This window comes from Enterobacter sp. ku-bf2 (genome assembly GCF_001742765.1).
GTDB classification, from domain to species: Bacteria; Pseudomonadota; Gammaproteobacteria; order Enterobacterales; family Enterobacteriaceae; genus Enterobacter; species Enterobacter quasiroggenkampii.
Genome location: NZ_MDVW01000001.1, coordinates 1,707,083 through 1,822,425, shown reverse-complemented (window position 1 = coordinate 1,822,425; position 115,343 = coordinate 1,707,083). Strand labels below are relative to the sequence as shown.

Sequence of the window (115,343 nt, the reverse complement as noted above, 5' to 3'; positions counted from 1 at the left end):
GCATGATCTCGCGGGTGATGCGTATCGCGTCGCGGAACTCCTGCCAGTCCTGCTCGTGGGACATGTAGTTGAACAGGATCGCCGGATGCTGGTGCGGATCGCGCGACTGGATGCGCACGTGTCCACGGCTCGGCGAGCGCATGGAGCCGACGTGGCACTGGAAGCCGTGCTCTTTTACCGCGTTCGAGCCGTTGTAGTTAATCGCCACCGGCAGGAAGTGGTACTGAATGTTTGGCCACTCAAACTCTTCACGGCTGCGGATAAACCCGCCCGCTTCGAAGTGGTTGCTCGCGCCCACGCCGGTGCCGCCAAACAGCCACTCGGCGCCAATCTTCGGCTGGTTCCACCACTGCAGGGCAGGGTAGAGGGAGACCGGCTCTTTGCATTCGTACTGGAGGTACATCTCCAGGTGATCCTGCAGGTTTTCGCCCACGCCGGGCAGATCGTGTACCAGCGGGATATCGAACTGTTTCAGCAGGTCAGCGTTGCCCACGCCAGAGCGCTGGAGGATCTGCGGGGAGGCAATCGCCCCGGCACTCAACAGCACTTCTTTTTTTGCCGTCGCTTTGGATGGGATGGTGCTTTCACCCTCCAGCCACTCGACGCCCACCGCGCGCTTGCCCTCAAAGAGGATGCGATCGGTCATGGCGTGGGTGCGGATGGTCAGGTTTGGGCGCGGTTTCGCCTGATCCAGATAGCCGCGCGCGGTGCTGGCGCGTCGGCCCTGCGGCGTGACCGTGCGGTCCATCGGGCCGAAGCCCTCCTGCTGATAGCCGTTGAGATCGTCGGTGCGCGGATAGCCCGCCTGCACGCCCGCTTCCACCATTGCCTCGAACAGCGGGTTCACGCCCGGTTTCGAGGTGGTGACGCTCACCGGACCGTCGCCGCCATGATAGTCGTTCGGCCCCACGTCGCGGGTCTCTGCCTTGCGGTAGTAGGGCAGGCAGTTGAGGTAGCTCCAGTGCTCCAGACCCGGCTCTTTCGCCCAGTGGTCAAGGTCCATTGCGTTACCGCGGATGTAGCACATGCCGTTGATCAGCGACGAGCCGCCCAGCCCTTTGCCGCGCCCGCACTCCATGCGGCGGTTGTTCATGTACGGCTCTGGTTCGGTTTCGTACGCCCAGTTGTAGCGCTTGCCCTGCAGCGGGAACGCCAGCGCGGCGGGCATCTGGGTGCGGAAGTCAAAGCGGTAATCCGGTCCGCCCGCTTCAAGCAGCAGGACGGTGGTGTTCGGATCTTCAGTCAGTCGTGTAGCCAGCACGTTGCCGGCAGAGCCGGCCCCGATAATGATGTAGTCAAATTGCAAATAAACCTCCCGGTTAAAATATGGACTGGAATTTACCCATCTCAACCTGGATGGACTTCACCTGGGTATAGCTCTGCAGCGTCATCACGCCATTCTCGCGGCCAATGCCGGAGTGCTTGTAGCCGCCGACCGGCATCTCTGCAGCGGATTCACCCCAGGTGTTGATCCAGCAGATGCCCGCCTCGAGCTGATGAATGGCGCCGTGGGCGCGGTTCAGGTCGGCCGTGACGATGCCTGCCGCCAGCCCGTAGTCGGTGTCGTTGGCGCGGCGAATCGCTTCCTCAATGGACTCATAGGTGAGGATGGACATCACCGGGCCGAAGATCTCTTCGCGCACGATGGTCATCTCGTCAGTGCAGTCGGTGAACACGGTCGGGGCCACCCACGCGCCGTTATCGAAGCCTTCGCCCTTCAGCACGTCGCCGCCGCACAGCACGCGCGCGCCTTCCTCTTTGCCTTTGGCGATGTAGCGCATCACGCTGTCGCGGTGCGGGAAGCTGACCATCGGACCAAAGTTGGTAGCTTCATCGAACAGATCGCCCGCGCGGATGCGGCCCACGCGCTCAACGATTTTCTGCTCAAACGCGGCTTTGAACTTAGCCGGAACAAACACACGGGTGCCGTTGGTGCACACCTGGCCGGAGCTGAAAAAGTTGGCCATCATGGCGATGTCCGCCGCGAGATCCAGATCCGCATCGTCAAAAATAATCAGCGGCGATTTGCCGCCCAGCTCCATCGTCACCTCTTTCAGGGAGGAGGCCGCAGCGTTCGCCATCACCTTTTTGCCGCTGGCGACGCCGCCGGTAAAGGAGACTTTGGCGATGCCCGGATGCTCGGTCAGGTACTGGCCGGTCTCCGCGCCCACGCCCGGCAGGACGTTAAACACGCCGTCCGGCAGGCCCGCTTCGGTGTAGATCTCGGCAAGCTTCAGGGCGGTAAGCGGTGTCACTTCGCTCGGCTTGAAGATCATTGCGTTGCCCGCCGCCAGCGCCGGGGCGGATTTCCACAGGGCGATCTGGATCGGGTAGTTCCATGCGCCGATGCCCGCTACCACGCCCAGCGGCTCGCGGCGGGTATAGACGAATGAGGTCTCGCGCAAGGGGATCTGGCTGCCTTCCAGCGCCGGGATCAGACCCGCGTAGTACTCCAGCACGTCCGCACCGGTGACGATATCCACGGTTGAGGTTTCGGAATACGCTTTACCGGTGTCGAGGGTTTCCAGCTTTGCCAGATCGTCGTTGCGCTCGCGCAGGATGTCGACGGCGCGACGCAGGATGCGAGAGCGCTCCATGGCGGTCATCGCTGCCCAGACTTTTTGCCCGCGCGTTGCGCTTTCTACGGCGCGATCGACGTCTTCGCGCCCGGCGGCCTGAACGGTCGCCAGGACTTCACCGTTGGCCGGGTTGATGGTCTCGAAGGTGCGACCGCTGGTGGCCGATGTATAACCACCATTGATATAAAGCTGCTGTTCTGCCATTCGGGACATAAATTCTCCTCGGTTATTCGGTCGGTAAATGCTGGCTGATAAAGTGGCTGGTCAGTGACTGCGCCAGGGTCTTATCCAGCGGCTTGCCGCTCAGCGCGGCGCGCAGCCACAGCCCGTCGATCAGCGCCGCCAGCCCATAGCCCGCCTCCTGGGCCTGCTCGCGCGGAAGCTCGCGGCGGAACTCGTACACCAGGTTCGACAGCAGGCGGCGGCTGCTCACCTGCTGCAGGCGGTAGAGCATCGGCTGGTGCATGCTGCTTGCCCAGAAGGCCAGCCAGGCCTTCATCGCCGCGCTGCTCACCTGGGTTTCATCAAAGTTACCGCCGACAATCGCCTGCAGACGCTGCTCCGCGCTGCCGTTCGGCAGGGCGTGCAGGCGGCTTAATACCGCATCGCGCAGCTGGCCGGTGATGTCGCGCATGGTCGCTTCCAGCAGGCCGTTTTTGTCTTTGAAATAGTGACTGATGATCCCCGTGGAAACGCCTGCCCGACGGGCGATCTGCGCGATCGTCGCGTCGTGCATTCCCACTTCATTTATTGCTTCCAGCGTGGCGTCGATAAGCTGCCTGCGCCGGATCGGCTGCATCCCCACTTTGGGCATTTTTGCCACTCCATTCATCAGCGTTGGTTAACCATTAAAGCGGTTTTTGATTGGACGTTCAATATAAAATGTGTCTTAATTGTTGCGGATTTGGATTTTAATAGTTACAAAAACAGTGAGGATACTGGATGACAGACCTTTCACAGGACAGAGAAAAAGACAAAATCAACCCGGTCGTTTTTTATACGTCCGCCGGGCTGATTTTGTTGTTTTCCCTGACAACGATCTTCTTTCGCGATTTTTCTGCCGAGTGGATTGGGCGCACCCTGAACTGGGTGTCAAAGACCTTCGGCTGGTACTACCTGCTGGCGGCGACGCTTTATATCGTCTTTGTGGTCTGCATTGCCTGCTCGCGCTTCGGCTCCGTTAAGCTCGGTCCCGAGCAGTCCAAGCCCGAGTTCAGCCTGCTGAGCTGGGCCGCGATGCTGTTTGCCGCGGGCATCGGCATCGACCTGATGTTCTTCTCCGTGGCGGAACCGGTCACGCAGTATATGCAGCCCCCGGAAGGGGCAGGGCAGACGATGGAGGCCGCACGCCAGGCGATGGTCTGGACGCTGTTCCACTACGGCCTGACCGGCTGGTCAATGTACGCCCTGATGGGGATGGCGCTGGGATACTTTAGCTATCGTTATAATTTGCCCCTCACCATCCGCTCCGCGCTGTACCCGATTTTCGGAAAAAAGATCAACGGCCCGATTGGCCACAGCGTCGACATTGCGGCGGTGATCGGCACCATCTTCGGCATCGCGACAACTCTCGGGATTGGCGTGGTGCAGCTCAACTACGGGCTGAGCGTGCTGTTTGATATTCCGGATTCGATGGCGGCGAAAGCGGCGCTGATTGCGCTCTCCGTCATTATCGCCACCATTTCGGTGACGTCGGGCGTCGATAAGGGCATCCGCGTGCTCTCCGAGCTGAACGTGGCGCTGGCGCTGGGCCTGATCCTGTTCGTGCTGTTTATGGGCGACACCTCGTTCCTGCTCAATGCCTTAGTGCTGAACGTGGGCGACTACGTCAACCGCTTTATGGGTATGACGCTGAACAGCTTCGCCTTTGATCGCCCGGTGGAGTGGATGAACAACTGGACGCTGTTCTTCTGGGCGTGGTGGGTGGCGTGGTCACCGTTTGTCGGCCTGTTCCTGGCGCGTATTTCACGTGGCCGCACCATCCGTCAGTTTGTTATGGGCACGCTGATTATCCCGTTCACCTTTACCCTGCTGTGGCTGTCGGTGTTCGGCAACAGCGCGCTCCATGAGATCATCCACGGCAACGCAACCTTTGCGCAGGAGGCGATGGCGCACCCGGAGCGCGGCTTCTACAGCCTGCTGGCGCAGTACCCGGCGTTCACCTTTAGCGCCTCCGTGGCGACCATTACCGGCCTGCTGTTTTACGTCACCTCAGCGGATTCCGGCGCGCTGGTACTGGGCAACTTCACCTCGAAGCTCAAAGACATCAACAGCGATGCGCCGAACTGGCTGCGCATCTTCTGGTCCGTCGCCATCGGCCTGCTGACGCTCGGTATGCTGATGACCAATGGCATATCGGCGTTGCAGAACACCACGGTGATCATGGGGCTGCCGTTCAGCTTCGTTATCTTCTTCGTGATGGCCGGGCTGTATAAATCGCTCAAGGTGGAAGATTACCGCCGCGTCAGCGCCAGCCGCGACACCGCACCGCGTCCGATGGGGGCCCAGGACAGGCTGAGCTGGAAGAAACGCCTGTCGCGCCTGATGAACTACCCGGGCACGCGCTACACCAAACAGATGATGGAGACGGTCTGCTTCCCGGCAATGGAAGAGGTGGCGCAGGAGCTGAAGCTGCGCGGCGCCTACGTGGAGCTGAAAAACCTGCCGCCGGAGGAGGGCGAGACCCTGGGGCACCTGGACCTGCTGGTGCACATGGGCGACGAGCAGAATTTTGTCTACCAGATCTGGCCACAGCAGTACTCGGTCCCCGGCTTTACCTACCGGGCGCGCAGCGGGAAGTCGACCTACTACCGGCTGGAGACCTTCCTGCTGGAAGGAAGTCAGGGGAATGATTTGATGGACTACAGCAAGGAGCAGGTGATTACGGATATTCTGGACCAGTATGAACGGCACCTGAACTTTATCCACCTGCACAGGGAAGCGCCGGGGAATAGCGTGATGTTCCCGGATGTTTGAACCATTTCGTGTATGAATGACAGGGCACCCGTAACGGGTGCCGCTTTCACCTGTCCTGAACGTGAAGACCGGTTTTCCAGATAAAGAAACTTACCGTGTCGACTAATTTTGAATCGGCCTCGGCATAGGTTGCCGCACTGTGTCCTCCCTGACGGTAAGCCAGAACCAGCACGCTGCGCGGCGAGCCGATCTCCTCTAAACGGGCGGCGAATTTTGCTGTTTGCCACGGGGAAACGCGCTGGTCATGCAGGCCCACGGTTAACAGCACGGGAGGATAACGTTTTTCAGGTAACAGATGCCGGTAAGCATCTATTTTCAATAAGTTTAGCCTGCCTGACGGCGTCAGCGGCGATCCCAGTTCGTCATAGTTCATCACGCCTATCGGAATGTTATCCAGTCGGCTGGTATTCAGCATCCCGGCGTCTATGGCCACTGCGGAAAACAGTTCCGGGCGACGGGTCATCGCCATACCCACGATAATTCCCCCCGCGCTTTCACCCCCGATTGCCAGTTTTGACGGTGAGGTGTAGCGACTGTCGATAAGATATTCCGCGCAACGGATAAAATCGGTAATGGAATTTTCTTTCTTATCCGCTCTTCCTGCTTCGTGCCATTCAGGGCCCATTTCACCGCCTCCGCGTACATGCGCGATAGCGAGAATACCGCCTTGTTCCAGCCAGAGCAGACGGGTCAGATCGAATGAAGGAAACGTACTCACGCCGTACGCGCCATAAGCCGTCAACCAGGTAGGGACCGAACCATCGCGCGCAATGCCTTTACGGTATATGAGAGTCAGTGGGACGCGAACATTCTCTGCTGTAGTGACCCATTTTTCTTCCGTCACATAGTCTGTCAGGGGCTGGCTTAATGGCGGTATTAACTCTGTTTTCTGGAGAATGTTATCCGCAGGTTGATAATGATAAATGACGGGGGGATTAAGCCAGCCCTGACGGGTGAAGAGAATGTCCTGACTATCGCTGCTGGCAAATATCGCACTCACGTCTTCATCTGCAGGGACCGGAATTGCCTGGTGGTGACTGATATCAGCAAACGGAATACGCATGAATTTACTGCTTCCGGCGTTATGATAAGCCACATAAAGTGAATCCCTACTCAGGCTTAATTGTGTTAACTCTCCGTTCGACCAGCTCATCACGTGTTCTTTGGTGGAGGCAGGAGCCGCCAGATTGATGCGTGAAATATCATAGCCTGAGGAGGCGTTATAGCTCGCCAGATAAATCCACTTCCCGGAATAAACAAAGGCAGAAACATTTTTATCGGTATCAACAATTTTGTTCCAGGTGAGTGTGCTGTTGTCATCCGCGTCTTTTTTAGCGGCAAAAAGGTAGCCTCCATAACCACTGATGGATTTTGAAACGTTAACAATCAGATATTCAGAATCAGGAGAGGTGTACATATTAACGTTTTCGCAGGCTTTTTGTGCGAGTTCAGGTAGCGTGCGCCAGTCAAACGTCATAACGTCTCTGTCGTGCCCTATACGATGGAGGTAGACCTTGCCGCAGGTTTGTCGTCCTGAATCCTGAGTGATGGTGTTGAGACTATAATAAAAGGACTGATTATCCGCGGCCCAGACAACGCTGGGATAGCGAACGTCGGGTATATGCGTATCTAATACGACATTATCCACAACCCGGATAACGGTAATTCTCGTGCTTTCAGTCCCGTTTCTTGAGAGCCCAAAAGCCACATAGCGACCATCATGTGAAGGGCTAAAAAAATTAATCCCATAGCCAACAGGCGGATCAATGAGCACCCGTTCCGGTTTTCCCTTCTGTCTTACAAACAGCCGCAGGTATGGGTGTTCGACCGTTGAGCGTAGATAAAAACGATTTTGTCCCGCATCATAAATATCAGAAATAGTGGGGGCCGTATTCTCCAGCTCGCTTAACCTTTTCGCCAGCGCGTTTCTCCATGGAAGGGCGTGGAGTGTCTTAACCGTCTGGTTTGAGCGTTGATTTAACCAGCGAGCAGTCTGTTGGGGGTGAGTTTCCATCCAATGATAAGGATCCATGCCATCCTCATAGGGATTTTCGTTAGCATGAGCGAAAAAGAGACAGCCGAAAAATGCGAGGATAGTAATAATTATCTGCTTGCTGATAGGTTTTATTCTCGGTATCAGGCAATGTTTCATTTCTGGCTGGGCTCATGTTGTTCTGTTAGTGGCGTTAGTTGAGTACGTTATGTTTCCTTAGTCACATCGAGATAATGTAAAACAGCGAAGGCATAATGTTCCTGAAATTATAAAATTGAAATAATTTATTTTGTATTTATTGATTTTTTATTCTCGTGTTTTTGATCTGGCTCGAGGTTTTATGACTGAATTCTGTTATGAAAAACTCGCCCGAATACTTTTAAATGCTTCAGGTAGATTTTGGTGGCTATTATAAATGGTAGGAAGTGAGAGTTTCGTTATTTTTAGTCTTTAATTGCTGGAGCAATAAACAGGGCAGCATTATTCCTGAACGACAATCAAGGTATATACCTCTCCATTAACACGTTGCCAGGCGAGGCTAAAGCATTTTCCCTGCTGATAACGGCCCGCCGGATGGCTGAGCGTCAACGCGATAGTTTGCTGATTCAACGCCGTGACCTGTGCACAGTCGAATCCCATGTAGCGCCTTGCCGTAGGGAACAGTGCTTTAAACAAACTTTCTTTGGCGCTGAATGCAAGCGTCAATACCAGCGCAAAGGGGTAGCCCGAGCGCGTCAGGCACATCGCTTCCTGTGCATCAATGATGCCGTCCTGGATTTCTCGGGCTTCACGGTCAGGAAGAATGGCTTCGCAATCAATACCCACAAGCGCATCTGGATGACGGACGGCAACTGCCATCGCCTGCGTGCCGCAGTGGGTGATGCTCCCCGAAACGCCGTCAGCCCAGAGAGGTTCACCGCTGGGGCCGATGCCGGGCACAGTGTGGTCAGGTAAGGCATGCGCGGCGGCGATGCGGCCTGCCAGATGCTCGGCTTTGCGTTTGCGCCCGGCGTTTGAAAGCTCGGCGTGGTGGGGGAGCCAGAGGAGATCGGCGTCGGTGAAGGTGGTTGGGTCGAAGGTGACGTGGTGAACGGTGTGGCCGGCGAGAATGAACGTGGTGTGGGTTGTGTGCATGGTTTTTCCTTCAGAATTGTGCGGCCTGATGCCCTCACCCCGGCCCTCTCCCACGGGGAGAGGGAGCAAACACTAAAAACGGCAACGGGGTTGCCGTTTTGCTTTCACCTCGTCCTCACCCCAGCCCTCTCCCACAGGGAGAGGGAGGCGTTGTTGCCTTTATCAGAAACGCGTATTCACGCTCATATACCACGTGCGGCCTGGCTCATTATAGGTATAAGCCCCCGCGCCGTACATATACGCACCGGTGGTGGCGTTGCCCGTGGTCTGGGCATTACCCGCGCGCCACTGGCGCTTGTCGAAGACGTTATCCACGCCGCCGGTCAGGCTGACGTTTTTGGTCATGTCCCAGGTTGCGCTCAGGCCCACGATGCTGTACGGACTGACTTCGTCTTTCTCAGACCCGGTGACAGGCTGACCTTTGTAGTTGTACTTCTTCGGCTGCTGCTTGCCGTACCAGGTAAAGGTCGACTGGAGCGACACGTCCTGATGCACCTGCCAGCTCAGAGTGGAGTTCAGCGTGTACTCCGGAATGATCGACAGACGGTCGCCGGTCTCCTTGTTCTTGCTCTGCAGCATGTAGGTGATGTTGTTGGTCCAGTTAATCGTGTCGCTGACCGGCACGTTCAGGGAGCCTTCCAGACCTTCCACCACCGCCTTCGGCACGTTTTCCCACTGGTAGATATCCGTCTGCACTTTACCGGAAGAGGTGTGACCAATCGGCGCGTAGCCCGCTTCAATCTTGTCGCGGTAGTCGTTGCGGAACCAGGTGACGCCCGCCAGCCAGCCGTCGTGTTTCCACTCCAGGCCAATCTCTTTGTTGATACTGGTTTCGGCCTTCAGGTCGTCGTTACCCATCATGTAGCAGCCCACGCCGTCGGAGCTGGCGTAGCAGCCCTGGCCTTTGCTGTAGAGCAGGTAGTTCGGGTTGGTCTGGTACAGGCTCGGCGCCTTATAGGCGCGGGCGATCCCCATCTTCAGCGTGAAGTCATCCCCCAGACCCTGCGACAGGTTAAGTGACGGGCTCCAGTTGTTGCCGACGATGGTGTGATGGTCGAAGCGCAGGGCAGGGGTCAGCATGGTGCTATCGGTCAGCTCCATGTTGTTTTCGGCGAACAGAGAGAAAATCTCTGCCGACGTGTACGGGCTGCGGTCGTTGCTCATGCCCGGAATGGTGCCGCCCTGCTGAGTTTGGGTGAAGGAGGTCGAGTCCTTCATGCGCTGCTGGTTCCACTCGGTGCCAAGCGTCAGGTTCTGGTTAACGAGGAAATCAATCGGCAGGTTGATTTCACTGTGCAGCATCACGTCGGCCAGATCGGTGTCGGTGAATTTATTACTGTTGAACAGGCCTTCCAGACCGCCCGCCAGCCCTTCGCCCAGACGGGAGTTGCGGGTGTGCTCGTACTGCGCCCAGTTGCTGGTGGTAATGCCGTTATCCCAGCCGCCGTTCCAGGTCACCGCGAAGTTCTGGCGATAGATACGGTTGGTCTCTTTGCCGTAGTTCTTTTTCACCAGACCGCTGGAGCTGTTGTCATTGTTGGTGTTCTGGGTATCACCGGCGTAGAGGTTATTCTGGCGGCTGTAGCCCGCCTCAAATTCCAGAGACTGCATCGGCGCAAAGTCCCAGCGCACCACGCCGTTGATGTCTTTATTTTCCACCCCTTCACGGCCCGCGGGCAGCGTGTCGGCGTAGGCACCGGTTCGGTCAGACTGATGACCCTGGTTGATGTCCCACGCGTCGGCCTGGGTTTTGTCCAGATTGCCGAACATGCGGAAGCTGAAGTCGCCGCCCAGCGGGCCGCTCAGGCTGAAGTTGGTGCGTTTGGTGGAACCTTCATCCTTGTGCTCAGGCGCATTCAGGTAGGTATTCCAGGAGCCGTGCCACTGGTCGTCGAATTTTTTGGTGATGATGTTCACCACGCCACCTGCCGCGCCGTTGCCATAGCGCGCGGCGGCCGGACCGCGGATCACTTCGATGCGCTCGATCATCTCCGGCGGCACCCAGCCGGTATCGCCGCGCGTATCACGCTCGCCGCGCCAGCCCAGACGGATGGAGTTTCGGCTGGTCACCGGCTTGCCGTCGATCAGGATCAGTGTGTTTTCTGGCCCCATGCCGCGGATATCAATCTGACGGTTATTCCCGCGCTGGCCGCTGGTGGAGTTACCGGTCAGGTTAACGCCCGGCATGGTGCGGATGATTTCAGCCACGTCCCGCGCGGGCGGGTTTTTACGTATCTCATCGGCGGTGATGGTCGATACCCCCGGCGCCTGCAGATTCTGCTCGGCGGCGGTGATCACCATCGTGTCTTCGTGCTGCGCAGAGGCGGTGTTGTCGTCTGCCAGAGCGGGCAGCGCGACGCCGTAAATCCCTAAATTGACCAGCAAGGCCAGAGAGTGAATCTTCTTATTCATTGTACGTCCTGCTTTTGTGGTTGTTTTATGAGCGCTTCCCACAGCGCGGGCACTACGCTATTGCAAATGAAAATAGTTATCAATAATATTATCAATAAAATTTGCTCTGAAACAAAAAAGACTGTTAAACATGAGGTTATAAGGGTGACGGCGTTAACAACGGGAAGTGAAGCGTGGTGGCAGTCGAAAAACGGGCCTGAATGGAAGCCGGAAAAGGGAAACTATCGCGTCACGTTCTGGTGGCGTGACCCGGCAGGAACGCAAAGAACGTCACCGATCAAACGCGTCTGGCTCTACGTCACCGGCGTGACCGATCACCACCAAAATGCCCGCCCGCAGTCTCTCGAACGCATTCCCGATACCGACGTCTGGCAGTGGCAGGGCGAGTTCAGCCCCGAGTGGCGCGGAAGCTACTGTTTTATCCCTTCCGTGAATGAAAACGATTTTGCCAGCGTCGTGTTTGAAGGCGAGCAGCCGGAGCGCATGGCGCTGCGCGAAGGGTGGCGCAAGCTGCTGCCGCACGCGGTTTCCGACCCGCTGAATCCGCAAAGCTGGCGCGGCGGGCGCGGCCATGCCGTCTCCGCGCTGGAGATGCCGGGCGCGCCGGTTCAGCCGGGGTGGAATCATCCCGATACGCCGTATCAGCCGCCAGTCTGCATTGAGTGGGAAAGCGCGCGCCTGAAAAATCGCCGTCGCGTCTGGATTTTCACTACCGGGGGCGACGACCCGGAACGTCCGCTGGCGGTGCTGCTCGACGGGCAGTTCTGGGCCGAAAGTATGCCGGTCTGGCCTGCGCTGGCGTCTCTCACCGCCGAGCGCAAATTACCGCCTGCGGTCTACGTCTTAATTGATGTTATCGATATGGAGCATCGCAACCGCGAGCTGCCGTGCAATCCCGATTTCTGGCTGGCGGTGCAGGAAGAACTTCTCCCCCTTGTCCAACAATGCGCGCCGTTTAGCGACCGCGCCGACCGTACGGTGGTGGCTGGCCAGAGCTTTGGCGGTCTCGCGTCGCTTTATGCTGGCCTCCACTGGCCGCAGCGTTTTGGCTGCGTGCTTAGCCAGTCCGGCTCTTACTGGTGGCCACACCGCGGCGGCCAGCAGGACGGGCTGTTAATCGAACAACTTAAAGCCGGTGAAATATCTCCTCGCGGGCTACGCATCATTCTTGAAGCCGGGCGCAACGAGCCGCTCATCTTCCGCGCGAATCAGGCGATTTACGCCGAACTGCACATACACCAACCGGTTATCTGGCGTCAGGTTGACGGCGGACACGATGCGCTTTGCTGGCGCGGTGGGCTGACGCAGGGGCTGATGACCCTCTGGCAGCCGCTTATTCACTAACGGAGTCTGTATGGAATTCAGCAATCCTTTCGATAATCCGCAGGGACAGTTCGCCATTTTGCAAAACGACCAGGGGCAGTACAGTCTGTGGCCGCAGCAGTGTGAACTGCCGGCAGGGTGGCGCGTGGTGTGCGAAGCACAGTCGCAGGAGGCGTGCCAGCAGTGGCTTGCCGGGCACTGGCAAACGCTTGAGCCGTCTTACTTTGTGAGGGAGAACGCATGAACCGTCTTCCTCTCGTCGCCGCCCAGCCGGGGATCTGGATGGCGGAACAGCTGTCCATGCTGCCAAACGCCTGGAGCGTGGCGCACTACACCGAGCTGAAAGGCGATATCGATGCGCCACTGCTGGTTAAAGCCATTGCGGAAGGCATGCTGCAGGCCGATACCCTGCGCATGCGTTTTGCAGAAGAAAACGGTGAGGTGTGGCAGTGGGTGGATGAGACCTTCATTCTGCCGGAACCGTCCGTTGTCCGCGTTGATTCTCACGCCGCCGCCGTGGCGCTGATGGATTCCGATCTTAACCAGAACCTGCGCGTCGACAGCGGTCGGCCGCTGGCGTTTCACCAGCTGATTCAGGTCGGTGACAACCACTGGTACTGGTATCAGCGCTATCATCATCTGGTAGTGGATGGCTTCAGCTTCCCGGCCATTACCCGCCAGATCGCCGCAATTTATGCCGCGTGGAAAAAGGGCGACCCCACGCCGGAATCCCCGTTTACCCCATTTGCAGAGGTGGTGGACGAGTACCAGCGCTATCGCGACAGCGAGGCGTACCCGCGCGACGGCGCGTTCTGGGCCGAGCAGCGCAAACAGCTGCCTTCTCCGGTCTCGCTCTCCTCCGCGCCGCTGCCGGGTCGCGCCGCGACAACGGATATCCTGCGCCTGAAAATCGCCGCCGATGGTCGTGCTTTTAGCCAGCTTGCGCAGGCGGCAGAAAAGGTACAGCGCACCGACCTGGCCCTTGCGCTGGTGGCGCTGTGGCTGGGGCGCCTCACCGGACGGCTGGACTACGCCGCCGGGTTTATCTTTATGCGAAGGATGGGGTCCGCAGCCCTGACCGCGACCGGGCCGGTGCTTAACGTCCTGCCGCTGGCGGTCAATATCGATCCGCAGGAGAGCCTGCCCTCGCTGGCGCTGCGCCTGGCGAACCAGCTGAAAAAAATGCGCCGCCACCAGCGCTACGACGCCGAGCAGATCGTGCGCGACAGTGGGAAAGCGGCGGGCGATGAAGCGCTGTTCGGCCCGGTGCTGAACGTGAAAGTGTTCGACTACCAGCTGGATATCGACGGCGTGGAGGCCATCACCCACACGCTGGCGACCGGCCCGGTGAACGATCTGGAGCTGGCGCTGTTCCCGGACGAGCAGGGCGGGTCGAGCATTGAGATCCTCGCCAATAAACAGCGCTACGACGAGGCGATGCTGACGCGTCACGTCGCGCGCCTGAACGCGATGCTGAGGCAATTTGCGGCCAACCCGGACCTGCGCTGCGGCGAGGTGGAAACCGTTTCAGAGCAGGAATACGCTAAGCTCGCGCGCATCAACGATACCGGACTGGCGCTGCCGTCCAGCACGCTCGCGGATCTGGTGGCGGAACAGGCGAGCAAAACGCCGGACGCCCCGGCGCTGGCGGATGCGCACGTTGAACTCAGTTATCGCCAGATGCGCGAGCAGGTCGTCGCGCTGGCAAACCTGCTGCGCGCGCGCGGCGTGAAGCCGGGCGACAGCGTGGCGGTGGCCCTGCCGCGCTCGGTATTCCTGACGTTAGCCTTGCACGGCATTGTGGAGGCGGGCGCCGCGTGGCTACCGCTCGACACCGGCTACCCGGACGATCGCCTGCGGATGATGCTCGAGGACGCGAAGCCGTCCCTGCTCATTACCACTGACGAACAGCTTCCGCGCTTTAGCGATCTCTCCGTCGAGACGTTTAGTTACAACACACTATTACCGACCGCGGGTGCTGAGCCGCTGCGGCTGGCGAAGCCGGAGCAGACGGCGTACATCATCTTTACCTCCGGCTCGACCGGGCGTCCAAAAGGGGTCATGGTCGGCCATACCGCCATCGTTAACCGCCTGAAGTGGATGCAGGATCATTATCCACTGACGGCGTTTGACGTAGTGGCGCAGAAAACGCCGTGCAGCTTTGACGTGTCGGTGTGGGAGTTCTGGTGGCCGTTTATCGCCGGGGCGAAGCTGGTGATGGCCGAGCCGGACGCGCACCGCGATCCGCAGGCGATGCAAAGTTTCTTCGCCCACTATGGCGTGACCACTACCCACTTCGTGCCGTCGATGCTGGCGGCGTTTGTTGCCTCGCTGACGCCGGAAAACGTCGCCTGCTGCAAAACGCTGAAGCAGGTGTTCTGCAGCGGCGAAGCGCTGCCGACGGCGCTGTGCCGCGAGTGGGAACAGCTGACCCGCGTGCCGCTGCACAATCTTTATGGCCCGACGGAAGCGGCGGTGGACGTCAGCTGGTATCCGGCGTTTGGGCCTGAGCTGGCGGCGGTGGAAGGCAACAGCGTGCCGATCGGCTTCCCGGTGTGGAACACGGGGCTGCGCATTCTGGATGCGATGATGCGCCCGGTGCCGTTCGGCGTGGCGGGCGATCTCTACCTCACCGGCATTCAGCTGGCGCAGGGGTATCTGGGACGCCCCGATCTCACCGCCAGCCGCTTTATCGCCGACCCGGTTGCACCGGGCGAGCGGATGTACCGCACCGGAGACGTTGCCCGCTGGCTGGATAACGGCGCGGTGGAATATCTGGGCCGCAGCGACGACCAGCTTAAAATTCGCGGCCAGCGCATCGAGCTGGGTGAAATCGACCGGGCGATGCTGTCGCTGCCGGACGTGGCCCAGGCCGTGGCGCACGCCTGCGTCTTCAACCAGGCGGCGGCAACGGGCGGCGATGCCCGCCAGCTGGTGGGGTACGTGGTTTCTGAATCCGGCTTACCGCTGGACCGCGACGCGCTGCTGGAATCGCTCAAAGCCCAGCTGCCGCCGCATATGGTGCCGGTGGTGCTGCTGCAAATCAGCGCGCTGCCGCTGAGCGCCAACGGCAAGCTTGATCGCAAGGCGCTGCCGCTGCCGGAACTGACCGGTAAAACGTCCGGACGGGCCCCGGAAAGCGAAACCGAAATCGCCGTCGCGCAGGCGTTTGCCGCGCTGCTGGGCTGCGAGATCAACGACATTGAGGCGGATTTCTTTGCCCTCGGCGGCCACTCGCTGCTGGCTATGCGTCTGGCGGCGCAGCTCAGCCGTGCGTTCAACCGCAAGGTCACGCCGGGGCAGATTATGGTCGCCTCGACGGTCAGCAAGCTTAGCGCCCTGCTGGACTCGCAGATGAGTGACGAGCAGGCGCAGCGTCTGGGGTATGAAACGCTTCTGCCGCTGCGTGAGGGCGACGGCCCGACGCTGTTCTGCTTCCATCCGGCGTCCGGCTTCGCCTGGCAGTTTAGCGTGCTGGCGCGCTACCTCAGCCCGCGCTGGTCAATCGTCGGCATTCAGTCGCCGCGCCCGGACGGGCCGATGCAGCAGTGTGCGGATCTGGATGGGGTGATTGAGCGCCACCTGTTTACGTTACGTAAGCAGCAGCCGCAGGGGCCGTATTACCTGTTCGGTTATTCCCTCGGCGGCACGCTGGCGCAGGGGATTGCGGCCCGCCTGCGCGAGCAGGGTGAAGCGGTTTCATTCCTCGGCCTGCTGGATACCTGGCCGCCGGAAACCCAGAACTGGGCGGAAAAAGAGGCTAACGGCCTCGACCCGGCGGTGCTGGCAGAGATCGAGCGGGAACGTCAGGCGTTTATCGCCGCCCAGCAGGGGCAGGGCTCCAGCGAGCTGTTTAACGCGATTGAAGGCAACTACACCGACGCGGTGCGGCTGCTCACCACGGCACACAGCGCGCGCTTTGACGGCAAAGCGACGCTGTTTGTCGCCGAGCGCACGCGAACCATGGATCCGCAGGCGGCCTGGGCGCCGTGGGTGTCGGAGCTTGAGGTGTACAGCCAGGATTGCGCCCACGTGGATATCATTTCACCGCAGGCGTTTGAGAAGATAGGGCCGGTGTTGAAGAATATTTTGGGGTAACGTCATAAGCGCCGGGTGGCGGCTACGCCTTACCCGTCCTACGGGAGCCGAGTGTAGGCCGGGTAAGGCGTAGCCGCCACCCGGCAATTACCGTCGACCTAACGGCACCACCAGCGGCGTTCCCGCTACCGGATCGTCGATTATCATGCATCGCAGGCCGTAGATCCGCGCGATCAGCTCCGGCGTAACAATCTCCCTCGGCGCGCCCTGCGCCACAATCTCCCCGTCTCGCAAGGCAATCAGGTGCGTGGCATAGCGGCACGCCTGGTTTAAATCGTGCAGTACCGCCGCCAGGGTGTACCCCTGCGTGCGGTTCAGCTCGCTCAGCAGCTCCAGCAGGTCAATCTGGTGGCTGATATCCAGCCACGTTGTCGGCTCGTCCAGCAGCATGATGGAAGTTTCCTGCGCCAGCACCATCGCGATCCACGCGCGCTGACGCTGTCCGCCGGAAAGGGTATCCACGCTTTGCTGAGCGAGATCGGTAATGCCCGTCGCCTGCATCGCGCGGTTCACCGCCTCGTCGTCCTCTTTACGCCAGCGGGTAAACAGCGGCTGGTGCGGATAGCGCCCGCGCGAGACCAGCTCCTGAACCGTGATGTCCCCCGGCGTGGTGGCGTTTTGCGCCAGCAGCCCGATGCGCCTGGCCACCTCTTTGCTGGCGAAGCGCTGGATCTGCTCGCCGTCGAGAAGCACGCTCCCCGCAACCGGCGTCATCAGGCGGCTCAGGGTGCGCAGCAGGGTCGATTTCCCGCAGCCGTTCGGGCCGATAATCGCCGTGAAGTGGCCGTCCGGAATGGCGACGGATAAATCACGGGCAACGATTTTTTTGCCGTAGCCGAGAGTGAGATTTTCGCCGCGCAAGCGGGTGGTTGAATCTGTCATTTCTTGCGAGACTCCTGAACGAGCAAGACGATAAGGTAAATGCCGCCGAGGCTGACGGTCACCACGCCCACCGGAAGCTGGTAAGGCATAAACAGCCGCTGGGCGCAGAGATCGGCGGCCAGCAGCAGCAGCGCGCCGCACAGCGCCGCCTGAGTTAATCCCCAACGCGCCGTTCCGCTAAGACGTCGCGCGATATGCGGCGCCACGAGGGCGATAAACGAGATCGGCCCGGCGATGGCGGTGGAGGCGGCGGTCAGCAGTACGGCGACCAGCATCAGCATCAGGCGCGAGCGCTCAACGCCCACGCCCAGCGCGCAGGCGCTGTCGTCGCCCATTTCCAGCAGCCGCATGCGTCGTACCAGCAGCAGCGCGCCGATAAACATCAGCACAATCAGCGGTGCCGCGGGCCAGGTTTTGCCCCACGTCAGGCCGTTGAGGGAGCCCGCGTACCACAGCCCGGCGGAAAGCGCCGTTTCCAGCGAGGCCTGCAGCAGCAGCCAGGTATTGAAGGCCATCAGCATCGCACGGATGCCGATACCGATAATGATCAGCCGGAAGGTGTCGATGCCGTTGCGCCAGGCCAACAGCCAGATAACCAGCGACGTCAGAATGCCGCCCGCCATCGCCGTAAAGGTGATGGCCGTCAGGTGCTGGCCGAACAGTACCATCGCCACCAGCACGCCGCTCCAGGCCCCGGTATTGAGGCCCATCACGTCCGGGCTGCCGAGTGGGTTGCGCATCAGCGACTGGAAAATCGCACCGCTGACGCCGAGCGCCGCGCCCACCAGAATGGCCATCGCCACGCGCGGCAGTCGCCATTCGGTGACAACCAGGGTGATATTGCGCGGCGCGCTGCCGGTGAGGGCGTTAAACACCTGGGTGAAATCGAGCGTCACCGCGCCGCTGCGCAGGCTCAACGTTGCCAGCAGCAGAATGGCGATAACCAGCAGGGAGACGCAGGCGACTAAACGCCGGGACGGGGCCATCATGCGCTACCTCCGCGTCTACGTCGTACCAGGAAGATCAGTACCGGCGCACCGATAAAGGCGCTGACCACCGAGACGCGCAGCTCGCCGGGAACCAGCAGGCGGCCCAGCACGTCGGCAAACAGCAGCAGGGCAGGGGTCGCCAGCAGCGTGACCGGCAGGGACCAGCGGTGATCCGCCCCCACCAGCCAGCGCGCCATATGGGGCATCATCAGGCCGATAAAGGCAATCGGGCCGACCACGGCGGTCGCGCTGCCGCACAGTACGGTGATGGCCAGCAGGCCCGTCAGTTGCGTGCGCGCCACGCGGTTGCCGAGGGCGGTGGCGGTGTCGCTGCCGAGGCTCAGGCTGTTCAGCGCCCGGCTTAAAAACAGCGCCACGGCAGCGGCAATCATCACCGGGATCGCCACCACTTTCAGGGTTTCAAGAGTGCGGATATCCAGCGAACCGGCCTGCCAGAAGCGTAGCTGGTCGTAAACGTCCGGGTTGAGCAGGGCGATGCCGTTGGACAAGCCTTCCAGCACCGCGGCAAGCGCCACGCCCGCCAGCGTCAGGCGTACCGGGCTCAGCTGTCCGCCACCCTGGCTGCCGGTAAACGCCACCACCAGCGAGGCGGCCAGCGCGCCGCAGAAGGCCATTACCAGTTGCTCAGACGGAGAGGTGAAGCCGAACAGCGCCGCGCCGAGTACGATGGCAAAGCTGGCACCGGAGTTCACGCCGAGAATGCCGGGGTCCGCCAGCGGGTTACGGGTAAGGGTTTGCATCAACGCACCGGCAAGGCCGAGCGCGCCGCCGGCCAGCAGTCCGGCAAGGGTGCGGGGCAGGCGGGCGTCGAGCACGATGACGCAGTCGGCGCTCTGACAAGTGCCGGAGAGCGCATCAACGATAACGGAGGCGGGCAGCGGCTTGGCGCCGACCAGCAGGCTGAGTGCAATCGCCAGGCTCAATAGCAACAATAAAACGGGCACGGCAATGGCGCGCACCGAAGAAGAGGAAAACGACATAGCAACATCCATGATTTGATAATGATAGTGATTATCGTTATCTATCTTATTTGGCTATGTTAGCATGTGCGCCCATGGAATGGGTAGAATTACACTCAAGGCTTTGTCATGAATCAAAAATCCTGGCTGCTCAACCTCAGCCTGCTCAAAACGCACCCGGCGTATCGCGCCGTGTTTATTGCCCGCTTTATCTCCATTTTATCCCTCGGCCTGCTCGGCGTGGCCGTGCCGGTACAAATCCAGACGATGACGCACTCCAGCTGGCTGGTGGGGTTATCGGTGACGTTAACCGGCGGGGCGATGTTTATCGGTCTGATGGTCGGCGGCGTGCTGGCGGACCGCTACGAGCGTAAAAAGCTGATCCTGCTGGCACGCGGCACCTGCGGCGTGGGCTTTATCGGGCTGTGTCTGAACGCCATGCTGCCGGAGCCGTCGCTGATGGCCATATATGCCCTCGGGCTGTGGGACGGTTTCTTTGCCTCCTTAGGCGTGACAGCGCTGCTGGCGGCGACGCCCGCGCTGGTCGGGCGAGAAAATCTGATGCAGGCGGGGGCGATCACCATGCTCACCGTGCGCCTCGGCTCGGTGATTTCACCGATGGTCGGCGGCCTGCTGCTGGCGACCGGCAACGTGGCGTGGAACTACGGCCTGGCGGCGGCGGGGACGTTTATCACCACGCTGACGCTGCTGCGCCTGCCGCTGCTGCCACCTCCGCCGCAGCCGCGCGAGCATCCGCTGACATCACTGATGGCCGCTATTCGTTTTCTGTTCAGTAACCCGCTGATTGGCGGCATTGCGCTGCTTGGTGGCCTGCTGACCATGGCGAGCGCCGTGCGCGTGCTGTATCCGGCGTTAGCGGGAGAGTGGCGGATGAGCGCCTCGGAGATTGGCCTGCTGTACGCCGCGATTCCGCTCGGCGCGGCCTGCGGGGCGCTGACCAGCGGCAACCTGGCGCAGAGCGCGCGACCGGGGTTGATTATGCTGCTTGCCACGCTGGCCTCGTTTATCGCCATTGGCTTCTTTAGCCTGATGCCGGTCTGGGCGCTCGGGGTGATGTGTCTGGTGATCTTTGGCTGGCTGAGCGCCATCAGCTCGCTCTTGCAGTACACCCTGATCCAGACCCAGACGCCGGAAGGGATGCTCGGGCGCATCAACGGCCTGTGGACCGCGCAGAACGTCACGGGCGATGCCATCGGTGCGGCGATCCTCGGCGGGCTGGGGGCGATAATGAGCCCGGTGGCGTCGGCGAGCAGCAGCGGGTTTGTGTTAGCGATGGTTGGCGTGATTTTGTTAGTGGCGCTGGTGGAATTGCGGCGGTTCAGGCAGGAGAGTGCCCCTGTGTGATTTGCCGGGTGGCGGCTGCGCCTTACCCGGCCTACATTTTGCACCCGTAGGCCCGGTAAGCGAAGCGCCACCGGGCGCATGCATTACCCGAAAATTGCCTCTAAACGCTGCAACACCAACATCGCGCTGTAATAATCCAGGCGGAACGTCTCGGTTCCTAACGCCCACACGCGCTTGTTTTTCACCGACGGCAGGTGCGCCAGCAGCGGGTTAGCGTAAATCGCCGCCACGTCTTTCTGGTCGCCGGCAAACACAAACAGCCCTTCGCCGTTCAGTCCCGTCGCCAGGTTTTCGCCGCCCAGCTGGATAATGTCGTGGCGCTTGCCCTGGCTTGTTGAGGTCTGCAACCCGGCAGACAGGTCCGCCAGCGTAAAGCCCAGCTGGTGCAGCAGCTTGCCCTGCGCCGATTCGGCGGTCCACAGGTTGGCGGAATGCGCGGCGGCGGTGTAGACGATGGCGTTCACCGGCTGGGGCGGCAGCGTCATTTGCTGTTTCACCTGCGCGAGCTGTGTATCAAACGCGGCTATGCGCCCGGCGGCCTGCTTTTCGTGTCCGGCGATCGCGCCCAGCTGAGTCAGCAGCGCCTGCCAGCTCTTGTCGTCGTAGTTGATGATAAGCGTCGGCGCAATGGTGGAAAGCTGATCGTACAGCGCTAGCGCGGAATCCCCGCCGGTGGCGCTGATCAAAATCAGGTCCGGCATTTGCGCGGCCACCGCTTCTGCGCTCGGCTCGCCAATGTACAGCCGCGCTACCTTGCGCTGCTTCGCGATATCGCCCCACTGGCGCAGGAAGCCCTGTCCATCCGCCACGCGGTTGTTTGGCGTGGTCGCGCCGCTGGCGACGACCGGTGCGTCAATGGCCAGTAGGGAGCCGGTTAAGGTCACGCTGGTGGAGACAATGCGCGTCGGTTTGTGCTCAAGGGTATGTACCCCGCGGCTGTCAGTCACCTGACGCGGCCAGTCGGCGGCAGCGGCTGAGGTAAGTCCTAAAACAAAAAGCACGAATAAAAGCAGGGGATTACGGAAAACGGCAGGGAATTTCACAGCGCGGGATCCTGTTTTCGTTGAAGATAATGCTTCTCATTTTCATAGTTACCGCACCGGGATGCAAGCTTTTGTCGCACAAGTTATTTGCCCGACGGTTGACAGCGAAGCGATGTGGGATTAGGTTAGCCGACGAAAATATAAATGATAATCATTATTGCTTCTTTTATCATTTTGAGGAGGATGATATGGATACGTCCCTGGCTGAGGAAGTTCAGCACGCCGCAACCACGCTGGAATCAGACCGTTTTTTCTTTATGTCGCCTTACCGCAGCTTTACCACGTCCGGCTGCTTTGCCCGCTTCAGTGAACCCGCCGTCGGCGGTGACGATCCGGCGGGTCGCTTCCAGCAAAAATTAGCCCAGGCCTTCCGCACGGCAAAAGCCAGCGGTATTGCTCACCCGGTGATGGTGGGGGCGATCCCGTTCGACACCCGCAAGCCTTCGTCGCTGTTTATTCCGCAACGCTGGGAGACCTTTTCCCGTCCCGCACGTCAGCAGTCCGCACGCTATTTTTCCGGCGCGCAGGCGCTGAAGGTGGCACAACGCACCGAGATCCCGCCGCAGCCCGTCTTCGAAGAGATGGTCGCTCGCGCCGCGTCGCTGACCGCCACGCCGCAGGTGAACAAGGTGGTGCTGTCACGCCTGATTGATATCGCAACCGACAAACGCATGGACAGCGGTGCCCTGATGGAGCGCCTGATCGCCCAGAACCCGGCGAGCTTCAACTTCCACGTGCCGCTGGAAGACGGCGGCGTGCTGCTGGGCGCCAGCCCGGAGCTGCTGCTGCGCAAAGAGGGGGCGCACTTTAGCTCGCTGCCGTTGGCAGGCTCCGCGCGCCGTCAGCCGGACGATGTGCTGGATCGCGAAGCGGGCAATAAGCTGCTGGCCTCCGAAAAGGACCGTCACGAGCACGACCTGGTCACCCAGGCGATGAGGGCCATTCTGGCACCGCGCAGCCACCATCTCAGCATGCCTGATTCTCCTCAGTTGATTACCACGCCGACGCTGTGGCATCTGGCGACGCCGGTGGAAGGCGAGGCGCGTGAAAACGAGAACGCCCTGACCCTGGCCTGCCTGCTGCACCCGACCCCGGCGCTGAGCGGCTTCCCGCATCAGGCGGCGAAAGAGCTGATTGCCGAGCTGGAGCCGTTCGACCGCGAGCTGTTTGGCGGCATCGTTGGCTGGTGCGACAGCGAAGGCAACGGCGAGTGGGTGGTGACCATCCGCTGCGCACGTCTTCGTGAAAATACCGTTCGCCTGTTTGCCGGTGCGGGCATTGTGCCTGCCTCCTCCCCGGTGGGCGAGTGGCGCGAGACGGGCGTGAAGCTCTCTACCATGCTCAACGTGTTTGGTTTGCACTAAGGAAGACTCATGACCATTCCCTTTACCCGCTGGCCTGAGGCATTTGCCCGCCGCTACCGTGAAAAAGGCTACTGGCAGGATCTGCCGTTGACCCACATCCTGACGGATCGGGCGGACAGCGATGCGGTGGCGATTATCGATGGCGATCGCCACATTACCTACCGCGCGCTGAATCAGGCCGTAAACAACCTGGCCTCAGCCCTTCAGGCGCGTGGGCTGCAGCGTGGCGAGACGGCGCTGGTGCAGCTTGGCAACGTGGCCGAGTTCTACATGACCTTCTTCGCGTTGCTGCAAATTGGCGTCGCGCCGGTCAACGCGCTCTTTAGCCACCAGCGCAGCGAGCTGAACGCCTACGCGGCGCAGATCAACCCCGCCGTGCTGATCGCCGATCGCGACCATGCGCTGTTTGCGGGCGATGATTTTCTTCATGCCTTTGTGGATGAGCATCGCTCGGTGCGCGTCGTGCTCCTGCGCGGCGATAAGGGTGAATATGCCCTGGACGCGGCGATTACGCGTCCGGCGGACAATTTTATCCCTAACCCGACGCCCGCCGACGAAGTGGCGTTCTTCCAGCTCTCCGGCGGCAGCACCGGCACGCCGAAGCTGATCCCGCGGACACACAACGACTACGACTACAGCATTCGCCGCAGCAACGAGATCTGCGGTATCACTGCGCATACCCGGTATCTGAACGCGCTGCCCGCGGCGCACAACTACGCCATGAGCTCGCCGGGGTCGTTAGGCGTCTTTACCGCGGGCGGCTGCGTGGTGCTGGCGAACGATCCGAGCGCCACGCTCTGCTTCCCGCTGATCGAACAGCATCAGATTAACGTCACCTCGCTGGTCCCGCCGGCGGTCAGCCTCTGGCTGCAGGCGATTGCCGACGGCGCGGGCAACACCCAGCTTGCGTCGCTGAAGCTGCTCCAGGTGGGCGGCGCACGGCTCTCTTCCACGCTCGCGGCGCGCATTCCGCTGGAGATTGGCTGCCAGCTGCAGCAGGTGTTCGGCATGGCAGAAGGGCTGGTGAACTACACCGCGCTCGACGACGCGCCGGAACGCATCATCAACACCCAGGGCCGACCGATGTGTCCGGACGACGAAGTGTGGGTGGCGGACGAGCACGGCAACCCGCTGCCGTGCGGGGAAGTCGGGCGCCTGATGACGCGCGGCCCGTACACCTTCCGCGGCTATTTCAACAGCCCGGAACACAACGCCAGCGCCTTCGACGCCGACGGCTTTTACTGTTCCGGGGATCTGATCGCCATTGACGAGCAGGGCTACATCACCGTGCAGGGGCGTGAGAAAGATCAGATCAACCGCGGCGGCGAGAAGATTGCTGCCGAAGAGATCGAGAACCTGCTGCTGCGCCATGAGTCGGTGATCCACGCCGCGCTGGTGAGCATGGAGGATAGCCTGCTGGGTGAGAAGAGCTGCGCGTATCTGGTGGTGAAACAGCCCCTGCGCGCGGTCGAGGTGCGTCGCTTCCTGCGCGAGCAGGGCGTCGCCGAATTCAAGCTGCCGGACCGCGTGGAGAGCGTGGATGCGCTCCCGCTGACGCCGGTCGGCAAAGTCGATAAGAAACAGTTGCGCCTGTGGCTTGCTGAACGCGCCCGGGGCTGAGGAAAAGAATATGGCCATTCCAAAATTAACCGCTTACGCGCTGCCGACCGCCGCAGACTTGCCGACCAGCAAGGTGAACTGGGCGTTTGAGCCCGAGCGCGCGGCGCTGCTGATCCACGATATGCAGGAGTATTTCCTGAACTTCTGGGGCGAAAACAGCGAGATGATGCAGCAGGTGGTGGCGAACATCGCCAAACTGCGCGCCTGGTGCAAAGAACACAATATCCCGGTGTACTACACCGCGCAGCCAAAAGAGCAGAGCGACGACGATCGCGCCCTGTTGAACGACATGTGGGGCCCGGGCCTGACCCGTTCGCCGGAGCAGCAGCGCATCGTCGCCGAGCTGGCGCCGGACGAAGCGGACACGGTGCTGGTGAAGTGGCGCTACAGCGCGTTCCACCGCTCGCCGCTGGAGCAGATGTTGAAAGAGACGGGCCGCAACCAGTTGCTGATTACCGGCGTGTACGCCCACATCGGCTGCATGACCACCGCTACCGATGCCTTTATGCGCGACATTAAGCCGTTCTTCATTGCCGACGCGCTGGCGGATTTCACCCGTGATGAGCACCTGATGTCGCTGAACTATGTGGCCGGACGCTCGGGCCGCGTGGTAATGACGGACGAACTGCTGCCGTCCGTTCCGGCCTCGAAGACCGCGCTGCGCGAGCTTATTCTGCCGCTGCTGGATGATTCCGACGAGCCGATGGATGACGAAAACCTGATCGACTACGGCCTGGATTCAGTGCGCATGATGGCGCTGGCCGCCCGCTGGCGCAAAGTACACGGCGATATCGACTTCGTGATGCTGGCGAAAAATCCGACCCTCGCCGCCTGGTGGGCGCTGCTTTCCCGCGAGGTGAAGTGATGGGATGGGATTTCACCGGTAAAACCGTCTGGGTGACGGGCGCGGGGAAGGGGATTGGCTACGCGACCGCACTGGCATTTGCCGAAGCCGGCGCGCAGGTGACCGGGTTCGATTTGGCCTTCCCGCAGGATCACTATCCGTTTACCACCGAAACGCTGGACGTGGCGGATGCCGCGCAGGTGCATGAGGTGTGCGGGCGCGTGCTGGCTTCGCTCGAACGGCTGGACGTGCTGGTTAACGCGGCGGGCATTCTGCGCATGGGGGCGACGGACCAGCTCTCGCAGAAGGACTGGCAGGACACCTTTGCGGTCAACGTTGGCGGTGCATTCAATCTGTTCCAGCAGACCATGGGGCAGTTCCGCCGTCAGCAGGGCGGGGCGATTGTTACCGTGGCGTCCGACGCGGCGCACGCGCCGCGCATCGGCATGAGCGCCTATGGCGCATCGAAAGCGGCGCTGAAAAGCCTGGCCCTGACCGTCGGGCTGGAGCTGGCAGGCAGCGGCGTGCGCTGCAATCTGGTGTCGCCGGGCTCAACGGACACCGATATGCAGCGCACCCTGTGGAAAGGCGACGATGCGGAGCAGCAGCGCATTCGCGGCTTCGGCGAGCAGTTTAAACTCGGTATTCCGCTGGGCAAAATTGCCCGTCCTCAGGAGATAGCTGCGACCGTGATATTCCTTGCCTCCGATGCCGCCAGCCATATCACCCTGCAGGATATCGTGGTGGACGGCGGCTCCACGCTGGGGGCGTAAATGATCTGGAAACGTCATTTATCGCTTGAGGAACTGAACGCCACCAGCGTGAATACCCTGGTGGCGAACCTGGGCATCGTCTATACCCGCCTCGGGGACGACACGCTGGAAGCGGAGATGCCGGTGGATGCGCGTACCCATCAGCCGTTTGGCCTGCTCCACGGCGGGGCCTCGGCGGCGCTGGCGGAAACGCTCGGCTCAATGGCCGGATTTCTGATGACCCGCGACGGGCAGAGCGTGGTGGGAACGGAGCTGAACGCCACGCATCATCGGGCGGTATCCCACGGCACGGTTCGCGGCGTGTGTCAGCCGCTGCATCTTGGGCGTTCGAGCCAGAGCTGGGAGATAGGGGTTTTCGACGAGCAGGGGCGGCGGTGCTGTACCTGCCGGTTGAGTACGATGGTGCTGGGCTAGCCCAGGCAGATCAAAGTGATCGGCTTAACACTGTGGTGTAAATCTCTGGTTTGACCACGCATTATTGCGTTTCAAAGTTGTTAAATTTTTCCGGTTGTTCTAGAAACAAAATGTAACATCTCACTGTTTCACAACAACGGACAACAACTATGAACAACTCAGGGAAATACCTTACATGGGCAGGGCTCTCCGTTGTGGGAGCCTTTGCCCTGGGCTACATCGCCCTCAACCGGGGGGAGCAGATCAACGCGCTCTGGATCGTCGTTGCCTCGGTCTGCGTTTACCTGATCGCCTATCGTTTTTATGGTCGCTATATCGCTAAAAATGTTCTGGCGGTCGATAGCACCCGCATGACGCCTGCCGTCCGCCATAACGACGGTCTGGACTACGTGCCGACCGACAAGAAAGTGCTGTTCGGTCACCATTTTGCGGCGATCGCCGGGGCAGGCCCGCTGGTGGGCCCGGTGCTGGCGGCGCAAATGGGCTACCTGCCGGGGATGATCTGGATCCTCGCCGGGGTGGTGCTGGCGGGGGCGGTGCAGGACTTTATGGTGCTGTTCGTCTCCACCCGCCGCGACGGGCGTTCGCTGGGTGAGCTGGTGAAAGAGGAGATGGGGGCCACGGCCGGGGTGATTGCGCTGGTGGCGACCTTTATGATCATGGTGATCATCCTCGCGGTGCTGGCGATGATCGTAGTGAAAGCGTTGACCCACAGCCCGTGGGGAACGTATACCGTAGCCTTTACCATTCCGCTGGCGCTGTTCATGGGGATCTACATCCGCTACCTGCGTCCGGGCCGCATTGGTGAAGTGTCGGTGATTGGTCTGGTGTTGCTCGTGTTCGCCATTATCTCCGGCGGCTGGGTGGCGGAAAGCCCGACCTGGGCACCGTTCTTCGACTTTACCGGTGTACAGCTGACCTGGATGCTGGTGGGCTACGGCTTTGTGGCGGCGGTGCTGCCGGTGTGGCTGCTGCTGGCCCCGCGCGACTACCTTTCAACGTTCCTGAAAATCGGCACCATCGTCGGGCTGGCAATCGGCATTCTGATTATGCGCCCGACCCTGACCATGCCGGCATTAACCAAATTTATCGACGGCACCGGCCCGGTCTGGACCGGCAACCTGTTCCCGTTCCTGTTTATTACCATTGCCTGCGGTGCGGTGTCGGGCTTCCACGCGCTGATCGCCTCCGGGACGACGCCGAAGATGCTGGCGAATGAAAATCAGGCCTGCCTGATTGGCTACGGCGGCATGCTGATGGAGTCCTTCGTGGCCATCATGGCGCTGGTCTCCGCCTGCATTATCGATCCGGGCGTCTACTTCGCGATGAACAGCCCGATGGCGGTCCTGGCTCCGGCCGGTACCGTTGACGTGGTGGCATCTGCCGCGCAGGTGGTGAGCGGCTGGGGCTTCGCGATTACCCCTGATACGTTGACGAGCATCGCCAGCGAAGTGGGCGAGCAGTCCATTATCTCCCGCGCGGGCGGGGCGCCGACGCTGGCGGTGGGCATGGCGTATATTCTCCACGGCGCGCTGGGCGGGCTGATGGACGTGTCGTTCTGGTATCACTTCGCCATTCTGTTTGAAGCGCTGTTTATCCTGACGGCGGTGGATGCGGGAACCCGTGCGGCGCGCTTTATGCTGCAGGATCTGCTGGGCGTCATCTCCCCGAACCTGAAGCGGACCGACTCGCTCCCGGCTAACCTGCTGGCGACGGCGTTGTGCGTGCTGGCGTGGGGCTATTTCCTGCATCAGGGCGTGGTCGATCCGCTGGGCGGGATTAACACCCTGTGGCCGCTGTTCGGTATCGCCAACCAGATGCTGGCGGGCATGGCGCTGATGCTCTGCGCGGTGGTGCTGTTCAAGATGAAGCGCCAGCGCTATGCGTGGGTGGCGCTGGTGCCTACCGCGTGGCTGCTGATCTGTACCCTGACGGCGGGCTGGCAGAAGGCCTTCAGTCCGGATAATAAGGTGGGCTTCCTGGCAATTGCCAACAAGTTCCAGGCGATGATCGACAGCGGCAAGATCCCGGCACAGTACACCGAATCACAGCTGTCGCAGCTGGTGTTTAACAACCGTCTGGACGCCGGGCTGACCATCTTCTTTATGGTGGTGGTCGTGGTGCTGGCGTTGTATTCTCTCAAGACCGCGCTGGCGGCATTGAAAGTCGACACGCCAACGGCGAAAGAGACGCCGTATGAGCCAATGCCTGAAAACCTGGAAGAGATTGTGACCCAGGCGAAAGGGGCGCACTAACCTTTGTGCCGGGTAGCGGCTTCGCCTTACCCGGCCTACATTCCCTGTGAGATCAGAATCATGTTCGACACCCTTTCCAAAGCCGGTAAGTACCTGGGCCAGGCCGCCAAAATGATGATTGGCGTGCCGGACTACGACAACTACGTCGAGCATATGCGCGTCAATCATCCGGACCAGACGCCAATGACCTACGAAGAGTTTTTCCGTGACCGCCAGGACGCCCGCTACGGCGGCAAGGGCGGAGCGAAGTGCTGTTAACCCTCTTTCGGAAGATAGAGGCTGATCTGCTCCTGCTTACAGCCGTAGATCGCTGCCAGCTTTTCACGGGTGCGCTTTTGCGGACGGGAGTCCAGCGCTTCCAGCTGTGACACGGCGGACTGGCTGATGCCGAGTTTCTCCGCCACCTCCTGCTGGGATAGCCCGCGCAGGATACGCCACGCGGCCTGCAGGCTGACGTTCTGCCAGGTCATGATGCTGCACACTTCTCCGGGCAATTCCACGTCATCCAGACTATCGTGTTCGACCTCAATATCCTCCAGATCGTCATCGGTTTCGTCGTCAATTTCTGACATCTGTAAGAGCATACGAAAATATTCGTGATAGGGAATAACGGCGTACTGCGTTTTCCCGTTATCGTCCTTGATTAGCTGTACAGCCATAGGTGGCACTCTCCTCATGCAGGTAAGTCGTTGAAGTTCTGCGCTTGACGGCTAAAACATAACAATGGTTATCGGGATCGTCCCGAAGCGTATAGATGATGCGGTAATCGCCAACGCGTAGCCGGAAATGATTTTCGGTCGCCGATATTTTTTTGATATCGGGCCGGGGAGCTGAACGGTCATCCAGCTCATTAAGCTTTACCTCAATGCGGTGCTGATACCGCTCGTCAATCTTTGAAAACGCCTTCTTTGCACCATTGGACCAGACAATCTTCATCCGTACCTCCACTGTACGCCCACACAAAATATAAGGAAATAATAAGACTATTAGATAAATTCCGAATTTCTTATGGGGTACTGTAGAGCGGAGAAAAAATACAGGTAAGAGGCAAAACGCAAACCGTCGAGGCGCCTCGAGAAGGCCTCTGCCGGGCGACAGAGGCTTGCAGGAAATATGCGATCAGGCGTTCAACCCGCCGTCGACATCCAGCCCTGTGCCGGAGATCTGCCCGGCGGCCGGGCTGGCGAGGAAGGTGACCGCCGCCGCGATGTCTTCCGGCTGGCCGTAGTGACCGACTGCGATCATCTGGCGCTGGGCTTCCGCTTGTTCGCCGTCTTCCGGGTTCATATCGCTGTTGGTGGGGCCGGGGTGGACAAGGTTAACGGTAATACCGCGCGGGCCCAGATCGCGCGCCAGGCCGCGGGTGAGGGAGTTAAGGGCAGACTTGGTCATCGAGTAAACGGCAATACCCGGCATCGCCACGCGGTTGGCCAGACAGCTGCCGATGTTGATAATGCGCCCGCCGTCGGACATGTGCACCAGCGCTTCCTGAATGGCGATCACCACGCCGCGAATGTTGACGTTGATGAGCGCGTCGATGTCCGCCAGGGTCATGGACTCAAGCGGGCCGCCGCGCGCGATACCCGCGTTGTTGACCAGAATGTCCAGCCCGCCAAGGGAACGTGCTGCATGGGTGACGGCATCCTGAATCGCCTGCGCGCTGGCGCTGTCGGCCTGCACAGCTTCGCTGTGTCGTCCCAGCGCCTTAATCTCCTCAGCGACCGCCTGGGCTTTATCGGCAGATTTTTCATACGTAATAATCACATCCGCACCGGCGCGCGCCAGCGACAGTGCAATAGCCCGACCCAACCCGCGGCTGGCACCGGTAACCAGCGCCTTTTTACCTGTTAAATCGATCTGCATGATGACCTCGTTACGAGAGTGGTAAGAATCATCATTAGGTATAGACGGTCAGGGAGATTAACGGCTGAAGTATTCCACCTTCTCAAACGCCGCGCGCAGAACCTCAGGCGTTAACGTCACCGGCAGATAATGAATTGACTCCACCGGACGCAGAGTGTGGGCAATCACCTTATCCAGCTCGTCGCGGTTGTGAATATCGACCTCCAGCGCGCGAAGCGTGGTCGGGAGGTTAAAGCGTCGGTACGCCGAGACCAGCTGCGCCAGCACGTCGTCCTGGCCGAGCAGGGCGCTCTGCACCAGAATGCCGTAGGCCACCTTGGTGCCGTGGAGGTATTTTTCCGTCTGCGGCAGCACGGTTAAACCGTTGTGCACCGCATGCGCCGCCGCCACGCGGGTATAGCGCTCGCCCAGACCGCCGACCATCCCGCCGCCGGCGATTATTGCATCCACCACGTCCCGAAAGATCTGCGTCTGTTCGCCGCGCTGCTGGTCGGCCAGCGCTTCCTCACTGTGCTCCAGCAGCACGTCGCGGATCGCCAGCGCGCCGTTGATGCCCAGCCGCACGGTCAGCGGCAGGTTTTCAGGCTGCGGAGCAAGCACTACCGCTTCGTACCACTTCGCCAGCGTATCGCCGATACCCGCCAGCAGGTATTCCGCGGGTGCGTTGAGAATGATCTGTGGCTCTACCAGCACCAGGAAGTTGGCGTCATCGAAGATCTCAAAATGCAGCGCCTGCCCGGCATCGTTGTACCAGACGGAGAGCGGGGTCCATGCCGCGCAGGTCGCGGCAATGGTGGGGATACCCACGAACGGCACGCCCAGACGACGCGCCACGGCCTTGACGGTATCCAGCACCGCGCCGCCGCCGACGCCAATCACCACGCTGGCGTCACTGCCGGATTCGTTCACCAGATGGATGACGTCGCGCTCGCTGCAGTGGCCTTTAAACAGCAGGTGTTTCGCCCCCGGCGCGTGAAAGCTCTCCGGCAGGAACGGGCGCGCGCCGTCGATAGCGCGCTCGCCGTAAATCCACACCGCGCGGGAAAGCTGCTCCTGGGTAAAGAAGTCATTCAGATGCGCAAGGCTTCCGGGATGGGAGAAGTAGTTCGCCGGGCCAGGCACGACGCGGATATCGGTGTTGCTCATGGTGTTGTCCTTTTTTAGCAAGCGCTAACCCGATGTTATGTCTGGACATCCGGATGGCTAATAATATTTCGCTTTAACTTATGCCTTTTCCGTCGTTGTCAGTCAACCGGAGCTGTGAAAAATTCGATAAATCAGAAGAGTTATGAAGGATTTACGCGGATGGTTTCCAGTCGCCTTGAGATGCGCGGTATCAGCCTGGCCTTTTCCGGCTTTCAGGCGCTGTCGCGCGTGAACTTCACCTTAACCGGCGGATCGGTACATGCGCTGACCGGCGCCAACGGCGCGGGGAAATCGACGCTGATGGCGGTGCTGTGCGGGACGCACGACCACTATGAAGGCGAAATCTCCATTAATAACCAGCCGGTAAGCATCCGCGAGCCGCTCGATGCCAAACGGCTGGGGATCCACCTCGTGCAGCAGGAAGTGGACGTGGCGCTGATCCCGGGGTTAAGCATCGCCGAGAACATCATGCTCGACCAGCTGGCGCAGCCGGGGCATCGCTTCCGCTGGCGCGCCGTCCGCCAGCAGGCGAGACAGGCGCTGGCGCAGCTTGACGTTACGCTGGACGTCCGCCGTTCCATCGACAGCTGCACGCTTGCCGAAAAGCAGCAGATTTTGCTGGCGCGCGCCCTGTCACACCACTGCCGTTTTCTCATTCTTGATGAGCCCACCGCGCCGCTGGACGCGCACGAGAGCGAGCGCCTGTTTGCGGTGGTGAGACGGTTAAAGCAGCAGGGCATCGGCGTGGTGTTTATCTCCCACCGCATTCACGAGCTGAAGGCCATCTGCGACACCCTGACGGTGCTGCGCGACGGCAAGCTGATCGAGTCCGGCCCGATGGCCAATCTCAGCGGCGAAGCGATCGTCGAGAAGATGCTCGGCCACGTGCTGAGCGATATCTACCCGCCCGCGCGGCCGCCGCACGGCGACGAAACGTTGCTGCGGGTAGAAGGGCTGCACGACGACGCGCTGCTGAAAGATATCTCCTTGCACCTGCGTAAGGGCGAAATTCTCGGTATTGCCGGGCTGGCGGGCGCGGGCAAAACCGAACTCTGTAAGGCGCTGTTTGGCGCCAGCAAAAGCCGCGTGTCGCGCGGTGAGTTGAATCAACAGCCCTGGCAGCCGCGCGATCCGGCGGACTCGGTGCTGCGCGGCCTGGCGCTGGTGCCGGAAGAGCGGCGTAAAGAGGGCATTTTTATCGACGAGCCGGTGAGCATGAACCTTGCCGTGTGCGCCGATAACAGCTTCTCGCGCTGGAGCCTGTTCGGCCATCGTCAGGCGTGGCGCTGGGCGGAGGAGGTGATCGCCCGCGTCGGCGTGCGCGCCCGCGGTCCCGGACAGGTTTTGCGACGTTTGTCCGGCGGCAACCAGCAGAAGGTCGCCATCGGCAAGTGGCTGCGCAATGACGCGAGTGTGCTGATCTTCGACGAGCCGACCAAAGGCGTGGACGTGAAGGCCAAAACCGATCTGTTCCAGTTGATCGACGGCCTGGCGCGTGAGGGCAAAGGGGTGATTTACGCCTCCGGCGAGTTTGCCGAGCTGGTCGGGCTGTGCGACCGCATCTGCGTGCTGTGGGACGGGCGCATCGTGGCGGAAATCGCCGGGGCCGAGGCCCGTGAAGAGACACTACTTTATTATTCAACCGGAGGAACGGCGTCGTGAGCAAGGCCCTTTCAGTAAACGCGACGGCGTCTGGCCGTCAGCAGATTTTCGATTTTCTCTACAAGTGGGGCATGCTGTTAACCGTCGTCGCGCTGGTGGCCGTCTTTGGCCTGGCGTCGGACAGCTTCCTCGATCCAAACAACATCATCAATATTCTGCGTTCGATTGCCATCGTGACGGTGATAGCCATCGGCGTGTCGATATCGCTGACCATCGGCGGGTTCGATCTCTCCGTAGGATCGACCGCGTCGCTGGCGAACGCGCTGGTGATTTCCCTTTTCGTCTGGCACGGCTTCGGCACCACCGAGTCGATTCTGATCACCCTCGCGCTCTGCACGCTGGTGGGTCTGTTTAACGCCTTTCTGATCGTCATCCTGCGCATTCCGGACATGCTCGCGACGCTGGCCAGCCTGTTTGTGATCCAGGGCGTGGCGATGACCTACAGCTACGGCGGGTCGATTACCGAGAACATGGTGCTGCCGAGCGGTGACATGGCGGAAGGCACCATTCCGGCGACGTTCAGCCTGCTGGGGCAGGTGCCGACGATCGTGATCATCATGCTGGTGGTGACAGTTCTGGCGCAGCTGGGGCTGTCGCTCACCACTCACGGTCGTCGGATGTACGCCATTGGCGGTAACCCGGAAGCGGCGCGCCTCTCAGGGATTCGCACCACCCGCTACAAGGTGGCGGCCTACGTGATTGCCTCCCTGCTGGCGGGCCTGGGCGGGATTTTGCTAGCCTCGCGCATTGGCTCGTCGCAGGTAAACGCGGGCGGCGGTTACCTGATGGATGCGGTGGCGGCGGCGTGGATTGGTTTCTCGCTGGCCGGGTCCGGCAAGCCGAATGCGCTGGGGACCCTGGTGGGGGCGGTTATTCTCGGCGTGCTGTCGAACGGGCTGGTGATGCTCTCCGTGCCGTATTACGCCATGGACATTATAAAAGGGCTGGTGCTCGCGGTAGCGCTGGCGATTACGTACATACAAAAACGCTGACAACACAACGGGATAAAAAATGAAAAAGATTGCACTCTCTTTGGTGGCATTAGGGTTATTCACCGCTCTGCCTGGCTTCGCGGCCACGCCCGCACCGCTTCCTGCGGCCATTGCCAACCATGACGGCCCGATCCGCATCGCGGTGATCCGTAACCTCGGCTCAGACGACAACACCACGCAGTTTATTGCCGGGGCCATTCAGGAAGGGAAGAAGCTTGGCTTTAAGGTCAGCACCTTTTTAAGCAACGGGGACGACGCCAAATTCCAGGACTTCGTGAACCAGGCCATCAGCCAGAAGTACGACGGGATTATCCTTTCTCAGGGCCGCGATCCGTACTCCACCGCGCTGGTGAAAAAGGCGGTGGATGCCGGGATTAAGGTCGCGGTATTTGATACGGCGGTTAACGGCGAGATCCCGGGCGTGACCGTCACCCAGCAGGACGATGCCTCCCTGACGAACCTCTCCTTCGGCCAACTGGCGAAAGATTTCAACGGCAAGGCCAATATCGTCAAGCTGTGGGTAGCGGGCTTCCCACCGATGGAGCGTCGTCAGGCGGCGTATAAAGAGCTGCAAAAACAGTACCCGGACATCAAAGAGCTGGAGTCTATCGGCGCGGTCTCCTCTGACGTGCAGGGCGACACCGCCAACAAGGTGGGTGCGATCCTGGCGAAGTACCCGAAAGGTAAAATCGACGCCATCTGGGGAACCTGGGACGCCTTCAGCCAGGGCGCGTACAAAGCGCTGAAAGAGAACGGGCGTACCGAGATCAAACTCTACAGCATAGACATCTCCAACCAGGATCTGCAGCTGATGCGCGAGCCGGGCAGCCCGTGGAAGGTGAGCGTGGCGGTGGATCCGAAGCTGATTGGCGCGACCAACGTGCGTCTCGTGGCGAACAAGATTGCCGGGGAAGCCACGCCTGCGACCTACGATTTTAAGGCGGCCGCTATTCCACAGGCGCTGCTGACCGCCCAGCCGGGCGCGGTGAACGTGGCGTCGCTGGGGAAAATCATTCCGGGCTGGGGCCAGACGGAAGATTTTATCGCCCCGTGGTTTGCGACGCTGGAAGCCAGGTCAAAATAATGCCCGGTGGCGCTTCGCTTACCGGGCCTACGGTGTTGTAGGTCGGATAAGGCGAAGCCGCCATCCGGCGAAAGGACTCAACTATGTCTGCATTACCTCAACCCGAATACAGCCGCAACATGCGGCTGATTGGCCATAGCGATCAGGGCGGTCGCCCGGACGGCGTGCAACTGATGGTGCACCGCGGTTTCGCTTATATCGGCCATATGGTGTCGCAGGGCTTTTCGATTGTCGACGTGCGCGATCCGAAAAACCCGAAAGCGGCGGGCTACGTGCCCGCGCCGCCCGGCACCTGGAACGTACATCTGCAGGCGCATGATGACCTGCTGCTGGTCATCAACGCCCGGGATCTGTTTGCCGATGCCCGCTTTGCCGACGAGAAGGTCTACTACACCCGCCAGGTGGGCGAGACTGTCCGCGACGTGCAGGACAAAGGCTGGAGCGCCGGGCTGCGCGTGTTTGATATCTCCACTCCGGACAGACCGCGCGAAATCGGCTTTCTGTCGCTAAGCGGGATTGGCATTCACCGCATCTGGTACGTCGGTGGCCGCTGGGCGTACGTGTCAGCGCTGATCGACGGTTTTACCGACTACATCTTTCTGACGATCGATCTGGCCGACCCGCGTAAGCCTGAGGTGGCAGGGCGCTGGTGGCTGCCGGGGATGAACCAGGCCGAAGGCGAACAGCCGAACTGGCCGGAAGGGAAACGCTACGCGCTCCACCATGCGATTATTGCCGGCGATACCGCGTACGGCAGCTGGCGCGACGGCGGCCTGACGCTGCTGGACGTGAAGGATCGTACCCGTCCTAAGCTCATTAGCCACCGTAACTGGAGTCCGCCGTTTGGCGGCGGCACGCACACCGCGCTGCCGCTGCCGGACCGCGATCTGCTGGTGGTGCTGGATGAAGCGGTGCTCGACAACCAGGAGGACGGGGAGAAGCTCATCTGGCTGTTTGATATCCGCGAGCCGTCGAACCCGGTAAGCATCTCTACCTTCCCACAGCCGGACGAAACTGACTACGTGGCGAAAGGGGCGCATTTCGGCCCGCACAACCTGCACGAAAACCGGCCGGGGAGCTTTGTCAGCTCCACGCTGATTTTTGCCACGTATCAGAATGCGGGCGTGCGCGCGTATGACATTTCCAATCCGTATCGTCCGGTTGAAACGGGGGCGCTGGTGCCTGCGGCACCAGAGAAAATGATGGATACCCGTCCGAATCGCCCGCAGGTGATCCAGTCGTGTGACGTGTTCGTGGATGCGCAGGGAATTATCTACAGCACGGACTATAACGGTGGGCTGTCGGTGATTGAGTATTTGGGGTGAGTTTTTGCCGGGTGGCGGCTTCGCCTTACCCGGCCTACATTTTGCACCCGTTTGCCCGGTAAGCGCAGCGCCACCGGGCAAACGTTCTCAGCTGTACTGCCGTACCCGCGCCACCAGATCTTCCGCGCTGTCGATACGGTCAGCAATAACAATCAGCGCCTTGCCGAGCGTTATCGCGTGGCGAAGGCATTCGTGGCGCATCGCCTCGTCCTGAATGGTGTCGATATCCGCGACGTGGGAAAGCCCGACGCTGCGGCGAATCAGCTCGGTGCCGCAGAAACCGATGGCATCATGCCAGACCTTTTTCAGGAAGGCGGAGGCATAGCCCGGCGCGCTGAGCGCGGCGTCGCGTGTTTTCTCGTGTGCCAGCGCCTGGAAGCGCTCCGCGAAGGTGTTCCACAGCTCCTGAATATCGGTCAGGCGCTGCTCGCGGGCGGCGGCGGCATCGCGAATGCCCAGGTGCCCCGGCAGGCCGCAGAAGTTCAGCAGCAGGTTGCCGATGGCGGTGCCGACGTCAAAGCCCATCGGCCCGAAATAACCGAACTCGGCGTCGATGGCCTTCAGGCTGCCGTCGGCCACAAAAATCGAGCCGCTGTGAATGTCTCCGTGCAGCAGGGCTTCAGCCTGAGAAAAGAAACGGTGCTTCAGGGAGGCCACGGCAATTTTCAGCTGGGCGTCGTCGCGCAGCGCGGCGACGTCATTTTCCAGCTCGGCCGGGTAGCTGTTGCGTTCGTGGATCTGGTACGGATCGTTGAAGAACAGATCTTCGGTGATCTCGCACATCTCCGGGTTGATGAATTTCGCCACCTGCGCTTTTTTCTCGTGCGGGTGCAGGTAGAAATCGCTGGTGTGGAACAGCGCGTGCGCGAGGTATTCACCCAGCTGACGCGCCGCCTGCGGGTAATAATTATTTTTGATCAACTCGCCGCGCCAGATGCGATGGCTGGAGAGATCTTCCATCACCATCACCGCCAGTACCGGGTCAAAGTGGTGGATTTTTACGGTGTGCTGCGGGCTGTGCCGGTAGTGCTCGACCAGGGTTTGTGCCTCCAGACGGGCGCGGTCCAGCGTCAGCGGCCAGGACTCGCCGACGCAGCGCACGTAGGGCAGCGCCTGCTTAACGATGATGCGGCTCACGCCCGCGCTGTCGAAGATTTTGAACACCAGATTGAGGTTGCCGTCGCCTACCTCCTGCGCCTCCACCAGCGATGAAGGATCGTCAAGGCCGCCAAACTGCCTGGCATATTCCACGGCGTCTTGAGCGGTAAAGGTACGGTATTGCGACATGGCCTGCTCCTCACGGGTTTGCAAATAAAGACATGTAGACGTCTATACATCTGGATTTCATCCTGACACAATGTGCTACAACAACGCAACAGGGAATTAACGACATGCAGACATTACAGACGACCAGCCTGCGGGTAGCGGATAATCAGCTCTTTATTCTCGACCAGCAGGCCCTTCCGCAGGAGAAACGCTGGCTGGATGCCTCAACGGTAGAGGCGCTGGTGGGACATATTCACGCCCTGCGGGTGCGCGGCGCGCCGCTGATCGGTCTCTCTGCAAGTCTGCTGCTGGCGCTGCTGGCGGAAAACGGCAAAAGCCGTGACGAGCTGGCGGTTGCGCTGGAAACCCTGCGCGCATCCCGCCCGACGGCGGTGAACCTGATGAATAATCTTGACCGCATGAAGCTGGCGCTGTGGCAGGAAGAGTATGTTCCGGCGCTGGTGGCGGAGGCGCTGCGCCTGATCGACGAAGACAAACGGCTCTGTGACGCCATTGCAAAAGCGGGCAGCGCGCTGGTGAAGCCTGGCAGCCGCCTGCTGACCCACTGCAACACCGGCGGGCTGGCAACGGCGGGCGTCGGCACCGCGCTGGGCGTGATTGCTCGCGCGCATCAGGAAGGCAAGGTCAGCAACGTCTGGGTCGATGAAACCCGTCCGCTGCTGCAGGGGGGAAGGTTAACCGCCTGGGAACTTGGCGAGCTGGGCGTGCCGTATCAGCTGATTACCGATTCTATGGCCGCCAGCCTGATGGCGAAAGGGCAGGTGGACGCCGTGTGGGTGGGTGCAGACCGCATTGCTGCCAACGGCGACGTGGCGAATAAGATTGGCACCTATTCCCTGGCGGTGCTGGCAAAATTTCACGGCATTCCGTTCTACGTGGCCGCGCCGCAAACGACCCTCGACCCGGACTGCCCGAACGGCGACGCGATCCCGATTGAGCAGCGCGCCGCCAGCGAGGTGACGGGCGTCGCCGGAAGCTTTGGCGCGGTGCAGTGGGCGCCGGAAAACGCGCAGGTCTACAACCCGGCGTTTGACGTAACGCCCGCCTCGCTGATTAGCGGCTGGGTGCTGGATACGGGTGTGGTCACGCCGGAATCGGTGGTAAACGGCAAATTCGCCTGAGTCCGGCTATCCTTTAAGGGGTTCCCTTAAGAGGACAATATCGTGACGCTCGATCCTGAAACAGACTTAAAACTGGAGCGCGTGGTGGATGCCCCGCGCGACCTGCTGTGGCTCTGCTGGACTACGCCCGAGCATATCAAAAATTTCTTCATTCCTGCTCCCCATAAGGTGACCGAATGCGACCTCGACCTCCGCGTGGGCGGACGGTTCAACACCGTGTTTGAGGTGGACGGTCAGCGGATGGATAACCGGGGTGTGTTCCTTGAAATCGACCCGGGAAAAAAGCTGGTCTTTACCGACGGCTATACCGAAGGCTGGAAACCAACCGAGAAGCCGTTTATGACGGCGATCCTGCTGCTGGAAGAGGTGGGCGAGGGCAAAACGCGCTATACGGCGATTGCGCGCCACCCCACGAAGGAAATCCGCGAGCAGCACGAGCAGATGGGCTTCCACGAAGGGTGGGGGATAGTGCTGGATCAACTGGTGGAGTATGTGAAGGGGCTAAACGCGTAGTGCGCGCTGGTGCCCTCACCCCGGCCCTCTCCCACAGGGAGAGGGAGAAAAAATCAAGCCAGGCGCGGATACGCATCCGCAATGGCGTTACCGGTAAACTGGGCCACCCAGCCTTCCGGATTATCGAAAATACGAATCGCCGTAAAGTTCGGCTCTGAGCCCATATCAAACCAGTGCGGCGTGCCTGCGGGCACGGAGATCAGGTCGTTTTTCTCGCACAGCACCTGATACACTTCATCGCCAATGTGCAGGCAGAACAAGCCCGCGCCTTCCACGAAAAAGCGTACTTCGTCCTCGCCGTGGGTGTGTTCGTTCAGGAACTTCGCGCGCAGCGCGTCTTTTTGCGGATTGTCGGCGCGCAGGCTGATCACGTCCCAGCTCTGGTAACCCTTCTCAGCGACCAGTTTGTCGATCGCATGTTGATACGCCCCGATCACGGCTTCAGGGGCGGGATCGTGTCCTAAATCGCGATCCGCCGCCCAGCGTTCAAACCGCACGCCTTTCGCGTTGAGCTGTTGGGCAATCTCGGCGGCGTCAGTGCTGTGCCACTGGTGTTGACTGGCGTCTTTGTCGGAATAAATGGTCAATGCGCTCATGAAGGGATCTGCTCCGGGTTAATCTCGTCAAACTGGTGGACCTGATGGTGGTGGCTTGCGCCGTCATCATCACCGCGAATCAGCTGCAGGGTACGAAAACCTGCCTGTTCAGCCGCGTCCAGCTCCTGATGAATATCGGAGAGGAAGAGGATCTGCGACGGGGCTATGCCCGTTTGCGCCGCAATGTTCTGATAAGACTGCACCTCGCGCTTGGCGCCGATATGGGTGTCGAAATAGCCGCTGAACAGATGAGTAATATCACCTTCGTCGCTGTAGCCAAATAACAGTTTCTGCGCAGCGACGGAGCCAGAGGAATAAACATAGAGATCAATCCCTTGCGCTTTCCATTTTTCCAGCGCGGGCAGCACGTCCGGGTAGAGATGGCCGGTAAAGTCGCCGTTGACGTAGCCGTCGTGCCAGATGATCCCCTGCAGCGCTTTAAGCGCAGTGGATTTGCGGTCTTCATCCATAAAGGCAAACAGGGCGTCGATAAGTTCGCTGACGCTGGCGTGTGGGTTAGCGATTTCATCACGCAGGTTGTCCAGAATGGATTTCACCGGCTCGGCGTACTGCTGAGCGGTCACAAAGGCCGCCAGCCGCTCACGCGCGTAGGGGAACAAAACATCATGGACAAAACGAATATCGCTGGTGGTCCCTTCAATATCCGTCACAATCGCGCGAATCATACTCTCTCCAGTTGTCGTAAACGCATTTCACATTCAAACAGGAACTCCAGTCCTTCCAGATGACGGCGGGCTTCGGCCACATCGCGTCCCCAGCAGGTTAAGCCATGGCCACGCAGAAGAAAACCATAATTAAGCGGACGTTCCTGCGCGTAATGGGCGATTCGCGAGGCGAGGGCGTCAATATCCTGGTCGTTATCGAAGACCGGGATAGCCACCGTGTCCAGATGCGTGGTCTGTCCGGTGAGGGATTTTTGCATCTCAAAGCCGCTGATGCTGAGCTCGGCCTCTTTGACCAGACGGGACAGCACCGTGGCGTTGACGGTATGAACGTGCAGGACGGCGTTGGCTTCCGGGAACAGGCGATAAATCAGCGTGTGCAGCCCGGTCTCCGCCGACGGTCTGCGGCCAGACGGTGCGCGGTTGGTGGCGATCTCCACCTGGAGAAAATCCGCCGTCGTCAGGCTGCCTTTGTCTTTGCCGGATTCGCTGAGCCAGCAGAGATGTTCGTCCTGACGCACCGACATGTTACCGCCGGTGGCGGGCGCCCAGCCTTTGGCACCGATCCAGCGGCAGGCGTCGACCAGATGCGTGAGTTGCAGGTTGTCTGTCATTTTCCTTTTACCCTCTCGGACAGGAATATTCATATTGTTTAGACGTCTAAGCGTCTTGATTGCCAAAGACTAACATCGTGTTATAGTGGCAGCAACATAAGTATTACAAGCAGGCACAACACAATGAGCATTAACGCCTTGATTCCGCAAAGTAAACTTCCCAATCTCGGTACCACCATCTTTACGCAGATGAGCGCTCTGGCGCAGCAGCACAACGCAATTAACCTTTCTCAGGGGTTCCCGGATTTCGACGGCCCGGCTTATCTGCAGGCGCGTTTAGCTTATCACGTTGCGCAGGGGGCAAATCAGTATGCGCCAATGACGGGCGTACAGGCGCTGCGGGAAGCCATTGCCGACAAAACGGCTGAGCTGTATGGGCATAAGCCCGATGCGAACAGCGACATCACGGTGACGGCAGGGGCGACCGAAGCGCTGTATGCGGCCATCACCGCGCTGGTGCGCGCGGGCGATGAAGTGATCTGCTTTGACCCGAGCTACGACAGCTATGCGCCTGCGGTTGAACTTTCCGGCGGCGTGGTGAAACGCGTGGCGTTACAGCCACCGCATTTCCGCCCTGACTGGCAGGCATTTGCTGCGCTGCTGAGTGATAAAACCCGTCTGGTGATCCTGAATACCCCGCATAACCCATCCGCGACGGTGTGGCAGAAAACGGACTTCGCCGCGCTGTGGCAGGCCATTGCTGAACGTGAAATTTACGTGCTGAGCGATGAAGTTTACGAGCACATCTGCTTTGCAGAAGAGGGACACGCCAGCGTGCTGGCCCATCCGCAGCTTCGCGAGCGCGCTATCGCCGTCTCATCGTTCGGTAAGACCTACCATATGACCGGCTGGAAAGTGGGCTACTGCGTCGCACCGGCCGCCATTAGCGCTGAGCTGCGCAAGGTGCATCAGTACCTGACCTTTGCCGTGAACACGCCGGCTCAGCTGGCGCTGGCGGATATGCTGCGCGCGGAGCCCGAGCATTATCGCGCGCTGCCGCGTTTCTACCGTGAACGTCGGGATCTGTTCGTGACGGCGCTGAGTAAAAGCCGCCTGGAAATTTTGCCGTCTGAAGGAACCTATTTCCTGCTCGCGGACTACAGCGCGATTTCCGATCTGGATGACGTCAGCTTTTGCCAGTGGTTGACAAAAGAGGTGGGAGTGGCCGCCATTCCGCTGTCGGTATTCTGCGCCGATCCCTTCCCACACAAGCTGATCCGTCTTTGCTTTGCCAAGCAGGAATCGACGCTGCTGGCGGCGGCAGAGCGTTTGAATACGCTCTGATTATTTCACCGTCCAGGCTTCGGAATAGCGACGGTCTGCAAACAGCGCCAGCAGACCGTTGATTTGCTTGAGGCGCAGCACCTCGTCGCTGTCCATTCCGAGCTCTTTGCCAATTCGCTCATCATTCCAGCCGAGCTGTGCCAGTTCGCGCACGATCTCTGACATGGCGTTAATCTGGTGCCGACCCCGCGCCCGGTTGTGACGGATCGTGGCGGCCATACGGTCATGCTTTTCCTGTCGGTCCTGGCGCAGGCAGGTGACGGGGAGATATCCCTTGAGCTGGCGCTTTAACGCCGCCCGATTTTTGCCGATTTCATGGCGATGGAAACCATCCACAATTTCGTAATGTTGCGGTTCACTTTCCGTTACGACAAGAGGTTGGGTGAATCCATCGAGTTCCAGCGACCTGGTGAGCAGCCGTTTTTCTGGAGGGGCAACGTTATTGGGGTTGTAGTCGTTAGCGATAATCGCGTCCTGTTTGATCCAGAGCACGCAGTCTATCGGTTGCTCACGAAAAGGACTGTGTCGATAGATCGCTTCACGAAAGGCATTGATGGCGTTAATCCGATCCTCTTCGGAAAGTGACTGCAGGTACGTTTCGATCTCAGTAATTATTCTTTGTCGCATAAAATGCCCCACTCCTTGCGTTTCGCCTTCACTCTGTCGCTGTAGCGCTGATAATGTTTGGGTTTATTTGGGCTAAACGACAGCGCCCTGCACCAGTAGTCATTATTAAGTAAAACCTTACAAATACGGCGCCATGAGGGGATGTCTTTGGCGCCGATATCGCCCTCCTGCGTCTCGGGAATATCCGGCATGCCTCTCTTCTGATACCAGTGCAGATAGATCGCGATTTTATTGCGGTAATGCTCAGCCGTGTTTTGCGGCATGCTGTCCAGCAGGAGCATGGCGTAGTCGCGCCAGCCGAGGTGCCCGGGTTTGAGGATTTTGCGGTGGCCGTAAAAATGGTTGTCCTGCCCGGCGTAGATACCGCCGCTGCGCACGCCGCTGACGCGCTCGCACATCGCGGCCCAACGCTCGGGCTCGAGAACGTGATAGAGCCAGAGCCCCTGGCGCTGTTCCGGGCCGAAGGGTTCGCAGATGCGCATATAGCGCGGCGGGACGCCCGCCTGAAACATGAGGTTGTAGAGCGGGTTATAGCTGCACCCGGATTTTGCAAACCATGTCCAGATGTCTGCGGTTTTCCAGTCGTAGAGAGGATAGACGTACCACGCGTGCCCGCCGGGGGCGGTGGTTGTCCAGGGCTTATCGTCCGCGAAGCGCTGCTTGCGGTTGTTGGCGATGGTCAAAAACCGGTTGTAGGATTCATCGGCGCGGATGCCCACCAGCATGGCTGCCGGCCGGTGCAGGGCAAACCAGTCGGAAAACGAGCGGACAAACGCTTCAAAGGTCATTCCCGCCTGGTAAAAATCAAAATAATCGGCAGCGGTGATGGCGTCTTCCGGCGGCTGGCGCACCCAGCGCACGTCCGGCGCCCAGCACTGCCATTCCGGCTGATACTGTGAGAGCGAATTCTGCGTGGTCAGCGGAAGCGCCACCCAGTAAAAGTGTTCGATGACGTCCCGGTAGCATTCGCGTAGCGCATTAACGTGTTCAATGGTGCAGGAGAACTGAGCCTCCCAGTCAATAAACAGCACGCTGATTTTTCGCTTTTGCGCCCGGGCCATTTGCGCGGTGAGATGCAGCATGACGGTGGAGTCTTTGCCGCCGGAAAAGGAGACGCAGATGCGGGAAAAAGTGGCGAACGTCCAGTCGATGCGCGCCTGTGCGGCCTCCAGCACGTTAAGCTGCAGGGGATGTTTATACAATGACATGTGCAATCTCTTCCTGAGGATGACTGTCGGGGGCTTTTATTTACGCTAATTAAACATGAATAGTAAAGATATTAAAGCGAAACCGGAATAATGCGATTTATCCATGCCTGGATTGTTGCCCAAATGTAATTAAAAAGTACTCGGGCAATATCGGAAATTATTCCACTTCGATTTTTTCAATGAATTGCGAAAACACGCTGCTGTTTAACGCTGAACGATTATATAGCATAAAAATATCTAATTTCGGAACCGTGAAAGGCAAGGCGACGCGCTTCAGGTTGAGAATGTCTTTATATCGCTCAAACATTGCGGTTGGAACAAAACCGACTAAATCACTCATGCCAATAATATTCATAATCGAAATCAGCGAGTCGCTGCGGAAGCAGAAATTCCGTTCCGGAAGGAGTACGTTCGACTGCTGCTGGAAGTCCTTTATGCCGTTCTCCTGGCTGCGCATCAGCGTGAATTTTTCCTGGCAGAGCTCCTCAAGCGTTGCGCTATCGCCAAGGCGGGGGTGCTCTTTGCAGCAGACCAGCTGTGCCGAAAACTGGATAAAGCGGGTACAGACGATAGAGCGGCTGTTAACCGGCGCAAAACTAAACACCAGATCGGCCTTGCGGTAGGCGAGCAGATCCTCGGCCGACTCAGGCGATAAGACCACATCATTATGTTCTATCTCGTAATTTCCGTCCGCAAGCAGAGACCTTAGCAGGTCGCCCAATCGCCCCTGGACCAGAATCTGCGGGCAGTAGATGACAAAGCTCTTTTTGATCTGCGCGTTATTCAGGATATTGATGGTCTGCTCAATATGATTAAGGTTTTCTTCCAGATGATGATGCAGGTTGATCCCCACGGTCGTCGGGGTGATGCCTTTACCCGAACGAATAAAAAGCGGGTCATTCAGCTGCGTACGCAGGCGTTGCAGAGACTGGCTCACCGCAGAGGGCGTGATATAGAGTGTTTCCGCTGCCTTGCTAATGCTGAGGTGCTGATAAATGCACTCAAAAATGACTAACAGATTGAGATCGAATTTTTTAAGGTCATAAAGATTTGCCATGGATCATCCTGAGTGTGTTGTTGTCATCTCATAACTGATAACTATAGTTCGAAGTTAATCATTTACAATCCTTGTGATTAACCTGCTTATTATATTTTGAATTCAAGCTTAATATATCACGAGGCTGGATTATTGAAATAGAACTTCAGCCGTTATTAAGATATTTTTATCTTTAAAACGTGCAGCGTTGTTCTCAAATAAGCACTACCGGTTATACATTTGCTGTGACGCATTATTGCCACTTTAGCGCCGGCTACCAGTCTGACCACTTATTGCAATCCATTCTCATTATTAATTCTCTCGTTATGTCGGGCAGACGCGGGCGTTATTCGGTAAAACCTATCGCAGCCATAGGGCGGAATGCCGGCGTGACGGATTGCCCAAACTGAAAACCGGTGCTGTAATCAAACCGCTGTTACGGCCTGATATAAGGTATGTAGAGCGCAACGCAACGCCAGCCCCGGCTGGCACTGAAAGTTCCTGTGGAAAGTTCAGGTATCAGGGCCGCCCACCAGGGCGGCCTTTTTACGTTCAGGCTTTCCGTTAATTCAGTTCACAACGTTGTCTTGTTGGTGTTGTAAGGTTTGGCTGATTGATTTGATAAAGCATACGCATTAGCCCCGATGGATAAAGTTGGTTACCTTACATCTCAACGAAAACACGGAGGAAGTACAGATGTCTTTGATTAACACTAAAATTAAACCTTTCAAAAACCAGGCGTTCAAAAACGGTGAGTTCATCGAAGTAACCGAGAAAGATACCGAAGGTCGCTGGAGCGTCTTCTTCTTCTATCCGGCTGACTTCACCTTCGTTTGCCCGACCGAACTGGGCGACGTGGCTGACCATTACGACGAACTGCAGAAGCTGGGCGTAGACGTTTACTCTGTGTCTACCGATACCCACTTCACCCACAAAGCGTGGCACAGCAGCTCTGAAACCATCGCCAAAATCAAATACGCGATGATCGGTGACCCGACTGGCGCCCTGACCCGTAACTTCGACAACATGCGTGAAGATGAAGGCCTGGCAGACCGCGCGACCTTCGTCGTTGACCCGCAGGGCATTATCCAGGCTATCGAAGTTACCGCTGAAGGTATCGGCCGTGATGCGTCTGACCTGCTGCGTAAAGTGAAAGCAGCGCAGTATGTCGCTTCTCACCCAGGCGAAGTGTGCCCGGCTAAATGGAAAGAAGGCGAAGCAACGCTGGCGCCATCTCTGGACCTGGTCGGCAAGATCTAAGTCTGTAAAGCCTGGCGGCGCTACGCTTGCACAGGCCTACAGTATCGTAGGCCGGGTAAACGAAGTGCCACCCGGCAATCAATGGGCGCACCCGCGCCCATTTTATTCCAGCACCATGATGCAAGTTGCATTCAGGCCGCCCGCATAAGGCAGCTTGCATGATGACGTCTTAAGAGAGGGAAGAACAATGCTCGACACAAATATGAAAACCCAGCTCAAGGCCTACCTTGAGAAACTGACTAAACCCGTTGAGCTGATTGCCACGCTGGACGACAGCGCGAAATCGGCAGAGATCAAAGAACTGCTGGCTGAGATCGCCGAACTGTCGCCAAAAGTGACCTTCAAAGAAGATAACTCGCTTAACGTCCGAAAGCCTTCTTTCCTGATTACTAACCCAGGCTCTGAGCTGGGGCCGCGTTTTGCCGGCTCGCCGCTGGGGCATGAATTTACCTCGCTGGTGCTGGCGCTGCTGTGGACCGGCGGTCATCCGTCGAAAGAGGCGCAGGCGCTGCTGGAGCAGATCCGCGATATCGACGGTGATTTTGAGTTTGAAACCTATTACTCGCTCTCCTGCCACAACTGTCCGGACGTGGTGCAGGCGCTGAACCTGATGTCGGTCCTCAACCCGCGCATCAAGCACACGGCAATTGACGGCGGTACCTTCCAGAATGAAATCACCGATCGCAACGTGATGGGCGTTCCGGCGGTGTATCTGAACGGTCAGGAATTCGGTCAGGGTCGTATGACGCTGACGGAAATCGTCGCCAAAGTGGATACCGGTGCCGAAAAACGTGCCGCAGAAGCGCTGAACAAACGTGATGCCTATGACGTGCTGATTGTCGGTTCCGGTCCGGCGGGCGCGGCGGCGGCAGTGTACTCCGCGCGTAAAGGGATCCGCACGGGCCTGATGGGCGAGCGCTTCGGTGGCCAGGTACTGGATACCGTGGACATTGAAAACTATATCTCCGTGCCGAAAACCGAAGGCCAGAAGCTGGCCGGCGCGCTGAAGGCGCACGTCAGCGATTACGACGTAGACGTGATCGACAGCCAGAGCGCCAGCAAGCTGGTACCTGCTGCGGTTGAGGGGGGGTTACACCAGATTGAAACCGCCTCCGGCGCGGTGCTGAAAGCACGCAGCATCATCATTGCCACCGGGGCGAAATGGCGCAACATGAACGTCCCGGGTGAAGATCAGTATCGCACCAAAGGCGTGACCTACTGCCCGCACTGCGACGGCCCGCTGTTCAAAGGCAAGCGCGTGGCGGTGATCGGCGGCGGAAACTCCGGCGTGGAAGCGGCTATTGACCTGGCGGGGATTGTTGAACACGTAACCTTGCTGGAGTTCGCGCCAGAAATGAAAGCCGACCAGGTGCTGCAGGACAAAGTTCGCAGCCTGAAAAACGTCGACATCATACTGAACGCGCAGACCACGGAAGTGAAGGGCGACGGCAGCAAGGTGACCGGTCTGGAATACCGCGACCGCGTGAGTGGCGACGTGCACAGCGTGCAGCTTTCAGGGATCTTCGTGCAGATTGGTCTGCTGCCAAACACCACCTGGCTGGAAGGCGCGATTGAGCGCAACCGCATGGGCGAAATCATTATTGATGCGAAGTGTGAAACCAGCGTGAAGGGCGTGTTTGCGGCGGGCGACTGCACCACCGTGCCGTACAAACAGATCATTATCGCCACAGGTGAAGGGGCGAAGGCATCTCTGAGCGCGTTTGACTACCTGATCCGCACCAAAACCGCATAAGAAAAGAAAGTAAGGCTACACCTGCAATAGCGAGAGGCCACCGAAAGGTGGCCTCTTTTTTTATCTGACGACCATCACCGGTATATGCGTGTGGCGGATCACGCTGGAGGCGTTAGATCCCAGCAGATGCGTGGTAATGGAAGGGTTGCGCGAACCGATGACCACCACGTCTGCTTTCAGCTCGTTCGCCAGTTCATTTACCGCATCACGTACGCTGCCGAATCTGACGTGCGTTTTGATCCGTGAAGGGTCGATGCTGAAGTGGCTGACCATGGTTTGCAGGCGCGTTTCCGCCTCGTGCTGCAGATGCTCTTCGAAGCGGCGCACATCGGCAGCAAAGCGGTGCAGGCTCAGGCTGGCGGAGCCCGGGAGCACGTGCAACAGATGGATGACCCCGTCCTGCTGCGCCAGGAACTCCGCGTGGCGTACGGCCTTGTCGCTCAACTCCATCTCAAAAACATCAACCGGCATAATGATTCTCTGATACATACCCGTTTCTCCTTGTTTATAAACGCTGTACTCATTCAACCACAAAATAGTCATGGTTTCTGTAAGCGCCCCGTCAGTTTTCTTATCTTGCCAGGATAAATCTCAAAAGAACCGTATTCACGGGCAGACCTTCAGGGGTAGCTACCCTTATACACTTACCTGGAACCTTTCGGAGGTCGCATGAAAGCACTTACGTATCACGGTCCACATCATGTTCGCGTCGAGAATGTCCCCGACCCCATCATCGAACAGCCCGATGATATCATTCTGCGCGTGACGGCCACGGCTATCTGCGGCTCCGATTTGCATCTCTACCGCGGAAAGATCCCGAAGGTGCAGCACGGCGATATTTTTGGCCATGAGTTTATGGGGGAAATCGTCGAGTGCGGTGCAGAGGTAAAGAATTTGCAAAAAGGCGATCGCGTGGTGATCCCCTTTGTCATCGCCTGCGGAGACTGTTTCTTCTGTCGTCTGCAGCAATACGCGGCCTGTGAGAATACCAACGCCGGGCAGGGTGCTGCACTGAACAAAAAGCAAATCCCCGCGCCGGCCGCGCTGTTTGGCTATAGCCACCTCTACGGCGGTGTGCCGGGGGGACAGGCGGAATACGTTCGCGTGCCAAAGGGGAACGTCGGGCCGTTTAAAGTCCCGCAGCTTCTTTCTGATGATAAAGCACTGTTCCTGTCCGACATTTTACCCACGGCCTGGCAGGCGGCAAAAAATGCACAGATTGAAAAAGGCTCAAGCGTAGCCGTTTTCGGTGCCGGGCCGGTGGGGCTACTGACCATTGCCTGCGCGCGGCTGCTGGGGGCTGAGCAGATCTTTGTCATCGATCACCATCCTTACCGGTTGCGATTTGCCGAGGCACGATACGGCGCAATTCCCATCAACTTCGATGATGACAACGACGCCGCGGAAAAAATCATCGAGCAGACCGCGGGCCAGCGCGGCGTTGACGCTGTGATTGATGCGGTCGGGTTTGAAGCGAAAGGCAGCACCACGGAAACGATCCTCAGCAATCTTAAAATTGAAGGCAGCAGCGGCAAAGCGTTGCGTCAGTGCATTGCTGCCGTGCGGCGCGGTGGGGTGGTCAGCGTACCCGGCGTATACGCAGGGTTTATCCATGGCTTCCTGTTTGGCGATGCCTTTGATAAGGGGCTGACGTTTAAGATGGGCCAGACGCACGTCCATGCCTGGCTGGGTGAACTGTTACCGCTGATCGAAAAAGGGCTGCTTACGCCGGAAGAGATCGTGACCCACTATCTCCCCCTTGCGGATGCGGAGCGCGCCTATAAGATTTTCGAAAAACGGGAGGAGGAGTGCCGGAAGGTGATTCTGGTCCCGGGGGCAGACACGCCCGAAGCCGCAGAGCAGACCGTTAAGGGCCTGGTGAACGCCTTCCCGGGTGGGGTGGCCTGAGAATGTTCGCTTACCAGTGGCGTTCAAGATAGAGCACGGCCGTGACGATAATCGCCACAAAAATCAGAAAGATAAGTGTGATAACGCCTATCTCACTCATGACCGTCCCCGCGGCACCAAAACAGATTAAGCGTGGATTAAGGCCATTTTGCGCGGTATAGGAAAATCGGGTGAATTTGCGGAAAGAGGATGCGGCTGCATCCTCTGTGCAAAGCGGGTAGGCGCTTATTCAGAAGAGATTAACGCAGGTAATCGCCCGCGGCTTCTGGCTGGTAGAGCAGCTCCAGCACTTCCAGATGGGTCGAGGCACCGCCCGGCAATTCCCAGTGGATCGTATCCCCCGTACGCAGCCCCAGCAGTGCGGCACCCACAGGGGCCAAAACAGATAGCTGTGCGCTGCTGTCGGTCATCTGAGCGGGGTAAACCAGCGTACGGGTCAACTCTTCACCGGTGGTCAGGTTGCGGAATTTCACCTGGCTGTTCATGGTGACCACGTTATGCGGCATCGTCTCAGGCGTGCACATCTGTGCCCGGTCGAGCTCCTCATTCAGGGCGTCGGCCACGGGGAGCGAGGCGAACTCCGCTTTTTCCAGCAGCCTGTCGATACGTTCTGCGTCGAGCTCATTGATGATAATGGTAGGTCTGGACATTTTTTACTCCATGTCGTTAATGCTGCGTCTTACGCAGAAACTGATCCAAAAGAAAACCCTCGCCGTCTGGCAGCGAGGGTTTAACTCTCCCGATGATACTGGCTGAGCGCGCAAGTTTGAAGTGATGAAAGTCACATTCATGGGCCATATGAATTTTGCTGAAATTTATTCAGTCTTCATTCCTGGCGGAATACGTTACGCTGAGTGTCCTGAATCCGGGCGTTGCCCGCCAACGAGAGAGAATTATGTACTTCTATCAACCGTCTCAGGGACACGGCCTGCCGCATGACCCGCTGAACGCCATTATTGGTCCGCGTCCGATAGGCTGGATCTCCTCATGCGATAAGGCCGGTCAGCTGAACCTCGCACCTTACAGCTTCTTTAACTGCTTTAACTATCGCCCGCCGATCATCGGCTTTTCCAGCAACGGCTGGAAGGACAGCGTGCGTAATATTACTGAGACAAAAGAGTTTGTCTGGAATCTGGCAACGCGCGATCTTGCCCAGGCGATGAATCAAACCTCCGCGATGCTTCCCCACGACCGGGATGAATTTAGCTTTGCCGGGCTCACGCCAGCGGCCAGCCAGCTGGTGAACGCCCCTCGCGTTGCAGAAAGCCCGGTGAATTTTGAGTGTCGCCTGTCGCAGTGCATTCAGTTGACGGGGGCTGACGGTACGCCGGTAGACACGTGGCTGGTGCTGGGGGAAGTGGTCGGTATCCATATTGACGAAACGCTGCTGGAAGAGGGGATATACCAGACGGCGAAAGCGCAGCCCATCCTGCGTGCGGGTGGGCCGACGGCGTACTATGGCATCAGCGATGAAAACCGGTTTGATATGGTGCGCCCAACGGTGGATCAGTAGCCGGCTTTATCAATTACAAATTGTTTACCGCAGTTACCCGGATGTGGCTGCGGGGCAAATGAGGTCGCAGAAAGCGGGTTGTTAATGGTGTCTGCCTTCAGCGAAATCTGCATCTCGGTCAGATAAGCCGGGTTGCCGCTGCAGGTCAGCTTGAATGCTTTGACGTTCTCGTTGCCCCAGCTCCTGGCCACGGCACTGTCAAAATCGCTGCGAGTGACGGTTTTCCCGTAGTGACCGGCAAGGAATTTACCGACCGCACTGTTTTTAATTTCCTGATTCATCCGCACCATCGTACCGAAATAGGCATCGGGATCGAAACCAAAGCAGACGCCATGTTTAGCGTATTCGTAACGCTCCAGGCAGGAGTTACCGCCCGCGCCCGGCATCACGTCGTTGAGCTTTGCGGCAGCGGAAAGCGACAGCCCGGTTTCGGCAGCTTCGCATTTGCGGCTGGCCTTCACTTCCGGCATGTTCGGAATGGGGCGCGTGGCGCAACCAAAACGCATCCAGCGACGCTCATCTACCCCGCGTGCGGCAATGGATTTCGGCAGGCCGGGCCATAACCCGTGAACGGTCAGAAAATCGGCTTTATTTTCGCGCTCTTTTTGCAGGCGACATTCGTCAGGTTCATTGCGGTTGCGCTCGACCATGCTCTGGCAAAACCCGGTTTGCCAGGACAGAGCCAGCACATAGCGATCGAAATCGCCATACTGGGTTGCCTTGAGCGGTTCTGCCTGTGTGGAGAAGACACAGAGTGCAAGCGCGATTGCGCCGGACGGGATAACAATATCCTTCCTGAACATATGATTTCCTGATCGAATGAGCGTGATTAATTTCTGGGGGTTATTAAAGCACAAAAAGCGCCCGCAGGCGCTTTCTGGATATCCCTAATTTAGGTTAGGCTGCGCCGGGAACCAGCACCTCCGTGGCGATAATTACGATAATTAGCCCAACCAGAACGGGTACGGAGGTGCGTTTTACCACTTCGAATGGGGAGATTTTTGCCATCCCGGCAACGGCAACCACCACGCCTGATACCGGGGAGATGGTACGGCCCAGGTTTGACGCCTGCAGCATGGGAATGGAGAGATAGGCCGGGTTAATACCGGAGGAGTGAGCCAGTTTCGGGATCATCTCAACGAAAGCGTAGAAAGGCGCATTACCGGAACCGGTGGTCATCGCCGCCAGCATGGTGAGTACCACCAGGACCAGCATCAGGATAATACTGGCCGATCCGAACGAGGTGGCGATAGAGATCAGGCTCTGGATAAAGCCGATGGTGCTCAGACCCTGAGCAAAAACGCCCGCTGCCACCAGCAGCATCACCACGCCAGCGAAGGCATCCGCCATGCCGCGATAGGCCACTTCCAGACCCGAGAACACCTTTTGCGTGTTAAAGCCACGCACAAATTCCAGCACGGCAGCCAGCAGCATGCAGATCACCAGAATGGTGATAATGTGCAGCTGCGGGCCCCATTTGCCGTCAAAAATCAGCACCCCAATAATCGGCGTGAAGGGCAGAATGGCATAAAACGCGGGAGCGGTGGTGGTGATTTCACTCACGTCCATCATTTCATGGCTGATGTTTTCTTTCTTATCGAGATAGCGCTGCCAGAAGAAATGCGCGATACCCATGCCGACAATGGCAACAATGGAGATCGGCAGCGTGGTTTTAAAGGCGAAGTCGATGAGCGACATCTCCGCAGCCTTTGCCGCCAGCACGACGTCGCCGGAGGTCGGGGAGAGAATAATCGCAGCCGGAGACGCGCAAATGGCTGCTGCCGCGCCGCGGCTGATACCAACGTTCACCATGACCGGGAACAGCGTGGCCATCAGCAGTACGCCAAGTCCGGTAGCCGACGAAACGGCCAGTGACATCAGGCAGGCGAGGAAATAGGCGGCGACCATCAGCAGATACGGCGAGTTGATGTATTGCAGGGGTTTGGAGGCAAGCTTAACGACCATGTCGTTGGCGCCGATGTGGGTCATGTAGGCCGCAAAACCGCACAGCATCATGATCATCATGCCCAGGTCACCGCCGCGGCTCATGAGCAATATTTTAATATATTCCACAATATCGGTGGCGGTGTAACCGGTGCTGGTTGCGCTGGCAGGCAACACCTGATGCCCCATCAGTGCGCTGATAATCAGCAGCGTTAAACCGCCAACAAATAATACGCCCGTGGCCGAGTAGCCTTTAATGATGTAGCGTGCGACACCGACAATGACGACGACTCCAATAAGGAGCTCGAATAACGTAAGCATGATTTCCCCTGTATCTCTGCTGCTATGGAGCACAAAAAATCAATAAAAAAAAGAAGGATGAAAATGTGCCGAATAAATGGCCTGTTCTTGCTGATTAAAATCAATAAACAGACGACTAGAGAGCAGAACAACCGTGTTTTTGCCATGGCTCATACATTTATGCCATGCGGGTCTTGACCGTCAGAAATAGCGCAATATGTCCTTACAATGATAACAGATTGTTAATATTTTGTATAATGCGGCATGTTACTGATAAAGAAGGTGAAACAGGCTAAAGGCCCACCCTGTATGTGCTTATTCGACCTTACTGTCCGGTTTTATTAAGAATATTCCCGGAAAAAGGCCGAATAATTAGGAATAACGCTGATGCCGTTAAGCTTTGATTCAACTATTTTATGGTAAACTTTGCCTCGAATACTAAGAATGGTAATTGCATTGTGATCGTACGTAATACATTTTTCTCAATTTTATTGTTTATTTTTGGGCAGTTAACGTTTTCTTCTGTTGCACAGGCAGAGGACAACGCGACGGATAAAGGATGGTTCTCAACCTTTACGGATAATGTCTCCCAGACCTGGACGTCGCCGGAACATTATGATCTCTATGTTCCGGCAATAACGTGGCATGCGCGTTTTGCATATGACAAAGAGAAGACCGATAAATACAACGAGCGTCCGTGGGGCGCCGGTTTTGGTCAGTCGCGCTGGGACGAAAAGGGAAACTGGCATGGCATCTATCTGATGGCCTTTAAAGACTCCTTTAATAAATGGGAGCCGATTGGAGGCTACGGCTGGGAGAAAACCTGGCGCCCGCTAGCCGACGAGAACTTCCATGTTGGGTTGGGCTACACCGCGGGGGTCACCGCGCGTGACAACTGGAACTACATTCCGATCCCGGTGCTGCTGCCTTTGGCTTCTATCGGCTACGGTCCCGCAACGTTCCAGATGACCTACATTCCGGGCACGTATAACAACGGTAACGTTTACTTCGCCTGGATGCGTTTTCAGTTTTAACTGAAAAAACGTCACAGTCTGGTGAAAAAACGTGCAGGCGTTGATTCATAAACGATAAAAATCGGCCAGTGAAAATTAACGCGACTTTAGTCACTTTTTATCAAAGATCCGCTGGACAAAAGGTCTCACAATTGATGTACTGGTAACCGACACAGCATTTGTGTCGTTTTTTAATGTAAAGGTAATTTTGATGTCTAAGATTAAAGGTAACGTTAAGTGGTTTAATGAGTCCAAAGGATTCGGTTTCATTACTCCTGAAGATGGCAGCAAAGACGTGTTCGTACACTTCTCTGCAATCCAGTCTAATGGTTTCAAAACTCTGGCTGAAGGTCAGCGTGTAGAGTTCGAAATCACTAACGGTGCCAAAGGCCCTTCTGCTGCTAACGTAATCGCTCTGTAATTCAGACGCGTCAGCAAGAATTTCAAAACCCGCTCACTGAGCGGGTTTTTTTCGTTTTGAATCAGCCAAGCAGATACATTTTCAGGAAGCTTGCAACGATCAGCACGCTCAACAACACCATGCCTGCGCTCATCAGACTCTGTTTCATTCTGTCACCCTCGTTCAGTACTGCACTCAGAGTGACAGAGAAAAATTAAGCCAACATTAACGGTCCGTCTGTTAATGCGTGCTTGCGGAGGAAAAGAGCCAAAATGCGATCCCCGTCATCGCAAACGAGCCGAGCATGTTAATTGCGATATTCGCCAGCGCCCAGCCGATACGGCCTTCCTGAAAGAGAAACACCACTTCCGCAGAGAACGTCGAAAAGGTGGTTAATCCGCCGCAGAAGCCGGTCGTAATCAGGACTTTCCACATTGGGTCAATGTGTGTCATTCGGTTAAACCAGGCCAGCCCCATGCCAATGATAAAGGCACCAATCAGGTTTGCAGCCAGTGTCCCCATGGGAATCGCCTGATGCAGCGGGTTAAACCGCATACTCAGAAACCATCGCGCAACGCTACCCGTTCCCCCACCAATAAAAACGGCTAAAAGTAGTTGTAACACGCTAAATACCTGCTATTTGATGTGTAAGAGAAGCGAGTTTAACGCCGTTTATGATGAGGGGACAAATATGTATGTTGCGGTAGGGCAATTTGCGGTCACGCCAGACTGGCAGGCGAACGCGATAACATGCGTCAACCTGATGAAGCAGGCCCGGCAGAAAGGCGCGTCGCTGCTGGTGCTCCCCGAGGCGCTGCTGGCCAGGGATGATAATGATCCGGATTTAGCGGTGAAGTCCGCGCAGCCGCTGGACGGTGAATTTTTACAGCAACTGCTCGCCCAGAGCGGGGGCAATACGATGACGACGATCTTAACGATCCATGTTCCCTCCACGCCGGGCCGTGCAGTGAATACGCTGGTGGCGATTCGCGGCGGAGCCATTGTTGCACGGTACGCCAAGCTCCATCTCTATGATGCGTTCAGCATTCAGGAGTCGCGGCGCGTTGACCCCGGAGACAGTATCCCACCGCTTCTGGAGATTGACGGCGTTAAGGTTGGGTTGATGACCTGCTATGATCTGCGTTTTCCGGAACTGGCGCTCCATCTGGCGCTGCAAGGGGCGGACGTACTGGTACTCCCTGCCGCGTGGGTCAAAGGACCGTTAAAGGAGCACCACTGGGCAACGCTGCTGGCGGCACGCGCGCTGGATACCACCTGCTATGTTGTTGCTGCAGGAGAGTGCGGCACGAAAAACATCGGGCAAAGCAGGGTGGTCGATCCGCTGGGTGTGACGATTGCCGCCGCTGCGGAAGCGCCGGATTTGCTGGTGGCGGAGATAAACATAGACAGAATTGCGCTTGCACGTCAGCAATTACCTGTTCTTCGCAACCGTCGGTTTGCGCCACCGCAATTATTGTGATGTTTTTTTCAACAATGCTTGATTCACCTTGTTACAGATTGCTATTGTGTGCACGCGCTAAATGACCGTTAATACAATCAGGTTTTGGCGCTGAATGCAGCCTGTTTTAAGTAAAGAAGGTATCTATGGGTGAGATTAGTATTACCAAACTGCTGGTGGTTGCCGCACTGGTCGTCCTGCTGTTTGGTACCAAGAAGTTACGCACGCTGGGTGGTGACCTGGGGGCTGCCATCAAAGGCTTTAAGAAAGCGATGAACGACGATGATGCAGCCGCGAAGAAAAGCGCTGAGGATGACGTCCCGGCAGATAAGCTTTCTCACAAAGAGTGACAGCAACGCCTGAGGGCATGCGAAAAAAAAACCGGCTCATGAGGCCGGTTTTTTTGTATTACTGTAAATGAATATTACAGCTTTATTTAACTTCTTCGCCTTTAGCCTGCATATCGGCATGGTATGAGGAGCGAACGAATGGGCCGCAGGCTGCGTGGGTGAAGCCCATCGCCATCGCTTCGGCTTTCATTTCATCAAACTCGTCCGGGCTCACGTAGCGCTGTACAGGCAGGTGGTGACGGCTTGGCTGCAGATACTGGCCCAGGGTCAGCATGGTCACACCGTGGCGGCGAAGATCGCGCATCACCTCGATGATTTCATCGTTAGTTTCACCCAGACCCACCATCAGGCCTGACTTGGTCGGAATATGCGGATGCGCTTCTTTGAAACGCTCCAGCAGTTTCAGAGACCAGTTATAGTCAGCGCCCGGGCGCACCTGACGATAGAGACGCGGCACGTTCTCCAGGTTGTGGTTAAACACATCCGGTGGCGTCGCGGTCAGGATATCCAGCGCACGGTCCATACGGCCGCGGAAGTCAGGCACCAGCGTCTCGATTTTGATGTTTGGGCTTTTCTCGCGAATGGCCGTAATACAGTCAGCGAAGTGCTGCGCTCCGCCGTCGCGCAGATCGTCACGGTCAACGGACGTGATAACCACATAGCGCAGCGCCATGTCGGCGATAGTCTGCGCCAGCTTCTGAGGTTCGTTAGCATCAGGTGCGACCGGACGGCCATGAGCAACATCGCAGAACGGGCAGCGGCGGGTACAGATAGCACCCAGAATCATAAACGTCGCGGTACCGTGATTGAAACATTCAGCAAGGTTCGGACAAGAGGCTTCTTCACAAACGGAGTGAAGGCCATTCTTGCGCATCGCCGCTTTGATCCCCTGGATACGCGAAGAGTCGGCCGGAAGTTTGATTTTCATCCATTCCGGTTTTCTTAACAGCGCCTCGCGCTCTGTAGCCACGTTTTTAACCGGGATAAGGGCCATTTTATCGGCATCGCGGTATTTAACACCGCGTTCCATCACAATGGGTTTACTCATAGCGTGCGTGTTCCAGTTGCGAATATCGAAGGAAAGCGTTTCAATTCAAGGGAATGTTGTATTTATCAACTATTTTTGAACGAACGACAGGCAGTATATCATTGAAACGGTCGTTAAAGCAGCCTGCCAGATCGCCAATTTGTAAAATAGTTGTTGTTTTGTGCCTTTTGCCCTGCCTGTCACAGGGGCTTATGCTGGCTCAACCTGTCAGAAGGCCTGACGGATAATGCGGATGACGTTTTCCAGGACCGGATCGCGCAAACTCAGCTTGTTGTAATGCAGTGAAATCTCAACTGATTCCGCATTAAGCTGACTGAGGGGAATGCTGTCCAGCGGCCAGCACTTCCGGAGCAAGTTATACAGGCGTGATGGCATCACGCACAGCATATCGCTGCTGCCGATCAGAGAGGCGGTGGTGAACATATTGTAACTGCTGAAGCTGATCTGACGTTCCGGGAAAATTTCATCAATACGCTGACGAAGGGCATGGTTAGATTGCCCTTCGGTCATAAAAGACGAGTGGTCGTAGTTGCGCAGGTTTTCGAGGGTCAGCGGTTCGCTGAGAACCGGATGCTGCTGCCGGCAAACCAGTACCAGGTTGTCCGTATAAAGCACATTTTGCCCCAGCGCTCTGGCGCTGAAGCTGCCGCTTTCAATAATCAGGTCCGTCTGGAACTGGGCAAGCTGAACGTCAGGTTCATGGAGAGGCACATTGCGAAGCAGGAGCTGCGGAGCATGCTCTTTCACGGCCTGGAAGATCGCAGGCATGACCAGCACACCCACCGAAGGGGAACAGCCGATGGTGATGGTTCTCTGCTTATCGTAGCTCCCGGTTAAATCCAGTGCGCCCAGAATCGACTCCAACCCCTGGCTGATGTACTCATGGAGATGCGTGGCGTAGGCCGTCGGCGTTACCCCCTGACCCTTACGGATAAATAACGGGTCAGGAAATATAGCGCGTAGCTTTTGGATGGACTGGCTAATTGCTGATGGCGTGAGATTAAGAATTTTCGCAGCGTTAACGATACCCTTATGGACATATACTGCCTCAAAAATAGTCAGTAAATTGAGATCAATATTACGTAAAGTCCGAAAAATTTGCGGCTTGTCTTCGCCACCAGGTTCATTCAGTCGTTTGGCTGGTAAATTATTATACTCCACGCTTTCACTCCGTATACATTCACAATATGAATGATAGTTGAATTTATTTATTATGCTTGTAGAGATTCGTAAAGTGTTGGTTTTGTTTCACTTGTTTATCAAAAGCAAACACTTGTGTGATAATTGCTCACGTTACTTATGCCGTGTTTGCCGTGCTTGCTGGAGGCTAAATAATATGTAGCGGTAATATTCGGGCGCTTCGAAAATATAGAATCTGTGGATTATTGTAAAGTGCAAAAACGGTAAATAAACGGTGGCCCGCCAAATTAGCGAGCCCTGTTGTAGGATATATTAAGCAGGGATATATTCGTGCGGGGGATTGTTAAGTAGTGCTAACACGTTCTTCAAAAGCACGGGACGAATAGTGTCTGGCGTAGCGGTTTCAACCCACTGGCGCACTTGCGTCATTTCCATACCGGCGTAGCCGCAGGGGTTTATGCGCTGGAAAGGGGCAAGATCCATATTAATATTCAATGCCAGGCCGTGGAATGAGCAGCCTTTACGAATACGCAGCCCCAGAGAGCAGATCTTCATTTCCCCAACGTAAACCCCAGGTGCATCGGCACGCGGATGCGCATCAATACCATATTCCGCCAGCGTGTTGACGACGGTTTGTTCCAGTAGGGTAACCAGCTCACGGACGCCCAGCTTTCTGCGCTTCAGATTGAGCAGGACGTACATCACCTGCTGCCCGGGCCCATGGTACGTGACCTGACCGCCGCGATCGCTCTGGATAACCGGAATATCGCCCGTCATTAATAAATGTTCTGCTTTTCCCGCCTGACCCTGCGTAAAGACCGGCAGGTGTTCGACCAGCCAGATCTCATCGGGGGTTGTATCATCGCGTGAATCGGTGAAGTCATGCATAGCCTGGGAGACAGGCTCGTAAGGTTGCAGCCCGAGGTGACGGACCAGAATTTTATCCTGATACAAAACTGCGTCTCCGAAGACGAGGGACAAAAGGTATGCGGGAGTATATCACAGCGGGGAGAGGGGTTACCCGGCAAACCGGGTAACCGCAAAGGGACTACAGCACCATACGAACGATTTCGATATTGCCGAGCTCTTCGTACAGCGTCTCAACCTGCTCAATGTGTGTCGCAGTGATGGTAATAGAAACCGAGTGGTAGTTGCCCTTGCTGCTTGGTTTTACTGACGGAGAGTAGTCACCCGGCGCATGGCGCTGTACCACTTCAACCACCTGATCAACCAGCTCAGGTTTCGCCAGACCCATTACTTTGTAGGTAAATGGGGTAGGGAATTCAAGCAGTTCGTTAAGTTTGGTTTTCATGTCAGCTCCGGCGTAACGTCAAAAAATAATAACTCCCACGTCAGGTGGGAGTTATCAGGATACTTAGTATATGGGGATCAAAATCACACTTTCAAGTGTTCAATTTTTAACCAAACCAGTGGTGGAACATCAATTTAATGTAATCAATGATTTTGCCGAAGAAATTGCCTTCAGGAATTTCTTGCAGGACCACCAGCGGACGCTGATCGATCGTTTTACCATCCAGCTGGAAGTTGATGGTACCCACAACCTGGTTTTTCTGCAGCGGGGCGTGCAGTTCGGTGCTGTTCAGTACGTAGCTGGCTTTCAGATCCTTCATACGACCGCGCGGAATGGTCAGGTACAGGTCTTTATCAACGCCGAGAGAAGCACGGTCGTTGTCGCCGAACCAGACGGGTTCAGACGCAAACTCTTTGCCTGCTTTCAGTGGATTCACGGTTTCGAAGAAACGGAAGCCCCAGGTCAGCAGCTTCTTGCTTTCTGTTTCACGGCCTTTAAAGGTGCGACCCCCCATCACGGCAGAGATCAGACGCATCTGGCCTTCAGTGGCGGAGGCGACCAGGTTGTAGCCCGCTTTGTCGGTGTGACCGGTTTTGATACCGTCAACGTTCAGGCTGTTATCCCACAGCAGGCCGTTACGGTTGGTCTGACGGATACCGTTGAAGGTGAACTCTTTCTCTTTATAGATAGAGTACTCATTAGGGACATCGCGGATCAGCGCCTGACCAATCAGCGCCATATCACGTGCAGAGCTGTACTGACCGTCTGCGTCCAGGCCGTGTACGGTCTGGAAATGGCTGTTTTTCAGACCCAGCGCGTTCACGTAGCTGTTCATCAGGCCCACGAAGGCATCCTGGCTACCGGCGGCGAAATCGGCCATCGCCACGCAGGCATCGTTACCTGACTGCAGGTTGATACCGCGAATCAGCTGGGAAACAGGAACCTGCATACCCGGTTTCAGGAACATCAGAGAGGAACCTTTAAAGACCGGGTTCCCGGTCGCCCACGCATCGTTACCGATGGTGACCAGATCCGTTTCTTTGAATTTACCTGCCTTCATCGCCTGGCCGATAACGTAGCTGGTCATCATTTTGGTCAGGCTGGCCGGGTCACGGCGGGCATCGGCATTCTGTTCTGCCAGCACTTTGCCAGAGTTGTAATCGATCAGGATGTAGGATTCCGCGTCGATTTGCGGAACGCCAGGGATCATGGTCTTGATATTCAGGTCATCGGCGTGAGCTGCAGAGAGCGCAGCCGCGCAAAGGGCCGTGGTCAGCGCCATGCGCTGCACAAAACGAGCAGAAAAAGTGGTCTTCATGGTCAGAACTACGACATCCGTGATGGAATTAAAAAAAGTGCCTTACTATAGCAAATGCTATTCAGGCAGGCATCCGACTTTAAGCATGAGTTTGTGAATGTGTTTTACACAAACTGACAATTCGGATACCGCCGGTTAATTATTTCGCAACAGCGATAAATGACTGAAGCTGAGCTTCATTCTGCAGACGCTGCTGCAGGGAGGCTGCCTGCGATTTGCTGGCAAACGGCCCCATCTGAATGCGCCAGACCGCACCGTTCTGCTCAACGCGTCCTGGTACGCCAAACTGCTGGCTCAGACGCTGTTGATACTGTTTGGCCCGGGCCTGATCGCTCACTGCGCCGACCTGAACCACATAGCTGCCGCTGGCCGCTGTTGGAGCCGTCACCGCTGCACTTTGCGTGGCCGCGGGCGCCGTTACGGGAGCCGACTGGGTCGCTGGCGCAGCAACGGGAGCGGGGGCTGGGGTAGGCTCACTGCCTTCCAGCACGCCCGAGGCTAAGGTCGTCGGTGCACCAAGAAAGCCGCTACTCTTTACCGGTGCGCCCGTTGAATCGTCGCTTTGCAGCGTGTCATTGCTGATTGGGCGTATTTCTCCCCCCGGCTGAGCAGGCTCGGCCGGAGAAGAGACGCTGCCCATTCCGCCGTCAAGATTTGGGCGGTCGGGCAGGGCATAGGTCTGTTTCGCCACCGTCGTACACGCGGTACCTGGCCCGGACAGCGAACCATCCTGTGCCACGATAATTGGGTCAATACGGACTTTGGTGTTGTTCGAGGTATTCAGACGATCGGCTGACGCGCGAGACAGGGAGATCACCCGGTCATTTCCGTACGGGCCGCGGTCGTTGATACGCACGACAATCATACGGCCGTTTGCCAGGTTGGTGATACGGGCGTAGCTCGGGATCGGCAGCGTTGGGTGTGCTGCCGTCAGCTGCATCGGGTCGAACGTCTCCCCGGAGGCCGTCAGGTTACTGCCTGGCTCGGCATCGTAAATGGCGGCAAAGCCCGCCTGACTGAAACGGGAAGGATCCTGAACAATTTTATAGCTTTTGCCGTCGCGCTCGTAATCCTGATTGGCACTGGCATTCAGCGGTTCATAAACGGGATCGGCACCGCTGATTTCAACGATTGGGCCATTACACACCGCAGGCTGCGGCGGCGCGACGGTTGCCTGTTGCTGACCATCATCACTTGTGCAGGCCGCAAGTAAACTTGCCGCAATGCAGATCCCCAGCCACTGCTTACGCATTCCGATCCCCTTATTTTTATACGCTTTTTGACAACATTTTTCTGTGGGTATGGATCGACATCACGATACCAAACCCGGCCATCAACACGATCAGTGCCGAGCCCCCGTAACTCACCAGCGGCAGCGGTACGCCTACCACCGGCAGAATACCACTCACCATACCAATATTTACGAAGACATAAACGAATAAAATCAGCATCAACCCGCCAGCCATGACGCGACCAAAGGTCGTTTGCGCGCGTGCTGCAATCCACAATCCCCGCATGATCAGCAGAACGTATAGCGCCAGGAGTATTAAGATGCCCACCAGCCCCAGCTCTTCCGCGAGTACGGCAAAGATAAAGTCGGTGTGGCGTTCCGGTAAAAATTCCAGCTGCGACTGCGTACCGTGCAGCCAGCCTTTCCCGCGCAGGCCGCCGGAGCCAATCGCAATCTTGGACTGAATAATATGATAGCCCGCGCCCAGCGGATCGGTTTCCGGATCGAGCAGCATCATGACGCGCTGGCGCTGGTAATCATGCATCAGGAAGAACCAGAGAATAGGGATGAACGCCGCAATCAGCACCACCGCGATGCCAATCAGGCGCCAGCTCAGGCCCGACAGGAAGAGGACAAACAGGCCGGAGAGCGCGATAAGAATTGAGGTGCCGAGGTCAGGCTGTGCCGCAACCAGCAGCGTTGGCAGGAAAATCAGCACCAGCGCGATGGCGGTATTCTTCAGAGACGGCGGACAGACGTCGCGGTTGATAAAGCGTGCCACCATCAGTGGCACGGCGATTTTGGCAATCTCGGAGGGCTGGAAGCGGACAATACCCAAATCCAGCCAGCGCTGCGCCCCTTTTGAAATGGCGCCAAACGCATCGACCGCAACCAGCAAAATAATACAGAAGATGTAGAGGTAGGGCGCCCAGCCTTCGTAGACACGTGGCGGGATCTGCGCCATCACCACCATAATGATCAGGCCCATGGCGATCTGGCCGATTTTGCGCTCCATCATCCCGATGTCCTGGCCGCTGGCGCTCCAGATAACCAGCGCACTGTAAACCAGCAGAGCCAGCAAGATCAGCAGCATGGCTGGGTCGATGTGGATTTTGTCCCACAGCGATTTTTTATTTGGATTATCCGTCATGATTATTGGTCCTCCGCCGCAGCGGCGGCCGGGTTTTCAGCCGGCAGTTCGGTGTTGTTATCACCCAGCATGATGTGGTCAAGGATCTGGCGCATGATGGTCCCTACTGCAGGCCCGGCACCGCCGTTCTCCAGAATCATTGCCACCGCGACCTGCGGGTTGTCATAAGGGGCAAACGCCGTCATCAGCTTATGGTCACGCAGACGTTCGGCAATGCGGTGCGCGTTATAGGTTTCGTTGGCTTTCAGGCCAAATACCTGCGCAGTACCGGACTTCGCCGCCACTTTGTACGGCGTCCCGGCGAAATACTTGTGTGCGGTACCGTTCGGGCGGTTTGCCACGCCGTACATACCGTCTTTCGCGATTTCCCAGAAGCCGGAATGAATGTCACCCACCGGGGCTTCGTGCGGCTGGTTCCACGGCACTTTTTTGCCGTCTTCAACCGTACTCTGCAGCAGATGCGGCACTTTCACCACGCCGTCATTGATGAGGATCATCATGGCTTTGTTCATCTGAAGCGGCGTTGCCGTCCAGTAGCCCTGACCGATACCCACCGGAATGGTGTCGCCCTGATACCACGGCTTTTTAAAGCGCTTCAGCTTCCATTCGCGCGTCGGCATGTTGCCGGAGCGTTCTTCCGCAAGGTCAACGCCGGTGTAGTGTCCGTAGCCGAATTTGCTCATCCACTCTGACAGGCGGTCGATCCCCATGTCATACGCCACCTGATAGAAGAAGGTATCCGCAGACTCCTCCAGCGATTTGGTGACGTTCAGATGACCGTGGCCCCATTTTTTCCAGTCGCGATAGCGCTTATCTGAACCCGGCAGCTGCCACCAGCCCGGGTCAAACAGGCTGGTATTGCGGTTGATGACGCCAGCACTCAGTGCAGAGACCGCCACGTACGGTTTAACCGTTGATGCCGGTGGGTAAACCCCTTGTGTCGCGCGGTTCACCAGCGGCGTGTTGGGGTCATTCAGCAGACCGGAGTAGTCTTTACTGGAAATGCCGTCAACAAACAGGTTCGGGTCATAGCTTGGCATAGACACCATCGCCAGGATGCCGCCGGTTCGAGGATCGGTGACCACAACGGCTGCACGGCTGCCCGCCAGCAGGGTTTCAATATACTGCTGCAGCTTAAGGTCAAGGGTCAGATAGACGTCATGCCCCGCCTGCGGCGGTACCTCTTTAAGCTGGCGGATCACGCGGCCACGGTTATTAACCTCAACCTCTTCATAGCCGGTTTGCCCGTGCAGGACATCTTCGTAGTAGCGTTCAATGCCCAGCTTCCCGATATCATGCGTTGCGGCGTAGTTCGCCAGCTTGCCGTCTTTATCGAGGCGGTCGACGTCTTTGTCGTTAATCTTGGAGACGTAGCCAATCACATGCGTCAGCGCGGAGCCGTAGGGGTAGTAGCGACGCTTGTAACCTTTTACTTCCACGCCGGGGAAACGGTACTGGTTCACCGCAAAGCGGGCCACCTGGACTTCCGTCAGGTTGGTTTTAACCGGAATGGAGGTGAATCGGTGTGAGCGGGCGCGTTCTTTTTTAAAGGCGGCGATATCGTCGTCGTTAAGGTCAACAACGCTTTTCAGCGCTTCCAGCGTATCCTGAACATTATCGACTTTTTCCGGCATCATCTCGATTTGATAGATGGTGCGGTTTAACGCCAGCGGGGTGCCGTTACGATCGTAAATAATGCCGCGGCTGGGTGCGATAGGTACCAGCTTGATACGGTTTTCGTTGGAACGCGTCTGGTAATCGGTAAAGCGGACAATTTGCAGATTATAAAGGTTGGCGATCAGCACGCCGGTAAGCAGCAAAATCCCGGTGAAGGCGACCAGCGCCCGGCGCACAAACAGCGCGGACTCAGCCGTATAGTCGCGAAAAGAATTCTGTAGTTTCATCCGCTGCTTAATCTACCCTGGTCAGTCATTACTCGCGGTGATAGGGGTGGTTGGTAGTAATGCTCCACGCGCGATACAGGCTTTCTGCCACCAGTACCCGAACGAGCGGGTGGGGAAGCGTCAGCGCGGAGAGGGACCAACTTTGTTCTGCTGCCGCTTTGCAGGCAGGGGATAACCCTTCAGGCCCGCCAATCAACAGACTGACGTCACGACCATCTTGCTTCCAGCGCTCCAGTTCGTGCGCCAGCTGCGGCGTATCCCAGGGTTTTCCTGGAATATCGAGGGTGACGATGCGGTTCTTGCCTGCGGCAGCCAGCATCATTTCGCCCTCTTTATCGAGAATACGTTTGATATCGGCGTTCTTGCCGCGCTTACCGGCGGGAATTTCCACCAGTTCGAACGGCATGTCTTTTGGAAAACGGCGCAGATATTCAGTAAAACCGGTTTGTACCCAGTCCGGCATTTTGGTGCCGACGGCGACCAGCTGCAACTTCACGCATTAACCCCAGAGTTTTTCCAGTTCATACAGGCGACGGCTCTCGTCCTGCATGACGTGGACAATCACATCGCCGAGATCGACAACCACCCAGTCAGCCGTCGCTTCACCTTCAACACCCAGCGGTAACAGCCCTGCTGCACGCGATTCCTGAACCACGTGATCGGCAATCGAAACAACATGACGCGTGGACGTACCGGTGCAGATAATCATGCAGTCGGTAATACTGGATTTACCCTTCACGTCAATCGCGATGATGTCCTGACCTTTCAGGTCATCAATTTTGTCAATAACAAAATCCTGGAGTGCTTTACCCTGCAAGTTTTCCCCCTGGGGTGAATGAGATTGTAAAACTTTGAATTCGTAGCCAGGCAGTATACCTGAACTCATGCCTGTGTCGGGACAAATGTCTCCGGCCGGGCTTTTGAAGGCGGGTATCATCCCACCCTCCGCCTGAGATTGCATCGCCATTTTTGTAAAACAATTTCTGTAAAGCAATGACTGGCGGGAAAGTCTGGCAGCGGAGAATAACAGTATGGCTTACCCTGTCAAGGCAGGATAAACAATAAGCCGCTTTTTATGCCTTCCCGCTATTCATCTGCGCTTTTCTGATACAAACCGTGCGTATGGATATAGTCCAGCACCGGTGCGGGGAGCAGATCGTCACATGCTAAACCCTGCTGTAAACGCTCACGAATGAGGGTCGCAGAGATATCGAACCACGGCGTTTCCGCCAGATAAATCTTCCCGGCAGGCTGATTGTGGAGATCTTCAACATTGGCGGTGAGATGATCTTCCAGCCACTGCTGGTACTGCGCTTCGCGCATGGTCAGCGGATAGCCAGGACGGCGGCAGACGAGCAGATGGCTGTTCTCCAGAATGGTTTCATATTTATGCCATGTGGGGAAGTTCAGCAGGGAATCCTGACCGATGATAAAAGCCAGCGGCTGGTCTGGCCCCTGTTCTGCGCGCCACTCCTGAAGCGTCTGCGAGGTCCAGGAGGGTGTGTCGCGACGCAGTTCACGCTCGTCAAGCCGGAAGAGCGGCTTATCTGCGATGGCCAGGGCAAGCATCTCTTTTCGCTGCTCGCTGGTCGCCTCGGGCTGCGGACGGTGGGGCGGGACATTATTGGGCATGATGGTAACGCGCTGAAGGCCGATCAGATTCGCCAGAATTTCAACCGGCTTCAGATGCCCGTAGTGTACCGGGTCGAAGGTGCCGCCATACAGGGCCTGTAAAGAATGCATACTATCCATCAATAAAAACGTCTGCCAGCGCCTTGTGGCAGAGCAGCAGAGAAAGGCTTTCCAGCTCCGCCCAGACCGACTGGCCGTAATCTTGCTTGAGCGTAAGCTCGGCGCGCATCAGAAGCTGTACCGCCTGGCGAAGCTGTTCATGACTCAGGCGGTTGATGGCCTCGGTGGTCAAAGCCCGGCGATTTTGCCACACCCGGTGTTTATCAAACAGCGAACGCAAAGGCGTATGGGCAGACTGACGCTTGAGCGTAATCAGCAGCAGTAATTCGCGCTGCAGGGTTCGCAGCAGAATAACCGGTTCGCTGCCTTCGAGGCGCAGCTGCTGCAGAATATGCAGGGCGCGTTTACTTTTTGCCGACAGCAGCGCGTCCACCCAGTGGAACGGCGTGAAGTGCGCCGCGTCGTTAACGGCCTGCTCGACGCGCGGCAAGGTCAGCTTACCGTCCGGCCAGAGCAGGGAGAGTCTGTCAAGCGCCTGCGCCAGGGCCAGCAGGTTACCTTCATAGCAGTAGCAGAGCAGCTGATTTGCCGCGTCATCCAGCTGAAGGTTGTGCTGTTTCGCTCTCGCGGCGACCCATTTAGGCAGATGTGCCTGCTCAGGCGTCTGACAGGTGACCAGCACCGCGTGGGTCGCGAGTTGGGTAAACCAGGCCGCGTTTTCCTGCGCTTTGGTCAGCTTGTTGCCACGCACAATAAGGAGCAGATCGCTGTGTAAGAGGCTGACCAGCGTTGCGAGCTGCTCGTTTATCGCCGCGTTAGGGCCGTTCTCCGGCAGCAGGATCTGAATTGTCTGGCGCGATGCGAACAGGCTCATCGCCTGACAGAGCGAGAAGAGGGCGTTCCAGTCGGTGTTGTTATCCAGCTGGACGGTGTGATGTTCATCAAAGCCCTGCGCGGCGGCGGCATGCCGCACGGCATCCAGGCTTTCCTGAAGCAATAACGGATCGTTTCCAAGAAGCAGATACGCCGCGCGCAGCCCTTCATTGAGCTGCGCGCGGAGTTGTTCAGGATACAGCCTGATCATCATTTACCCAGAGAGTTAGCAGCAGGAAGCGTGCCATCAACCGGTTTATCAACAATGTCAGATCCTTGTTTGGTTGACGCTGCAATACTAGGCAGTTTACGGATCAGCTGTTCCGCCGCCTTGTCGTACATTTCGTTGATGATAATCTGCTGTTCGGCATCTTTTGCCAGCGCCGTCTGCGGGTTATCGAAGAACGAACGGTACACTTTCGTGCTGATCGGATAGATGTCTTTACCCGGGATCAGAACTGCCGCGTTGACCGTCAACACCATTTGATACTCTGCGGTACGGCCATCCTGGAAGATAGACGCGGTATCTCTCGACAGACCACTTCCTGTCACACGCAGGGACGGTACATCCTGACGCAGGGTCTGTTTCTCAACAAGCTCAACGCCGTTCAGACGCAGCTGATTGCGAATTGCCCGGCTGAGTGGACCATTCGGATCCCCGGAATCAAAGATCATGGTTTTCATCTGAGCAGGCACCGCCGTGGTATTGCGCAGGTGCCAGCCACAGCCAGCGGTGACAAGCACCGCCAGTGATAAGAGTATTGTTGCCAGTTGTCGCACGTTTCCTCCCGCGCTTAGCCAACGACCAGATTCAGCAGTTTACCCGGTACGTAGATCACTTTACGTACGGTAACGCCCTCAAGATATTTAGCGACCAGTGGTTCCTGGCCCGCGCGCTCGCGAACCTGTTCTTCGGTTGCATCGACCGCCACGGTAATTTTACCGCGGACTTTGCCGTTCACCTGGACTACGACCAGCGTGGTGTTTTCCACCATCGCGGCTTCGTCAGCCTGCGGCCACGGCGCGTTGTCGATATCGCCTTCGCCTTTCAGCTCCTGCCACAGGGTAAAGCTAACGTGCGGCGTGAACGGGTTCAGCATGCGAACGACGGCCAGCAGTGCTTCACGCATTAAGGCACGATCCTGCTCGCCGTCCTGCGGGGCTTTCGCCAGCTTGTTCATCAGTTCCATAATAGCCGCAATTGCGGTATTGAAGGTCTGACGACGACCAATATCATCGGTCACTTTCGCAATCGTTTTATGAACATCGCGACGCAGCGCCTGCTGATCTTCAGTCAGGGCGGCGGCGTTCAGCGCCGGGGCATCGCCCAGTGAGGTGTGCTCGTAAACCAGCTTCCAGACGCGTTTCAGGAAGCGGTTTGCGCCTTCTACGCCAGACTCCTGCCACTCCAGCGTCATGTCTGCCGGAGATGCAAACATCATGAACAGACGCACGGTATCCGCACCGTAACGCTCAACCATCACCTGCGGGTCGATACCGTTGTTTTTCGACTTAGACATCTTGCTCATGCCGGTGTAGACCAGCTCATGACCTTCGGCGTCTTTGGCCTTCACAATACGGCCCTTCTCGTCGCGTTCAACGATCGCGTCAACCGGAGACACCCAGTTACGCTCGCCGTTTGCACCGACGTAATAGAAGGCATCCGCCAGCACCATGCCCTGGCACAGCAGCTGTTTTGCAGGTTCGTCAGAGTTCACCATGCCCGCATCGCGCATCAGCTTGTGGAAGAAGCGGAAGTAGAGCAGGTGCATGATGGCGTGTTCGATACCACCGATGTAGATATCTACCGGCAGCCAGTAGTTCGCCGCGTTGGAATCCAGCATGCCATCCTGATACTGCGGGCAGGTGTAGCGAGCATAGTACCAGGATGACTCCATAAAGGTGTCAAAGGTGTCGGTTTCGCGCAGCGCAGGCTGGCCGTTGACGGTGGTTTTAGCCCACTCAGGATCGGCTTTGATCGGGCTGGTGATGCCGTCCATGACGACGTCTTCCGGCAGGATCACCGGCAGCTGATCTTCTGGCGTTGGCATCACGGTGCCATCTTCCAGCGTCACCATTGGAATTGGCGCACCCCAGTAACGCTGACGGGAAACACCCCAGTCGCGCAGACGGAAGTTAACTTTACGCTCGCCCACGCCAAGGGAGGCCAGCTTGTCGGCGATGGCGTTGAAGCCCTCTTCGAAGCTCAGACCGCTGAACTCGCCGGAGTTGAACAAGGTCCCTTTTTCGGTCAGCGCGTGTTCGGACAGGTCTGGTTCAGAACCGTCAGCCGCCAGGATAACTGGCTTGATGGTCAGGCCATATTTGGTGGCAAATTCGTAGTCGCGCTGGTCGTGACCCGGAACGGCCATCACGGCGCCCGTGCCGTATTCCATCAGTACAAAGTTGGCGGCCCAGACAGGGATCGCTTCGCCCGTCAGCGGGTGAATGGCTTTAAAGCCGGTATCAACGCCTTTTTTCTCCATCGTTGCCATATCGGCTTCGGCCACTTTGGTGTTGCGGCATTCGTCGATGAAGGTAGCCAGTTCCGGATTGTTTTCTGCCGCTTTCTGCGCCAGCGGGTGACCTGCGGCCACGGCCAGGTAGGTCGCGCCCATGAAGGTGTCCGGACGGGTGGTGTAGACGGTCAGAGTCTGGTCGTAGTTCTCAACGTTGAAGGTGATTTCCACGCCTTCGGAACGGCCGATCCAGTTGCGCTGCATGGTCTTAACGGTATCTGGCCAGTGGTCCAGATTATCCAGATCGTTCAGCAGCTCATCAGCATAAGCGGTGATTTTGATAAACCACTGCGGGATCTCTTTACGCTCTACTTTGGTGTCACAGCGCCAGCAGCAGCCATCGATAACCTGTTCGTTCGCGAGAACGGTCTGGTCATTCGGGCACCAGTTAACGGCAGAGGTCTTCTTGTACACCAGGCCTTTTTTGTACAGCTCGGTGAAGAACTTCTGTTCCCAGCGGTAGTATTCCGGCGTACAGGTTGCCAGCTCGCGGCTCCAGTCATAGCCGAAGCCCAGCATTTTGAGCTGGTTTTTCATGTACGCGATGTTGTCGTACGTCCACGGTGCCGGCGCCGTATTATTTTTTACCGCCGCGCCTTCCGCAGGCAGACCGAACGCATCCCAACCGATGGGTTGCAGAACGTTTTTACCCAGCATGCGCTGGTAACGCGCAATCACATCACCGATGGTGTAGTTACGCACGTGGCCCATGTGTAGTCGACCAGAAGGATAGGGAAGCATCGACAGGCAGTAATACTTCTCTTTGCTCTCGTCTTCGGTTACTTCAAAGGTGCGCTTCTCGTCCCAGTGTTGCTGGACTTTTGATTCTATCTCTTCCGGGCGGTATTGCTCTTGCATGGCAGCCAGTGGTCCTGTTTTCAATACAGCTACAAATGTAGCCAATGGATGTGGTAATTCAGATCCGCATAGCATAGCCCAAACGCCCGCGTCAAAACAGCCTTTCGCACAAATGCGCTTTGCAGGAATTTACCGGGTCTGTGCTTCACCTGACAAAGCGGCGATGAAATAAGGTCTATTATTAGAAATAGTTACTTACCCGGGAGGCAAAATGATGAACAAGGTTGCTCAATTTTACCGCGAACTGGTGGCGACACTGACGGAACGGCTGCGTAACGGCGAGCGCGATATCGATGCGCTGGTGGAGCAGGCGCGTGCCCGCGTGTCGCAAACGGGTGAGTTAACGCGAACCGAAGTGGAAGAGGTGACGCGTGCCGTGCGTCGCGATCTGGAAGAGTTCGCGCGCAGCTACCAGGAGAGCCAGGAGGAGGTCACGGACAGCGTTTTCATGCGGGTGATCAAAGAGAGCCTGTGGCAGGAGCTGGCCGATATCACGGATAAAACGCAGCTGGAGTGGCGTGAAGTCTTTCAGGATTTGAACCACCACGGTGTGTACCACAGCGGTGAGGTGGTCGGGCTGGGAAATCTGGTGTGCGAGAATTGCCACCACCATATTGCGGTGTATACGCCGGAGGTTCTGTCGCTGTGTCCGAAATGCGGCCACGATCAGTTCCAGCGTCGTCCGTTTGAGCCCTAGGTAAAAGCGCAGGTTTGCGCCCTCTCCCCGTGGGAGAGGGCATCAGGCCGCACAAGGTAAAAGCAAAACGGCAACCATGTTGCCGTTTTTAGTGTGTGCTCCCTCTCCCCGTGGGAGAGGGCCGGGGTGAGGGCATCAGGCCGCACTATAGTAAGCCAGCCTCTCCGCCAGCAAATCCACAAACGCCTCACGGTCAATATCCACCATCACCGTGGTATTCGGCTTATTTCCCGTCAGCGAGTAGTAGTCCACCACCGTCATCCCCTGGGTGTATTTCCCCTGAGTTTCGACGCCAACCCACCTGTGGACGGTGGTAAACATCTCCGGCTTTAATAGCCAGGCAATGGTGCATGGATCGTGCAGCGGCGCGCCGTGGAATCCCCATTTCTCGGCTTTGTGATACTCCATAAAGAAGTCGAGCAGCTCAGCCACGGTTGTCGCGACCGGATTACCCACGGCACGGAAGCGCTCAATGTCGTCAGCCATAATCTGCGCGCGATGGGTCACGTCCAGCCCCGCCATCACGACGGGCAAACCGGACTGGAAGACGATCTCCGCCGCTTCCGGGTCGACAAAAATGTTGAATTCTGCGGACGGCGTCCAGTTTCCTAGACCCATGGCCCCGCCCATGATGACGATACGGGCGATTTTGCTGTGCAGTTCAGGGTGGCTGTTCAGCAGCAGCGCGACGTTGGTTTGCGGTCCGGTAGCCACCAGCGTCACGGGTTCCGCGCTTTCGCGCAGCACCTTCGCCATCAGCTCCACGGCGGTGCAGTTTTGCGGCGTGAAGCCCGGCTCAGGCAGTGCCGGACCGTCCAGCCCGCTTTCACCATGCACGTTATCCGCGATAATTAACTCACGCATCAGGGGCTTGAGGGCACCACCGGCGACGGGAATATCGGTGCGCCCGAGCAGCGTCAGCATGCGCAAAACGTTACGCAGGGTTTTATCCGGCGTCTGGTTTCCGGCGGAAGAGGTGACGGCTTTGACGTCGAGTTCAGGGGAGGCAAGTGCAAGAACGAGCGCGATCGCGTCATCATGACCCGGATCGCAATCGAAAATGATGGGTTGTGCCATAGCGTTCTCCATTCATAGCGTTATTTTGTGACAAGGTTAACGCTGCAATGTGACGCCGAATAGATAAAGAGAGCTAAAGCGTGAAGCAGTGCGCAATCCGCAGATTGCGCACCGAGAAGATTAGTGCAGGATTTTGGCGAGGAAATCTTTCGCACGTTCGGATTTCGGGTTGGCGAAGAACTCCTCTTTCGGGGAATCTTCGACAATTTTCCCTTCGTCCATAAAGATCACGCGGTTGGCCACCTTACGGGCGAAGCCCATTTCGTGGGTCACCACCATCATGGTCATCCCTTCGTGCGCCAGTTCGACCATCACGTCCAGCACTTCGTTGATCATCTCCGGATCGAGCGCCGACGTTGGCTCATCAAACAGCATGGCAACCGGATCCATACACAGCGCGCGGGCGATCGCCACACGCTGCTGTTGGCCGCCGGAAAGCTGCGCCGGGAACTTATCGGCATGCGCAGAGAGGCCAACGCGTTCCAGGAGCTTCAGGCCTTTCTCGCGCGACGCTTTTTTATCACGCTTGAGCACTTTCACCTGGGCCAGGGTCAGGTTCTCAATAATGGAGAGGTGAGGGAACAGCTCAAAATGCTGGAACACCATGCCAACGTGAGAGCGAAGCTGGGCAAGATTGGTTTTCTTGTCGTTGACTTTGGTACCGTTGACGACGATCTCGCCCTGCTGGACCGGCTCCAGACCATTGACGGTTTTGATCAGCGTCGATTTACCGGAACCGGACGGTCCGCACACCACTACCACGTCGCCTTTTTTCACTTCGGTGGAGCAGTCGGTCAGCACCTGAAAGTGCCCATACCATTTAGAAACATTTTTCAGGGAAATCATTGTACCGTCCTTTTCTTCAGCCAGCTGACCAACAGCGACGCGCTTAAACTAATCACAAAATAGACCGCACCCGCAAAGAGCACCATCTCAACCTGCGTACCATCACGCTCACCGATGGTTGACGCGGTACGGAAGAAGTCTGCCAGGCTCAGCACGTAGACCAGAGAGGTATCCTGGAACAGCACGATACCCTGGGTCAGCAGGAGCGGAACCATGGCGCGAAACGCCTGCGGCAGAATAATGAGCTGCATGGACTGCCAGTGCGTCATCCCCAGCGCCAGTGCGGCACTGGATTGCCCGCGGGAGATACTCTGAATGCCCGCACGGATAATCTCCGAGTAGTAAGCGGCCTCAAACATCGAGAACGCCACCATCGCCGAGATCAGACGGATATCGGTTTTCGGCGACAGCCCCAGTACGTTTTGCAGGAAGCCGGGCACGATCAGGTAAAACCACAGCAGCACCATTACCAGCGGGATGGAGCGGAACACGTTAACGTAGGCGGTCGCGAACCAGGCGAGCGGCTTAAAGCTCGACAGGCGCATGACGGCCAGCAGGGTGCCCCAGACAATACCGACGACGATGGCAATGACGGTGATTTTTAAGGTAATCATCAGTCCATCAAGCAGATAAGGCATGGATGGAACGATAGAACTCCAGTCAAATTCGTACATTATTTGCCCCCCATGTTGCCCGGCAGGCGAATTTTGCGTTCAACCAGGTTCATCACCAGCATGATGAAAGCGTTAATCAGAACGTAGGCGAGCGTGATCGCGGTGAAGGATTCCCACGCGTGAGCGGAGTAATCCAGCAGCTTGCCCGCCTGTGCAGCCATATCGACCAGGCCGATGGTTGAGGCGATGGCCGAGTTTTTCACCAGGTTCATCATCTCGGAGGTCATCGGTGGAACGATGACGCGGTAGGCGTTAGGCAGCAGCACGTAGCGGTAGGTCTGCGGCAGGGTCAGCCCCATCGCCAGACCGGCATTTTTTTGTCCACGGGGTAATGACTGAATGGCGGCACGCACCTGCTCGCAAACGCGCGCAGCGGTAAACAGCCCCAGACACATCATGGAGGAGACAAAGAACTGCACATTCGGATCCAGTTCCGACTTGAACCACATGCCAATATTTTCCGGCAGCAGTTCCGGGATAACCAGATACCAGGTAAAGAATTGCACGATCAGCGGAACGTTACGGAACAGTTCCACATAGAGGGTGCCAAGCGTTGAAAGAAAACGGTTAGGGACGGTGCGCAGAATACCGAACAGAGAACCGACAAGAAACGCGATGATCCACGCCGTTATCGATAATGCCACGGTGACCTGAAAGCCGCTCCACAGCCAGCCAAGATAGGTGGTGTTGCCGAACGGGGCTTGTTGCAGAAATATGCCCCAGTTCCAGTCGATTGACATAATAAACTCCAGAAAAAAAAGGGTAGCAGCGCTACCCTCGAAGATTGGTGAGAAGCTCATTTTTCGCGCTGAGTGGGGAACGACCACTCAACGTATAGTCTGTCCATGCTTCCCGACAATCGAGAGGGCAGGAGATCCCGCCCCTGTTGTTCTAATTAGTTAAGAGCCTTGTCATTTGGAGATTTGAACAGCGCTTTCATGTCGTCAGACAGTTCAAAATTCATGTTCAGGTTTTTAGGTGGAATTGGGTTCTTGAACCATTTGTCGAACCATTTTTCCGCTTCGCCGGAGGTCTGCACCTGAGCGATGGTGTCATCGATCAGCTTTTTGAACTGCGGATCGTCTTTACGCAGCATACAGCCGTAGGCTTCTTTCGACTGCGCGGTGCCGACGATATCCCAGTTGTCTGGTTTCTTCGCTTTCGCACGCTCGCCCGCCAGCAGGGCATCATCCATCATAAACGCGACGGCACGACCGCTTTCCAGGGTACGGAAGGAGTCGCCATGGTCTTTCGCGCTGATGATGCGCATATCCATTTTCTTCTCGTCGTTCAGCTTGTGCAGCAGCACTTCAGACGTGGTACCGGAGGTGACAACGACCGCTTTGCCTTTCAGGTCAGCGAAGTCTTTAATCTCACCGCCTTTCTTCGTCAGCAGGCGGGTGCCTACAACAAAGATGGTGTCAGAGAAGGCTGCCTGCTTCTGACGCTCGAGGTTGTTGGTGGTGGAGCCACACTCGAAATCAAAGGTGCCGTTTTGCAGCAGTGGAATACGGTTCTGTGAAGTGATTGGGATCAGCTTCACCTGCAGGTCAGGTTTGTTCAGCTTTTTCTTCACGGCTTCAACGATAGCGTTGGAGTAATCCTGTGAATAGCCCACGACTTTTTGCGTGTTGTCGTAGTAAGAGAACGGGACAGAAGATTCACGGTGGCCGACCACGATGACGCCGTTTTTGGCAATCTTGTCGAGAGTGCTGCCTGCTGCTGGCGCATCTTCAGCGTGAACCACGCCTGCAGACATTCCCATAACCAGCATTGCTGTGGCCAGTTTACGTAATTGCATACCCAACTCCTTTCTTATCAGCGCCAGAGACGCATTGATACCCATTGTGATGTTGTTATATCTCGCGCAATGCGAGTGCAGTGTTATGCAAGCTTGTTAACATTTAGTCTGGCTTAATGTAAAGATTTTGCTGCGTTATTGTTTATTTTTGCGAAGCGCGCCGCACCATTCAGAGGCAAATATCTCCCGTTGCACCGTTTCGGTGCTACCGATGATCTACGCTGGTGCGACAAAGTTGCACGTTAAGCCAAACTGCGTTTACCTGAATAAACAAAGCAATAGGCGTGCCAGAATTGGAGTCTGGAAGGAATTGTCAGGTGGCGGCTGCGCCTTACCCGACCTACGGGAACGGAAATGTTGAAGGTAGGCCGGGTAAGGCGTAGCCGCCACCCGGCAACAGAAGGGAAGGTTATTTACGACGCTGGCGCAGGCTCATCAGCACCGCGCCAAAGCCGAACAGCGCGGTCAGGATCCACAGCGGCCAGTTGCCGGTACGGGCGTATGGCGTCAGCCCCGTGGTCGGGGTGACGTGAGTGGTCAGTACCTCACGGGTGAACTGTGGGATCATGGCCTGGATTTCACCCTGCGGACCAATCACGGCGGTGATACCGTTGTTGGTGCTGCGCAGTAACGGACGCGCCAGCTCCAGGGAGCGCATGCGTGCCATCTGGAAGTGCTGCCACGGGCCGATTGACTTACCAAACCAGGCATCGTTGGAGATGGTCAGCAGATAGTCCGTATCCGGGCGAAAGTTATCGCGCACCTGCTCGCCGAGGATGATTTCGTAGCAGATGGCCGCCGTCAGGGCAACGCCGTGCGCGTGCAGCTGAGGCTGAACGTACGGGCCGCGGCTGAAGGAGGACATCGGCAGATCGAAGAACGGGGCCAGCGGGCGCAGAATCGACTCCAGCGGCACAAATTCACCAAACGGCACCAGGTGGTTCTTGTTGTACCGGTCAGTGGAGTGGTAGCTGTATTCGCTGTCTTTGCCGAGCGTAATGATGGTGTTGTAAGTGTCGTAGCGGTTCTGCTGATTCAGACGCGCATCGACAATCCCGGTGATCAGCGTGCTGCCACGCGAGAGCAGCAGGTCGTTCATCATGTTGAGGAACGGCTGCTGGTTGATCTCCAGATCGGGAATGGCAGACTCCGGCCAGATAATCAGCTGCGATTTACCCATCACCTCTTCGGTGGCGTTGGCGTAGATCTTCAGCGTATTCAGCAGCTCTTTCTCGTCCCACTTCATGGACTGCGGGATGTTCCCCTGAACCATGGAAACCTGCATAGCGCGCGCGGGCTCAGGCGTGAACCACTGGATATAGCGCAGCGGGAAGGGAAGAGCGAACAGCACCAGCGCCACAGCCAGCGGCTTCCAGCCACGTGAGACCAGCGCTAATACCAACAGGCCGCTGACCACCATGAGCAGGAAGTTAATTGCCTCAACGCCCATGACCGGCGCCAGGCCTTTGAGCGGGCCGTCAATCTGACTGTAGCCGAACTGCAGCCACGGGAAGCCGGTCAGCACCCAGCCGCGCAGGAATTCCGTGATTTGCCAGACCACCGGTGCGGCAATGGCGACGCGCAGCCAGCTGGTTTTGGGCCACAGGAGAGAAAGGATGCCGGCGAACAGGCCGGTATAAAGCGAGAGATAGGCGGCGAGCAGTACCACCAGGAAGACGTTAACCGGGCCCGGCATACCGCCAAACTGGGCGATGCTGACGTAGACCCAGTTAATACCTGAGCCAAACAGCCCCAGTCCCCAGAAGTAGCCGATAGCAGCAGCCTGTACCGGACGACGATTCAGGGTCAGACCCTGAAGCCCCATTAGGGAGAGAATGGCCGCAGGCCAGATGTCGTAAGGAGAAAAAGCCAGCGTACCGCTGGCTCCGAGTAACAGCGCCAGCAGCAAACGGACGCGCTGGCGTTCAAGCAATGGGGCAAATGCCATTTACATTAATCTTCCAGTTTTGGCACCGGTGAGTCGTCCGGCGTTCTGACATGAACCTGTATAATACGTCGGCTGTCGGCCATGGCTACTTTGAACTGGTAACCGTCGATGTCAACGGTCTCACCGCGCGCCGGGAGATGGCCAAAGGCCTGCATCACCAGACCGCCAATGGTATCGACCTCTTCGTCGCTGAAGTGGGTCCCGAAGGCGTCGTTGAAGTCCTCGATGGAGGCCAGCGCACGCACGGTCCAGGTGTGGCGGCTGAGCTGACGGAAGTCGATATCCTCTTCTTCGTCATACTCATCTTCGATTTCGCCCACGATCAGCTCAAGGATATCCTCGATCGTGACCAGACCGGAGACGCCACCAAATTCATCAATAACAATCGCCATGTGGTAACGCTGAGAGCGAAACTCTTTCAGCATCCGATCCACACGTTTACTTTCCGGCACAACCACGGCCTGGCGTAACACTTTTTCCATGCTGAAGGCTTCGGCATCGCTGCGCATAAACGGCAGCAGATCTTTCGCCATCAAAATCCCTTCGATGTGATCTTTGTCTTCGCTGATGACCGGGAAACGCGAGTGGGCGGATTCGATGATCACATCGAGGCACTCGTCCAGGGTCTGGTTACGTTTCAGGGTGATCATCTGCGAGCGGGGGATCATGATATCGCGAACGCGCTGGTCGGCGATGTCCATAACCCCTTCGAGCATTTCGCGCGTATCTTCGTCGATAAGGTCGTTCTGCCCGGAATCACGAATCAGCTCCAGCAGTTCATCACGGTTTTTGGGTTCGCCGTGGAAAAGCTGGTTCAGAATGAGGGAGAAAAATCCCTTTTTACTGGTTGTCGTGTCGCTACTGTGTGAATTGTCGTCGCTCATGGCGTTTGTTAAGGGTTCTCTTGTTAGTTCAACGTTTACCGCCACGCGATGTCCTTTGGTGGCGGCAGGTGAGTCAGTCAGGTGACGGACTATTCTTTCTCGGCAATGTACGGATCCTCATAGCCCAGAGCAAGCATTATCTCTGTCTCGAGGGACTCCATCTCTTCCGCTTCGTCGTCTTCGATATGATCGTAGCCGAGCAGATGCAGGCTGCCGTGTACCACCATGTGCGCCCAGTGGGCTTCAAGGGGTTTCTGCTGCTCTTTGGCTTCCTGTTCAACCACCTGACGGCAGATGATCAGATCGCCCAACAGCGGCATCTCGATGCCCGGTGGGGCTTCGAACGGGAAAGAGAGCACGTTGGTCGGCTTATCTTTCCCGCGATAGGTCAGGTTAAGCTCATGGCTTTCTGCTTCATCCACCAGGCGAATCGTGACTTCTGATTCTTCCTGAAACTGCGGGATAACGGCATCCAGCCATTTCTGAAACTGTGCCTCATCTGGCATGCCGGAATTGTCTTCACAGGCCAGCTGTAAATCGAGGATCACCTGACTCATTTCTGTTCTTGCTCCTGCGCTTCGCGCTTACGTTCTGCGGCCAGTTCGGCCTTACGCTTCTGATCCGCCTCTTCCCAGGCTTCATAGGCGTTAACGATACGCGCAACCACCGGGTGGCGTACCACGTCTTCACTGTGGAAGAAGTTAAAGCTGATTTCATCGACCTCGGCCAGCACCTCGATGGCGTGGCGCAGGCCCGATTTGGTGCTGCGCGGCAGGTCAATCTGGGTGACGTCGCCGGTAATCACCGCTTTCGAGTTAAAGCCAATACGCGTCAGGAACATCTTCATCTGTTCGATGGTGGTGTTCTGGCTCTCATCGAGAATGATGAACGCATCGTTCAGCGTGCGGCCGCGCATGTAGGCGAGCGGGGCCACTTCGATAACGTTACGCTCAATGAGCTTCTCGACCTTCTCAAAGCCCAGCATTTCGAACAGCGCATCGTATAAAGGACGCAGATACGGATCGACCTTCTGGCTTAGATCGCCTGGCAGGAAGCCCAGTTTTTCACCGGCCTCAACGGCAGGGCGGGTCAGCAGGATACGTCGGATCTCCTGACGCTCCAGCGCATCGACCGCTGCGGCAACGGCAAGATAGGTTTTACCCGTACCCGCCGGCCCCACGCCGAAGGTGATGTCGTGGTCGAGAATATTGGCGATGTACTGCGCCTGGTTTGGCGTACGCGGCTTGATGACGCCACGCTTGGTCTTAATGTTGATCGCCTTGCCATAGTCCGGCACGCTCTCCGCGCTCTGCTCAAGCACGCGCGCCTCTTTAATGGCGAGGTGAATCTGCTCCGGTTCGATATCCTGAATTTCGCCGCGCATGGGGGAGGTGTCGACATACAGGCTACGCAGAATGTCCGCAGCGGCGTTGACGCAGATAGGGCGTCCGGTGAGTTTGAAATGATTATCGCGACGATTGATTTCGATACCCAGACGTCGCTCCAGTTGTTTGATGTTGTCATCAAACGGCCCGCACAGGCTCAGCAGGCGAGCGTTGTCTGCTGGCTCAAGGCTAATTTCACGCGTATCTATGTTCAAACTGTTCCTCTTTGATTGGTTAACTGATCCGTTGCGACAGGCGTAATAAAACGGTCATTACCGAAATTATTCACGCCACAGAATAAAGGCGCAAGCGTTGCGGAAGATATTGGGGGCGATGAGAGGAAATACAAGGCCTGCCAAAAGAGGCAGGCCTGAAGGATTAGGGCTGGTAAATCCCAACGCCAGAATCGTTTTCTTTGCGGGTACGCGAGATCACGGATTGCGGTGACTCTGCGATACGCAGGCCCATTTCGTCTTCGGTGCGGACTACCTTCGCGCGCAGCGAGTTGGTCAGCACTTCGACAATCTCGACGTCCACAAACTTACCGATCATATCCGGGGTGCCTTCAAAGTTCACCACGCGGTTATTTTCGGTACGACCAGAGAGTTCCATAATGCTTTTGCGGGAGGTGCCTTCCACCAGAATGCGCTGAACGGTGCCGAGCATGCGGCGGCTCCAGGCGTTGGCCTGCTGGTTGATACGCTCCTGCAGAATGTACAGACGCTGCTTTTTCTCTTCTTCCGGCACATCGTCAACCATATCGGCCGCCGGTGTTCCAGGACGCGCGGAGAAGATGAAGCTGTAGCTGACGTCAAAATTGACTTCGCCGATGAGCTTCATGGTGCGCTCGAAGTCATCAGCGGTTTCGCCAGGGAAGCCGACGATAAAGTCAGAGCTAATCTGGATATCCGGACGCGCTTCACGCAGCTTGCGGATGGTGGATTTATACTCCAGCACCGTATGCGGGCGGCCCATCAGGTTCAGCACGCGGTCCGAGCCGCACTGGATCGGCAGGTGCAGGAAGCTCACCAGCTCTGGCGTATCGCGATAGACGTCAATAATGTCGTCGGTAAATTCCATCGGATGGCTGGTGGTAAAGCGAATGCGGTCGATGCCGTCAATCGCGGCCACCAGACGCAGCAGCTCGGCAAAGCTGCCGGTCGTGCCGTCGTAGTTCTCACCGCGCCAGGCGTTAACGTTCTGGCCCAGCAGGTTCACTTCGCGCACACCCTGCGCGGCAAGCTGCGCGATTTCAAACAGAATATCATCTGCCGGGCGGCTGACCTCTTCACCACGGGTGTACGGCACCACGCAGTATGTGCAGTATTTGTTGCAGCCTTCCATGATGGAGACGAAGGCGGTCGGGCCATCGGCACGTGGCTCAGGCAGACGGTCAAATTTTTCGATTTCCGGGAAGCTGACGTCAACGACCGGGCTACGGTTACCGCGAACCTGATTGATCATCTCAGGCAGACGGTGCAGGGTCTGAGGGCCAAAGACAATGTCCACATACGGGGCTCTCTGGCGGATCAGCTTGCCTTCCTGCGACGCGACGCAGCCGCCCACGCCGATGATCAGGTCCGGATTTTTTCGTTTAAGAAGTTTCCAGCGGCCTAACACGTGAAAGACTTTTTCCTGCGCTTTTTCACGAATTGAACAGGTGTTCAGCAGCAGCACATCGGCTTCTTTCGCATTTTCAGTCAGCTGGTATCCGTGGGTGGTATCCAGCAGATCGGCCATCTTGGATGAATCGTATTCGTTCATCTGACAGCCCCAGGTTTTTATATGGAGTTTTTTAGTCATCGACTTGCTCAGCTCAGGATTGCAAGCCGCGTATTGTAATGCTTTGGTGGGGTTGTGACCAGTATGAAGGTTGTGTGTCTCAGGACCGCAAAAATCCGGTAAACTTAAGGGATTCTCCAATAAGGAAAATTGACCATGACACTCCAACACACCGAAGTTGCCGTTGTCGGCGGCGGTATGGTCGGCGGCGCGCTGGCGCTGGGGCTGGCGCAGCAGGGATTTGAGGTAACGGTAATCGAACAGGCGGCTCCGCCAGCCTACGATCCCGCCAGTAAACCGGATGTGCGCATTTCCGCTATCAGCGCGTCGTCCGTCGATCTGCTGCGCGGGCTGGGCGTCTGGGAGACGGTGCTGGCGATGCGCGCCCATCCTTACAGCCGTCTTGAAACCTGGGAATGGGAAAATGCCCACGTCGCGTTTGATGCCGCGGAGCTGAAGCTGCCGCGCCTGGGCTATATGGTGGAAAACAACGTGCTCCAGCTGGCGCTCTGGCAGGCGCTGGAGGCGCACCCGAAGGTGACGCTGCGCGTTCCTGCGTCGCTTAAGGCGCTGCATCCTCACGAGAGCGGCTATCTACTGACGCTCGACAGCGGCGATGAGCTGTCCGTGAAGCTGGTCATCGGGGCGGATGGCGCTAACTCGCAGGTCAGACAGATGGCGGGGATCGGGGTTCATGCCTGGCAGTATGAACAGTCCTGTATGCTAATTACCGCCAGGTGCGAGAATGCGCCGGGTGAAAGCACCTGGCAGCACTTTACGCCGAACGGCCCGCACGCCTTTTTACCGCTCTTCGATAACTGGGCGTCGCTGGTGTGGTACGACAAACCGGCGCGCATTCGCCAGCTACAGGGAATGAACATGGAACAGCTGCAGCGCGAAATTCTGCTGCACTTCCCGAGCCGTCTGGGACACGTCACGCCGGTCGCCGCCGGGGCGTTCCCGCTCACGCGCCGTCATGCGTTGCAGTATGCCCGCGAAGGCTTAGCGCTGGTGGGGGATGCGGCACACACCATTCATCCGCTGGCCGGGCAGGGCGTGAACCTGGGGTATCGTGACGTCGATGCCTTACTGGATGTGCTGGGCAGCGCCCGCGGACACGCGGAAAACTGGGCCAGCCATCAGGTGCTGAAGCGTTATCAGACGCGGCGTATGGCGGATAACTTCCTCATGCAGTCGGGAATGGATCTGTTCTATGCCGGGTTTAGCAATGACGTAGCCCCGGTGCGTATTCTGCGTAACATAGGCCTGATGGCAGCGGAACGCGCCGGTGGCCTGAAGCGTCAGGCCCTGAAGTACGCCCTCGGACTCTAAACTTTTTTCCCTCTCCCCGCGGGAGAGGGCCAGAGTGAGGGAATCAGGCCACACAATTTTGTACAAAAACAAAAAAGCCCGCAGAGCGGGCTTTTTTGTTACTAATTGGCTGGGGTGCAGGGATTCGAACCCCGGAATGCTGGTATCAGAAACCAGAGCCTTACCGCTTGGCGACACCCCAATTGCGTTAAACAAGCTGCTTAACGACTTTTTTAAATTGGCTGGGGTACGAGGATTCGAACCTCGGAATGCCGGAATCAGAATCCGGTGCCTTACCGCTTGGCGATACCCCAACAATTTTTTTTCATTACCGAACAACATCGATAATCTAAATTTGGTGGCTACGACGGGATTCGAACCTGTGACCCCATCATTATGAGTGATGTGCTCTAACCAACTGAGCTACGTAGCCAGTACTGCAATCTTCGATGGCTGGGGTACCTGGATTCGAACCAGGGAATGCCGGTATCAAAAACCGGTGCCTTACCGCTTGGCGATACCCCAATACCGCGGAGAACCGCAAAATCGAAGAAATATGGCTGGGGTACCTGGATTCGAACCAGGGAATGCCGGTATCAAAAACCGGTGCCTTACCGCTTGGCGATACCCCATCCGTGCAACGCTTACCCGGGAATGGTGCGGGAGGCGAGACTTGAACTCGCACACCTTGCGGCGCCAGAACCTAAATCTGGTGCGTCTACCAATTTCGCCACTCCCGCAAAAAAGATGGTGGCTACGACGGGATTCGAACCTGTGACCCCATCATTATGAGTGATGTGCTCTAACCAACTGAGCTACGTAGCCATCTTTTTTCGCGTTACCTTATCGGCGTTGCGGGGCGCATTATGCGTATAGACCCTTGCAGCGTCAACACCTTTTTCAACGAAAATAGCCGGAATGTGACTGTTTGGTTAGGTTGCGAACAGCGTGACCGAATATTCGGCAATTATTGGTTATTAATCGGTTTTAGCTGTGCAAAAGCGGGGCAAAAAAAATCAGGCCCCGCAGGGCCTGATGATGAAATGCACGATTATTTGTAGGCTGACTGGTGAACGCCTACCGCACGTCCTGACGGATCGTTCATGGACTTGAACGATTCATCCCATTCGATCGCTTTTGCAGACGAGCAGGCGACGGACGGGCCACCCGGTACGCACTCCGCAGCGCTCGGTACCGGGAACAATTCTTCAAAGATTTCACGGTAGAGATACGCTTCTTTCGATCCCGGCGTGTTGTACGGGAAGCGGAAGCTTGCGGTTTCCAGCTGTTGGTCAGAAACCTGTTTCGCCGCCACCTCTTTCAGGGTGTCGATCCAGCTGTAGCCTACGCCATCGGAGAACTGCTCTTTCTGACGCCATGCCACGCTCGCTGGCAGGTAGGATTCAAAACATTCACGCAGGATATGTTTTTCCATTTTTCCGTTGCCGCACATCTTGTCCTGCGGGTTGATGCGCATCGCCACGTCGAGGAATTTCTTATCCAGGAACGGCACGCGTGCTTCGACACCCCATGCCGACATCGCTTTGTTGGCACGCGCGCAGTCAAACATATGCAGCGCCTGGAGTTTACGCACGGTCTCTTCGTGCAGCTCTTTGGCGTTTGGCGCTTTATGGAAGTACAGGTAGCCACCAAACACTTCGTCAGAACCTTCACCGGAGAGCACCATCTTGATGCCCATCGCCTTGATCTTACGCGACATCAGGTACATCGGCGTTGAAGCGCGGATGGTGGTCACGTCATAGGTTTCGATGTGATAGATCACGTCGCGGATCGCATCCAGGCCTTCCTGCACGGTGAAGTGAATTTCATGGTGCACGGTGCCGAGGTGGTTTGCGACTTCCTGCGCGGCTTTCAGATCCGGCGCGCCTTCCAGGCCCACGGCAAAGGAGTGCAGCTGTGGCCACCAGGCTTCTGAGCGCTCCTGATCTTCCACGCGACGGGCCGCGAATTTCTTGGTGATCGCGGAGATCACGGAGGAGTCCAGACCGCCAGAAAGCAGCACGCCGTAAGGTACGTCTGACATCAGATGGCTTTTCACGGAATCTTCCAGCGCCTGACGCAGCTCGGCTTTGTCCGTGACGTTGTCTTTTACCGCGTCGTAATCGAACCAGTCACGCTGGTAGTATGGACGGATCTCGCCGTCTTTACTCCACAGGTAGCTACCCGCCGGGAACTCTTTGATGGTGCGGCAGACCGGCACCAGGGCTTTCATTTCAGAGGCAACGTAGAAGTTGCCATGTTCATCGTGGCCCATGTACAGCGGGATAATACCGATGTGGTCGCGGCCAATCAGATAGGCGTCTTTTTCGCTGTCGTACAGGGCAAAGGCAAACATACCCTGCAAGTCGTCCAGGAATTCGGGACCTTTCTCCTGATACAGCGCCAGGATCACTTCACAGTCGGACCCGGTCTGGAACGCGTAGCGGTCGCCGTACTCGGCGCGCAGCGCCTGATGGTTGTAGATCTCACCGTTGACAGCCAGCGCGTGCGTTTTTTTCTCGTTATACAGCGGCTGTGCACCGGCGTTGACGTCAACAATAGACAGACGTTCGTGAGCCAGAATCGCTTTGTCACTGGCGTAAACGCCTGACCAGTCCGGTCCGCGATGGCGCATCAGGCGGGACAGTTCGAGTGCCTTTTTACGCAGTTCGCCCGCGTCAGTTTTAATATCCAGTACGCCAAAAATTGAACACATAACCTTCTCCGTTAACCCTGTTGCTTTGTAATGTTGCTTGCTTATGAAAATGCCGCAAAGGGGCAGGGGGCGCAAGCGTTTTACGGGTAAAAACGGAAATAGTGCAATGGTGGTTGCGGATCGGTGAAAAATGCGTATGTCGTGAGCGATTTTATTGATGATTATGCAATGAAAGTGCTTTTCCGTTAGATGCAGTTGTGTTTTAAGGCGAGAAAATAAAAAACCACGCCCTGAGGCGTGGTTCGGAATCAGATAATGTCGATTTCGTCGACGGAGGGGTAAATCCAGCTTGGCCGGAACGGCATCGAATCAATGTCATCAAGCTGAGAGACGCCTGACAGGACCAGAATCGTCTCCAGACCTGCCTGGAAACCGGCAAGAATATCGGTGCGCAGGTTGTCGCCGACAATAACGGTTTCTTCAGAGTGGGCCTGCATCTTGTTGAGTGCGGCACGAATGATCCACGGGCTCGGTTTCCCGACAACGAACGGCTGACGACCAGAGATTTTTTCGATACCGGCACACAGCGCGCCGCAGGCCGGATAAAAACCGCGGCCGTGGGTATCCGGGTTGGTGGCGATAAAGCGCGCACCGCTGGCGACAAAGTATGCAGCTTTATGCATCATCTCCCAGTTAAAGGATCGCGTTTCGCCAACAATCACAAAGTCCGGGTTGACGTCGGTGATGGTAAAGCCCGCTTTGTATAGTTCATGGATCAGCGCACCTTCACCCACCACGTAGGCTTTTTTCCCTTCCTGACGCTTCAGAAAATCCGCCGTGGCCATCGCCGAGGTATAAAACACGCTGTCCGGGACGTCGACCCCTGCCGTGGCAAAGCGGTTTGCCAGATCCTGACCGGTCTGAGAAGGGTAGTTCGTGAGAAGAACCAGAGGCATTCCTTTGTCGATGATGCGGTGAAGAAACTCCGCAGCACCCGGCACGGCAACGTTGTCGTGCATCAGCACGCCGTCGATATCACAAATTACATTCTTAATGGTCATGGACAGTCCGACATTAAAAAAAGAAGGCGTTACTATAAGGTCCGATCAACTTTCCAGCAAATGCTGGAGCAGAATTCCGTTGAGCATGGCGCGTTTGACCAGCGCGAACGCGCCAATCGCCGAACGATGGTCAAGCTTTGAACGAACCACCGGAAGATTCTGGCGGAATGCTTTCAGCGCCTGGGTGTTAATACAGCCTTCAATCGCGGGGAGCAGCACCTTTTCCGCTTCCACAATTTCACCGGCGATCACCACTTTTTGTGGGTTAAACAGGTTAATGGCGATGGCGATGGTTTTCCCCAGATGGCGCCCCACCTGCTCGATCACTTCACAGGCCAGCGCGTCGCCTTTATTAGCGGCTTTGCAGATGGTGCCTATCTTGCAGTCGTCCAGCGTGACGCGGCTTTGATAACCCTGTTCAAGCAGATGGCGAACGCGCTGCTCAATGGCCGTGTTGGCGGCGATGGTTTCAAGGCAGCCAAAGTTGCCGCAGTGGCAGCGCTCCCCGAGGGGCTCAACCTGAATGTGGCCAATCTCACCGACGTTACCGTTGCGCCCAATAAAGATTCGGCCGTTAGAGATAATACCTGCGCCCGTACCGCGGTGGACACGCACCAGAATAGAGTCTTCGCAGTCCTGGCTCGCACCAAAGTAGTGCTCTGCCAGCGCCAGAGAGCGGATGTCATGGCCCACAAAGCAGGTCACTTTGAAGCGCTTTTCCAGCGCGTCGACCAGCCCCCAGTTTTCAACCTGAATGTGCGGCATATAGCGGATCACGCCGCTTTCCGGGTCGACCAGACCGGGCAGTATCACCGAGATGGCGATGAGTTCGCGGATCTTGCGCTGACAGCTTTCAATAAACTGCGCGATAGTATTCAGCAGCGCATGCTCCAGCGTCTCCTGGGTGCGCTCCGGAAGGGGATAATGCTCTTCCGCAATGGCTTTGCTACTCAGATCGTACAGCGTGAGCGTGGTGTCATGACGGCCGAGCCGGACGCCAATCGCCTGGAAATTGCGGGTTTCGGTAATAATAGAGATGGCGCGGCGGCCCCCGGTGGAGGCCTGCTGATCGACTTCTTTGATCAGACCGCGCTCAATGAGCTGGCGGGTAATTTTTGTCACGCTGGCGGGAGCAAGCTGGCTTTGTTCGGCTATCTGAATTCGCGAGATGGGTCCGTGTTGGTCAATCAGGCGATACACCGCCGCACTGTTAAGTTGTTTAACGAGATCGACATTACCGATTTGAGCTTGTCCGCCAGGTGTCATACTTTTACTTACTCAGTGACGACCTCGTTACCATTAACGATGGTCTTAATAATTTTATAATCGTGTGTGAATGCCGTCAGGTTTGCAACCATACCTGGTGCAATTCCGCCGAGCTGTTTATCCACGCCGATTGCGCGGGCCGGATAAAGGGTTGCCATGCGCAGGACTTCCTCAAGCGCAATCCCGCAGTGCTCAACCAGGTTACGTACCCCTTCAATCATGGTCAAAGAGGAACCGCTCAGCGTACCGTTTTCATCCACACACAGTCCATTGCGGTAGTATATTGTTTTACCGGCAAAAATGAACTGCTCAATATTTGCACCTGCTGGCGCGGTAGCGTCCGTCACCAGGCAAAGCTTGTCACCTTTCAGCCGCTTGGCATTGCGAATGTTGGTGTAATCGACGTGTAAGCCGTCAGCAATAATGCCGCAGTAGACGTCTGGCTCATCCAGAATCGCCCCGACCAGACCCGGTTCACGCCCCGTGATATACGGCATCGCGTTATACAGGTGCGTCGCAAAGGTAATACCCGCGCGGAAACCGGCTTTCGCTTCTTTCAGCGTGGCGTTTGAGTGGCCTGCTGAAACCACAATTCCGGCGGCGGCCAGCTTGCTGATGACGTCCGTGCCGGTCATTTCCGGTGCCAGCGTCACTTTGGTGATCACATCGGCGTTGGCACACATGTAGTCAACCAACTCCGCATCGGGCTTACGCACGTAATCCGGGTTATGCGTTCCTTTCTTGACCATGTTCAGCCATGGCCCTTCAAGGTGCAGACCGAGCGCCTGATTTGGGTGTTTGGCCAGATATTCGCGCATCACGCGGATACCCTGCTTCATCAGGTCATCACTGCTGGTGATGAGCGTCGGCAGATAGCTGGTGCAGCCCGATTTCTCGTTGGCTTTCTGCATGATCTCCAGCGTTTCTACCGTTACCGCATCGGCGGTATCATTGAATTGCACACCGCCGCAGCCGTTGAGCTGTACGTCGATGAAACCGGGGGAGATTACTGCTCCATTGAGTGAGCGCTGTTCAATCTCCGGCGGCAGTTCTGCCTGCGGGCAAACACGTTCAATCAGGCCATTCGCGATAACAATCGCGTGGTCATCCAGAATTTCATGGCCGGTATAAATCCGACCGTGGGTTAAAGCGTACATAACGACCCCCGGTTAAAAAAAGCGGCCGCCTCTTGAGAAAGAGGCGGTTATTCAATTACAGACCTTTGATGTTCTCGGCTTCTAACTCGTTGAAGTATTTCAGCGTTTTAACCTTCAGCTCCATCGTGGACGGCTCGTCGCAGACGATGACTGATTTAGGATGCAGCTGCAGACAGCTAATGGTCCACATATGGTTAACGTTGCCTTCAACAGCAGCCTGGAGCGCCTGCGCTTTCACGCCGCCCAGTACCAGAATCATCACTTCTTCGGCATCCAGCAGGGTGCCTACGCCTACGGTCAGGGCGTATTTTGGAACCTGGTTAACGTCACCGTCAAAGAAGCGGGAGTTTGCCACGCGCGTGTCATGGGTCAGCGTTTTAATACGGGTGCGAGAAGCCAGAGAGGACGCCGGTTCGTTAAACGCGATATGACCATCGTTGCCCACGCCACCCATGAACAGGTGGATTTTACCGTAGGAACGGATTTTTTCTTCATACTGACGGCATTCTGCGTCAATATCCGGCGCGTTTCCATTCAGCAGGTTAATATTTTCAGCAGGGATATCAACGTGATCAAAGAAATTGCGGTGCATAAAGCTATGGTAGCTTTCCGGATGGTCTTTCGGTAAGCCAACGTATTCATCCATATTGAAGGTCACAACATGTTTGAAGCTAACCTGGCCTGCTTTATGCATCTCAACCAGCGCCTTGTAGGCGGTCAGCGGCGTGCCGCCGGTCGGAAGGCCAAGAACGAAAGGACGATCGGCGGTCGGCTTGAACGCGTTAATGCGGTTTACGATATGGCGAGCGGCCCATTTACCGACTTGTTCAGCAGTTGCCAGGGGAATCAGTCTCATTGTTCACCTCAAAGTTTAAGTAGAAGAGTGGGCGGATGGCTTCGGAACCTGATACTAAAGCGTAACCTGGAAACTTTCAGGCCGGATCAATCCGTCTTGATTTTTTTAATGATAAAATAAGTTTTCGCTGTTAGCCAGTGTAAGGGAGGGCTGAATACGATATTTGGTGACAAAAATCACAAAAAATAGGTGTTTAATTTGCGATACGAATTAATTTTTCACACACTCAGACTGCCAGTGAATTATCAACGGTATCTATCGTTCGTGACACAATAAAAACATAGTTTATGCGCGAGCCTGAAAAACGGGTCTCGTAGGGGGAATAGGATGAATATTTTAGGTTTTTTCCAGCGCCTCGGTAGGGCTTTGCAGCTCCCTATCGCCGTGCTACCGGTTGCAGCATTGCTGCTGCGATTCGGGCAACCCGATCTTCTTAACGTACCGTTTATTGCTCAGGCTGGCGGTGCTATTTTTGACAACCTGGCGCTGATTTTCGCCATCGGTGTTGCCTCAAGCTGGTCAAAAGACAGCGCGGGTGCTGCAGCGCTGGCAGGGGCAGTCGGTTATTTCATCCTGACGAAAGCGATGGTAACGATTAACCCGGAAATCAACATGGGCGTGCTGGCAGGTATCATTACCGGTCTGGTCGGTGGTGCTGTGTACAACCGCTGGGCAAACATTAAGCTGCCAGACTTCCTGAGTTTCTTTGGCGGCAAACGTTTCGTGCCGATCGCGACGGGCTTCTTCTGTCTGGTTCTGGCCGCTATCTTTGGCTACGTCTGGCCACCGGTACAGCATGCGATCCATGCGGGCGGTGAGTGGATTGTTTCAGCGGGTGCAGTGGGCTCAGGTATCTTTGGTTTTATCAACCGTCTGCTGATCCCAACCGGTCTGCATCAGGTGCTGAACACTATCGCATGGTTCCAGATTGGTGAGTTCACCAATGCTGCGGGCACCGTATTCCACGGCGACATCAACCGCTTCTACGCGGGTGACGGCACCGCAGGCATGTTCATGTCTGGCTTCTTCCCAATCATGATGTTTGGTCTGCCGGGCGCTGCGCTGGCAATGTACCTGGCTGCGCCAAAAGCGCGTCGCCCAATGGTTGGCGGCATGCTGCTGTCCGTTGCGATTACCGCATTCCTGACCGGCGTAACCGAGCCGCTGGAATTCCTGTTCATGTTCCTGGCGCCGGTGCTGTACCTCATGCATGCGGTGCTTACCGGTATCAGCCTGTTTGTGGCGACCCTGCTGGGCATCCATGCTGGCTTCTCCTTCTCTGCAGGCGCGATCGACTACGTGTTGATGTACAACCTGCCGGCGGCAAGTAAGAACGTCTGGATGCTGGTGGTAATGGGTCTGGTCTTCTTCGTCATCTACTTCGTGCTGTTCACTGCGGTTATTCGTATGTTTAACCTCAAAACGCCGGGCCGCGAAGACACCAAAGACGAAGTGGTCACCAACGAAGCCAACAGCAATACCGAAGAGGGTCTGACTCAGCTGGCGACCAGCTATATCGCTGCCGTCGGGGGGACTGACAACCTGAAAGCCATTGATGCCTGCATCACCCGTCTGCGTCTGACGGTGGGTGACTCTGCGCGCGTCAGCGACGCAATGTGTAAACGCCTTGGTGCATCGGGCGTGGTTAAACTGAACAAACAAACTATCCAGGTTATCGTGGGCGCCAAAGCGGAATCCATCGGTGACGAAATGAAGAAAGTGGTTGCCCGTGGACCGGTCGCGGCGGCATCAACCGACAGCGCACCTGCGTCGACGGCTGCCCCGGTAGCGAAGCCGCAGGCCGTGCCTAACGCCGTGACGGTGGCCGCGCTGGTCTCTCCGGTAACGGGTGACGTGGTTGACCTTGAGCAAGTACCTGATGAAGCGTTCGCCAGCAAAGCGGTCGGTGACGGTGTGGCGGTGAAACCAACGGATAAAACCGTGGTGTCTCCTGCTGCCGGTACTATCGTGAAAATCTTCAACACCAACCACGCGTTCTGCCTAGAAACCGAAAAGGGCGCGGAGATCGTTGTCCATATGGGTATCGATACCGTTGCGCTGAATGGTCAGGGCTTTACTCGCCTGGTGGAAGAGGGCGCTGAAGTGGTGGCCGGGCAGCCGATTCTGGAAATGGATCTGGACTTCCTGAATGCCAACGCGCGTTCCATGATTAGCCCGGTGGTTTGCAGCAACATCGACGACTTCAGCGGTCTGGTCATCCAGGCGAAAGGTCAGGTTGTTGCGGGTCAAACCCCGCTGTACGAGATTAAAGGCAAGTAATCGCTCCTGAGTAGAGTCATGCCTTAAGCGGCGGGGGATATCCTCCGCCGCTTTTTTTTGCAGCAAAAGCCCCCATTATTTTCTTCAGAGACGTTTTAAGGGTTGTCACTACGTCCGGCTTATAAGATCATATGCCGTTATACGTTGTTTACGCTTTGAGGAATCCACGATGAGTGAGGCTGAAGCCCGCCCGAGTAACTTTATTCGTCAGATCATCGATGAAGATCTGGCCAGTGGTAAGCACACCACAATTCATACCCGTTTTCCGCCGGAGCCGAATGGCTACCTGCATATCGGGCATGCGAAGTCCATCTGCCTGAACTTTGGCATTGCGCAAGACTACCAGGGACAGTGCAACCTGCGTTTCGATGACACCAACCCAGTAAAAGAAGACATCGAATACGTTGAGTCCATCAAAAATGACGTGCAATGGCTGGGCTTCAACTGGTCTGGCGATATCTGCTACTCCTCTGACTACTTTGATCAGCTGTATGCCTACGCGGTAGAGCTTATCAACAAAGGTCTGGCGTATGTTGACGAACTGTCTGCAGATGAGATCCGTGAGTACCGCGGCACGCTGACCGCGCCGGGCAAAAACAGCCCGTTCCGCGATCGCAGCGTGGAAGAGAACCTGGCGCTGTTTGAAAAAATGCGTGCCGGTGGTTTCGAAGAAGGCAAAGCCTGCCTGCGTGCCAAAATTGACATGGCATCGCCGTTCATCGTGATGCGCGATCCGGTGCTGTATCGTATTAAGTTCGCTGAACACCACCAGACTGGCAACAAGTGGTGCATCTACCCGATGTACGACTTCACTCACTGCATCAGCGATGCGCTGGAAGGCATCACCCACTCGCTGTGTACGCTGGAGTTCCAGGACAACCGTCGTCTGTACGACTGGGTGCTGGATAACATCACCATTCCGGTGCATCCGCGCCAGTACGAGTTCTCTCGTCTGAATCTGGAATACACCGTGATGTCCAAGCGTAAGCTGAACCTGCTGGTGACCGACAAGCACGTTGAAGGCTGGGATGACCCGCGTATGCCGACCATCTCCGGTCTGCGCCGTCGTGGTTACACCGCGGCGTCAATCCGTGAATTCTGCAAGCGTATCGGCGTGACCAAGCAGGACAACACCATTGAGATGGCCTCACTGGAATCCTGCATTCGCGAAGATCTCAACGAAAACGCCCCGCGCGCGATGGCCGTTATCGATCCGGTGAAACTGGTCATCGAGAACTATCCGCAGGGCGAGAGCGAGCTGGTCTCCATGCCTAACCATCCGAACAAACCGGAAATGGGAAGCCGTGACGTGCCGTTCAGCGGCGAGATCTGGATTGACCGCGCTGACTTCCGTGAAGAAGCCAACAAGCAGTACAAGCGTCTGGTGCTGGGTAAAGAAGTACGTCTGCGTAATGCTTACGTCATCAAAGCCGAGCGCGTTGAAAAAGATGCGGAAGGGAATATCACCACCATCTTCTGTTCTTATGACGCTGAGACGCTGAGTAAAGATCCGGCGGATGGCCGCAAGGTGAAAGGCGTTATCCACTGGGTGAGCGCAACCCACGCGCTGCCGGTCGAGATCCGTCTTTACGATCGTCTGTTCAGCGTGCCTAACCCAGGTGCGGCGGAAGACTTCCTGGCGACCATCAACCCGGAATCGCTGGTGATTAAGCAGGGTTATGCGGAGCCGTCCCTGAAAGCGGCTGAAGCGGGCAAAGCGTTCCAGTTCGAACGTGAAGGTTACTTCTGCCTGGACAGCCGTTACAGCACGGCGGAAAAACCGGTATTTAACCGTACCGTAGGCCTGCGTGATACCTGGACGAAGATCGGCGAATAATATTCCTGCTCTGGTCAATGAGAGACAAACGCCGCATTATGCGGCGTTTTTTTATTTAACGATCAGAGTATTAAGCCAGGGACTAAAGAGGCGTTCTAAAAATAACAGGTCAATGAGGTGCTACTTATTTTTTAAAAAAAAAGTTTGTGTCATTGCCAAAATTAAAAAGGTGATAAAAAAGGAACGCAATCTCACGCCTGGCCACTGAAAAACCTGAGAATTACCCGTCATTCCTCGCCTTCCTGTAAATGTTACAAAGCACTACCAATTATGTGCACTTCGTCATAATCCTGACTTTTGCCCGCTGAAAAGCATTGATAATTCGCGTCGCGAAAAATAACCTAAAGACGGTAGTTAATTCGAGGGTATTTAAAACTACCCCTGACCATTTGGTCTTTTTTATTTACGCCGTTTCAGGCGTTTTAATTCGTCAAAGAGGAATAATCTATGCGTACGTTCAGTGGCAAACGTAGTGCGCTGGCGCTGGCTATTGCCGGTGTGACAGCAATGTCGGGCCTGGTGATTGCGCCAGAGGCAAAAGCAGCGGGTTTCATCGAAGATTCTACCCTCACGGGCGGTATTTATTACTGGCAGCGTGAGCGTGACCGTAAAGACGTCACTGAAGATAAATACAAAACCAACCTCTCGCACTCCACCTGGAACGCCAACCTGGACTTCCAGTCAGGCTACGCCGCGGATATGTTCGGTCTGGATATTGCCGCGTTCACCGCGATCGAAATGGCGGAAAACGGCGACAGCGGCCACCCGAACGAAATCGCCTTCTCCTCCAGCAACAAAGCCTATGATGAAGACTGGTCCGGGGATAAGAGCGGAATCAGCCTTTACAAAGCCGCAGCGAAATTCAAATACGGCCCGGTCTGGGCGCGTGGGGGGTATATTCAGCCAACTGGCCAGACGCTGTTAGCCCCACACTGGAGCTTTATGCCGGGTACCTATCAGGGGGCGGAAGCAGGAGCTAACTTTGACTACGGCGATGCGGGTGCGCTGAGCTTCTCCTATATGTGGACCAACGAGTACAAAGCACCGTGGCACATTGAGATGGACAAGTTCTACCAGAACGATAAGAAAACCAAGGTCGATTATCTCCACTCGCTGGGTGCGAAATACGACTTCAAAAACGATCTGGTTCTCGAAGCGGCATTTGGCCAGGCGCAAGGGTATATCGATCAATACTTTGCCAAGGCCAGCTATAAGTTCGATATCGCGGGTAGCCCGTTGAGTACCAGCTACCAGTTCTACGGTACGCGCGACAAAGTCAGTAACGGTGGTGTCAACGACATCTACGACGGCACCGCGTGGCTGCAGGCGCTCACCTTTGGCTACAAGGTCGGTCAGGTTGATTTGCGTCTGGAAGGTACATGGGTGAAGGCGGAAGGGCAGCAGGGCTACTTCCTGCAGCGTATGACCCCGACCTACGCCTCCTCCAACGGTCGTCTTGATATCTGGTGGGATAACCGCTCCGACTTCAACGCCGACGGTGAGAAAGCGGTCTTCTTCGGCGCAATGTACGATCTGAAAAACTGGAACCTGCCTGGCTGGGCGGTGGGCGCGTCTTACGCTTACGCCTGGGATGCAAAACCTGCCGACATGGCAACACCGGATGCTTACTACGATCCAAACTATCGCCTGAAAGAGTCTTCCTACAGCCTGGATGCAATCTATACCCTGCAGGATGGCCGCGCGAAAGGCACGATGTTCAAACTGCACTTCACCCAGTACGACAACCACTCCGATATCCCGAGCTACGCGGGCGGTTACGGCAACATCTTCCAGGATGAACGTGACGTGAAATTCATGGTTATCGCACCGTTCACCATCTTCTGATGAATCGTCCGGCGGGCCAGCTCCCGCCGGACCGGAGACTGCATATGATGAAAAAAATCGTAATCGTCGCGCTGTTGGCATCGGGGCTGGTGGCGTGTGCCCAGACTCAGGCGCCGAAAGAGGACTCCCGTCTCAAGGAGGCCTACAGCGCCTGTATTAATACTGCGGAAGGCTCGCCGGAGAAAATTGAAGCCTGCCAGAGCGTGCTGAATGTGCTGAAGAAAGAAAAAGCGCACGAGCAGTTTGCGACGCAGGAAAATGTCCGGGTGATGGATTACCAGGCCTGTATCCAGGCGCGTAAAACCGGTAACGATCAGGAAGTGGCGAAGCGTTGCGACAAGATCTGGAACGAGATACGCAATAACAATAAATAAGTTGCTTTACGCCCGGTGGCGCTGCGCCACCGGGCTTTTTTCTGGCAAAAAAAAGCCAACCTTGCGGCTGGCTCAGAGTATGAATACTCGCTTATTTTGCGTCGTGCGCGTGGTCATCTTCACGGCAGTCGCCTTCAGCGCAGTGACCGTAAAGGTACAGGCTGTGGTTGGTGAGGCGGATACCGTGACGCGCGGCGATTTCACGCTGGCGCGCTTCGATGGAATCATCGCTAAATTCAATGACCTTGCCACAGTCGAGGCAGATCAGGTGATCGTGGTGCTGCTGCTGGGTCAGTTCGAATACAGATTTACCGCCTTCGAAATTATGACGGGTGACAATGCCCGCGTCATCAAACTGGTTCAGCACACGATAGACGGTAGCCAGCCCAATCTCTTCACCCATGTCGATAAGACGTTTATAAAGGTCTTCCGCACTGACATGGTGATTGTCTGGACCCTGAAGCACTTCGAGGATTTTTAACCGAGGAAGCGTAACTTTCAGGCCAGCCTTCTTTAATGCGGTATTGTTGTCAGTCATGCGGAATCTGTCCTGTTGCTAAACGATTCACTTCTGTAGGAAGTGACAGAAAATGCACCTGGGATAATGCGTCTCATTATAGAACTGCCATGGCTAAATGAAAACTGCAAGTCTCAGGCAAAATATGCTTATAAAAATGGGGTATCACCAACAAACTTGCTCGATGGAAAACCACATTTATCAGGGAGACATTGTACAGGTCTGGGCGAAAAAGTTAAAAGATTGTAGCAATTAATTTAATCGGTTTGACCTGGTGCACGGGCGCAACCGCCGTTGCGCCGCGAGAAAAATCAGGCGTTAAGAATATCGTCCAGGTGCAGTTCTTCACGGATCTGCTTAACCCATTTCTCAACGCGCTCTGCGGTCAGTTCTGGCTGACGGTCTTCGTCGATGGCCAGGCCAACGAAGTGATCGTCATCGGCCAGGCCTTTAGATGCTTCGAAGTGGTAACCAGCGGTCGGCCAGTGGCCGACGATCACTGCGCCATTCGGCTCAATGATGTCGCGGATGGTACCCAGCGCGTCACAGAAGTACTCGGCGTAGTCTTCCTGATCGCCGCAGCCAAACAGGGCGACCAGCTTACCGTTGAAGTCCACTTCTTCCAGCGTCGGGAAGAAATCATCCCAGTCACACTGGGCTTCACCGTAGTACCAGGTCGGAATACCCAGCAGCAGAATGTCATAGCCTTCGAGATCTTCTTTGCTGCTCTTGGCGATGTCATGCACATCAGCAACGTCTTTACCGAGCTGTTTTTGAATGTTTTTCGCGATATTTTCGGTATTGCCGGTATCACTGCCAAAGAAAATGCCGATGATTGCCATGAGTAAAATAACCTCTTGAAACTTAATAGTATGGTGGCGCAATTCGGCCACGGATAAGGGCAATAATAGCAGAACTGGCAACCCTGCGGAAACAGCTATCGCGCAGGACTGCACTCTGTGCTACATGAAAAGGGTAATTAAGGGAATTTTCAGACTTATGCCTGGCCGCGCAATGTCTCAAGCTGGGCGATCAGCATCTCTTCAATGAGCTCGCTGCGGCTGATATTTCGCGCCTCGGCCAGCTCGTTAAGTGCATCGACCGCGTCAGCGTTGAGCTTCAGTTCGACACGCTTAAGCCCACGATTTTTATCGCGTTTAAGCTGATTGCGTTTATTGATACGCAGCTGTTCATCGCGCGAAAGCGGATTCGTCTTCGGTCGTCCCGGGCGACGCTCATTCGCGAACAGATCTAGTGTCGTACGGTCCGTTTGTTCTTTGGCCATGATTCTGAGACTTCGGGGGAAACACGCCGCCCTGCTAATGCCCGGGCGATAAGCGCGCCATCATACATCACCAAAAACGGCGCGCCAACGACTGGAAGCCCGCAGCCTTCCAGTCGCTCTCTTTTTAATCAATTTGCAGTATCAGCAAGATAGCGGCGAATGGCGCGCAGCACGGCGTCGGGTTTTTCCGCATGCACCCAGTGCCCGGCTCCGGCAATGACGTGGGCGCGAGCCTGCGGGAATTGCGCCAGTATGGCGTCGCGGTACGCGTCGGTAACGTAAGGGGAATTACCGCCGCGAATAAAGAGGGTAGGGTGCTGCCAGGCAGGCACGGTTTGCCAGCCCACAATATTGTTGTACTGGTTCCAGAGCACCGGCACGTTAAAACGCCACTGGCCGTCAACAAACGACTTCAGCAGGAACTGCACGACGCCTTCTTCATCAAGATGCTCACGCATGACGGTAGCGGCCTGCTGGCGGGTCGCGATACCCGCTTTAGTGACCGCATTGATGGCGGCAAAAATCTCGTCGTGACGGCGCACGTCGTAATCCACGGGCGCAACATCAATCACCACCAGGCCGTTAATACGCTCCGGGGCCAGCGCCGTCAGGGCCATCACCGCTTTGCCGCCCATTGAATGCCCGATGAGGGTGACCTTTTGCAGATCGTTGGCATCCAGCGTATCCAGCAGATCCTGCGCCATCGCGGCGTAGGTCATCTCGTCGGAACGGCCGGAAAGACCGTGATTGCGCATATCAACCTGTAAGATATCGTGATCGGTAACCAGATCGCGCGCCAGCACGCCCAGGTTATCCAGGCTGCCAAAAAGCCCGTGAACCAGTACGATGGGAGAATTATTGTTCGGCGATTGTGCAGTTTGCGCTCGGGTATTCAATTTCATGGCAAAGTTCTTTTTTTACGTATGTCAGGTTAGGGTATCATGTTGACCATTCTGCCGCCCGGCTGCAAGGTTCCAGTTTAATCTGACTTTTGCCGCCAACCTGGTTTGACGCTATCCGCTGTTGGGATTTGACCTTATAATCCCAATGACTTGTATTCAGATAAGATATCGCACTGGATTAAGATGAAAACAATCGAAGTTGATGACGAACTCTATCAGTATATTGCCAGCCAGACGCGGCATATCGGGGAGAGCGCGTCCGACATTTTACGGCGCATGCTTAAAATTTCCGCCGCTTCACAGCCTGCTACCCCAGTCACCAAAGATGTCGTGTCTCAGCCAAGCGTTGTTGCACAAGCAAAACCTGCCGTGACGCCGGCAAAAGATAAAGTGCGCGCGATGCGCGAGCTGCTGCTCTCCGATGAATACGCGGAGCAGAAAAAGGCGGTTAACCGCTTTATGTTGGTGCTGTCTACACTTTATTCACTGGATAACAAAGCGTTTGCTGAAGCGACCGAGTCGCTGCACGGTCGTACTCGCGTCTACTTCGCGGGCGACGAGCAGACGCTGCTGCAAAATGGCAATCAAACCAAACCCAAACATGTTCCTGGCACCCCGTACTGGGTGATCACCAATACCAATACGGGCCGCAAGTGCAGCATGATTGAACACATCATGCAGTCCATGCAGTTCCCGGCGGAATTGATTGAAAAGGTTTGCGGTACAATTTAACCCTTGCATCAGAAGGACCCGGTAATGGCAAATCACAGCCGTGCAGGCCAACCTGCACAACAAAGCGATTTGATTAACGTCGCTCAGCTGACCGCGCAGTATTACGTGCTGAAGCCGGTCGTGGGCAACGCAGAACACGCAGTGAAGTTTGGTACATCTGGTCACCGCGGCAGCGCGGCGCGCCACAGCTTTAACGAACCGCACATTCTGGCCATTGCTCAGGCCATTGCGGAAGAGCGCGCTAAAAACGGCGTTACCGGTCCGTGCTACGTGGGGAAAGATACCCATGCCCTGTCTGAACCGGCCTTTATTTCCGTGCTGGAAGTTCTGACAGCGAACGGCGTTGATGTGATTGTTCAGGAGAACAACGGCTTCACCCCAACGCCTGCGGTGTCTAACGCCATCCTGGTACACAACAAAAAAGGTGGCGCGCTAGCTGACGGTATCGTTATCACGCCATCCCACAACCCGCCGGAAGACGGTGGTATTAAATACAACCCGCCTAACGGTGGCCCGGCAGACACCAACGTCACCAAAGTGGTTGAAGATCGTGCGAACGCCTTGCTGGCCGACGGTCTGAAAGGCGTGAAGCGCATCTCTCTGGATGCGGCCATGACGTCCGGCCACGTAAAAGAGCAGGATCTGGTTCAGCCGTTCGTGGAAGGTCTGGCGGATATCGTCGATATGGCGGCCATCCAGAAAGCCGGCCTGAAGCTGGGGGTGGATCCGCTGGGCGGCTCCGGTATTGAATACTGGAAACGTATTGCCGAGCACTACAAGCTGGATCTGACCATCGTGAACGATCACGTCGATCAGACCTTCCGTTTTATGCACCTGGACAAAGACGGCGCGATCCGCATGGATTGCTCCTCCGAGTGCGCAATGGCGGGCCTGCTGGCGCTGCGTGATAAATTCGATCTGGCGTTTGCTAACGACCCGGATTACGACCGCCACGGTATCGTCACCCCTGCCGGGCTGATGAACCCGAACCACTATCTGGCAGTCGCGATTAACTACCTGTTCCAGCACCGTCCGCAGTGGGGCAAAGAGGTGGCTGTCGGTAAGACGCTGGTTTCCTCCGCGATGATCGACCGCGTGGTCGAGGCGCTGGGCCGCAAGCTGGTGGAAGTGCCGGTGGGCTTCAAATGGTTCGTTGACGGTCTGCACGACGGCAGCTTTGGTTTCGGTGGTGAAGAGAGCGCGGGGGCCTCTTTCCTGCGTTTCGACGGCACGCCATGGTCAACCGATAAAGACGGCATCATCATGTGCCTGCTGGCGGCGGAGATCACCGCGGTCACCGGTAAGAACCCGCAGGAACATTACAATGATCTGGCGGCACGCTTTGGTGCACCAAGCTATAACCGTATTCAGGCCAGCGCGACGTCAGCTCAGAAAGCGGCCCTGTCCAAACTCTCTCCGGAGATGGTCAGCGCAAGCACCCTGGCAGGTGACCCGATCACCGCGCGTCTGACGGCGGCACCGGGCAACGGTGCCTCCATTGGTGGGCTGAAAGTGATGACCGAAAACGGCTGGTTTGCCGCGCGTCCATCCGGTACGGAAGATGCGTATAAAATCTATTGCGAAAGCTTCCTCGGCGCTGAGCATCGTCAGCAGATTGAGAAAGAAGCGGTAGAGATTGTCAGCGAAGTGCTGAAAAACGCGTAAGTGGTGTTCGGGTGCGGGCTGATGCCCTCACCCCCGGCCCTCTCCCACAGGGAGAGGGAGAAAACACTAAAAACGGCAACCCCTGGGTTGCCGTTTTGCTTTTACCTAACTGTGCTTATTCTTCAATTCAAACCGCGGTGACACCAGACCGTACAGCGTCCAGCCCATAAAGGTCACCATCGCGCCATACAGCATCGCTTCCTGGCCGGAGGAATAGAGTGCATAGAAGCTGTAGATTGCCCCAATCAGCGCCACGATATTGGCCGCTCGCGCCTTGCGTGGATCAACCTTCGCGACTTTCTGAATAATCACCAGCGCCGCCATCGACAGGATATACGGAATGATATTCGTCACGACCGCCAGGTTGACCAGCACGTTGAACTGGCTGTTCAGCGACGGGCTAATGGTCATCAGCGACAATCCGCTCTGGAAAATAACAATCGCCAGCATGCCCTGCACCGGCGCATCCGCTTTGGTGACGCGGGAGAAGATTTTTGGGAAGTAACCTTCATCAGCCGAGGATTTAAACACCTGTGCGATGGTGAACTGCCAGCCAAGGAGTGAACCGCAGCACGACATGACCATCAGACCCATGATCACTTTCCCGACTTCTGGCGTGAACATCTGCGCGAAGGCCAGCCCGAACGGCGCCGTGGAGTTGGCCAGATCCATGTTCGGAACGATGCCCGCAATGACGTTCGTCGAGACGATATAGATCACCGCCGCGCCCAGCGTACCGCCGAGGACCGCAATCGGGACGTTCTTTTCCGGATTATCAACGACTTCTGCGTTCGCGCAGGCGGATTCCAGACCGAGGAAGGCCCAGAGCGTCATGGCGATAGAAGAGCCGACTGCGCTGAAGAACGGCACATGGTGCGGGTTCCAGGAGTTGGCGTACAGGGTCGGGCTGAACCAGAACCAGCCGATGATGCACAGGCCGACAACCGGAATAATCACGCCCCAGACGGTGATGCTGCTGAGCTGTCCGGTGATACGCGCGCCGCCAAAGTTAGCCACGGTGCAGATCCACAGCACGCCGATGGTGGCTAAACCAATCTGTACCGGGCTGAGCGTCGCACCAAACAGCTCCGTACCGTAGCCCACGGCGGAGATGGCAATCGCCACGTTGGCGATCAGCAGTGATACCCCATAGGTATAGTTGGCCATAAAGTTGCCCGACTTGCCAAAGGCATACTCGGCGTAGCCTCCCATGCCGCCTGACTTGCGGCTGAACATCCCGCACTTGGCAAATGCCCACGCCAGCGCCATTGAGCCTACGGCGGTCACCAGCCAGGAGATAATCGAAATAGTTCCTACTTCGGCAAGCTTGGTGGGCAACATGATGATGCCGGAGCCCATCATGTTCACCATGGTGAGGATGGTCAGCTGCACCACGCCCATCTTATTGGACTTACTCATAATTTCTCTCCTTTCAGCAGCGCGGGCTGAGCGGCGGGTTGTTTGATGACGTTACAGCGAACCTGTTTACGGCCCTCACACTCCTCGACGTACACCCCCTGCAGCTCCGGCGCAAAGCCCGGCAGCAGGTTGATGCCTTCTTCCAGCGCGGTGAAGTAGCGCAGCACGGAGCCGCCCCAGATCTCCCCAGGGACAACGCACAGCACCCCCGGCGGATAAGGCAGGGCGCCTTCCGCGGCGATGCGGCCTTCCGCGTCGCGAAGGGAGACCAGTTCCACTTCTCCGCGCAGATAGGCATAGTTCGCGTCCTGCGGGTTCATCATCACGCGTGGGAAATGGGACTTGCGGAACATCTCTTTCTGCAGCTGTTTCACGTTGTGACGGGCGTACAGGTCATGCATTTCCTGGCAGATCTGGCGCAGGGTGTAACCCGCGTAACGTTCCGGATGTTGTTTGTAGAGAGAAGGCAGGACGTCTTTCAGCGGAGCATCGCTCTCGAGCAGTTTTTCGAAACGCACCAGCTGCGCCACCAACTGCTGCAGTTTGCCCATATCTTCCGCAGGCGTGAGCAGGAACAGGATCGAGTTGAGATCGCATTTCTCCGGCACGATGCCGTTTTCTCGCAGGAAGTTGGCGAGAATGGTGGCGGGCACGCCGAAATCGTCATACTCGCCGGTGCGGGCGTTAATGCCCGGCGTGGTTAGCAGCAGCTTGCACGGGTCGATAAAATACTGATGCTCAGCGTAACCTTCAAAAGCGTGCCAGTTTTCACCCGGCACGAAGTGGAAGAAGCGCAGATTGGTCGCAATCTCCGCCGTGTCCCAGCTTTCCCACGGACGGCCCTCCACCGTCTCCGGCACGAAGGGGCGCAGATACCGGCAGTTCTCCAGGATTAGCTTACGCGCTTCAATACCGTTCACCACGCAGTCCATCCACATGTTGCGGCCGCTCTGGCCTTCATGCATACGGGCGTTGATGTCCAGCGCGGCAAACAGCGGATAAAACGGGCTGGTGGAGGCGTGCATCATAAAGGCATTATTCAGCCGCTTATGCGGGACATAGCGCTGCTGGCCTTTGATGTGGCTGTCTTTCTTGTGAATTTGCGAGGTCTGCGAGAAGCCAGCCTGCTGTTTATGCACGGACTGGGTAACCAAAATCCCCGGATCGTTTTCGTTCAGCTCCAGCAGCAGCGGCGAGCAGTCGGCCATCATCGGGATAAACTGCTCGTAACCCACCCAGGCGGAGTCAAACAGGATGTAATCACACAGATGCCCAATCTTATCCACCACCTGACGGGCGTTGTAGATGGTGCCATCGTAGGTGCCCAGCTGGATCACCGCCAGACGGAACGGACGCGCATCGCGCGCACGGCCAGGCGCCACCTCTGCCACCAGCTCGCGTAGATAGCTTTCTTCAAAACAGTGGGCGTCAATGCCGCCGATAAAGCCGTACGGGTTGCGCGCCGTTTCCAGATAGACCGGCGTTGCGCCTGCCTGGAGGAGGGCACCGTGATGGTTGGATTTGTGGTTATTACGGTCGAACAGTACCAGGTCGCCGGGGGTGAGCAGGGCGTTAAGCACCACTTTGTTAGATGACGAGGTGCCGTTCAGCACGAAATAGGTCTTATCGGCATTAAAGACCTTCGCCGCATGTTGCTGCGCAATGCACGGCGCGCCCTCGTGAATCAGCAGATCGCCCATTGCGACGTCGGCGTTACACAGATCGGCGCGGAAAAGCGTCTCGCCAAAGAAATCAACGAACTGGTTACCGGCTGGATGGCGGCGGAAGAACTGGCCGCCCTGATGGCCCGGGCAGTCAAACGCGCTGTTGCCCTGCTTCACGTAGTCGACCAGGGCGCGAAAAAATGGCGGGCGCAGCTGGGTTTCATACCGCAGGGCAGCCGCTTCCAGCTGGCGTCCATAAAAGTCGTTGCTGGTGTCTGAATACTCAAATACGCCATGAATGCGCGATAAATAGTCTGCCGGAATGATCTCTTCTTTATGCGTCGCAACAAAAACAGGAATGCCAAATCCGGTGGCTTCTATTTCCTCCAGTATCCCGTCGGTAATATCACTGACCGCCAGCACAATAGCGGCAACGTCGATATAATCAGAGGTTCTGACATCCACCAGTTCACGCTGGGTGGTAAAGCAATCCGGGCATGCACGGCTGGCTGCGATTTTTAAACTTTTCATCTTTCTCTCTTTATTTTAGGTAATAAGCGTCCCTCGATTTCTTGCAAGAAAGAAATCGATAATTTTCCGGAAAAAAAGCAAAGGGTGGCCGCTGATTAAAATCAGTACATTGCTTTTTTGATGATTGAAATTCAGTCCGCCCGGTGCGGATGAGTCTGAATCAAAATGAATGAGCGCACGAGTTCACAGGCAATAGCCTGTAAAATAAGATGTTTCAGGGTAACCTGTAAGCGAGTGCGCCAGAAGTCGAAGGACTACCGGGCATTAAAGAGATGAAAGTCAAAGCAGTTTCGGTGGGCAAACATCATGATATGTGTTGTCCGCCTTATATGGGGCATTAAACGATTGTTGTTTTCCATGATTCATTTTCCTTTCAGTAATTGAAAGCACGGTCATTTTATCCAGGAAAAGGCGATTAACTGTGAAGAAGATCACCGTTAACCGATCATTTTAGAAATAAATAGTCGTTTTTGATGAATATCGCAGATCAAAACTCTGATTTGTTAACGATGAGTTAACAGGGCGTTTTATCAATGTTTTAAATGGGCATAAATAATCCGAAAAAACACTGACTGGATTGTTTTTGACATATTTTCTGAGAGGTTTTTATTTTAATTAAAAATAAAATGAATAGTTATTCAGAGCATAAACCGATAACCGATACCGGTTTCAGTTAATAAATGGCGAGGGCGAGCGGGGTCGACTTCGAGTTTCTGACGAAGGTGTCCCATATATATGCGTAAATAGTGACTATGTTCCACGGCGTTGGGTCCCCACACCTGACTTAGCAGCTGGCGCTGGGTGAGAACCTTGCCGTGATTGTTAAGCAGCACGGCGAGCAGGCGAAATTCAATGGGCGTGAGGTGAATTTCCTCTTCGCCGCGCACAATGCGCCGCGCGGCCAGGTCAACCCGGATATCCCCAAACGTGTAGGTTGGATCGGCAGGCGTGGTGGCGCTGTGGCGACGCAGCGCCACGCGAAGGCGAGCCTGTAGCTCGCCGATACCAAATGGTTTAATCAGATAGTCATCCGCCCCGGCATCCAGCGCGGCGATTTTATCCGTCTCTTCCGTACGGGCGGAGAGCACGAGGATCGGCATCTGGCTCCACTGCCGGACTTCACGAATAAAATCGATGCCGTCGCCGTCCGGGAGTCCAAGATCGAGGATCACCAGGTCCGGCTTGCGGGTGGCGGCTTCAATTAAACCCCGCTGAAGCGTACCCGCATCATGGACGCGCAGACCGTCACCTTCCAGCGCAGCGCGCAGAAAACGGCTAATGGCGATCTCATCTTCAACAATCAGAACGTTGATCACAAATCCTCTGGTAATTCATTAAGTTCTGGCGGGGTTTCCAGAGGAAGTGTAACACAAAAACGCGCGCCGCCTTCGGGACGATTCTCTGCGGAAATGGACCCGTCGTGGACGTCAATGATTGCCTGGCATATTGCCAGCCCCAGCCCCACACCCGGAATGGCCGACTCCTTATTGCCGCGTGCAAATTTCTCGAAAATAGCCAACTCCTGCCCGGCTGGAATGCCGGGGCCGGTATCCCAGACGTTAAGGCGAAGCGTGCCATCTTCCACTGTCGCATCCACCCCAATCTGAGCACTGGCACCCGCATATTTGGCGGCATTTTCCAGCAGGTTGATTAGCACCCGCTCGAACAAGGGCCCATCAACGTGAATTAAGGTCAGGGGCTCGGGCATGTTCAGCGCAATATGTCGCCCGCCCAGGCCCGGCTCGAGCATTTTCAGCGCGCTGCCCACCACCTCTTCCAGCGTGAGCCACTCTTTTTTGAGGTTAAATCCGCCCGACTGGATACGCGCCATGTCGAGCAGGTTATTCACCAGGCGCGTGGTATTCAGCACGTGCTGGCGGATCTCGCTGGCCTGAAGGGCATGTTTAGAGCCTTCCGCCGCCAGGTCCAGCGTCAGAATTTCTGACTGACCAAACAGGACGGTGAGCGGGGTACGCAGATCGTGAGACAGCGCCGCCAGCAGCGAGTTACGAATGCTTTCACGCTCGCTCGCCAGACGGGCCTGTTCCTCGCTGGCGGTGAGGGCCAGTCGTTCCAGCGCACTGGCCACCAGTAGGGTAAATGTCTCCAGTAAACGCTGCTGTTCGGGGATCATCAGCTGGCGCAGGTTGGAAGGCTCCACGATGACCAGCCCCTGATTTTTATCGGCACTGCGCAGCGGCAGAATTTGATAGGGCACGCCGGGAAGGGTGTCCGTTCCCGCGCCCGCCGGTAAGCCTTTGTCAAAGCTCCAGCGCGCGATGGCCTCGTCCCAGGGCGTCATGCCGGTGGCCGACGTCAGCGGGCGCAGCTTGCCGTGTTCGTCCGGGAGCAAAATCAGGTTGCTGGCATGAAACGTCGAGCGGATAAACTGCTCACTGGTCTGCACGATATCCAGAGGCGTGCGGCCCACCGCCAGCGATTTCGACATCTCATAGAGATGGCGCGTGCGCTGTTCGCGATAGCGGGCGATGCGCGCCTGATAGCGCACGCCCGCCGTCAGATTCCCGATCACCAGCCCGACGGTGAGCATCACCGCGAAGGTGAGGATGTACTGTACGTCCGAGACGGCCAGCGTCCCGCGGGGGGCAATAAAGAACAGATCGAAGCTGATGACGTTAACAACCGTCGCCAGTACAGACGGCCAGCGCCCGTAAAAGAGCGCCACCACCACCACGCCCAGGAGGTAGATCATCACCAGGTTGGCGGCATCAAACGCAATCAGCCACTGGCTGGCAATCACGGTAATCAGGGCGCAGAGCACGACGGCGACAAGACAGCCGCGAAGCTGAATGCGCCATTTATCGCTGAAGGTGCGGCTGTCCGGCGCACGATTGGGTAAGGGGGTAGGTTTGTCATCCAGCGCCACGATCACCAGATCCAGATCCGGCGCACGACGGGCCAGCTTGTCGGCAAAGGATTCGCGGCTAAACCAGCGGCGATGCTGGCGACGGCCGATGACGATTTTCCCCAGGTTATGCTCGCGCGCGTAGCGCAGAATCGCTTTATCTTCCTGCGGATCGGAAAGGGTGGCGGTCTCCGCGCCCAGCTCCTGCGCCAGGCGCAGCGAACTCAGGATCGCGCGACGCTGGTTTTCGGGCAGCGCGTGCAGCTGCGGCGTTTCGACATACACCGCATGCCAGACGCTGCCAAATTTGGCCGCCAGGCGTGCGGCGGTGCGGACAAGCTTTTCATTGCCGCTGCCGTGGCCCACGCACAGCAGGATGGCATCCCGCGTGTGCCAGACGCGTTCCTGGCCCTGCAGGTCGCGCCAGGCGCGCATCTGATCGTCCACCCGGTCGGCGGTTCGGCGCAGGGCCAGCTCGCGCAGGGCTATCAGGTTGCCTTTACGGAAGAAATGTTCGATGGCGCGCTCGGCCTGACCGGCGATATACACTTTGCCTTCGTGCAGGCGCTGGCGCAAATCATCGGGCGGCAGGTCGACCAGCACCACCTCGTCCGCGGAATCAAAGAAGGGGTCGGGCACCGTCTCGCGCACCTGAATGCCGGTCACGCCGCTGACCACGTCGTTCAGGCTTTCGAGATGCTGAACGTTTACCGTGGTGAACACATCGATACCGGCTTCAAGTAATTCTTCAACATCCTGCCAGCGTTTTGGATGGCGTGAGCCAGGCGCATTGCTGTGCGCCAGCTCGTCCATCAGGATAAGCGCGGGACGGCGGGCGAGGGCGGCATCGAGATCGAATTCAGTGACTAACCGACCGCGATGGCTGATGCGACGGGGCGGCTGGGTAGCCAGCCCCTTCAGCAGTGATGCTGTCTCTTTACGTCCGTGGGTTTCAACCACGCCGATCAGAATATCGAGCCCCTGCGCCCGAAGCCGCTGGGCTTCCGTCAGCATGGCGAAGGTTTTCCCGACGCCCGCGCAGGCGCCGAAGAAAATTTTCAGTTTGCCGCGATGGGCTTCAGCTGTTTGTTCGAGCAGCCTGTCCGGATCCGGGCGCATGGGCTCGTCGGTCATTTAGTTTTTCCTTAGCGCGTCCAGCGCCAGATTCAGCTCAACAATATTTACCACGGGCATGCCGATGAAGCTGACCAGCGGCTTTTGCGTGTGCTCTGCCACAAGCCTGCTCACCTGTTCGACGGTCAGCTGACGGGCAGCGGCAACGCGCGGGATCTGCCATGCCACCGCTGCTGGCGTCAGGCTGTAGTCCAGCCCGCTGGCCGAGGCGGTCACCAGCTCCACGGGAACGTCACGGCTGGCCTGCGGATTCGCGGCGCGCAGGGCTGCTACGCGCTCAGCGACGGCTTTGTCCAGCTCGGGATTGCTGCCCGCCAGGTTGCTGCCGCCGGATGCCATCGGATTATACGGGCTTTCGGCAGTGGCGGAAGGGCGTCCCTGGAAGTAGCGGGCATCCGTAAAGTTCTGACCAATCAGGCGAGAGCCGCGGTTTTCACCATTTTGCAGTATCAGCGAGCCGTTAGCCTGATCCTTAAACCACCACTGGCCCAGCGCGGTGGTCACCAGCGGGTACAGCCCGCCGGTAATGAGAGACAGCAGAATAAACAGAAGTATAGCGGGGCGTAACATGGTCATTTGATTCACCTTTTAAACCAGGCCGAACAGCGTCAACAGCAGGTCGATAACCTTGATACCGACGAAGGGCACCACCAGCCCGCCCAGGCCGTAAATCCACAGGTTACGGCGCAGCATGGCGGCCGCCGTGAGCGGCTTGTAGCTCACGCCCTTCAGCGCCAGCGGGATCAGGAAGACAATAATTAGGGCGTTAAAGATGACTGCGCTCAGAATGGCCGAGGCCGGAGAGTGCAGGTGCATCACGTTCAGGGCGTTTAACTGCGGATAGGTCGCGGCAAACGCGGCCGGAATGATGGCGAAATACTTCGCCACGTCGTTGGCGATACTGAACGTGGTCAGCGACCCGCGCGTCATCAGCATCTGCTTGCCGATGTGCACCACCTCAATCAGCTTGGTCGGGTTAGAGTCGAGGTCGACCATGTTGCCCGCCTCTTTTGCTGCCTGGGTTCCGGAGTTCATCGCCACCGCCACGTCGGCTTGTGCGAGGGCAGGGGCATCGTTGGTCCCGTCGCCGGTCATCGCCACCAGACGGCCTTCCGCCTGATACTGACGAATCAGTGCCAGCTTGGCTTCCGGGGTGGCTTCAGAAAGGAAATCATCCACGCCCGCTTCGGCGGCAATCGCCGCGGCGGTAAGACGGTTATCCCCGGTGATCATTACCGTTTTGATCCCCATCTTACGCAGCTGGGCAAAGCGCTCCTTAATGCCGCCCTTGACTATATCCTTCAGCGCAATCACCCCGAGCACGCGCGCGCCTTCGGCCACCACCAGCGGCGTCGCCCCCTGACGGGCCACGCTTTCGACCAGACTGTCCACTTCCGGCGGGAAGTGACCGTTGTTGGCCTCAATGTGGCGGCGAATCGCGTCAACCGAGCCTTTACGGATCATGCGATCCTGAATGTTAATTCCGCTCATGCGGGTTTGCGCCGTGAAGGGCACGAACGTGGCGTGCAGGCTCTGAACGTCGCGCTGGCGCAGGTTAAAGCGCTGCTTGGCGAGGATCACAATACTGCGGCCTTCCGGGGTTTCATCGGCAAGGGATGAGAGCTGGGCGGCATCCGCCAGCGTTTTTTCATCCACGCCCGGGGCGGGTAAGAAATCCGACGCCTGGCGGTTACCGAGGGTAATGGTGCCGGTTTTATCCAGCAGCAACACATCCACGTCACCGGCGGCTTCTACGGCACGCCCGCTGGTGGCGATGACGTTGGCACCGAGCATACGGCTCATGCCAGCCACGCCGATGGCCGACAGCAGGCCGCCGATGGTGGTAGGGATCAGACAAACCAGCAGCGCCACCAGCACCGTGACGGTGACCGCGGTGCCGCCATAGGCGGAGAACGGCCACAGCGTGGCGGTTGCCAGCAGGAAGACAATGGTCAGGGCCACCAGCAGGATGGTCAGGGCAATCTCGTTTGGCGTTTTCCGGCGCTGTGCGCCTTCCACCATGGCGATCATCCGGTCGAGGAAGGTTTCACCCGGGTTAACGCTGCACTGGATCACCAGCCAGTCGGAGAGAATGCGCGTCCCGCCCGTCACGGAGGCGAAATCGCCGCCGGACTCACGGATCACCGGCGCGGATTCGCCAGTGATGGCGCTTTCATCCACCGATGCGCCCCCTTCAATGACTTCGCCGTCGCAAGGGATGATGTCACCGGCTTCCACCAGCACCACATCGCCTTTACGCAGTTCATCCGCCGGAACGTGGTCCATCTGGGCACCGTATTTCGGCTCACGTAACTTGCGCGCGAAGGCGGTTTTTTTCACCCCTTTCAGGCTGTTGGCCTGGGCTTTGCTCCGGCCTTCCGCCAGCGCTTCCGCAAAGTTGGCGAACAGCACGGTAAACCACAGCCACAGGCTGATGGCGCCGGTAAACATCGCATTTCCCGGCATATGGCCCGTTCCCATGGCAATCGCCAGGGCGGTGGTCAGGACGCTTCCCGCCCAGACGATAAACATCACCGGGTTGTGCCACTGCACGCGCGGGCTCAGCTTTTTCACCGCATCCATGAGCGCCTGGCGAACTAATGACGGTTCGAACAGGGCCAGTTGTTTACGACTCATGACAATTTCTCCGCAAAATCAGCGTAAAGAGAGGTATTCCGCGACCGGGCCTAACGCGAGGGCGGGGATAAAGGTCAGGGCGCCGACCAGCAACACGGTGCCCGTCAGCAGGCCGATAAACAGCGCGCCGTGGGTCGGTAATGTCCCGGTAGTGGTCGGTTGGATTTTTTTGTTCACCAGCGATCCGGCTATCGCCATAACCGGCACAATGATCCCGAAGCGGCCCACGAACATGCAGAACGCCAGCAGACAGTTCCAGAACGGAGAGTTGGCGCTTAAGCCTGCAAAGGCGCTGCCGTTGTTGTTGGCGGCAGAGGAGACGGCATACAGCACTTCACTAAAACCGTGAATGCCGGGGTTAAAGATGCCGCTGCGTCCGGCCTCGGTCATCAGCGCCAGGGCGGTGCCGAGCAGCACGAGAGCCGGGGTGACCAGGATTGCCAGCGCGGTTAATTTCATCTCGCGGACGTCGATTTTTTTACCCAGATATTCCGGGGTGCGGCCAATCATCAGACCGGCAATAAACACCGCCAGCAGCACGAACAGCAGCATGCCGTAAAGACCGGAGCCCACGCCGCCAAACACCACCTCGCCAATCTGCATCAGCCACATCGGGATCATGCCGCCCAGCGCCGTAAAGGAATCATGCATGGCATTGACGGCCCCGCACGACGCAGCCGTGGTGACCACCGCATACAGGCTGCTGGCGAGAATGCCAAAGCGGCTCTCTTTACCTTCCATATTGATTGCACTATCGGCCCCGAGTGAGAGGAAATGCGGATTACCCTGCCATTCGGCCCACATCACCAGCGCAACACAGACCACGAAGATAAGCGACATGGTCCAGAGCAGGGTGCGCCCCTGACGGCGATCGTTAACCACGTCGCCAAAGGCAAAGCAGAGCGCGGCGGGGATCAGGAAAATCGCCAGCATCTGCACAAAATTGGTCAGGGCGGTAGGGTTTTCAAACGGGTGCGAGGAGTTGGCGTTGAAGAAGCCGCCACCGTTCGTCCCGAGCATTTTGATGGCTTCCTGCGACGCCACTGGCCCCATCGGCAGGAGCTGTTTTGCGCCTTCCAGCGAGGTATAAGGTGCGTAAGGCAGCAGGTTTTGCAGGCTGCCCTGCTGAATGAAGAACAGCGCGATCAGCAGCGCTATCGGCAGCAGGATCCACAGCGTAATGCGCGTCAGGTCTACCCATGCGTTACCTAACGTACTCACTTT

General features: G+C 57.0%; 103 protein-coding genes and 7 tRNA genes (2 of these 110 running past the window's edge). 35 read left to right on the top strand and 75 right to left on the bottom strand.

Translation table 11 applies throughout. The features are described from left to right. The 3 genes in view from betA to betI are tightly spaced (at most 13 nt apart) and all read right to left on the bottom strand, a layout consistent with a single transcriptional unit that may run on beyond the window. On the bottom strand, nt 1-1,306 hold the 5' portion of the coding sequence (gene betA, locus BFG58_RS08685) for a choline dehydrogenase (protein WP_063621087.1). Its footprint begins 359 nt before the window's first position; 1,306 of the gene's 1,665 nt are visible here — the first part of the coding sequence; the start codon lies at nt 1,304-1,306; the stop codon falls past the left edge of the window. A gap of 13 nt (nt 1,307-1,319) precedes the next feature. After that, nucleotides 1,320-2,792 carry a betaine-aldehyde dehydrogenase gene (betB, locus tag BFG58_RS08680; protein WP_032656123.1) on the bottom strand — a complete coding sequence of 491 codons (1,473 nt, stop codon included), beginning with the start codon at nt 2,790-2,792 and terminating at the stop codon, nt 1,320-1,322. 13 nt (nt 2,793-2,805) lie between these two features. After that, on the bottom strand, nt 2,806-3,393 hold the full coding sequence (gene betI / locus BFG58_RS08675; RefSeq protein WP_023343550.1) for a transcriptional regulator BetI: 588 nt from the start codon (nt 3,391-3,393) through the stop codon (nt 2,806-2,808). Nucleotides 3,394-3,521: 128 nt separating this feature from the next. Here betI and betT point away from each other — a divergent pair, with 128 nt between their 5' ends. Next, on the top strand, nt 3,522-5,555 hold the full coding sequence (gene betT / locus BFG58_RS08670; protein ID WP_024906970.1) for a choline BCCT transporter BetT: 2,034 nt from the start codon (nt 3,522-3,524) through the stop codon (nt 5,553-5,555). A 46-nt stretch (nt 5,556-5,601) separates the two neighbouring features. On the opposite strand, the gene BFG58_RS08665 is transcribed toward betT, so the two are convergent. The 3 genes from BFG58_RS08665 to BFG58_RS08655 all read right to left on the bottom strand — a co-directional run bounded on the left by BFG58_RS08665 (nt 5,602) and on the right by BFG58_RS08655 (nt 11,094). Beyond that, the gene (locus tag BFG58_RS08665; protein ID WP_083261462.1) at nt 5,602-7,707 is read right to left on the bottom strand and encodes a prolyl oligopeptidase family serine peptidase; all 2,106 of its coding nucleotides are present in this window, start codon (nt 7,705-7,707) and stop codon (nt 5,602-5,604) included. Between the two features lie 321 nt (nt 7,708-8,028). Then, nucleotides 8,029-8,682: an enterobactin synthase subunit EntD gene (entD, locus tag BFG58_RS08660; protein ID WP_048026927.1), complete on the bottom strand. Its 654-nt coding sequence runs from the start codon at nt 8,680-8,682 to the stop codon at nt 8,029-8,031. 162 nt (nt 8,683-8,844) lie between these two features. Beyond that, nucleotides 8,845-11,094: a TonB-dependent siderophore receptor gene (locus BFG58_RS08655; protein ID WP_045909630.1), complete on the bottom strand. Its 2,250-nt coding sequence runs from the start codon at nt 11,092-11,094 to the stop codon at nt 8,845-8,847. A 144-nt stretch (nt 11,095-11,238) separates the two neighbouring features. Here BFG58_RS08655 and fes point away from each other — a divergent pair, with 144 nt between their 5' ends. The 3 genes from fes to entF are packed head-to-tail and all read left to right on the top strand — an operon-like array spanning nt 11,239 to nt 16,515. Continuing rightward, complete coding sequence (gene fes / locus BFG58_RS08650; RefSeq protein WP_069719624.1) at nt 11,239-12,438, top strand: enterochelin esterase; 1,200 nt, start codon at nt 11,239-11,241, stop codon at nt 12,436-12,438. 10 nt (nt 12,439-12,448) lie between these two features. Continuing rightward, nucleotides 12,449-12,661 carry an MbtH family NRPS accessory protein gene (locus BFG58_RS08645; RefSeq protein WP_069719623.1) on the top strand — a complete coding sequence of 71 codons (213 nt, stop codon included), beginning with the start codon at nt 12,449-12,451 and terminating at the stop codon, nt 12,659-12,661. Beyond that, on the top strand, nt 12,658-16,515 hold the full coding sequence (entF, locus tag BFG58_RS08640) for an enterobactin non-ribosomal peptide synthetase EntF (protein WP_069719622.1): 3,858 nt from the start codon (nt 12,658-12,660) through the stop codon (nt 16,513-16,515). Before BFG58_RS08645 ends, entF begins: the two co-directional genes overlap by 4 nt. Before the next feature lie 87 nt (nt 16,516-16,602). Here the strand turns inward: entF and fepC are convergent, their stop codons facing one another. The 3 genes from fepC to fepD are packed head-to-tail and all read right to left on the bottom strand — an operon-like array spanning nt 16,603 to nt 19,387. Beyond that, nucleotides 16,603-17,397, bottom strand: a complete 795-nt coding sequence (fepC, locus tag BFG58_RS08635) for an iron-enterobactin ABC transporter ATP-binding protein (RefSeq protein WP_069719621.1) — start codon at nt 17,395-17,397, stop codon at nt 16,603-16,605. Further along, on the bottom strand, nt 17,394-18,386 hold the full coding sequence (gene fepG, locus BFG58_RS08630) for an iron-enterobactin ABC transporter permease (RefSeq protein ID WP_069719620.1): 993 nt from the start codon (nt 18,384-18,386) through the stop codon (nt 17,394-17,396). Before fepG ends, fepC begins: the two co-directional genes overlap by 4 nt. Next, on the bottom strand, nt 18,383-19,387 hold the full coding sequence (fepD, locus tag BFG58_RS08625) for a Fe(3+)-siderophore ABC transporter permease (RefSeq protein WP_069719619.1): 1,005 nt from the start codon (nt 19,385-19,387) through the stop codon (nt 18,383-18,385). Before fepD ends, fepG begins: the two co-directional genes overlap by 4 nt. Nucleotides 19,388-19,495: 108 nt before the next feature. Here fepD and entS point away from each other — a divergent pair, with 108 nt between their 5' ends. Next, nucleotides 19,496-20,731 carry an enterobactin transporter EntS gene (gene entS / locus BFG58_RS08620; protein WP_063621105.1) on the top strand — a complete coding sequence of 412 codons (1,236 nt, stop codon included), beginning with the start codon at nt 19,496-19,498 and terminating at the stop codon, nt 20,729-20,731. 83 nt (nt 20,732-20,814) lie between these two features. Here the strand turns inward: entS and fepB are convergent, their stop codons facing one another. Next, a complete protein-coding gene (gene fepB / locus BFG58_RS08615) occupies nt 20,815-21,774 on the bottom strand; it encodes a Fe2+-enterobactin ABC transporter substrate-binding protein (RefSeq protein WP_069719618.1) in 960 nt (319 codons plus the stop codon). Between the two features lie 188 nt (nt 21,775-21,962). Here fepB and entC point away from each other — a divergent pair, with 188 nt between their 5' ends. The 7 genes from entC (at nt 21,963) to BFG58_RS08580 (ending at nt 29,302) form a co-directional block, all read left to right on the top strand. Beyond that, a complete protein-coding gene (gene entC, locus BFG58_RS08610; RefSeq protein WP_063621109.1) occupies nt 21,963-23,138 on the top strand; it encodes an isochorismate synthase EntC in 1,176 nt (391 codons plus the stop codon). 9 nt (nt 23,139-23,147) lie between these two features. Then, on the top strand, nt 23,148-24,758 hold the full coding sequence (gene entE / locus BFG58_RS08605) for a (2,3-dihydroxybenzoyl)adenylate synthase EntE (RefSeq protein WP_063621111.1): 1,611 nt from the start codon (nt 23,148-23,150) through the stop codon (nt 24,756-24,758). A 10-nt stretch (nt 24,759-24,768) separates the two neighbouring features. Further along, entirely contained in the window at nt 24,769-25,623 is an 855-nt protein-coding gene (locus BFG58_RS08600; RefSeq protein WP_063621113.1) for an isochorismatase, read from the top strand. After that, nucleotides 25,623-26,375, top strand: coding sequence for a 2,3-dihydro-2,3-dihydroxybenzoate dehydrogenase EntA (entA, locus tag BFG58_RS08595; protein ID WP_074180310.1), 753 nt, complete (start codon nt 25,623-25,625; stop codon nt 26,373-26,375). The genes BFG58_RS08600 and entA overlap by 1 nt, the downstream gene beginning before the upstream one ends. Beyond that, nucleotides 26,376-26,789 (top strand): proofreading thioesterase EntH, encoded by a 414-nt coding sequence (entH, locus tag BFG58_RS08590; RefSeq protein ID WP_047745870.1) that lies wholly within the window; start codon nt 26,376-26,378, stop codon nt 26,787-26,789. A gap of 149 nt (nt 26,790-26,938) precedes the next feature. Then, complete coding sequence (cstA, locus tag BFG58_RS08585) at nt 26,939-29,044, top strand: pyruvate/proton symporter CstA (RefSeq protein ID WP_045909616.1); 2,106 nt, start codon at nt 26,939-26,941, stop codon at nt 29,042-29,044. A gap of 60 nt (nt 29,045-29,104) precedes the next feature. Then, on the top strand, nt 29,105-29,302 hold the full coding sequence (locus BFG58_RS08580) for a YbdD/YjiX family protein (protein WP_006809671.1): 198 nt from the start codon (nt 29,105-29,107) through the stop codon (nt 29,300-29,302). Here the strand turns inward: BFG58_RS08580 and BFG58_RS08575 are convergent. The 4 genes from BFG58_RS08575 to BFG58_RS08560 all read right to left on the bottom strand — a co-directional run bounded on the left by BFG58_RS08575 (nt 29,299) and on the right by BFG58_RS08560 (nt 32,053). Next, the gene (locus BFG58_RS08575) at nt 29,299-29,703 is read right to left on the bottom strand and encodes a helix-turn-helix domain-containing protein (protein WP_045909615.1); all 405 of its coding nucleotides are present in this window, start codon (nt 29,701-29,703) and stop codon (nt 29,299-29,301) included. The genes BFG58_RS08580 and BFG58_RS08575 overlap by 4 nt on opposite strands. Continuing rightward, nucleotides 29,675-29,980, bottom strand: a complete 306-nt coding sequence (locus BFG58_RS08570; RefSeq protein ID WP_045909614.1) for a type II toxin-antitoxin system RelE/ParE family toxin — start codon at nt 29,978-29,980, stop codon at nt 29,675-29,677. Before BFG58_RS08570 ends, BFG58_RS08575 begins: the two co-directional genes overlap by 29 nt. A 183-nt stretch (nt 29,981-30,163) precedes the next feature. Beyond that, the gene (locus BFG58_RS08565) at nt 30,164-30,907 is read right to left on the bottom strand and encodes an SDR family NAD(P)-dependent oxidoreductase (RefSeq protein WP_045909613.1); all 744 of its coding nucleotides are present in this window, start codon (nt 30,905-30,907) and stop codon (nt 30,164-30,166) included. Between the two features lie 57 nt (nt 30,908-30,964). Next, on the bottom strand, nt 30,965-32,053 hold the full coding sequence (locus BFG58_RS08560) for an oxidoreductase (protein WP_063621117.1): 1,089 nt from the start codon (nt 32,051-32,053) through the stop codon (nt 30,965-30,967). 159 nt (nt 32,054-32,212) lie between these two features. Here BFG58_RS08560 and BFG58_RS08555 point away from each other — a divergent pair, with 159 nt between their 5' ends. The 4 genes from BFG58_RS08555 (at nt 32,213) to BFG58_RS08540 (ending at nt 37,116) form a co-directional block, all read left to right on the top strand. Continuing rightward, nucleotides 32,213-33,715: a sugar ABC transporter ATP-binding protein gene (locus BFG58_RS08555; RefSeq protein ID WP_063621119.1), complete on the top strand. Its 1,503-nt coding sequence runs from the start codon at nt 32,213-32,215 to the stop codon at nt 33,713-33,715. Beyond that, a complete protein-coding gene (locus BFG58_RS08550) occupies nt 33,712-34,707 on the top strand; it encodes an ABC transporter permease (RefSeq protein ID WP_045909610.1) in 996 nt (331 codons plus the stop codon). The genes BFG58_RS08555 and BFG58_RS08550 overlap by 4 nt, the downstream gene beginning before the upstream one ends. Before the next feature lie 19 nt (nt 34,708-34,726). Next, a complete protein-coding gene (locus BFG58_RS08545) occupies nt 34,727-35,791 on the top strand; it encodes a sugar ABC transporter substrate-binding protein (RefSeq protein WP_039265942.1) in 1,065 nt (354 codons plus the stop codon). A gap of 83 nt (nt 35,792-35,874) precedes the next feature. Continuing rightward, nucleotides 35,875-37,116, top strand: coding sequence for an LVIVD repeat-containing protein (locus BFG58_RS08540; RefSeq protein WP_069719617.1), 1,242 nt, complete (start codon nt 35,875-35,877; stop codon nt 37,114-37,116). Nucleotides 37,117-37,203: 87 nt separating this feature from the next. On the opposite strand, the gene mtnK is transcribed toward BFG58_RS08540, so the two are convergent. After that, entirely contained in the window at nt 37,204-38,403 is a 1,200-nt protein-coding gene (mtnK, locus tag BFG58_RS08535) for an S-methyl-5-thioribose kinase (protein ID WP_069719616.1), read from the bottom strand. A 104-nt stretch (nt 38,404-38,507) separates the two neighbouring features. Here mtnK and mtnA point away from each other — a divergent pair, with 104 nt between their 5' ends. Continuing rightward, on the top strand, nt 38,508-39,524 hold the full coding sequence (mtnA, locus tag BFG58_RS08530; RefSeq protein WP_069719615.1) for an S-methyl-5-thioribose-1-phosphate isomerase: 1,017 nt from the start codon (nt 38,508-38,510) through the stop codon (nt 39,522-39,524). 42 nt (nt 39,525-39,566) lie between these two features. After that, nucleotides 39,567-40,037 carry an SRPBCC family protein gene (locus BFG58_RS08525; RefSeq protein ID WP_048026947.1) on the top strand — a complete coding sequence of 157 codons (471 nt, stop codon included), beginning with the start codon at nt 39,567-39,569 and terminating at the stop codon, nt 40,035-40,037. 53 nt (nt 40,038-40,090) lie between these two features. Here BFG58_RS08525 and BFG58_RS08520 read toward each other — a convergent pair whose 3' ends face one another. The 3 genes from BFG58_RS08520 to BFG58_RS08510 are packed head-to-tail and all read right to left on the bottom strand — an operon-like array spanning nt 40,091 to nt 41,930. Beyond that, nucleotides 40,091-40,633, bottom strand: a complete 543-nt coding sequence (locus tag BFG58_RS08520) for an acireductone dioxygenase (RefSeq protein WP_069719614.1) — start codon at nt 40,631-40,633, stop codon at nt 40,091-40,093. Continuing rightward, nucleotides 40,630-41,319, bottom strand: a complete 690-nt coding sequence (gene mtnC, locus BFG58_RS08515; protein WP_008501009.1) for an acireductone synthase — start codon at nt 41,317-41,319, stop codon at nt 40,630-40,632. Before mtnC ends, BFG58_RS08520 begins: the two co-directional genes overlap by 4 nt. Then, on the bottom strand, nt 41,316-41,930 hold the full coding sequence (locus tag BFG58_RS08510; protein WP_069719613.1) for a methylthioribulose 1-phosphate dehydratase: 615 nt from the start codon (nt 41,928-41,930) through the stop codon (nt 41,316-41,318). The genes mtnC and BFG58_RS08510 overlap by 4 nt, the downstream gene beginning before the upstream one ends. 123 nt (nt 41,931-42,053) lie before the next feature. Here BFG58_RS08510 and BFG58_RS08505 point away from each other — a divergent pair, with 123 nt between their 5' ends. Then, nucleotides 42,054-43,214, top strand: a complete 1,161-nt coding sequence (locus tag BFG58_RS08505; RefSeq protein WP_045909604.1) for a pyridoxal phosphate-dependent aminotransferase — start codon at nt 42,054-42,056, stop codon at nt 43,212-43,214. Here BFG58_RS08505 and BFG58_RS08500 read toward each other — a convergent pair whose 3' ends face one another. The 3 genes from BFG58_RS08500 to BFG58_RS08490 form a co-directional block, all read right to left on the bottom strand. Further along, nucleotides 43,215-43,841 carry a ParB/RepB/Spo0J family partition protein gene (locus tag BFG58_RS08500; RefSeq protein WP_069719612.1) on the bottom strand — a complete coding sequence of 209 codons (627 nt, stop codon included), beginning with the start codon at nt 43,839-43,841 and terminating at the stop codon, nt 43,215-43,217. It lies immediately after the preceding gene. Further along, on the bottom strand, nt 43,826-45,049 hold the full coding sequence (locus BFG58_RS08495) for a phosphoadenosine phosphosulfate reductase (protein WP_063621135.1): 1,224 nt from the start codon (nt 45,047-45,049) through the stop codon (nt 43,826-43,828). Before BFG58_RS08495 ends, BFG58_RS08500 begins: the two co-directional genes overlap by 16 nt. Before the next feature lie 157 nt (nt 45,050-45,206). Further along, on the bottom strand, nt 45,207-46,106 hold the full coding sequence (locus BFG58_RS08490; RefSeq protein ID WP_063621137.1) for a LysR family transcriptional regulator: 900 nt from the start codon (nt 46,104-46,106) through the stop codon (nt 45,207-45,209). A 675-nt stretch (nt 46,107-46,781) separates the two neighbouring features. Between BFG58_RS08490 and ahpC the strand changes: the two genes are divergently transcribed. Together ahpC and ahpF are read left to right on the top strand one after the other, a co-directional pair. Further along, nucleotides 46,782-47,345 (top strand): alkyl hydroperoxide reductase subunit C, encoded by a 564-nt coding sequence (gene ahpC / locus BFG58_RS08485; RefSeq protein WP_008501015.1) that lies wholly within the window; start codon nt 46,782-46,784, stop codon nt 47,343-47,345. A gap of 187 nt (nt 47,346-47,532) precedes the next feature. Next, nucleotides 47,533-49,098, top strand: a complete 1,566-nt coding sequence (gene ahpF, locus BFG58_RS08480) for an alkyl hydroperoxide reductase subunit F (RefSeq protein ID WP_045909600.1) — start codon at nt 47,533-47,535, stop codon at nt 49,096-49,098. Nucleotides 49,099-49,158: 60 nt separating this feature from the next. On the opposite strand, the gene uspG is transcribed toward ahpF, so the two are convergent. Then, nucleotides 49,159-49,587, bottom strand: a complete 429-nt coding sequence (gene uspG / locus BFG58_RS08475) for a universal stress protein UspG (protein WP_023310731.1) — start codon at nt 49,585-49,587, stop codon at nt 49,159-49,161. A gap of 180 nt (nt 49,588-49,767) precedes the next feature. Here uspG and BFG58_RS08470 point away from each other — a divergent pair, with 180 nt between their 5' ends. Beyond that, nucleotides 49,768-51,006, top strand: a complete 1,239-nt coding sequence (locus BFG58_RS08470) for a zinc-dependent alcohol dehydrogenase (RefSeq protein ID WP_045909599.1) — start codon at nt 49,768-49,770, stop codon at nt 51,004-51,006. Nucleotides 51,007-51,016: 10 nt separating this feature from the next. Here the strand turns inward: BFG58_RS08470 and yldA are convergent, their stop codons facing one another. Further along, nucleotides 51,017-51,106 (bottom strand): small membrane protein YldA, encoded by a 90-nt coding sequence (gene yldA / locus BFG58_RS24400; protein ID WP_008501020.1) that lies wholly within the window; start codon nt 51,104-51,106, stop codon nt 51,017-51,019. 139 nt (nt 51,107-51,245) lie between these two features. Continuing rightward, a complete protein-coding gene (gene rnk / locus BFG58_RS08465) occupies nt 51,246-51,656 on the bottom strand; it encodes a nucleoside diphosphate kinase regulator (RefSeq protein ID WP_045261020.1) in 411 nt (136 codons plus the stop codon). 245 nt (nt 51,657-51,901) lie between these two features. Here rnk and BFG58_RS08460 point away from each other — a divergent pair, with 245 nt between their 5' ends. Then, the gene (locus tag BFG58_RS08460) at nt 51,902-52,519 is read left to right on the top strand and encodes a flavin reductase family protein (RefSeq protein ID WP_045909598.1); all 618 of its coding nucleotides are present in this window, start codon (nt 51,902-51,904) and stop codon (nt 52,517-52,519) included. On the opposite strand, the gene rna is transcribed toward BFG58_RS08460, so the two are convergent. Then, nucleotides 52,513-53,322 carry a ribonuclease I gene (gene rna, locus BFG58_RS08455; RefSeq protein WP_048226076.1) on the bottom strand — a complete coding sequence of 270 codons (810 nt, stop codon included), beginning with the start codon at nt 53,320-53,322 and terminating at the stop codon, nt 52,513-52,515. The genes BFG58_RS08460 and rna overlap by 7 nt on opposite strands. A gap of 94 nt (nt 53,323-53,416) precedes the next feature. Further along, nucleotides 53,417-54,784, bottom strand: coding sequence for an anaerobic C4-dicarboxylate transporter DcuC (gene dcuC, locus BFG58_RS08450; RefSeq protein ID WP_048026951.1), 1,368 nt, complete (start codon nt 54,782-54,784; stop codon nt 53,417-53,419). Between the two features lie 395 nt (nt 54,785-55,179). Between dcuC and pagP the strand changes: the two genes are divergently transcribed. Beyond that, on the top strand, nt 55,180-55,797 hold the full coding sequence (pagP, locus tag BFG58_RS08445) for a lipid IV(A) palmitoyltransferase PagP (RefSeq protein ID WP_080474221.1): 618 nt from the start codon (nt 55,180-55,182) through the stop codon (nt 55,795-55,797). Between the two features lie 190 nt (nt 55,798-55,987). Further along, nucleotides 55,988-56,197: a transcription antiterminator/RNA stability regulator CspE gene (gene cspE / locus BFG58_RS08440; protein WP_002439184.1), complete on the top strand. Its 210-nt coding sequence runs from the start codon at nt 55,988-55,990 to the stop codon at nt 56,195-56,197. A 219-nt stretch (nt 56,198-56,416) separates the two neighbouring features. On the opposite strand, the gene crcB is transcribed toward cspE, so the two are convergent. Continuing rightward, nucleotides 56,417-56,800 (bottom strand): fluoride efflux transporter CrcB, encoded by a 384-nt coding sequence (gene crcB / locus BFG58_RS08435; RefSeq protein WP_024907010.1) that lies wholly within the window; start codon nt 56,798-56,800, stop codon nt 56,417-56,419. A 67-nt stretch (nt 56,801-56,867) separates the two neighbouring features. Between crcB and BFG58_RS08430 the strand changes: the two genes are divergently transcribed. Both BFG58_RS08430 and tatE read left to right on the top strand, forming a co-directional pair. Next, a complete protein-coding gene (locus BFG58_RS08430; protein ID WP_069719611.1) occupies nt 56,868-57,656 on the top strand; it encodes a deaminated glutathione amidase in 789 nt (262 codons plus the stop codon). A 125-nt stretch (nt 57,657-57,781) separates the two neighbouring features. After that, the gene (tatE, locus tag BFG58_RS08425) at nt 57,782-57,985 is read left to right on the top strand and encodes a twin-arginine translocase subunit TatE (RefSeq protein WP_023310742.1); all 204 of its coding nucleotides are present in this window, start codon (nt 57,782-57,784) and stop codon (nt 57,983-57,985) included. Nucleotides 57,986-58,067: 82 nt separating this feature from the next. Here tatE and lipA read toward each other — a convergent pair whose 3' ends face one another. The 14 genes from lipA to leuS all read right to left on the bottom strand — a co-directional run bounded on the left by lipA (nt 58,068) and on the right by leuS (nt 73,030). Then, nucleotides 58,068-59,033 carry a lipoyl synthase gene (gene lipA, locus BFG58_RS08420; protein WP_013097595.1) on the bottom strand — a complete coding sequence of 322 codons (966 nt, stop codon included), beginning with the start codon at nt 59,031-59,033 and terminating at the stop codon, nt 58,068-58,070. 207 nt (nt 59,034-59,240) lie between these two features. Next, nucleotides 59,241-60,194: a YbeF family transcriptional regulator gene (locus BFG58_RS08415; RefSeq protein ID WP_045909593.1), complete on the bottom strand. Its 954-nt coding sequence runs from the start codon at nt 60,192-60,194 to the stop codon at nt 59,241-59,243. 291 nt (nt 60,195-60,485) lie between these two features. Next, on the bottom strand, nt 60,486-61,127 hold the full coding sequence (gene lipB / locus BFG58_RS08410; protein WP_045909592.1) for a lipoyl(octanoyl) transferase LipB: 642 nt from the start codon (nt 61,125-61,127) through the stop codon (nt 60,486-60,488). Between the two features lie 94 nt (nt 61,128-61,221). Next, nucleotides 61,222-61,485 (bottom strand): DUF493 family protein YbeD, encoded by a 264-nt coding sequence (gene ybeD / locus BFG58_RS08405; protein WP_003858718.1) that lies wholly within the window; start codon nt 61,483-61,485, stop codon nt 61,222-61,224. A 106-nt stretch (nt 61,486-61,591) separates the two neighbouring features. After that, nucleotides 61,592-62,803 carry a D-alanyl-D-alanine carboxypeptidase DacA gene (gene dacA / locus BFG58_RS08400; RefSeq protein ID WP_008501035.1) on the bottom strand — a complete coding sequence of 404 codons (1,212 nt, stop codon included), beginning with the start codon at nt 62,801-62,803 and terminating at the stop codon, nt 61,592-61,594. Nucleotides 62,804-62,942: 139 nt separating this feature from the next. Further along, the gene (rlpA, locus tag BFG58_RS08395) at nt 62,943-64,055 is read right to left on the bottom strand and encodes an endolytic peptidoglycan transglycosylase RlpA (RefSeq protein ID WP_045909591.1); all 1,113 of its coding nucleotides are present in this window, start codon (nt 64,053-64,055) and stop codon (nt 62,943-62,945) included. A 16-nt stretch (nt 64,056-64,071) separates the two neighbouring features. Next, nucleotides 64,072-65,184, bottom strand: a complete 1,113-nt coding sequence (gene mrdB, locus BFG58_RS08390) for a peptidoglycan glycosyltransferase MrdB (protein ID WP_008501037.1) — start codon at nt 65,182-65,184, stop codon at nt 64,072-64,074. Between the two features lie 2 nt (nt 65,185-65,186). Beyond that, nucleotides 65,187-67,088: a peptidoglycan DD-transpeptidase MrdA gene (mrdA, locus tag BFG58_RS08385; RefSeq protein WP_008501038.1), complete on the bottom strand. Its 1,902-nt coding sequence runs from the start codon at nt 67,086-67,088 to the stop codon at nt 65,187-65,189. A 28-nt stretch (nt 67,089-67,116) separates the two neighbouring features. Then, nucleotides 67,117-67,584 (bottom strand): 23S rRNA (pseudouridine(1915)-N(3))-methyltransferase RlmH, encoded by a 468-nt coding sequence (gene rlmH / locus BFG58_RS08380; protein WP_040076580.1) that lies wholly within the window; start codon nt 67,582-67,584, stop codon nt 67,117-67,119. A gap of 3 nt (nt 67,585-67,587) precedes the next feature. Next, nucleotides 67,588-67,905 carry a ribosome silencing factor gene (rsfS, locus tag BFG58_RS08375; RefSeq protein WP_023334893.1) on the bottom strand — a complete coding sequence of 106 codons (318 nt, stop codon included), beginning with the start codon at nt 67,903-67,905 and terminating at the stop codon, nt 67,588-67,590. A 269-nt stretch (nt 67,906-68,174) separates the two neighbouring features. Then, nucleotides 68,175-68,840, bottom strand: a complete 666-nt coding sequence (nadD, locus tag BFG58_RS08370) for a nicotinate-nucleotide adenylyltransferase (RefSeq protein WP_069719610.1) — start codon at nt 68,838-68,840, stop codon at nt 68,175-68,177. Then, complete coding sequence (holA, locus tag BFG58_RS08365) at nt 68,833-69,864, bottom strand: DNA polymerase III subunit delta (protein WP_048026955.1); 1,032 nt, start codon at nt 69,862-69,864, stop codon at nt 68,833-68,835. Before holA ends, nadD begins: the two co-directional genes overlap by 8 nt. Then, a complete protein-coding gene (gene lptE / locus BFG58_RS08360) occupies nt 69,864-70,433 on the bottom strand; it encodes an LPS assembly lipoprotein LptE (RefSeq protein ID WP_008501042.1) in 570 nt (189 codons plus the stop codon). Before lptE ends, holA begins: the two co-directional genes overlap by 1 nt. Before the next feature lie 14 nt (nt 70,434-70,447). Beyond that, nucleotides 70,448-73,030: a leucine--tRNA ligase gene (gene leuS / locus BFG58_RS08355; RefSeq protein ID WP_045909589.1), complete on the bottom strand. Its 2,583-nt coding sequence runs from the start codon at nt 73,028-73,030 to the stop codon at nt 70,448-70,450. A 214-nt stretch (nt 73,031-73,244) separates the two neighbouring features. Between leuS and BFG58_RS08350 the strand changes: the two genes are divergently transcribed. Next, nucleotides 73,245-73,727, top strand: coding sequence for a zinc ribbon-containing protein (locus BFG58_RS08350; protein ID WP_023617134.1), 483 nt, complete (start codon nt 73,245-73,247; stop codon nt 73,725-73,727). Nucleotides 73,728-73,862: 135 nt separating this feature from the next. Here BFG58_RS08350 and rihA read toward each other — a convergent pair whose 3' ends face one another. The 10 genes from rihA to miaB form a co-directional block, all read right to left on the bottom strand. Beyond that, entirely contained in the window at nt 73,863-74,804 is a 942-nt protein-coding gene (gene rihA / locus BFG58_RS08345) for a pyrimidine-specific ribonucleoside hydrolase RihA (RefSeq protein WP_069719609.1), read from the bottom strand. A 120-nt stretch (nt 74,805-74,924) separates the two neighbouring features. Beyond that, entirely contained in the window at nt 74,925-75,650 is a 726-nt protein-coding gene (locus BFG58_RS08340) for an amino acid ABC transporter ATP-binding protein (protein WP_014883001.1), read from the bottom strand. Continuing rightward, nucleotides 75,647-76,324 (bottom strand): glutamate/aspartate ABC transporter permease GltK, encoded by a 678-nt coding sequence (gene gltK, locus BFG58_RS08335; RefSeq protein WP_063621151.1) that lies wholly within the window; start codon nt 76,322-76,324, stop codon nt 75,647-75,649. Before gltK ends, BFG58_RS08340 begins: the two co-directional genes overlap by 4 nt. Then, a complete protein-coding gene (gene gltJ, locus BFG58_RS08330; protein WP_008501048.1) occupies nt 76,324-77,064 on the bottom strand; it encodes a glutamate/aspartate ABC transporter permease GltJ in 741 nt (246 codons plus the stop codon). Before gltJ ends, gltK begins: the two co-directional genes overlap by 1 nt. A gap of 155 nt (nt 77,065-77,219) precedes the next feature. Continuing rightward, the gene (locus BFG58_RS08325; RefSeq protein ID WP_008501049.1) at nt 77,220-78,125 is read right to left on the bottom strand and encodes an amino acid ABC transporter substrate-binding protein; all 906 of its coding nucleotides are present in this window, start codon (nt 78,123-78,125) and stop codon (nt 77,220-77,222) included. Between the two features lie 409 nt (nt 78,126-78,534). After that, nucleotides 78,535-80,073, bottom strand: a complete 1,539-nt coding sequence (gene lnt, locus BFG58_RS08320) for an apolipoprotein N-acyltransferase (protein WP_069719608.1) — start codon at nt 80,071-80,073, stop codon at nt 78,535-78,537. Between the two features lie 5 nt (nt 80,074-80,078). Next, on the bottom strand, nt 80,079-80,957 hold the full coding sequence (corC, locus tag BFG58_RS08315) for a CNNM family magnesium/cobalt transport protein CorC (protein ID WP_021242574.1): 879 nt from the start codon (nt 80,955-80,957) through the stop codon (nt 80,079-80,081). An 89-nt stretch (nt 80,958-81,046) separates the two neighbouring features. After that, nucleotides 81,047-81,514 carry an rRNA maturation RNase YbeY gene (gene ybeY / locus BFG58_RS08310; RefSeq protein ID WP_008501052.1) on the bottom strand — a complete coding sequence of 156 codons (468 nt, stop codon included), beginning with the start codon at nt 81,512-81,514 and terminating at the stop codon, nt 81,047-81,049. Continuing rightward, nucleotides 81,511-82,557, bottom strand: coding sequence for a PhoH family protein (locus BFG58_RS08305; RefSeq protein ID WP_008501053.1), 1,047 nt, complete (start codon nt 82,555-82,557; stop codon nt 81,511-81,513). Before BFG58_RS08305 ends, ybeY begins: the two co-directional genes overlap by 4 nt. 163 nt (nt 82,558-82,720) lie before the next feature. Then, nucleotides 82,721-84,145, bottom strand: coding sequence for a tRNA (N6-isopentenyl adenosine(37)-C2)-methylthiotransferase MiaB (gene miaB, locus BFG58_RS08300; protein WP_045909585.1), 1,425 nt, complete (start codon nt 84,143-84,145; stop codon nt 82,721-82,723). Nucleotides 84,146-84,280: 135 nt separating this feature from the next. Between miaB and ubiF the strand changes: the two genes are divergently transcribed. Then, nucleotides 84,281-85,456 (top strand): 3-demethoxyubiquinol 3-hydroxylase, encoded by a 1,176-nt coding sequence (gene ubiF, locus BFG58_RS08295; protein ID WP_045909584.1) that lies wholly within the window; start codon nt 84,281-84,283, stop codon nt 85,454-85,456. Between the two features lie 106 nt (nt 85,457-85,562). Here the strand turns inward: ubiF and BFG58_RS08290 are convergent. The 12 genes from BFG58_RS08290 to nagB all read right to left on the bottom strand — a co-directional run bounded on the left by BFG58_RS08290 (nt 85,563) and on the right by nagB (nt 92,431). Continuing rightward, nucleotides 85,563-85,637 (bottom strand) — tRNA-Gln (locus BFG58_RS08290). 37 nt (nt 85,638-85,674) lie between these two features. Then, nucleotides 85,675-85,749 (bottom strand) — tRNA-Gln (locus BFG58_RS08285). 42 nt (nt 85,750-85,791) lie between these two features. Continuing rightward, a tRNA-Met gene (locus BFG58_RS08280) sits at nt 85,792-85,868 on the bottom strand. 17 nt (nt 85,869-85,885) lie between these two features. Next, nucleotides 85,886-85,960, bottom strand: a tRNA-Gln gene (locus tag BFG58_RS08275). A gap of 32 nt (nt 85,961-85,992) precedes the next feature. Continuing rightward, nucleotides 85,993-86,067 (bottom strand) — tRNA-Gln (locus BFG58_RS08270). A 23-nt stretch (nt 86,068-86,090) separates the two neighbouring features. Next, a tRNA-Leu gene (locus tag BFG58_RS08265) sits at nt 86,091-86,175 on the bottom strand. Nucleotides 86,176-86,183: 8 nt separating this feature from the next. Beyond that, nucleotides 86,184-86,260: transfer RNA gene (locus BFG58_RS08260), tRNA-Met, on the bottom strand. A gap of 226 nt (nt 86,261-86,486) precedes the next feature. After that, a complete protein-coding gene (gene asnB / locus BFG58_RS08255; protein WP_021242994.1) occupies nt 86,487-88,151 on the bottom strand; it encodes an asparagine synthase B in 1,665 nt (554 codons plus the stop codon). A gap of 248 nt (nt 88,152-88,399) precedes the next feature. Continuing rightward, on the bottom strand, nt 88,400-89,152 hold the full coding sequence (nagD, locus tag BFG58_RS08250) for a ribonucleotide monophosphatase NagD (RefSeq protein WP_023310763.1): 753 nt from the start codon (nt 89,150-89,152) through the stop codon (nt 88,400-88,402). A 45-nt stretch (nt 89,153-89,197) separates the two neighbouring features. After that, complete coding sequence (locus BFG58_RS08245; RefSeq protein WP_021242995.1) at nt 89,198-90,418, bottom strand: N-acetylglucosamine repressor; 1,221 nt, start codon at nt 90,416-90,418, stop codon at nt 89,198-89,200. A gap of 8 nt (nt 90,419-90,426) precedes the next feature. Continuing rightward, nucleotides 90,427-91,575, bottom strand: coding sequence for an N-acetylglucosamine-6-phosphate deacetylase (gene nagA / locus BFG58_RS08240; RefSeq protein WP_069719607.1), 1,149 nt, complete (start codon nt 91,573-91,575; stop codon nt 90,427-90,429). 55 nt (nt 91,576-91,630) lie between these two features. Beyond that, nucleotides 91,631-92,431, bottom strand: a complete 801-nt coding sequence (gene nagB, locus BFG58_RS08235) for a glucosamine-6-phosphate deaminase (RefSeq protein ID WP_008501061.1) — start codon at nt 92,429-92,431, stop codon at nt 91,631-91,633. A gap of 327 nt (nt 92,432-92,758) precedes the next feature. Here nagB and nagE point away from each other — a divergent pair, with 327 nt between their 5' ends. The 4 genes from nagE to chiQ all read left to right on the top strand — a co-directional run bounded on the left by nagE (nt 92,759) and on the right by chiQ (nt 98,767). Continuing rightward, entirely contained in the window at nt 92,759-94,711 is a 1,953-nt protein-coding gene (nagE, locus tag BFG58_RS08230; protein ID WP_048226098.1) for a PTS N-acetyl glucosamine transporter subunit IIABC, read from the top strand. A gap of 169 nt (nt 94,712-94,880) precedes the next feature. After that, on the top strand, nt 94,881-96,548 hold the full coding sequence (gene glnS / locus BFG58_RS08225; RefSeq protein WP_045909581.1) for a glutamine--tRNA ligase: 1,668 nt from the start codon (nt 94,881-94,883) through the stop codon (nt 96,546-96,548). 447 nt (nt 96,549-96,995) lie between these two features. Continuing rightward, a complete protein-coding gene (gene chiP / locus BFG58_RS08220; protein WP_023293022.1) occupies nt 96,996-98,393 on the top strand; it encodes a chitoporin in 1,398 nt (465 codons plus the stop codon). 47 nt (nt 98,394-98,440) lie between these two features. After that, nucleotides 98,441-98,767 carry a ChiQ/YbfN family lipoprotein gene (gene chiQ / locus BFG58_RS08215; protein ID WP_025912725.1) on the top strand — a complete coding sequence of 109 codons (327 nt, stop codon included), beginning with the start codon at nt 98,441-98,443 and terminating at the stop codon, nt 98,765-98,767. A 91-nt stretch (nt 98,768-98,858) separates the two neighbouring features. Here the strand turns inward: chiQ and fur are convergent, their stop codons facing one another. The 4 genes from fur to ybfF form a co-directional block, all read right to left on the bottom strand. After that, complete coding sequence (gene fur / locus BFG58_RS08210; protein ID WP_014169146.1) at nt 98,859-99,305, bottom strand: ferric iron uptake transcriptional regulator; 447 nt, start codon at nt 99,303-99,305, stop codon at nt 98,859-98,861. A 290-nt stretch (nt 99,306-99,595) separates the two neighbouring features. After that, a complete protein-coding gene (gene fldA, locus BFG58_RS08205; RefSeq protein ID WP_008501067.1) occupies nt 99,596-100,126 on the bottom strand; it encodes a flavodoxin FldA in 531 nt (176 codons plus the stop codon). Nucleotides 100,127-100,281: 155 nt separating this feature from the next. After that, entirely contained in the window at nt 100,282-100,569 is a 288-nt protein-coding gene (gene ybfE / locus BFG58_RS08200) for a LexA regulated protein (RefSeq protein WP_023310772.1), read from the bottom strand. Nucleotides 100,570-100,697: 128 nt separating this feature from the next. Further along, a complete protein-coding gene (gene ybfF / locus BFG58_RS08195) occupies nt 100,698-101,471 on the bottom strand; it encodes an esterase (RefSeq protein WP_069719606.1) in 774 nt (257 codons plus the stop codon). 183 nt (nt 101,472-101,654) lie between these two features. Here ybfF and seqA point away from each other — a divergent pair, with 183 nt between their 5' ends. Both seqA and pgm read left to right on the top strand, forming a co-directional pair. After that, nucleotides 101,655-102,203, top strand: a complete 549-nt coding sequence (gene seqA, locus BFG58_RS23770; protein ID WP_008501070.1) for a replication initiation negative regulator SeqA — start codon at nt 101,655-101,657, stop codon at nt 102,201-102,203. Nucleotides 102,204-102,227: 24 nt separating this feature from the next. Then, nucleotides 102,228-103,868: a phosphoglucomutase (alpha-D-glucose-1,6-bisphosphate-dependent) gene (gene pgm, locus BFG58_RS08185; protein WP_069719605.1), complete on the top strand. Its 1,641-nt coding sequence runs from the start codon at nt 102,228-102,230 to the stop codon at nt 103,866-103,868. Nucleotides 103,869-103,973: 105 nt separating this feature from the next. On the opposite strand, the gene potE is transcribed toward pgm, so the two are convergent. The 8 genes from potE to kdpA form a co-directional block, all read right to left on the bottom strand. Further along, a complete protein-coding gene (gene potE, locus BFG58_RS08180) occupies nt 103,974-105,287 on the bottom strand; it encodes a putrescine-ornithine antiporter (RefSeq protein WP_008501072.1) in 1,314 nt (437 codons plus the stop codon). Beyond that, nucleotides 105,284-107,482, bottom strand: a complete 2,199-nt coding sequence (speF, locus tag BFG58_RS08175; RefSeq protein WP_069719604.1) for an ornithine decarboxylase SpeF — start codon at nt 107,480-107,482, stop codon at nt 105,284-105,286. Before speF ends, potE begins: the two co-directional genes overlap by 4 nt. 254 nt (nt 107,483-107,736) lie before the next feature. Beyond that, nucleotides 107,737-107,841, bottom strand: coding sequence for a leader peptide SpeFL (gene speFL, locus BFG58_RS23080; protein ID WP_003858645.1), 105 nt, complete (start codon nt 107,839-107,841; stop codon nt 107,737-107,739). A 279-nt stretch (nt 107,842-108,120) separates the two neighbouring features. Beyond that, nucleotides 108,121-108,798 (bottom strand): two-component system response regulator KdpE, encoded by a 678-nt coding sequence (gene kdpE / locus BFG58_RS08170; protein ID WP_008501074.1) that lies wholly within the window; start codon nt 108,796-108,798, stop codon nt 108,121-108,123. Further along, nucleotides 108,795-111,482 (bottom strand): two-component system sensor histidine kinase KdpD, encoded by a 2,688-nt coding sequence (kdpD, locus tag BFG58_RS08165; protein ID WP_069719603.1) that lies wholly within the window; start codon nt 111,480-111,482, stop codon nt 108,795-108,797. The genes kdpE and kdpD overlap by 4 nt, the downstream gene beginning before the upstream one ends. After that, nucleotides 111,483-112,058 (bottom strand): potassium-transporting ATPase subunit KdpC, encoded by a 576-nt coding sequence (gene kdpC / locus BFG58_RS08160; protein ID WP_023343593.1) that lies wholly within the window; start codon nt 112,056-112,058, stop codon nt 111,483-111,485. Nucleotides 112,059-112,070: 12 nt separating this feature from the next. Continuing rightward, nucleotides 112,071-114,119, bottom strand: coding sequence for a potassium-transporting ATPase subunit KdpB (gene kdpB, locus BFG58_RS08155; protein ID WP_008501077.1), 2,049 nt, complete (start codon nt 114,117-114,119; stop codon nt 112,071-112,073). A gap of 18 nt (nt 114,120-114,137) precedes the next feature. Next, a protein-coding gene (kdpA, locus tag BFG58_RS08150) for a potassium-transporting ATPase subunit KdpA (protein ID WP_045909575.1) crosses the window boundary here: on the bottom strand, nt 114,138-115,343 show its 3' portion. It continues 474 nt past the right edge of the window; only the last 1,206 of its 1,680 coding nucleotides appear in the window; its start codon lies off the right edge, out of view; its stop codon occupies nt 114,138-114,140.

Coding starts and splice junctions, on each gene's coding strand:
- betB (WP_032656123.1), bottom strand. CDS start 2,792: ATGTCCCGAATGGCAGAACAGCAGCTTTATATCAATGGTGGTTATACA.
- betI (WP_023343550.1), bottom strand. CDS start 3,393: ATGCCCAAAGTGGGGATGCAGCCGATCCGGCGCAGGCAGCTTATCGAC.
- betT (WP_024906970.1), top strand. CDS start 3,522: ATGACAGACCTTTCACAGGACAGAGAAAAAGACAAAATCAACCCGGTC.
- BFG58_RS08665 (WP_083261462.1), bottom strand. CDS start 7,707: ATGAAACATTGCCTGATACCGAGAATAAAACCTATCAGCAAGCAGATA.
- entD (WP_048026927.1), bottom strand. CDS start 8,682: ATGCACACAACCCACACCACGTTCATTCTCGCCGGCCACACCGTTCAC.
- BFG58_RS08655 (WP_045909630.1), bottom strand. CDS start 11,094: ATGAATAAGAAGATTCACTCTCTGGCCTTGCTGGTCAATTTAGGGATT.
- BFG58_RS08645 (WP_069719623.1), top strand. CDS start 12,449: ATGGAATTCAGCAATCCTTTCGATAATCCGCAGGGACAGTTCGCCATT.
- entF (WP_069719622.1), top strand. CDS start 12,658: ATGAACCGTCTTCCTCTCGTCGCCGCCCAGCCGGGGATCTGGATGGCG.
- fepC (WP_069719621.1), bottom strand. CDS start 17,397: ATGACAGATTCAACCACCCGCTTGCGCGGCGAAAATCTCACTCTCGGC.
- fepG (WP_069719620.1), bottom strand. CDS start 18,386: ATGATGGCCCCGTCCCGGCGTTTAGTCGCCTGCGTCTCCCTGCTGGTT.
- fepD (WP_069719619.1), bottom strand. CDS start 19,387: ATGTCGTTTTCCTCTTCTTCGGTGCGCGCCATTGCCGTGCCCGTTTTA.
- entS (WP_063621105.1), top strand. CDS start 19,496: ATGAATCAAAAATCCTGGCTGCTCAACCTCAGCCTGCTCAAAACGCAC.
- entC (WP_063621109.1), top strand. CDS start 21,963: ATGGATACGTCCCTGGCTGAGGAAGTTCAGCACGCCGCAACCACGCTG.
- entE (WP_063621111.1), top strand. CDS start 23,148: ATGACCATTCCCTTTACCCGCTGGCCTGAGGCATTTGCCCGCCGCTAC.
- BFG58_RS08600 (WP_063621113.1), top strand. CDS start 24,769: ATGGCCATTCCAAAATTAACCGCTTACGCGCTGCCGACCGCCGCAGAC.
- entA (WP_074180310.1), top strand. CDS start 25,623: ATGGGATGGGATTTCACCGGTAAAACCGTCTGGGTGACGGGCGCGGGG.
- entH (WP_047745870.1), top strand. CDS start 26,376: ATGATCTGGAAACGTCATTTATCGCTTGAGGAACTGAACGCCACCAGC.
- cstA (WP_045909616.1), top strand. CDS start 26,939: ATGAACAACTCAGGGAAATACCTTACATGGGCAGGGCTCTCCGTTGTG.
- BFG58_RS08580 (WP_006809671.1), top strand. CDS start 29,105: ATGTTCGACACCCTTTCCAAAGCCGGTAAGTACCTGGGCCAGGCCGCC.
- BFG58_RS08575 (WP_045909615.1), bottom strand. CDS start 29,703: ATGGCTGTACAGCTAATCAAGGACGATAACGGGAAAACGCAGTACGCC.
- BFG58_RS08570 (WP_045909614.1), bottom strand. CDS start 29,980: ATGAAGATTGTCTGGTCCAATGGTGCAAAGAAGGCGTTTTCAAAGATT.
- BFG58_RS08565 (WP_045909613.1), bottom strand. CDS start 30,907: ATGCAGATCGATTTAACAGGTAAAAAGGCGCTGGTTACCGGTGCCAGC.
- BFG58_RS08560 (WP_063621117.1), bottom strand. CDS start 32,053: ATGAGCAACACCGATATCCGCGTCGTGCCTGGCCCGGCGAACTACTTC.
- BFG58_RS08555 (WP_063621119.1), top strand. CDS start 32,213: ATGGTTTCCAGTCGCCTTGAGATGCGCGGTATCAGCCTGGCCTTTTCC.
- BFG58_RS08545 (WP_039265942.1), top strand. CDS start 34,727: ATGAAAAAGATTGCACTCTCTTTGGTGGCATTAGGGTTATTCACCGCT.
- BFG58_RS08540 (WP_069719617.1), top strand. CDS start 35,875: ATGTCTGCATTACCTCAACCCGAATACAGCCGCAACATGCGGCTGATT.
- mtnK (WP_069719616.1), bottom strand. CDS start 38,403: ATGTCGCAATACCGTACCTTTACCGCTCAAGACGCCGTGGAATATGCC.
- mtnA (WP_069719615.1), top strand. CDS start 38,508: ATGCAGACATTACAGACGACCAGCCTGCGGGTAGCGGATAATCAGCTC.
- BFG58_RS08520 (WP_069719614.1), bottom strand. CDS start 40,633: ATGAGCGCATTGACCATTTATTCCGACAAAGACGCCAGTCAACACCAG.
- mtnC (WP_008501009.1), bottom strand. CDS start 41,319: ATGATTCGCGCGATTGTGACGGATATTGAAGGGACCACCAGCGATATT.
- BFG58_RS08510 (WP_069719613.1), bottom strand. CDS start 41,930: ATGACAGACAACCTGCAACTCACGCATCTGGTCGACGCCTGCCGCTGG.
- BFG58_RS08505 (WP_045909604.1), top strand. CDS start 42,054: ATGAGCATTAACGCCTTGATTCCGCAAAGTAAACTTCCCAATCTCGGT.
- BFG58_RS08500 (WP_069719612.1), bottom strand. CDS start 43,841: ATGCGACAAAGAATAATTACTGAGATCGAAACGTACCTGCAGTCACTT.
- BFG58_RS08495 (WP_063621135.1), bottom strand. CDS start 45,049: ATGTCATTGTATAAACATCCCCTGCAGCTTAACGTGCTGGAGGCCGCA.
- BFG58_RS08490 (WP_063621137.1), bottom strand. CDS start 46,106: ATGGCAAATCTTTATGACCTTAAAAAATTCGATCTCAATCTGTTAGTC.
- ahpC (WP_008501015.1), top strand. CDS start 46,782: ATGTCTTTGATTAACACTAAAATTAAACCTTTCAAAAACCAGGCGTTC.
- ahpF (WP_045909600.1), top strand. CDS start 47,533: ATGCTCGACACAAATATGAAAACCCAGCTCAAGGCCTACCTTGAGAAA.
- uspG (WP_023310731.1), bottom strand. CDS start 49,587: ATGTATCAGAGAATCATTATGCCGGTTGATGTTTTTGAGATGGAGTTG.
- BFG58_RS08470 (WP_045909599.1), top strand. CDS start 49,768: ATGAAAGCACTTACGTATCACGGTCCACATCATGTTCGCGTCGAGAAT.
- yldA (WP_008501020.1), bottom strand. CDS start 51,106: ATGAGTGAGATAGGCGTTATCACACTTATCTTTCTGATTTTTGTGGCG.
- rnk (WP_045261020.1), bottom strand. CDS start 51,656: ATGTCCAGACCTACCATTATCATCAATGAGCTCGACGCAGAACGTATC.
- BFG58_RS08460 (WP_045909598.1), top strand. CDS start 51,902: ATGTACTTCTATCAACCGTCTCAGGGACACGGCCTGCCGCATGACCCG.
- rna (WP_048226076.1), bottom strand. CDS start 53,322: ATGTTCAGGAAGGATATTGTTATCCCGTCCGGCGCAATCGCGCTTGCA.
- dcuC (WP_048026951.1), bottom strand. CDS start 54,784: ATGCTTACGTTATTCGAGCTCCTTATTGGAGTCGTCGTCATTGTCGGT.
- pagP (WP_080474221.1), top strand. CDS start 55,180: ATGGTAAACTTTGCCTCGAATACTAAGAATGGTAATTGCATTGTGATC.
- cspE (WP_002439184.1), top strand. CDS start 55,988: ATGTCTAAGATTAAAGGTAACGTTAAGTGGTTTAATGAGTCCAAAGGA.
- BFG58_RS08430 (WP_069719611.1), top strand. CDS start 56,868: ATGTATGTTGCGGTAGGGCAATTTGCGGTCACGCCAGACTGGCAGGCG.
- tatE (WP_023310742.1), top strand. CDS start 57,782: ATGGGTGAGATTAGTATTACCAAACTGCTGGTGGTTGCCGCACTGGTC.
- lipA (WP_013097595.1), bottom strand. CDS start 59,033: ATGAGTAAACCCATTGTGATGGAACGCGGTGTTAAATACCGCGATGCC.
- ybeD (WP_003858718.1), bottom strand. CDS start 61,485: ATGAAAACCAAACTTAACGAACTGCTTGAATTCCCTACCCCATTTACC.
- dacA (WP_008501035.1), bottom strand. CDS start 62,803: ATGAAGACCACTTTTTCTGCTCGTTTTGTGCAGCGCATGGCGCTGACC.
- rlpA (WP_045909591.1), bottom strand. CDS start 64,055: ATGCGTAAGCAGTGGCTGGGGATCTGCATTGCGGCAAGTTTACTTGCG.
- mrdB (WP_008501037.1), bottom strand. CDS start 65,184: ATGACGGATAATCCAAATAAAAAATCGCTGTGGGACAAAATCCACATC.
- mrdA (WP_008501038.1), bottom strand. CDS start 67,088: ATGAAACTACAGAATTCTTTTCGCGACTATACGGCTGAGTCCGCGCTG.
- nadD (WP_069719610.1), bottom strand. CDS start 68,840: ATGGATAGTATGCATTCTTTACAGGCCCTGTATGGCGGCACCTTCGAC.
- holA (WP_048026955.1), bottom strand. CDS start 69,864: ATGATCAGGCTGTATCCTGAACAACTCCGCGCGCAGCTCAATGAAGGG.
- leuS (WP_045909589.1), bottom strand. CDS start 73,030: ATGCAAGAGCAATACCGCCCGGAAGAGATAGAATCAAAAGTCCAGCAA.
- BFG58_RS08350 (WP_023617134.1), top strand. CDS start 73,245: ATGAACAAGGTTGCTCAATTTTACCGCGAACTGGTGGCGACACTGACG.
- rihA (WP_069719609.1), bottom strand. CDS start 74,804: ATGGCACAACCCATCATTTTCGATTGCGATCCGGGTCATGATGACGCG.
- BFG58_RS08340 (WP_014883001.1), bottom strand. CDS start 75,650: ATGATTTCCCTGAAAAATGTTTCTAAATGGTATGGGCACTTTCAGGTG.
- gltK (WP_063621151.1), bottom strand. CDS start 76,324: ATGTACGAATTTGACTGGAGTTCTATCGTTCCATCCATGCCTTATCTG.
- gltJ (WP_008501048.1), bottom strand. CDS start 77,064: ATGTCAATCGACTGGAACTGGGGCATATTTCTGCAACAAGCCCCGTTC.
- BFG58_RS08325 (WP_008501049.1), bottom strand. CDS start 78,125: ATGCAATTACGTAAACTGGCCACAGCAATGCTGGTTATGGGAATGTCT.
- lnt (WP_069719608.1), bottom strand. CDS start 80,073: ATGGCATTTGCCCCATTGCTTGAACGCCAGCGCGTCCGTTTGCTGCTG.
- corC (WP_021242574.1), bottom strand. CDS start 80,957: ATGAGCGACGACAATTCACACAGTAGCGACACGACAACCAGTAAAAAG.
- ybeY (WP_008501052.1), bottom strand. CDS start 81,514: ATGAGTCAGGTGATCCTCGATTTACAGCTGGCCTGTGAAGACAATTCC.
- miaB (WP_045909585.1), bottom strand. CDS start 84,145: ATGACTAAAAAACTCCATATAAAAACCTGGGGCTGTCAGATGAACGAA.
- ubiF (WP_045909584.1), top strand. CDS start 84,281: ATGACACTCCAACACACCGAAGTTGCCGTTGTCGGCGGCGGTATGGTC.
- asnB (WP_021242994.1), bottom strand. CDS start 88,151: ATGTGTTCAATTTTTGGCGTACTGGATATTAAAACTGACGCGGGCGAA.
- nagD (WP_023310763.1), bottom strand. CDS start 89,152: ATGACCATTAAGAATGTAATTTGTGATATCGACGGCGTGCTGATGCAC.
- BFG58_RS08245 (WP_021242995.1), bottom strand. CDS start 90,418: ATGACACCTGGCGGACAAGCTCAAATCGGTAATGTCGATCTCGTTAAA.
- nagA (WP_069719607.1), bottom strand. CDS start 91,575: ATGTACGCTTTAACCCACGGTCGGATTTATACCGGCCATGAAATTCTG.
- nagB (WP_008501061.1), bottom strand. CDS start 92,431: ATGAGACTGATTCCCCTGGCAACTGCTGAACAAGTCGGTAAATGGGCC.
- nagE (WP_048226098.1), top strand. CDS start 92,759: ATGAATATTTTAGGTTTTTTCCAGCGCCTCGGTAGGGCTTTGCAGCTC.
- glnS (WP_045909581.1), top strand. CDS start 94,881: ATGAGTGAGGCTGAAGCCCGCCCGAGTAACTTTATTCGTCAGATCATC.
- chiP (WP_023293022.1), top strand. CDS start 96,996: ATGCGTACGTTCAGTGGCAAACGTAGTGCGCTGGCGCTGGCTATTGCC.
- chiQ (WP_025912725.1), top strand. CDS start 98,441: ATGAAAAAAATCGTAATCGTCGCGCTGTTGGCATCGGGGCTGGTGGCG.
- fur (WP_014169146.1), bottom strand. CDS start 99,305: ATGACTGACAACAATACCGCATTAAAGAAGGCTGGCCTGAAAGTTACG.
- fldA (WP_008501067.1), bottom strand. CDS start 100,126: ATGGCAATCATCGGCATTTTCTTTGGCAGTGATACCGGCAATACCGAA.
- ybfE (WP_023310772.1), bottom strand. CDS start 100,569: ATGGCCAAAGAACAAACGGACCGTACGACACTAGATCTGTTCGCGAAT.
- ybfF (WP_069719606.1), bottom strand. CDS start 101,471: ATGAAATTGAATACCCGAGCGCAAACTGCACAATCGCCGAACAATAAT.
- seqA (WP_008501070.1), top strand. CDS start 101,655: ATGAAAACAATCGAAGTTGATGACGAACTCTATCAGTATATTGCCAGC.
- pgm (WP_069719605.1), top strand. CDS start 102,228: ATGGCAAATCACAGCCGTGCAGGCCAACCTGCACAACAAAGCGATTTG.
- potE (WP_008501072.1), bottom strand. CDS start 105,287: ATGAGTAAGTCCAATAAGATGGGCGTGGTGCAGCTGACCATCCTCACC.
- speF (WP_069719604.1), bottom strand. CDS start 107,482: ATGAAAAGTTTAAAAATCGCAGCCAGCCGTGCATGCCCGGATTGCTTT.
- speFL (WP_003858645.1), bottom strand. CDS start 107,841: ATGGAAAACAACAATCGTTTAATGCCCCATATAAGGCGGACAACACAT.
- kdpD (WP_069719603.1), bottom strand. CDS start 111,482: ATGACCGACGAGCCCATGCGCCCGGATCCGGACAGGCTGCTCGAACAA.
- kdpC (WP_023343593.1), bottom strand. CDS start 112,058: ATGACCATGTTACGCCCCGCTATACTTCTGTTTATTCTGCTGTCTCTC.
- kdpB (WP_008501077.1), bottom strand. CDS start 114,119: ATGAGTCGTAAACAACTGGCCCTGTTCGAACCGTCATTAGTTCGCCAG.